This is a genomic window from Brochothrix thermosphacta DSM 20171 = FSL F6-1036 (assembly GCF_036884295.1).
Lineage (GTDB): Bacteria > Bacillota > Bacilli > Lactobacillales > Listeriaceae > Brochothrix > Brochothrix thermosphacta.
Map to the genome: position 1 here is coordinate 1,903,161 of NZ_CP145608.1, position 115,343 is coordinate 2,018,503.

Sequence of the window (115,343 nt, forward strand, 5' to 3'; positions counted from 1 at the left end):
ATTATTAAATATGGCACGAAATTATCCCGCATTACGCTTACTAAATCAGCGAATCTGCCTACCTATTTATTTTTGAAGAAACAACGCTTCTATTGTGAAGGTTGCCATACTACTTTCACCGCATCATCTTCACTAGTAAAAAGAAACTGCTTTATTTCAAAACGTGTGATACAAGCAATTTCGTCTGAAGGTCAATTTATTTCTTCTGAGAAGGATATTGCTTATAGACACAGTGTTTCTCCGACAACTGTCAATCGTGCAATACATCAATGGTCACACCAATTCAAACCCAGTTATGGGAGCCTCCCGGCTCACCTTTCAATGGATGAATTCAAATCAGTAAAAAGTGCAGACAGCCAAATGAGCTTTATTTTCACGGATGCGAGAAAACATGAAATTATGGATATCTTTCCTACTCGAAGATTGCATCATTTGAGGGATTATTTTCTTAATTATTCCTACGAAGCGAGAGATTCTGTAAAAACTGTCGTGGTAGATATGAATGCGCCTTATACCTCGCTAATTAGAGACGTTTTTCCAAAGGCAATCGTGATTATTGATCGTTTTCATTTGGTTCAATTGGTGATGCGCTCGCTTAATCAAACACGTATCAAGCTCATGAATCGCTATAACACTTCACGTCCAGAAGATAAAAAGGTTTATCGTAAGCTCAAATCTTATTGGAAATTATTACTTAAAAACAAAACAGAATTGAGTGATTCAGACTACCGCTACCAACGGTTATTTAAGGGACCTAAAAGTTCGATGGGGATTATCGATTATATTATGACACTTGATGTTGAATTTAAAGCAACCTATCAAGTAGCGCAAAACCTACTCGTTGCAGTGCAGCACAAAAATATTTCAGCGTATCAAACACTTGTTTTGAGTGAAAATAAATTGATTTCTCCACAAATGAAACGCAGTTTAAGAACATTGAAAAAATATTTACCTGAAATAGCGAATAGCTTTAAATACAATGATTCTAATGGTCATTTGGAAGGTATCAACAATAAAATTAAAATGATTAAACGTATTTCTTTTGGTTACCGTAATTTCACAAATTTTCGCAACCGAATTTTACTTGGCTTCAATAATAAACGTGTAGCGTCATGACGTTTGTGAGGGGGACTCTAGCGGGAACAGTGGCGTCTGAATACCCCACAGCGAAGCGAGGAGGATGAAGAGTCACCCGCAGAAAGCTTCCCTCACGTTAGGAATGACTAAAAATAAACAGCTACCAAAAAAAAGGTAGCTGCCTAAGTGACATATTTTGCTTAATTTTGAATAACAACACTATTTGACATAGAGCCACAATTCTTTTCTCTTAATCACTTTTCACAATGAGTATTAGGTAAAATCAAATCTTCTAACTTATATTTGATAGCTATTATGTTTATTCAAATAAATATGTTGAAACCACAAATGAAATATTTCTTTTTTTCGATTCTAGTACATTAATTTTTCTATTAAACACTTCGAATATAACTCTATCAGAATCAACGTTACATTCAGATTCCCTATAAAAACCAATTCTTTTACGAACATTGTAATTACTTGATGTTATTGATAAATTCAAATCAAATGTACCTTTAACCAAATCAAGTAATTCAAAATCAATCTCAGCACTGTATGAAATGCTATTGTCAAACTCATCTACTTCATAGCTTGTCGAAACAGTTGATAATTCACCACTACTTCTTTGAATAATTTGAATTTCACATTCAAAATTATTATTACTTAGTTCTTTTTCAAACAAAATACTACCTTCTATTATTATTGCAGTATCTGAATTTTTTCCGAACTTTCTTAACGATACTTTATCAATTACATTATAGAAAAAGTTTGTATTCGCCAATGTTCCTTTTTCTTGATAATTATTACTATTTAAGAGAAAGCTTTCTTCAATCGGGTTTTCCTCATACATTTCTTTTTTTGACACAGTTAAACTAGTTAATTCTACTCTATTCGGGTTCGATTGCTCCGTTCCAAAAATAGTATCATTTACATAGATATCTGTTGATTTACCCACTTTGCCTCTTAAATCAACCACTATATTTCTAGAACTGTTAACTTTAATTTCTTGATTTGAAACTAGTTTTTCTTGTACTCCAAAGTAATTTTTCAATTCTTCTACCAACATTACCTCATGCATAGTTCCTGAATGATATACTTGTACAGTTTCAGTATCTTTCATCCCCGAGTCATGTAGAATAATCATTGCCTTCAATAAGTTATTCAAGTCTGCTTTTTCATTTAAGATAATTACTTTGTCGCAAGAAGCATACTCCTTAGCAACATAGTCGTTGGATAAATAGTAAATATTTGAATTCAGATTATACTCTGCCTTTACTTTTAAATACTGAATATACTCAGTATAGACTACCATTGGCGATCTGCTAATAATCTCCTCATTGTGAAGAATATCATTATCCTTATTAAATACATTAATAAATGAAACCGGGAAAAAGTCACTAATCCAATTCCAAGTCTCTATAGAATCCGTAAAAAAGATATCTTTAGAAATTTCATTGGCAATTTCTAACATCGCTTTAATTGATGTTGGTTTATCAAAATACTCAATTTCTTGAGATTCATCTACAAAAAACTTTCCACTAATCAAATCGTTAGTGTCATTATTTATCTTTTCAAATCTCCAGATATTTTTATCTTTTGTAAAGAAAAAAACATGTTTTTCTTTACCGATTGATGTACTGAATCGGACAATTTTATTATCTGCATAGACTATTTTATCTATCGAATTCTGCTTTCTATTATAAAGAGCTACAGAATATTCTTCGCTAGATAATTCTTCAGTGTATATTTGAAAGTCTTCAGTCAATACATACTCTAATCTAGAGTCGGAAATATTTGCAATGTTTTTTTCAACTTGTTGAATATAACTATAGATGCTCATTTTATCTGTACCGACCAATCGGTTGCGAGTGATCGTCGATAGTGATTGATATTTATTCAAAGTTGCCCCATTCAATATGAGAACTTCTGGTTTAATTCCTAAAATTGATTCCAAATACTCTAATTTTTTTTCTGTAACATCTTCTACGTCTCTATAAATAAGAAACATTTCAACACTCCTATCTAAACCTCTTTATATACCGTTTCACTTAGTATGCGTGATGAGGATTTTCCGTCCGTATAATCAAAGTTCTTTGATTTGAATTCCAAAACTTTTTCATAATCATATGTTTCTTTTTCTAGTGCCTCTATAAGGTCATCAATTGCATCCACAATTTTACCGGGAACAAAAGAATCGTATTCTTCATAAAAACCACGACCATTAATATATAGATTTTTATCAAATGCATAAAAAATCATTGGAATTTCAAGAATAGAAGCCTCGTAAATAGTAGATGAATAATCGGTTATCAATATTGACGAGACACAAAGCAAATCATTTATTTCCCTGTAATCTGTCATATTAATGATGACATCCTGATATTCGTTCGGTACTGTAAAACTATTTTTAACTAAAAAATGAGATTTAATTAAAAATATTGCGTCGTTACTTCTGCAATATTTTGCGATTTTTCGTAAATCTAATTTATGGAACGGGAAATAAGCACTTCTTGGACCACCACCTCTAAAAGTGGGGCCATATAAAATAACTTTTTTAGCATTTTTTATTTGCGGATAAAGGTTATATACTTTTTCCTTTGTCTCCGTTATATACTTATCCGAGAAAAAAGAATCTGTTTTAGGAATGCCTGTAGCTAAAACACTTTCATTCGGAATCGCAAACGCCTCTGCATAGAAGCCAGCAACATGTTGCGAACTTACAAAAGATAAATCATATATTTTATGATTCTCACCAGCTAGTAAAGGAGCCGATGGTTTTCCTAATCTACTGTAGCCAAAAGTTTTAAATGCCCCATTTGCATGCCATAACTGTACCAATTTAATATCTTTCTTTTCATTTATAGGTAATTCATTAATCATTGGCTGGTAATCTTCTATAAAAATATAATCTGACGTCGCAGCATGGAAAGGAATCGCAATTTTATCTTTAAGAGAGCTTCTTTCCCATATGTTTTTTTTGAATGCCATTCTAATCGATCCTTTAAATCCATCAGCAACTAATTGATTATATACATACTCTAAATTCCCACCTATTTGCTCTCTAGAAGCAGATGTAAAGAACACCTTTTTCTTACGCTTAAAACGTTTTAACACATAAAAAAATTGGAACAGTGCCAGATACATTTTTTTATTTCTTGATTTATTCAAACCTTTTTTTATCTTAGATTTAACTGCTAATGCAACAGTATTTTTATTTGCTGTTAGTTCGGCTGTGAAATGATTTTTTTTAGCATCTTTTATTTTAATATTTTTATCTTTTGAATCAATCTCTAATGGTGCAATTATTTTCACTATTCTTGAGCTTGTTTTTGCAAATAGTTCCCAGTTACCTTCGGGTATCACCTCACCATTATAAAGTGTGTAAAGATTAAAACTAGCTCTTATGCTTCCCTCTTTCTCAGTTAGTGAGGTGGTAGGAAGTTCGATTGCAATGTCTTTACATTTCAAAAAAACTTGTTCAATAGTATCAACATATTTTGTTTGCATAATTTCTACTGCAAAAATCATTCTCGTTACATAAATATTTTTTATATACATTTTTTCATCCATTAAATACATCCTTCTCATTTAAAGTCATAGAATTCCATTATATTTAAAACTAACTCGTATTATTGTTGTTGTTTTATATCTCCCCCTGCCTTGAGTAACTTAAAATTAACTTTATTTTTCTAATTCTACGTTATTCATTTGAAAAAAAGCATTAATAATTAATGCTTTAACAAATAGTCACTATTTTTTTCAGTTAAAAGAGTTTAGAAAAATTTCATTATCCTTTTCAACAACATATCTTATATACTATCAATATGTAACAAGCATTGTCAACAATAAAAAACATTCATGTTATAACAGATATAACATGAATGTTTTTTATAAATATTTTCATAGTAATCATGTTTTTCTAAAATTTTTTTCATTTACTATTTCTAATTTAGGTTAATATTCATATAAGAGACGATTGTTCTAAATACACAATCGTCTACTTCATTTCTTTTAATCTAGTTCACGTAAGGCCTGTTCTAAACTTTTATCCCAATAAGACCATGTATGATTCTCGCCTATGCCAAGTGAAAAACGATAATCCAGTGATCGACTTTGCGCAAATGCCTCTAATTTACGATTGTAAGCGTAGAGAAAATCGAGATCCCCACAGTATTGTCTTACGACTAATTGGGGATTTACTTTTTCAGTTTGACAATAAGCGTGTTCAAGATCATTTATACTTAGGGGGATGTTTTCAGGTTTGCCAAAAAGACGTGTGAATTCAGTATTACGCCCATTATCATTTTTCCACAATTCATCTAAATACATTGCCCCCGAAAAACTAACCACTGTTGCAAATTTCTCAGCTTGATTTAATCCCCATTTCAACGCACCAAAACCACCCATAGATAAGCCCATGACATGTGTACGTTCAGCAGGAATCTTTCTGTTTAAGAAATAGGCTACTTGTGCTGGTAGTTCTTCAGAAAGATAGCTATAGTAGTTAGCACCCTCACCGATATCATGATAAAAACTACGCCCCACTTCTGGCATCACCACAACAATCGGTTTCCCCATGATATAGCGTGCGACAGATGAATTGTTTAACCACGCATTACTGTCATCAGACAAACCATGTAGTAAATACACTAACTGCAGGTCATCATCTGTTGCTTGTTCTGGAAATAACACGTTAACATTGGTTGCCATACCAAGTTTATGAGAATAAAAATTTAATTTTAAAAGCGCCATCTACTAACTCTCCTTTTCCAGCGATTCGCCTGTAATAAGGCTTGTATATACTTTTTTATGTGCGGCATCTTCATTTTGAATGATTGCTACAATCTGTTTAGCCGCTTCAATACCCCAATGGTATTTCGAGTAACCAATCGTCGTCAGTCGTGGTGTTAAAAACGAAGCAATTTCAATGTTATCAAAACCGACCATTTTAATATCTCGACCAATTAACAAATCAGTTTTAGCAAATACCTTATACATGCCGACTGCCATTTCATCATTAAAAGAAAAAACAGTAATAGGATAACGACTATTTTCACTTAAAATTTGTCGCGCTGCTCGTTGACCAGATTTGCGTGAAAAGTCGCCATCAATCCAATTAACCTCACATTTATTTTCACTTGCCCAACGCTTCGCTGTCTTATAACGCGATTGGCTATCATAAGAAGCTTCTGGTCCAGTCACAATATAAAGAGGTAACTCATCATATTGACCTAACTGCGTTAAAGCGGCATTAGTGCCGCCCTCATTATCCAATAAAACTGTGCCGATGCGAGGGTGAACAATATCACGATCCATGGTAACGATATTATTATCAAGATCCGCCAGCCTTAAAATTTCATCATCATCAAAAGCAGCATCTAATATAATCGCCCCATCAATTAATTTTTCAGGAATAAATCGGTGCGATTGTTCACCACTACAAACGATCATTTCGTAGTTTTCTTTTTGCAATTGCAACTTAATGCCATGCAAAAGCTCACCATAAAAAGCCCCGCTATAATCTGCTAAAAACACACCGATAATGTTGGATTGATTTCGTTTGAGCGTACGTGCAGCATTGTTAGGCACATAGTGTAACTCATCTGCTGCTTTGATGATGATTGCGCGTGTCGCTTCCGAAACTTTATGACTATTGTTCAAAGCATAAGAAACCGTCGATATTGAATAACCGGTTTTCTTTGCAATGTCTTTGATCCCTACCATACTTTGTTCACCTTACCTCTCACTGCGAAATCACAAGTGTGATGTGATTATCATCTTCTTTAAGTATACTATCTATCATACTTTTTTCTAGCGTTATCCCTGAATTTCGATAAATTCCGGTTGTTGCCTTTGTCACAATTTCAGAATCGTTCACTACTAGGCTCGTCTGATCGCCTGCTTCAATACTAATATGAACAGGTCGATTTGCAAGTGTTTGTGTCACTTTTAGTGGCAATTCCTTTAAATCAAGAACAGGATCAAACACATAGGATGTGGCAGTTTCACGCAAACCAACACATTGACTGATCAATTGATGCAGATAAATACCTGGTCCACTTGAGTAGACACGCCAGCCGCCAGCAACTGCAATATCACCTGTACGTAGTTTGTCGAAGTTTTCAGCTGCATCATAGCGGTTGATAAATTGCGCATCAGAGCTGCTAAAATACGCATTTCTTTGACGTGGCAATGCTGACGCTACTGTTTCATGAACCACAACTGGATTAATACGTAACAACTCAGTGACAGCTGTGGTTTCACCCATTGCAACCAATGCTTCAACATAACGAATATGGGCATGGAGATAAGCTAACCCTACTTCTCGTCCGAAATTAGCCGCTTGCTCTGCTCGCTTAAAGTATTGTGAAATACCATCTTGGTATTGTGCTGGGTGATTCATGAGACGTACACCGTCTTCAAAATGCAATTCTTTTTTAATAAGTGCCAATTGTTTTTCTGCTTGTTCCTTGCTCACAAGTCCTGCAATAATACTACGCGTGAGCGGTATCAAACGATAAGAAATATTTGTCTTCGTATCTGTCGGATGGATAAGTGGGGTCACATGGCCTGTTTCTTCAAATTCAAGAAAGCCAGGAATGACATCATCTGTCGCTAAACAGTATTTTTCAAAGTCAGCTTTGATTCCAGCAGCTAATGCGCTAACTTTTTTATTGTCTGGTAATACTTCAGCTAATGTTTTAAATACTTGGTATGTTAATGTGACTGTCCAAGATGAAACAAGTCGCTCTTTGATTGCAACACTTGCGGGTTGTAACGTATCATCCCAATCCCCATTACCGTAATTAGATAAGAAGGTTCCTGGCATAAAATGTGACTCAATGGTTGCAATGGCTTTATCCATATGCGCTCGTAATGTATCACCTGTTGTTTGTTTAAATGTATGATTATCCGTATAAGGTAAAACTTCATCTAAAAAGGCAATATCTCCTGTTTGTTGTAAATAATCACCAATAATTTTCAAAGGCCATACTATAATATCGCCATGGCTTTCTTCTTGTTGAATTTCGCGGTAATCATCAAACATAAACCATTGTGGCCAATCACCCGTTTGTTCATATTGATGTGAGTACAATTCGCGCAGAATACTCTTCATGGCTTCTTTATTATTGAACGTACGGAAAAATTCAAAAGGACCTTGGCAAACATCACGTGTTCCCCAAGCAGCGCCACTGTATTGTTCTAAACCATGCGGTGACGCATAGTGTACAAGCATATTGTGTGTGTACCAGAAAGTTGTAAGATTTAATGTTGTCGCTAACGCTGTTGGTGCTTCAAACGCTAAGTCATTCACTAAACCTTTATAATAAGCAGTTATCTTCGCTTGTTCTTCTACAAATGTACCTGCTTGAGGCAAGCCCTCGCGATCACCAGTCTGCAGAGTCAATACAAACTCTGTTTGTGGCGTTGTTTCGAGCACTGTTAAATCAGCTTCTGCTGCCATTCCTTCCACAAAATAGTCACTGTTCATTTTCGTTTTGATTTGAGAACCATCAAATAGTAACGCATATCGAGGCAAACCCTTCACATTAAATAGAATAGCATTAGTTTCTTCTACACTATCAACAGCGCAATTTTCTTCATGCTCATTCGCACCAAACGAATGATTGGTTGTTATCACAAATGAATAAGATAACTTATTTTCAGATGTAATGGTTAAACGAATTTCCTTACTTTCACTGGTTACTTCGTTTGTAACAACTAGTACGTCATTGTCTAATTGATAGAACCAGCGCGTATAGTTTGCACCCATTTCAAATAACGTTGGCATTGTTAATAATTGTAAACCCGTTGTTGTTTTCAAATAAATACGCTGACCACTATTACGTAAAATATTTAAAGGATTACGTGAATGTGTGAGCCACTTATTTAAATTGGTATTACCTTGAACCACCTGTGAGTTAAATACACCCGTCATCCAAGAAGTTGTCGCTAATGTGTGTTGCGGTTTTAAAACATCGACTTTATCTAGGAGGACGTGCCCGTGCTGACGAGCAACCAATAATTCTTTTTGGAGCGTTACAACATGGCTATGCTCAGCTGTAAAGAAAGATAAATAGGCTTCATCACTATTTCGTTCAGGTGTTACAATTGTTTCATATCGACTATCAATCTTTTCGTTACTCCATGATTTACCTGCTAAATGAGTGATTGGCATCTTAAATCCTGCTGTTTTTGTTTGAGCTACTTCACCCTTTATTAACTCTCTATAAGTTGTTTTTAAAAGATCAGCATCGATGGTTTCACTTGCGTGTTGACCTATATCTTTTTTATACCATACATAAAAAGTAGCATTCACAGCTTCATTTGGTTTAAACGTTTCTGTCTGCAACCATAATTGTGACATTTCATATTGGTAGATACGACTTGCTAATTTGGGTTGTTTTAACCCCGAAAGTTCGCCTGTTTGTTTATATGACAAACCATATACATCAAACCCATCCGTTGCATATGCAACGGTAGGTTGAAAACTGCCGACTTCAATTTGTGGGAAGGCACCATTTTGAGCCTGATTTTGTTTGGCTAATAAACGGTAACCACTTTCTGCTTCTACTGCACGGATATCGATGTATTGTGATGTATAAGCTTCATTACTACGCAATGCCCCTTCTTCAGCTAAACCTAAATCTTGCGAAAAGACTAAATCCGCTGTTTGTGAAAGACCTGCAATTGCTACATCATAAAAATAGCCATGTTCATGCAAACTCAATCGCACAGTATAAGGTTGATTATCTATTCTACCAGTATATGTAACTGCTTTTGACTCAATCGCGATTTCACAAGTGTGAGTCAACAAAGGGACATAGCTGATTGTTTCATCATTATACTGACGTAAATAAATTTGTTGTAATGGTTCATCAAAAGGATGTAATACAACTTGATTAAGCAAAATATTATCTGCTTGAATGGCCTGAATGCCACCATTGTCGTACAGATAGACATTCATGTTCGCCGCTTTTAAGTGATTCGCTGCTTTTTTGTATGTCAATACGCTTAGCTCCCTTCCTTAACTGTCAGTGTTTTGCGTTCAGATACATGTGCTGAATCGAACCCAACAGTAAAATGCAATTCGCCTGCATCTATGCGATAATTCGTTTGTGAATCATAATAACCTAATTCTTTATAAGGAAGTGTTAACGTAATTGTTGCTGTTGTTTGTGGTGCCATTGTTAACTTATGGAAACGTTTCAATTCCTTAATAGGACGACTGACCGCTGCAATTGGATCGTTCATATATAATTGTACAACATCAGATGTTGTCGTTGTACCTGTATTTGCAACAGTTACTTCAATGCTAACTGCTTCATCTTTTTGCAATTGTGTGTTGGCAATTGACCAGTCTGTAATTGTTAATTCACCATAACTTAAGCCATAACCGAACGGATATAATGGCGTGTTAGCAACGTCTAAATAGCTTGAAGCAAAGGCTGCATCAGCATCTGCTGCATCAACTGGACGCCCTGTTGGAAGTTGGTTGTAATAAATCGGTACTTGACCAACTGCTCGAGGAAACGACATCGTTAACTTAGCAGACGGCGCTACTTTACCGCTTAACACACGAGTTAATGCATTCGCACCTTCAGAACCTGGGAACCAAGCGATTAATATTGCTTTTGCATAGGCTTCAATACCTGTTAATTCTAACGGTCGACCATTGAAAATAACCAATGTAATATTTTCGTTCACTTCTGCGACCGCTTTGATTAATTTTTGTTGTGCTGCTGCTAATTGAATATTTGAACGGCTGCTTGCTTCACCTGACTCATCACTTGTTTCACCAACTGCTAAGACAACTGAATCGCTTAGTTTTGCTGCTGCTACTGCTTCTGCAATTTCCGCATCGGTAATTGTTTGATGATCTGCAGTTGGAACAACTGTGGCATTGGTGAATGTTTCTTTGAATTTCGTCGCTAAAACTGGTGTTTCATCACGTTTACCAAAAATAACCCAACCGCCTAATAAATCATCACTTTCAGCAAATGGCCCAACTAAAGCTACTTTCGCTTCAGTATTCAAAGGCAATGTTTGCTCATCATTTTTCAGTAGTACAAAACTTTCTTCTGCCGCACGACGTGCGATATCCAAATGTTCTTCTGATAACTCTTTATTTTCTAAATCAAGACCACGGTAAGGATTTTCGAATAATCCTAAGTCATTTTTTAATGTTAAAATACGCAAGACCGCTTCATCAAGGATAGCTGTTTCAATTTCACCACGTTCCACTAAAACTTCTAAATACTCGATATAACATGAAGACATCATTTCAATATCAATACCAGCTTTAAGTGCTAATTCTGCTGCACCCTCTTTACCACCTGTCACACCATGATAAACCAACTCTTTAACTGCACCCCAGTCAGAAATTGTTACCCCTTCGAATGCTAATCGTTCACGTAAAATATCACGGAAGATATATGTATTCGCACTAACTGGTACGCCTTCAAATAAGTTGAATGCACTCATTACTAATTTTGCACCTTCATCTAATGCCGCTTCATATGCTGGCAAATGATTTTGGAAGAGTTCTTTACGTGATAAATCAACCGTGTTATACTCACGTCCGCCTTCAACCATACCGTAGCCGGCAAAATGTTTGACACAGGCAGCGATTTTTTCTTGATTGCCATGAAGTTCGTTTGCTGGTCCTTGGTAACCTCGAACAAATGCGCGTGCCATTTCTTGATTGACATAAACATCTTCACCTGAAGCTTCCATTACACGACCCCAACGCGCATCACGAACAAGATCAACCATTGGTGAAAATGTAACATGATGCCCTTGTGTACTTGTTTCATATGCGGACATACTTGCTGTTTCTTCTACTATTGCTGGATTAAATGTTCCTGCCATTGCTAATGGAATAGGATAAATTGTTTTATAACCGTGAATCGCATCTATCATAAATAGAAGCGGAATTTTATTAGGATCAGTTGTTAAATGTTGGTTTTGAATTTTACGTGCGTTTTCGGCATCTGGTACACCTAAAATAGAGCCTACCAAACCAATTTCTTCTTCTGTGACATGTAAATCAGTCATTGGTCCTGTAATTTGTTCTTCATTACGATCCGCTTCAAAGTAAAAGGGATTTAATTGTAATAGCTGTGCAACCTTTTGTTTTACCGTCATTTTACTTAATAACACTTGTAATTTTTCATTTTCCATCATTCATTCCTCCTAGATTAACTTTTGTATTATCGTACGCTTATCGAAACGTTTCACTTAGACATATTAAGCATAAACTATATCAAAAGCATAATCAAGTGCAAAAAAACAAAACTTGCAACCGCTTACTTTTTAAGGTAAGATGATTTTAGCGAAACGTTTCACTAAGACAATTACATTTCAGGAGGAGAGTTTTATGAAGAAATTTGGGGTATTCTTTTTTGTTGTTTTGGCAAGTGCAGTTCTTGTATTAAGTGGTTGCGGTAAAGGGGCTTCATCCAGCGATAGTGATAAAGATGTACTAAGTGTTTGGGCAATGGGTGATGAAGCCACTCAATTTAAAACAATTGCAGATGACTTTAAAAAAGAAACTGGTATTACATTAAAGGTACAAGCAATTCCATGGGGAAATGCGCATGATAAATTACTAACTGCTGTTGCATCTAAAAGTGGTCCCGATGTTATTCAAATGGGCTCAAGTTGGATGTCTGAATTTTCAAAAGCAAAAGCACTTCTACCAATAGATGAGTATATCGATAAATATCCTAACCTTGATCCTAAACGCTTCTATAAAGGCGCTGTTGAGTCAACTCAGTTTGACGGCAAAACATATGGTGTGCCTTGGTACAGTGAAACACGCGTTTTATACTACCGTACAGATACATTGAAAAAAGCTGGTTTTAACGAGCCTCCAAAAACATGGGATGAATTAGCAAAAGTTTCTAAAAAACTTGGTGACCGTGGTGATGACTTATACGGTTTAAACTTGGATCCCAAAGAACCAACAATGCCATTCATGCTTGCACGTCAAAATGGCTCTGAACTTGTAAAAGATGATAAATTACTTTTCAATCAAGCACCTTTCGTTGAAGCTGTAGAATACATGGATAGCTTTTACAAAAATGGTTCTTCTCCTACATCTAACTTAGGTCTTAACCTAGTTCAATCATTTGGTGGCGATGAACCCATCATTCCAATGTTTGTTAGTGGTCCATGGATGATTGATACAATTAACACAACGATTCCTGATGTAAAAGGCAAATGGAATGTTGCTGTACTACCTAAAAAAGAAAATAACATTTCTATTCTCGGTGGCGCTAACTGGTCTGTCTTTAACTACACAGATAAAAAAGAAAATGCTGTTAAATTCTTAGATTACATGTCAGATACAAAACATCAACTTGAATGGATGAAACAAACAAAATCATTACCAGCAGTTACTGAAGCAGCTGATGATAAATCATTAAAAGATGATAAAATTTACCAAGTGTTTAACGAGCAATTAAAAACAGCTCAACCAGCAATGTTAACACCTAGTTTTGATCAATTCTCACAAAACTTTATCAATACATTTGAAGAAATCTACAAATCAGATACTGATATTCAAAAAGCAATGGATAAATTCAACGAACAATCACAAGCAATATATGATAGCAAAAAATAAATAACGTAAAACCGAGAGTATTATGCCAAGTTTCCACATTGTAGCCAAAGTAATATCAAACTGGTTTTGTATTTAAAACAAAACTTATTAATTTTCCTACAGGATCGTAAGGCTGGATAAAATATCAAGGAGTAACGACCTAGATTGATATTTAAATTCAGTCTTACAACTTTAAATGAGCTCTTTCGGTTTAAATTATAGGAGGTGCCATTTTGCGTTCTTTTTTTAATCAACGCGCTGGTTACGGCTTCATTATGCCAGCACTTATACTGTTAGTAATCTTCTCAATTTTGCCGATTCTAGTTGCTTTTGTTATCAGTTTTACCGATATGAACTTAATTAGTTTAGGTGATTTCTCTACCCTTAATTTTGTTGGGCTTGATAATTATATCGCTGTTCTAAAGGATCCACTTTTTCTAAAATCAGTTAGCAACACCGTTGTTTACGTTGTTATAGGTGTACCATTGGTTATCGCTTGTTCATTAGGTACGGCTTTGCTCATCAACTTTAGCCAAGCTAAAATCTTTGTGGCTTTCCGTTTAATCTTTTACACACCATCTATCACTAACGTTATTGCAGTCGCTGTTATTTGGTCTTATTTGTATAACCCACAATTCGGGTTTTTCAATTATTTATTATCCTTCTTGCATATTCCACCAATCCAGTGGCTACAAGATCCAGCCATCGCTAAATATTCATTAATTATTTTAGCGGTTTGGAAAGCAATCGGTATTAATATGATCATCTTTTTAGCCGCTCTTCAAGGGATTCCACGTGAATACTATGAAGCATCTGAATTGGATGGGGCCTCTCGCTGGCAACAACTATACAAAATCACAATTCCACTTCTTAAATTTGCATTGTTCTTTGTTACTGTTACAACGCTTATTGGTTGGTTACAATTCTTCGAAGAACCTTTCATCATGACAGAAGGTGGACCATTAAATAGTACGATGTCTATCTCATTATATATTTATAACAATGGTTTCAAATTCAGTAACTTTGGATTTGCATCGGCTGCTTCCTTTATCTTGTTCATCGCTATTGTCGTCATCACATTGATCCAATTCCGTGGCCAAGCCAAAAAGGATAACTAAAATTGAGAAAGGGGCCTTCATCTTATGTATGCAGCATCTAAAAAAAGTAAAATTATCGTTGGATGTATTTTAGCGATTGGTGGATTGTTCATGATCCTTCCATTTGTTTGGATGATACTTTCATCATTTAAAACAGAAGCCGAAATTGCGCAAATACCACCGACTATTTTACCGCAACATTGGACATTCAATAACTTTATTGAGCTATTTACTCGTCTTAACTTTTTCCAATATCTCATTAATACGCTAATTATCGTCTTCTTCTCGTTTATTGGTTTATTCCTAAACGCAATGGCAGGCTATGGTTTTGCGAAATATAAAATGAAACATAAAAACAAACTCTTTTACCTTGTTTTAATGACAATGATGATTCCTGGACAAGTAACAATGATCCCAGTTTACCTCATCATTCAAATGGCTGGGTTAACAAACACACTGACAGGGATTGTTTTACCAGGACTGGTTGGTGCCTTCGGGATTTTCCTTTTCCGACAGTTCATGTCAACGATTCCCGATGAGCTTTTAGAAGCGGCACGGCTCGATGGTGCAAGTGAGTTTTACATTTTCTGGAAAATTATCATTCCAATTTCACGACCTGTTCTTGCGGTACAAGGTATCCTGACATTTATTGGTGGCTGGAACGCATTCCTATGGCCGTTAATTGTAGCTAACGATGAACGTTACTATACATTATCTGTTGGATTATCATTACTTAAAGGACAACATGCCAGTAACTTTGCTCTTCAAATGGCAGGTTCAAGTTTCATGGTTATTCCAATCATTATCATCTTCTTATTCTTCCAAAAACATATACTTAAAGGATTTAACATCTCAGGTCTGAAATAAACAGTTTGAAAGGAGTAACGACATGTCACAAATAAGCTTACGCAACATAGAAAAAATATACGAGGGTTCAACTGAACCTTCAGTAAAAGATTTTAACCTTGAAATTGAAGACAAAGAATTTATCGTTTTTGTTGGACCTTCTGGTTGTGGTAAATCAACAACGCTACGTATGATTGCTGGACTTGAAACTATTTCTGGTGGAGAACTATATATTAAAGATAAATTAGTTAATAAAACACCGCCGAAAGATCGTGATATTGCGATGGTTTTCCAAAACTATGCGCTTTACCCTCATCTTTCAGTTTATGAGAACATGGCATTTGGTTTAAAATTGCGTAAAGTTCCTAAAAATGAAATCAAAGAACGTATTGCTGATGCCGCTGAAACGCTTGGTTTAACAGACTTTTTAAAACGTAAACCTTCAGCTCTTTCAGGTGGGCAACGCCAACGTGTGGCTTTAGGACGTGCGATTGTACGAGAAGCGCCTATCTTTCTAATGGATGAGCCCTTGTCTAACTTAGATGCGAAGCTTCGTGTGCAAATGCGTGCTGAAATTACACGATTGCATAAACACCTTAACAACACAATTATCTATGTCACACATGATCAAACAGAAGCAATGACAATGGCCACTCGTATCGTTGTCATGAAAGATGGTGTTATTCAACAAATTGGTGCACCCATTGATGTTTATAACACACCTAACAACGTTTTTGTTGCTAGTTTTATTGGGACACCTGCTATGAACTTCTTCCATGGTAAAATCGAAGGTTCGTCGTTTGTCTCTGATGACTTTACCATTGGTGTTCCTGAAGGTCATTTAAAAACATTAACTCGTGATGGTTATCAAGGTAAATCAATCATCCTCGGTATTCGCCCAGAAGATATTAAAGATGATCCGATTGCATTTGATGCTTACCCTGACTACACAATCCAATCAACAACAATTGTAGCTGAATTAACTGGAGCAGAGTTCCTCCTACACAGTAAAATCGGTAAAACTAATTTTACTGCACGTGTTAATTCACGCACGATCCATAAAGCTAATGAGCAAACGTCACTTGTTTTAGAAATGAGTAAAGCACATTTCTTTGATGCTGAGACTGAACAACGTTTGTCATTATAATAAAAAGCGTTCACATCAATTTTTCGATGTGAACGCTTTTTTTATTTTTGCAATCTTCTAAGTATGAAATAACTACCCAGTATTATTAAGGTAAAACCTGCAATTGGATAAAGTAATAAATGATTACTCTCCTCACCGGTATGCGGTAATGAATTTGAATCAGGCGTTGTTCCTGTATCAGGCGTTGTGCTTGAATCAGACGTTTTGCTTGAATCAGACGTTGTGCTTGAATCAGACGTTGTGCTTGAATCAGACGTTGTGCTTGAATCAGACGTTGTGCTTGAATCAGACGTTGTACTTGAATCAGACGTTGTGCTTGAATCAGACGTTGTGCTTGAGTCAGGCGTTGTGCTTGAATCAGACGTTGTGCTTGAGTCAGGCGTTGTATCAGACTCGGTTGTTGTGTCAGGCGGGTTAGAACCGTCTCCACCACCATCTCCACCATTTATTGGCGTATAACCATCAAATATAACTTCAGATATTTCACTACCCGTTGCTTTTACCGTATTTGTATAGCGACTAGATTCACCGTTATCAGTCGCACGTGTATCATAAGCGATAATAGCAGTGTTTTTAAAACTACCTAAATCAACGCTGAATGTTGTATCTGATTGAACAGCAAATTGTTCAGGTAATATGAATTTTTCAATATTAAAGTCAACATCACTTGTGTAATCCGCATATATTCCTCGGAAAGAATCTGGTATAAGTTTTTGATTTGGACCTACAATATCATTTAAAATAATATCTTTTAAGTCATAACGAGCATAATTCACACGTATAATCCAATGAATAAGTGTGGGGTCTGCTTTATCAATTTCACCTGTCTTCACTAAGGTTTCATTTGGATCCTGAACACCATCTGGTGTAATACCCACCGTTGTCTGTCCATATTGTCCTCAATCTAAAATAACACTTTCTTTTCCACCAATTAAATTACGATCCCATAGTACCCAAAATTTAGCAAAACCATGTAATGTATCATATTTAGTTGCTTGGTTATTAAATGTAATTGTAATAAATCCAGATGATTGAGCAACAAAAGCTGAACCAATTATTACACTCTCATCCGTACTACTTTTAATATCAAAAGTAATATCTTTAGCGACCACGAGCTCTTTTGGTAATTGTAACTTAAGCGTGTCACCTGCTACCAATTCTCCCTTTTTAAAGCTGAAATCATATTTTACCTGCATCGATTCATATTGTCCAAAATCAGATTTTGGATTGTTATTCCCATCTAACAATTCAATGTTAGTAATGTGTTCCTGTCCCTTTTCAGCTGCAAAAACCTGTGTTGTCAAATTACTCAGACTTACTAAAAAAAGGCTTAGTACGGCTACCACTTTAACTATTTTCCCCAACATATACACTTTTACCCCCTTTTTTTATAACCACTTATTACTTTTAAAAATTCCACTTATCCCTTAATAAATAGAATTTATTGTAATAATTATAGCATGTTTTTTCATTTTTTGGATAATTCAGAACTTTTATACCGCTCTACTAAATTTATCCAACTAGAAAAAAAGATAATAACTAACTAGTAGTTATTATCTTTCTGAAAACATTTATATAGGAACTATTTTATTTCATCTAGCTTTTTAAAACGCTCAATGGCTGCTAAACGCGCTTTTGCATGATCTACTATCGGTATTATATAAGAGATATTATATTTATGCGGTTCATGTATATGTTTTGACGCTACATCAACTAATTCGGGAATCCATTCACGTATAAAATCACCTTGTGCATCAAATCGTTCACTTTGCACAGTTGGGTTAAAAATACGGAAGTAAGGCACTGCATCTACACCCGTAGATGCGGCCCATTGCCAACCGCCAATATTGGATGCAGCATCATAATCGATGAGACGTTCAGAAAAATAACGTTCACCTTCACGCCAATCAATTCCTAAATCCTTCACTAAGAAAGATGCAACAATCATGCGTAAGCGATTATGCATCCAACCAGTGCAGTTGAGTTGTTTCATTGCAGCATCAACAATCGGAAAACCGGTTTCTCCAACAGACCATGCTTTAAATCCAGTCGGGTTTTTTTCCCATTCAATCGCGCGATATTTAGGCATGATTTCGTTGTTTTTTTCATCGGGATGATAACAAGCAATCATTTGATAAAAATCACGCCATGCCAACTCTTTAATATAAGTTGCTTGGCCACGCGCTTCTGTCGACTGAGCAGCGTGAAATACCTCAACAATAGATAAAACGCCTACTTTTAAATAAGGCGATAGACGACTTGTTCCTTCAATAGAAGGGATATCTCGTGCTGTATCATAATTTTCTAATCCGTTTTTCAAAAACGTCATCATTTGTTGACGAGCTGCTTCTAATCCGATTGTATCATCCCAGTAGCTTGGCTTTAAGTCAGTTACTAGCTCATTAAAGACCTTTTCTCCCTTTTTAAAACAAGTTAATTGAGCTTTTTCAGCTGTTATAAACTGGACCTTTAACCGATGATAGCCCGGTTTTTCTAGCGTAACCCACTGACGAAAATAAGGTGTAAAAACCTTATATGGTGAACCATCAGGTTTCATTACATCATAAACAGAATGTAGATGCCCATCAAGAAATTGTTGATAAGGTATCGTATTTTTTTCAAGAAGAGCTATCAACTGTTCATCACGTTTCAAACCAAAGCCTGACATTTGCCGATTAAAATAAAAACTGATATCGTTACCTATCTCAGTGATTAGCTCTTGAAATGCTTCTTCAACGGTCCCTACTATAAAATGCAAAGGGGCTATTTTGCGACACTCCTGTTTAAACCATTCCACAGTTTTAAAAAAATAATCATGACGAGCAGTACCTGCAGCAAATTGCTCTGGGTTTAGATGAAACAAAAATAGCAACTCATCCTGAGGTTGTTTTGCAGCTATAGCAGCCGCTAATGCTGGTTGTTGATCAAACCTTAAATCATTTCGAAACAAAACAATATGTTTCATAACTTTAACCTAACAGATGTTGTTTCACGAAGCGTCCAACGCCACCTTCGTTACTATCAACTTCAGAGATAAAAGTAGCGGCTTCTTTCACGACATCTTTAGCGTTACACATCGCTAAGCTTTGCGGAGTTGATTGTAGCATTGAAATGTCATTTTCATTGTCTCCACAAGTTAAAGTTGTTTCTAATTCGAGATAACCGTGTTCAGCCAACCATTCTACTGCCGCGCCTTTAGTACTGTTTCCAACCATAACATCCAATAAGTTTGGTCCTGAAATAACTGTTTCAACATCTAATTTAAGGAATTCAGCACGCACTTTATTTAATAGCTCATTATCTTCAATGATAACAAGCATTTTTAGCATTGCTTCATCCTCGTGTAATGCCCCAAGGATATCAGGAGTAATTGTATAAGGTGTTTTTTCATCCTCTGTTTTTGCTTGTTCATTCATTTTTACATAACGTGTCATTGTTCCGTATAATTCAGGGCTTAATAAACGTTCTGTCGTATAAATGTGATAAGGTACGTCATGTGCTTTGGCAATTGAAACCGTTTGTTCCATGATTGACATTGGTACGGCATTTTTATACAATACTTTCCCTGTTTCCCAGTCACGAATAAGTGCACCATTACATGAAATCACTGGTAATTTGATATTCAGCTGTGACGCATATAAACGTGCACCTAAATCTAACCGTCCAGTTGCCATAATTAAATTGCCGCCCTGTGCTTGCCATTCAGCAAACGCTTCTAGTGTAATAGGATGTAATTCTTTCGTTGATGTTAATGCTGTGCCATCCATATCAGTTACAATTGTTTTAATATGTTTTAAAGTCATGTTTGTAGCCTCCTGATAAATATTTCAGTCCTTAAGACTGTGCCCTTCTATTTTACCATAAAAGTAGCAACGTTCTACCCTTCCAAAAATAAAGAACTCGCTTTTAAAGCTTCCCTATAAAATGCAGGTTATCATTGTGTTTCAAAAAAAAACCACCCACTAATTAAAGTGGATGGTTAAATGTTATTATTTAGCTAATTCAACTTTAGCTGCATCACATAATTGTGTGAATGCTGCAAAGTCATTAACTGCTAATTCAGCTAACATTTTACGGTTCATATCAATACCTGCTAATTTTAAGCCATGTACTAATTTAGAATAAGATAATTCGTTCATACGTGCTGCAGCGTTGATACGTGCAATCCATAAACGACGGAAGTTACGTTTTGTTTGACGACGATCACGGTAAGCATACATGTTTGCTTTCATTACAGCTTGGTTAGCTACGCTGAAAATAATATGTTTTGCTCCATAATAACCTTTTGCTAATTTGATGACCTTTTTGCGACGTGCGCGTGTTACAGTACCGCCTTTAACTCGTGGCATAAGAATTCCCTCCTGATTTTAAAAACAATGATTTTTTGTCGTTTCTTAGACGACTTCGATTATTTGATGTTATCTAATTGTTGACGGATACGTTTCATATCGCCAGCTGATACTAATGCTGATTTACGTAAATGACGTTTAGCTTTAGTTGACTTGTTTGCAAACAAGTGACTTGTTTTAGCGCGTCCACGTTTTAATTTACCTGAAGCAGTTTTTTTGAAACGTTTAGCTGTACCTCGGTGTGTTTTCATTTTTGGCATGATTTTTTCCTCCTTGTATTAACACAGCATGTTTTTTGCTGCTCCGATTAGCTTTCTTTCGGTGCTAAAACTAAGAACATACTGCGTCCGTCCATTTTAGCTTTTGATTCGACTGTTGCAATTTCTGCACATTCGGATGCAAAACGGTTTAGAACTTCTAATCCAATTTCTTTATGTGTAATCGCACGTCCTTTGAAACGGATAGAAGCTTTCACTTTATCGCCTTTTTCTAAGAATTTAATAGCGTTACGCAATTTTGTATTGAAATCATGTTCATCAATTGTTGGACTTAGTCGTACTTCTTTTTGCGTAATAGTCTTTTGATTTTTACGCGCTTCTTTATCTTTCTTTTGTTGTTCGAATCGGAACTTACCGTAATCCATAATACGGGCTACTGGTGGTTTTGCATTCGGAGCAACTAGAACAAGATCAAGATTTGCACGTTCAGCAAGTTCGAGCGCTGCAATTTTTGTTTGCACACCTAACTGCTCACCAGTTTGAGTAATTACACGAAGTTCACGAGCACGAATGTTTTCATTGATCAAAGTAGTGTCTTTGCTAATGATAATCCACCTCCAAATTAAATTGAACCTAGCATGATGTTCAAAAACATGAAAAAACGGATATTTCATCTCAGAAATACCCGCAAACAGACTTAATTAAATAGTTTGTTAGCCTGAAAACACTAATGTCAACAAGGCGAGAAGCGGAAACTTCTTCTTTCATGTATTATTTAAACTCACAAGATTTATCTTACCATACGATTTAAATTACGTCAACACCTTTTACAATCCATTTTCAATTAAATGCTGATAACTTTCTTGTGATAATCCTGGTACAACTCGAACGCGTTTCAACTTGAAATAACCGTCAGCCTTTGATGCCAGTCCAGGTTCTGTTGTAACTGCCATTTTATAACCAACTTCTTTTGTAGCTGCTAACGTATCTTCATTGTAACGTCCCACAGGATAACTTACTAAAATTGAATCATGCTTAAGTCGTTGTTTAATAAATAATTTCGAATCGCTTAATTCTTTCAATTGCAACTCTTTTTTGAGGCTATTTAATTCTTGATGAGTCACTGTATGGCTTTCAATTGTAATGTTATCTTTTATCATATCTTGCATTTGTGCTAGCGTTAAATGATTTTTCTTTCCAGTTGTATCAGTAATCATGAAGATTGTCCCTTGTTGCTTGTTAGCAGCTAGAATTGGCAACGCTTCGGTATAATTATCGGTATAACCATCATCAAACGTTAGTAACACTACTTTTTTAGACGGCAATGAATTTGTCTCAAATGCCTTGTACATCTCTGCTGGCGTCAAAGTATAATAACCCGATTCTTTTAAAAAAGCCATTTGTTGTTTAAATTCAGCAGGTGGCACTCGTAACGAATTTCCAGTTGAAATACTATGGTACATTAAAATCGGTATTTTTACCGGTTCTGTTTGTTTTATCCATTTTACTGTTTCTGCCTTTTTAACTTCTTTTTTAGGTTTTGTCGCCACTTTTTTTATTACTGTGTTTGCTTCTGGTGATGTTGTTTTTTCTTTTATAAAATTGTTATAACATAACGTTCCAATTATAAAAAGTACAACAATACTAATGATCACGATTATTAGTCTCTTTATTGAAATGTTACTCTCCCCCTAATAATAAAATTCATCTTAACCTGAGATAACTTTTTCTTTTGGATAACGGAAACCATACTCATTATCTGTTCATGCCGCTGTGAATAAAAGAATATACATCATCGAAACACGCCCAACAAACATCAACATGATAATGACTAATTTCCCTATCACTGATAGATCACCTGTCGCCCCTAATGATAAACCAGAGGTCCCAAACGCAGATGCAGTTTCAAAGAGTAACGATAGCAACGGAATATTTGTTTCAGTGAAGGATAAAATTAATACTGAACCAAAACACAATAGGCCGGAGAACATCGTGACGGATAATGCTTTTCTTAAATCTTCTTCTAAAAATTCACGTCCAAAGATATGAACGTGCTTGTGCCCACGAGCCGTTGCAACTATGAAAAGTAAAGTCATAGCGAACGTTGTTGTCCTAATACCTCCACCGGTTGAACTTGGTGAGGAACCAATAAACATGAACACGATTAAAATTAAAATTGTAGTCGTTGAAAACTGATTCAAGTCTAACAAAGTGAAGCCCCCACTTCGTGCTGTGGCGGATGTAAACAAGCTATAAAAAAGGCCTTGATGCCAGGATATACCGGCAAATAATTTACGATATTCTAATAAAATAATAAAAAGTGCACCTGAAAAATAAAGACCAAAATAAGTAAATGTTGTTAATTTTGTGAAAAGAGAAAAACGAAACGGACGTTTCCCTTTCTTACGACCTATTAAGAAACGTTTGATTTCTAATAATACAGGGAAACCAATCCCCCCCATAATCATTAATAACATAACGATAACTTGAATAAAATAATCCCCTGCAAAAGGTTCCATTGAAAGGCCATCCATATCCATTCCTGCACTGGTTGCTGCCGCAACACTCAAGAAAAAGCCATGGAAGAATGCTGATCCAACATCCTTATAATGCGGAATTGTATATAAGCCAATGAGGATTCCACCAATGATTTCAGCAGTCGTAATCATAATGAACACATCACGAATCAAATTCACCATACCGCTCATTGAATACGAGTTCACATCTGTTTGAATTAAACGGCGTTGCTTTAGACCAATACGACGTCTTAACATCAAATAGAATAAAGTACTCATCATCATAATACCCAGCCCACCTATTTGGAAGAAAATCATCATACATATCAATCCAAATGTGCTGTATGTTTCACCTGGGCTTACTGGTGATAGCCCTGTTACACTAACTGAACTAGCTGCAACAAATAATGTATCGATAAAAGAGACATCTTGTCCTGGTTTTTTAGCAATAGGCATCAGCAACACTAAAGTGGCAACTGTCATTGCTACAAAATAAAACGATACGATAGCTTGCACTGGTGTTAAATTTCGTAACCGCAAGCGTAATTGATACAACATGTTTCCTTTCACCCTTTCTTAGGTGTTTGTTTAACCTTTATTAAAGCGCCGATAATTATCACAATCATAACACCCCAGAATGTCACTTGCCAACCCACACTTTCAGGAAAGTTTAAGGGTAACAAAGCGATGTCTTTATGAGCCAGAGTTAATACGGCTAATTTAATACCTACCCAACCCACTAATATAAAAGCTGCTTTTTCTAGTACCGGATAAATCCCAAGCCAACGGACAATCCTAGTCGCTGCAAATCTAATACACAATAGACCCACAAAGCCACCTAAGAACATCACAATGAACTTCCACCCATCCATACCACCTATATTAAAGGTATGCGTATTTGGAAGCGTGATAACCAAAGCTGCCGCTGCAAGAATTGAATCAATTGCAAAAGCAATATCAGATAATTCTACTTTAATAACGGTCCCCCAAAACGAAGGTTCTTTTTCATTGGTGTGAGATACTTTTTTTTGTTTTCTGCTAGGAATAAAATGTTTAATTGCAAGGTATATTAGGTAAACAGCACCTAATGCTTGGACATACCACATATCTACTAGCAATGAAATAACAAATAGCGCACTGAATCGTAGAATCATTGCTCCTAAAAGACCATAAAACAGTGCCTTTTTTTGTTTTTCTGGTTTAAGTCCTTTCACCATAACTGCCATAACAACCGCATTATCCGCTGACAAAACAACTTCTAATCCAATTAACACAACTAAAACCCAACCATATTGCAGCAATAAACTTGTATCCATAACAATACCCTCTTCCTTTTTATTTCATCGCTAGAAACGAATAAAACCCAATCAGAACAGGAATTAGCTGTTTCTGATTGAGCAAAATAACAAATACATTTTTACTATTGAGTTTAATGACTGTCTGTCGGTACCTTTGATTTACGTGAACTTAGCACACTTGCAAGGATGATAACAACCATCACACCATAGAAGATGCTTTGCCATAATGTACCATGTGGAAAGTCATGCGCTAAAATCGCAACTTTTTCATGTGCTAATGTCATAACAACTAATTTAACTCCGACCCAACCGACAAGTACAAAGGCACCTGTTTCAAGCGCTGGATATTTTTTCAAGAGATTAACAACTGCTGTTGCAACAAAACGAATAATAACTAATCCAATAACGCCCCCAAGGAACATTACAATGAATTGTGCTGTGTCTATTTCAGCAATTTCACCCCAACCTGATTTAGGTAGAGTAATTGCTAAAGCAACTGCTGCTAACATTGAATCCACTGCAAAAGCGATATCAGCTAGTTCAACCTTGATAACAGTTGCCCAAAAACCGCCTTCTTTTTTCTTTTTAGTTTTTTGTTTGCCGATTTTATGGGAATATTTTTTATAAATATTTGAAATTGCTATGTAGAGTAAGTAAGCTGCACCTGCTGCTTGTAGTTCCCAATATTTTGCAAGTGTTGCAATTAAGAACAATGCTATGAAACGGAAAACTAATGCCCCTACTAATCCATAAAAAAGTGCTTTCTTTTGTTGCTCTGGTTCTAAATGTTTTACCATTACAGCCATTACAACTGCATTATCCGCTGCTAAAATTCCTTCTAACCCAATTAAAACAATCAATACCCAACCATACTGTAATAACATTGCTGCATCCATACGATCGCCTCCTCATAATTTGCTTAAATTCACATTGACTACTAAGAGAACAAAAAACATCGCTTTTACTTTTAACAAAAAAAAACGAGTCCTTTGCCCACCTTAAATAAATAAGTGGACAAAGGTCTCGCTAGACATAAAAAATATGTTGATAAAACCGATGAATTAAATTCATGTATTGACGACTTTATCTCGTTATCTCTAAAAGATAACGACGCTACTCCCCTTTGACACATAATGTCAAACTGTTATTTAATTGAGTTCATCATACCATAGATTATTTTATCTCGTCAATTATATTTTCGTTTATAGTTGCACATTTTTTGTTAAACAGTGTAGAATAGGTGTACATACAATTGAGCTGTGTCGAATTAAAATATGAATAGAGGTATTTATCAATGGACTATTATTTATTACCAATTATAGCAATTGTTTTAGGTTTCTTATTTTTAATATTAGCCTTCTACTTAGCATTATCCAATGCACGTCGTATAACAAAACTCGGGTTTATTAACTTGATTTTAATTGCTGTTGTTGCAATAGCTTGTGGATTGTTATTAATGTTTGTCTTTACTGGAGACCTTGCTAATTTTGTGTAACTCGCAGATATTGCGGGTTTTTTTTGTTCTCAAATTAACTATTTTATTTTTTCAGTTTGGTGCTCTATTAATTCAGCAGTATTAAATTCAATATAACGCTTTGTTTCCCCCATAATACGTCCGTTATCATATTCTTTAAAAGTCCCCATAATCCTTACTACCTTTTCACTTTCGAAAATTTCAGAAGACGTATAAGCTGAAATTGTGTAGGTATTCTCCCCTTTGACTTCATTAGTTTTTTGATAATTAACCAACGGTCGCTCTTTCACGGATTTCAACATTACTTCCGCCTCTGCCTCACTTTTAGCATTCCCTTTAAAATAAATAAACCAATTATTTTTTCTTAGATATTCATCTGTTTCCTTAAAATGATTACTCACCTTAGCTTTGAAAAATAAATTTGTATAGGTTTGTATTTGTTCCGGTTGATAAACAATACCATCAGACATTAATTGTAATGTGTTAACCTGCACCTGCTGATTAAAAAAAGTATGACTAATATCTTGTTTCTTATTCATGTAGTCAGTTTCTTTCACAATCTGTCCGGCAACAGTCCTTGTTTCTGAATCAATTTTTCCAGCTTGAACAGGTACCACTAACAAACTAAAAAACATCACCATCATAAATAGACATAACTGTCTTTTCACCAATTACTCCCCCAATCGCATTATAAAATCGTCATGCACTCTCTTATTTATTATAGCTTATTTACTGACATAGAAACGAATTTATTTGATTAGAAGAATCCTATAGTGCCACCTGTTATTTACAATTAAACCAATTCCGTTAAAATCACTATCCATTTAATTGATCCATTGTTCTATTCACATCGTTTAATGTTAATTTTCGCAATAAAAAAACACTATCCTGACAAAAAACGTCAAAATAGTGTTTTATCCAATTTATTTGGAGCTAAACGTTTGTTGTTGCTTTCATTCTCTAGCAACAGACAAACAACTCCTACAAAATTTCAAAAACACTATCCTGACAAAGAACGTCAAAATAGTGTTTTATCCAATTTATTTGGAGCTAAACGTTTGTTGTTGCTTTCAATTATTCCAATATCTTCCGTTTTGAACCGAGTGTGAAGATACTTTTATTAAATTAATTCAAATAATTCTACATCAGGGTTTTTATCTGTGAACCAGCGTAACGCAAATTCATTTTCAAACAAGAAGACTGGATTATCATAACGATCACGTACAAGCATGTTACGATTAGATGCCAATTTCTCGTCTGCATCTTCTGGTTTAATCCAACGTGCCATTTTCTTGCCCATTGGTTCCATGATGATTTCAGAATTATACTCATTGTTCATACGGTGCTCAAATACTTCAAATTGTAATTGACCAACTGCACCGAGCATATAATCGCCTGCATGCCAAGATTTATACAATTGAATTGCACCTTCTTGGACTAATTGTTCAACGCCTTTATGGAAATGTTTTTGTTTCATAACGTTTTTCGCTGATACGCGCATAAATAATTCTGGCGTAAATTGTGGCATACTTTCAAAATGTAAGTTTTTATCTCCCATTGTAATCGTATCCCCAATTTGGTAATTACCCGTATCATATAACCCAATGATATCACCTGAAACAGCGTGACTAACTATTTCTTGGCTATCAGCCATAAATTGTGTCGAGTTATTCAATTTGATTGATTTACCGGTTCTTGTTAAATAAACGTTCATTCCTTTTTCAAAAGATCCTGAACAAATACGAACAAATGCAATACGATCACGATGTGCTTTATTCATGTTAGCCTGGATTTTAAAGATAAAGCCTGAAAATTTCTCATCAGTTGGATTTACTAAATTACCTTCTTCAGTTTTACGCGGTTGTGGAGATGGTGCAAAATCAACAAACGTTGATAAGAAGTTTTCAACACCAAAGTTAGCTAAAGCACTACCAAAGAATACAGGCGTTAATTCACCTTTAGCAATGGCTTCTTGATCGAATTCATTACCTGCTTCATCAAGCAAGTTAATTTCTTCCATTGCTTGATCAAAATAGGTTGATTCTTTCACAGCATGATCACCGAGTAATTCATTTTTATCAGTTAAGGGAATAAAACGATCCGCTTCATCCTCATAACGATACTGTTCAATACGATGATTATAACGATCAACGTTACCAACAAGCTCTTTCCCCATACCAATTGGCCAGTTCATCGGATAAGCACCAATTTCAAGTACTTCCTCCAACTCTGAAATTAAATCCATTGGATCGCGTCCTGGGCGGTCCAATTTATTAATAAATGTGAAAATAGGAATACCACGCATACGACAAACTTTAAATAGTTTCATCGTTTGAGGCTCAATCCCTTTAGCCGAGTCAATAACCATTACTGCGCTATCTACCGCCATCAATGTACGATAAGTATCCTCACTAAAATCCTGGTGACCAGGTGTATCTAAAATATTAATACGGTAATGATCAAAATCAAATTGCATCACTGAACTTGTAACAGAAATACCACGTTGTTTCTCTATTTCCATCCAATCCGATGTTGCGAACTTACCTGATTTTTTACCTTTTACAGTTCCTGCTGAACGAATTGCACCACCAAATAAAAGCAGTTGCTCCGTAATTGTTGTTTTCCCCGCATCGGGGTGTGAAATAATCGCAAACGTTTTGCGCGATTCAATTTCTTTTTGAATTGAGTCTACCATTGTTACCCTCCGTTTTTTACTAGAATCTGATGTGATAGTTTAACGCTACATCGGAATTCCTCCGTATCCTATAAATTGACATAAAAATAGTATAGCATATTTCAACACATATCTTTAGTCTTCTTTTATAAAAAGCGAACGTTTTCAGCTCACTTTTTCTCAGTTTTTGGCTAAAGGAGAGAATAAGTATGCACAAACTAGTTCCTCAGTTGCAACAACTGCCTCTTTATGAGTACGTTCATATGCGTGTGACGCTTCAATTCCGGCTCCAATAAGCGCATGCTTTACATCAGCGCCTGCTTTCATGGCAGCACTAGCATCTGAACCATAAAATGGATATATATCAACACAATAAGCAATCTCACTCGCTTGCGCTAACCCTACAAGATGTTGACGTAAGCCATAATGATAAGGGCCACTACTATCTTTAGCACAAATAGACACGTGGTACTCATCGCTTGTTTGTCCATCACCTATTGCTCCCATATCGACAGCAATATACTCGACAACTTCTTCAGGGATACTTGAATTTCCCCCATAACCAATCTCTTCATTATTAGAGATTAAAAAATGTGTCGTATAAGGCAATGTTATTTTCTCTTTAGCTAACAGCATCAAAGCTTCTAACAACACAGCGACACTGACCTTATCGTCAAGATGACGCGATTTGATAAAATCACCCGCTCGCACACTACGTGGATCAAAGCTAATAAAATCACCGACTTCAATACCTAATGAGCGAGTCTCATCTGCTGATACAACTTTTTCATCTAACCGAACTTCCATATTTACAGCATTACGTTCAGCTGATCCTGAATCTTGATAAACATGTACAGTTGTTTGGTGCATCAGAATTGTGCCTGTATATTTACGTCCATCTGCTGTTTCAATCGTGCAATATTCCCCTTCAATCGCATTAAATCTAAAACCGCCAACTAGAGTTAAAGCTAAACGACCATTACTTTTAACTTCTTTAACCATCGCACCTAATGTATCAACATGTGCTGTTAATAAACGGTGTTGTGTATTATCCTCACCTGCGATAGTTACAATACGATTACCTTTATTAGTGTTACGAACCTCTAATCCAACCGCTTCCAATCGATGCGTAATATGTTCCATAATCTTCTCTGTATGACCCGTAGGGCTCGCAATATTTGTTAATTCTAAAATTGTGTTCATTGTAGATTCTGTTGTAATTTTCATTATATGTCACCTGTCCTTTACTCTATTTTAATTAAGAACGATTAACACTTCAACTATATCTGTTCACATTTAGTCACCTTTTTTACCTATCTGAGACATATGTCCTATACTATTTCTTGGAAAAAGGGAATAATATAAATCAGGTAACATTTATATGAAAAATATAAAAAGTATTCTCTCTTATTTATGTTACTATAAGTAGTGGCGCTTTTATACATTAGCACTCACTTTATTTTTTTATGAAAAGGAGAATGATTTTGAAAACAACACACGTTAAATGGGTAACCGTTGCGATATTTGTTTCTACCTTCATGACTGCCATTGAAGGAACGATTGTTTCGACAGCCGTCCCTCGTATCGTCAGCGAATTGAATGGTATTTCAATTATGAACTGGGTATTCTCAATCTACTTACTAACTTCCGCTGTCTGTGTTCCTATTTTCGGGAAACTGGCAGATATCTTTGGCAGAAAACCAATTTTTATTATTGGTACAATCGTCTTTATGATTGGTTCTGCTCTTTGTGGCTTGGCCCAAGATATGACACAATTGATTATCTTCCGTGCAATCCAAGGGATTGGTGCTGGATCAATTATGCCGCTTAGCTTTATTATTATTGCTGATATTTACTCTGTTGAAAAACGCGCAAAAGTTATGGGACTTAATGGAGCAGCCTGGGGTATTGCAGGTATTTTCGGACCTTTATTAGGAGGATTTCTTGTTGATTTCCTTACTTGGCACTGGATTTTCTTTATCAATGTTCCAATCGGTATTATTTTAATAATATTAATGCAAATTTTCTTCCACGAAAAAGTTGAAAAATCAGAACAAACAATTGATTATATTGGAACGTTCTTACTTACTATTGGTTTAGTTGCACTTTTACTTGGATTCCAATTCGCAGGCGATACATTAAGTTGGGTTTCGCCAAATGTATTATTAGCATTTGGTATCGCAGTTCTCTTTTTAGGACTCTTTATTTGGCAAGAAAATCGAACAAAATACCCAATTTTACCATTGCCAATGTTCAAAAACCTTTCATTTACGTTCGCTAATGTAGTTGCCATTTTAGCAAGTGCATTCTTAATTGGTGTCAATGTTTATATGCCAATGTGGGTGCAAGGTATCCTTGGCTTAAGTGCAACAATTGCCGGCTTCACACTAGCACCAATGTCTATCACTTGGATTATTGGTTCATTTATTGGTGGAAAAATGATTGAAAGTTCTAGTATCCGTCGTGTTATTGGTTTAGGAACATTCTTTATTGGCCTTGCAGGTCTTTGGTTAATGGTTCTTACAAAAGATGCAACCATTTGGATGTTCCTCGGTGCCTCTGCTGTAATGGGACTAGGTTTTGGTATCACGATTACTATGACAACAATCACAGCTCAAAATGTGGTAGCCCCACGAGATATGGGAGCAGCTACTTCTGTTAATACATTGTTCCGTACATTAGGACAAGTTATGGGTATGGCTATCTTTGGTACAATTTTCAACTCGACGACAACACGTCTTCTTGCTGAAAATAAAAGCCCAGGTGTTACACATGATAATTTAACACAACTATTAAACCCTAATCACGCACCAATCGCTGCTGAAGCAGTTGCTCAATTAAAAGATGTACTTTACAGTGGGTTACACACGGTATTTATTTCGATGCTTGTCATTACAATTATTACTTTCTTATTCCATCTTCCAATCAAAACAATGAAGTATAAATAAGACTTAATAGCTGGAGGAACATATACAATGAATGTAAAAACGAATCAACAGGATCACTTACAAAGCCATTTTCTAAATGAGACGATGCCGTTCATTATACATTATCCCCCGAATTATGAACCAACGCGTAAATACCGTTATTTAATTGCACAAGATGCGCAAGATTTTATGCAGTTTGGAAGACTATTTAAAACAATAGATCGAAACATAAATGACAATAAACTCCAAGAGTTTATTATCATTCTTCTTCCCTACGAATCAGTGAAAATCAGAGCACAACGTTGTCATCCTAATGGTTCAGAATTTTTACTATATCAACGTTTTATTGCTGAAGAATTGGTACCTTATCTTGATTTAAAACTCCCCTCCTTCCAGGATGCGAAAAGTCGCTTTTTAGCCGGTGTATCCTTAGGTGCAACATTAAGTATTGCACTATGCTTGCGTTACCCATCTACTTTTGGTAAAGTATGTTTATTCTCGCCGTTTTTAGACGAAGATATGCTGGAAAAATGTCGTACCCAGACACCTGTAACCTTAGTAGTATCGCACGTTTATGGTACACAGGAGCATCATGTTGATACTACCTTTGGTAATCCGGATTGTGATTTTACCACGCCTAATCAACACTTAGAACAAATTTGGTGTGAGAACCTATATTATTCAAGTTGGACGTTTGAGGGCGGACATACTTGGAAGAACTGGCAGCAGGAACTCTCTGCTAGTTTACAAGTTTTTAATGAAAAGGAGTTTTAAAGACCATGACAGTTATTAAAATCAACCATACGAATGCTGAGGAATTAGCTATCGTAAAAAACATCCGCGCGAAAGTATTTGTTGAGGAACAAAATTTCTCACCTGATGAAGATAATGATGGGAAAGAATCAGAATGTGAACATTTTTTAGCTTATGATGATGAAACAGGTCATCCAGTAGCAACTGGACGTTTATACATTCACGATAACCTTGGCAAAGTGCAACGCATTTGTGTATTAAAAGAAGGCCGTGGTAAAGGCTTTGGCCGTGAAATTATTCTTGCGATTGAAAAATCAGCTAAAGAAGATCAACTAGACGGTTTATACCTATCAGCTCAAGAACACGCTGTACTATTTTATGAAAAACTAGGATTTGTAGCTACATCCGGTGAACGCTATTTGGACATGGGCGGTATCTGGCACGTTGATATGGAATATAAAATCCCAGTCTATTCATAAAAGCACCTTCACACTTGATCAAAACTGAAGAAATTGGAATAATTGAAAGCAACAACAAACGTTTAGCTCCAAATAAATTGGATAAAACACTATTTTGACGTTCTTTGTCAGGATAGTGTTTTATCCATTTTGTAGGAGTTGTTTGTCTTTCAGTGAAGGGTAGATGAACATAATTCGATGCTTTTTTTGAAGTAGCGAAAAAATATCCATTACACTCACTCTACAAAACACAGTAAGCATCTGCACTATTATATTTCCAACTGATACTCGTCTTCACCAAGTTGTCTTACTTGACTGTCACTTGGTGGTAAGTGTTAAACTAGTCATATCAATCTAAGGGAGGCTTTTTTTATGAAATTCAAAGATACTGCTACATTTACAAATGGTGTTGAAATCCCCCGTTTGGGCTTTGGTGTATGGCAAGCGAAAGATGGTCAAGAAGCTTATGAAGCTGTCACACATGCACTTAAATCGGGTTATACTAGTATTGATACAGCTGCTGCTTATAAGAATGAAGAAAGTGTCGGACGTGCTATTAAAGATTCAAATCTCCCTCGTGAAGAGCTATTTATAACAACAAAAGTATGGAATGCTGATCAAGGTTACGAATCAACACTTAAAGCCTTTGATGAAAGTTTAAAAAAATTACAATTGGAGTATATTGACCTTTATTTGATTCATTGGCCAGTAGCTGATAAATATAGTGACACATGGCGTGCGCTTGAAAATTTATATGAAACAGGTAAAGTACGCGCTATTGGTGTTTGTAATTTCCATGAACATCACTTAACAGAATTGTTCAAAACTGCAAAAATAAAACCAATGATTAATCAAATTGAATTACATCCAAAACTTTCGCAAGAACCGCTTCGAGCATTTTGTGAAAAACATCAAATTATTGTTGAAGCATGGTCTCCACTTGGTAATGGTAAAATTCTTACAGATTCAACGATTGCTGAAATTGCTAAAGCGCATGAAAAATCACCCGCACAAATCATTTTACGCTGGGATTTACAACATGGCATTGTGACCATACCGAAATCAGTCAATGTTGGTCGTATTGCTGAAAACACACAACTATTTGATTTTGAATTGTCCGCTGCTGAAATGGCTAAGATTGATGCTCTCAATGAAGATCATCGTACCGGTCCTGATCCTGACAACTTTAATTTTTAAAAAGCATTTCTATTCAAACTTCTCATATCGTAGTCAAAGGCACTTAAATCATATTCAAAAAAAGAAGTATTTCAAGACTTTGTCTACCATCTGGAGCAGATTATTCTGCTCTTTTTTTATACAAAAAAACCTTTTGTGATAAGTCACCACAAAAGGTTATTCTCTATTCTAAAGAGACACTTAAATTTCAGTAACCATCGCTGATCCAGTAGCATCGGCAATAATAGTTACTTCTGTTATATCATTAAATAAACCATGTTCTACTACACCCGTCATCATTTTAAGTTCTGTTGCCAAAGATATCGGGTCAGTGATTGGTTCAAATTGTAAATCCAATAGATAGTTACCACTATCTGTTGTATAAGGGGTGTCATCTTCATTCAAGCGTTGCTTCGGTGCATATCCTTTAGCTGTTAATTGCTGGAAAACTTGCATATAACCAAATTGAACAACTTCCACAGGTAAACCGAACGCTCCTAAATGCGATACCACCTTCGCATCATCAGCAATCCAAATACGCATTTTTGCGGTTTCAGCCACTAGTTTTTCAAATAGTAACGCACCGCCTCCACCTTTGATTCCGTATATATGTCCTGATTCAGTATAGATTTCATCAGCACCATCCACACACACATCAATCACTTTAACATCGTTTAAATCCATTAAAGGGATGTTTAATTCTTCTGCTAATTTAGCCGTTTGAATTGATGTAACGACGCCTGTGACTTGTAAACCTTCTGCTACTTTTTTTGACAATGCTTGTAAAAAATAAAAAACAGTCGAACCTGTTCCTAGTCCTACAACCATACCATCTTCAATATAGTCTAATGCACGTTCTCCTGCAGCTTGTTTGCCATTCATTTAGCTTCTTCCTCTCTAGTTATATTATCGCTGTTGAATTGCTTCTACAATTTCTTCGATTGTTAAATTATCTGTTACTATTGTTGTGGGTGCTTGGGAATATAATTGCTGTCTCGCTTCGAATAATGTATGAATTTCATCTTCACTATTTTTTTGAAGTAATGGACGCGTTGGACGCAAATCATCAGCTCTTTTTTTCCACTCTTCCCAGCTAATTTTCAGGAAAATAGCATCCCCTTTTTCAATACAGACTTCACGGATACGATCATTGATAAAAGCACCGCCTCCAAGTGCTAAAACTTGTGGTTGATCCTCAGACAAACAGCTTAATATCATGGCTTCTTCTAAACCTCTGAAATATATTTCGCCATGAACATCAAATATTTCTTTGACTGTTAAACCAACTTTTTCTTCTACCAATTTATCACTATCATTGAATGTTAAATCTAACGCTTTAGCAACTTTTTTTCCGATAGTTGTTTTACCAACACCCATAAAACCAACCAGTACAATTGTCTTATTTTGAGTTTTCATTGCGTAAATTCCCTTCGATTAGTTTCATACTTCATTATACGTGATAGCTGAAGTGAATGTAAAACAACATCTAAAAAAACAAAGCAAAGATGCTTGATAGCTACATACTTTGCTTTGCTGTTTACTATTTAGTAGCCAATAATATGGTAGCCACTATCGACATGAATATTTTCACCTGTAATGCCACTAGCCATATCACTTAAGAGGAATACAGCCGTCGTTCCAACTTCTTCAACTGTAGTAACTCGACGTAATGGTGCGCGTTCTTCAACCATTTTTTGTGACTCACTAAAGTTTCCAACGCCACGTGCTGATAATGTACGAATAGGTCCTGCGGAAATCGCATTCACACGAACGCCTGTTGGTCCGTATTCACTTGCTAAGTATCGAACAGATGATTCTAATGCAGCTTTTGCTACACCCATTAAGTTGTAATTTTGGATAACGCGTTCTCCACCTAGATATGTTAACGTTAGTAAGCTTGCATTTTCAGCAAGTAAGTCTGCTAACTTCGCAGCGCGAATGATTGCTGTAAACGAGTAAGCACTGATATCCAACGCTTGAGCAAAGCTCGCACGATCAACTGCAGAATAATCATCACCTAAAAAGTCTTTATTAGCAAACGCGACTGAATGAACGATACCGTTTAAAGTACCCACTTTTTCTTTTAACTCAGTCACTGCTGTTGTGATATCTTCGTCGCTTGTAACATCACATTTCACCATCGGTGCTTCTTTATTTAAATCCGATAAGTCTGCGGCTAATTTTACCAATCCTTTTGCTGAACGTTCTTTTGAATATGAAAAAATTAATTTAGCTCCTGCTTTATCAAGTTCTTGGGCAATCCCCCATGCGATGCTGCGTTTATTAGCAACACCCATAATTAAATATGTTTTATTTTCAAAGTTTAAATGCATAATAGCCTCCTAATGAAATAAGTTCTCTTATTATTTTACATGATAGTTCTCTAAATATCATGCGTTTCTTTATTTTTTTATAATCTATCGAGCATCGCTTGCATATCAGCTGGCACTTCACAATGAAAAGACATTTCTTCATCAGTAAACGGATGGATTAAAGTTAATTTTTCACTATGCAGTGCTTGGCGTTGAATTTCACTCATATCACCAAGATACATATCATCACCCATTAAGGTATGCCCAATATGTTGAAAATGCACACGTATTTGATGTGTACGCCCCGTTTTTAATTCTACAGCTACATCCGTCCACTCTTTGTTTCGTTCTAACACTTCAAAGTGTGTCTCGGCATACTTCCCATCTGAACGCACTTCACGCACCATGATGCTACCATCTTGGCGTCCAATTGGTTCTATAATCGGGCTTTTCGTCTCAATTCTTCCTTTTGCAAAAGCACGGTAACTACGTTTAACCAATCCTTGCTGATGTAATTCACTAAGTCTTGCATGACTGTATCGATCCTTAGCAATAAGCATAATACCTGATGTATCTTTATCTAAACGAGAGACGATATGAATAGCTTGATTTTCACCTTTAGAGTAGTAATGGCCTTTTATAAAATTCGCCATTGTTTTGGTTGGATGATACTGCGCAGTAATTGATGCAACGCCTGCTGGTTTATCAACTATCAATAAAAAATCATCTTCATAAATCACTTTTAAAGGCCCAATTTCAGGTATTAATGACTCGTTTTCTTGCTCTATTGGTGTTTGAACAGTGACAATATCACCTGTTACGATTTTATATCTTACATTTTCCACATGGTTATTCACACGAATTTCACCACCGCTAAATTTAATAGCTGCAAGTAATCGTTTAGATACATGATGATGACTCAAAAAAGTTCTGAGAAGTAATCCATTTTCTTCGGCAAGAGCCGTCCATCTTAATTTCATTTTCTTCGTTCCTTCTATCTATTAGTTAATAAATGAGTTGTGCACACGATTCCAGAAAGTTGATGCCTTTAAGCGCGCAAATTGCACTTTTTTTCCTGATAATTCATAATCTAAACGCGTGACATCTTCATGTAATTCAGTATGGTGATCAATTGTTAAAATACATTTTTTTGCACCCGTAGGTATCAACTTAATTGTTTGATCCTTCGGTAAAATTAAAGGTGAACCAATTGTTCTAAAAACGCGATTGTTAATTGATGCCATCTCTGTTAGTTGCATCACTTCTATTGTTGGATGAATAATTGCACCACCAAGTGAACGGTTATAAGCCGTAGAACCTGTTGGCGTAGAAACACATAAACCATCGCCTCTAAAACATTCAAATAATTCATTTTGTAAGTACACATCCACAGCTAATGTTCCTGATGCTAAGCGAAACGTCGCCTCATTAAGCACTAAATATTTTTGAGGTTCAGCATTTAGTTTACTCATTCTAACTTCAATTAACGGATAGGTCTCAATGCTATATTTCCCATGTGCAATGCCTTCAGCTAAAGCATTAATTTCATGAGGTAACCAGTCTGCATAAAAGCCCAGATGACCTGTATGAATGCCTACAAAAGCTGTCATATCTAAGCGATCAACATAATGATGAAAAGCATCTAACAAGGTACCATCGCCTCCGATTGTTACAACGATATCCGGTTCAGTGTTATCTTCACTCAGCCCCAGTGTATCAAAACGTTCTTTTAAATGATTGCGAATTTCTTGGGACATAAGATCATGTCGTGTTCGAATGGCATATTTCACCTGTATCACCTCTTTTTAGTATGGATAGTTGTTTTATGCTGACTTTGTTGTTTTTGTATATAAGTTTGTGCTTCATGGATTTCATCACGAATATGAGACATCTCTTCATCTAATTGAAAAGCCGCTTCTGATGCTCGTTGCAAACGCGCTTTAATATCTTCTGGAAACTCATCGCGATATTTATAACTGAGTGAATGTTCAATTGTTGCCCAAAAATTCATAGCCAACGTTCTGATTTGAATTTCGGCAATCACTTTCTTTTCACCATTGATTGTTTGCACAGGGTACTCTATCACTAAATGATATGAGCGATAACCACTTGGTTTTTTATTTGAAATGTAGTCACGCTCTTCTAATATTCTAAAGTCATTACGTTTTCGTAAATGCTCAACAACAATAACGATATCCTCTACAAATTGACACATAACACGACAACCAGCAATATCCGTGACCTCTTCGGCAAATCGTGTGATTGAAATGTGTTTTTTCAAGGCTTTATCTACGATGCTTTCAATTGGTTTGACACGTCCTGTAACAAATTCAATTGGAGAATGTTTCCCCTCTAATTTAAATTGCGTACGAATACCTTTTAATTTCATTTTCAATTCTGCCACAGTTTGTTGATATGGCGCTAAAAATCCATCCCAATCTTCCATTGTACTCACCTCTATTTAATGTTACGCTACCTTTATAGTTTACCATAGGGTGATTAAATAAGCACAAATAAACACCGAAAAAACAGTGTTATATAGGTGTTTCTATTGCTTAGAAATTTCAATGCGTTTCAATAGATTAAAACCATATGGGTATCAAAAATATATGACAGGCGTTTTGAAGGCAGCTCGCTTTTTTATGCTAAAATTATCAATAACACACATTTTGAGTGACTAATTATCCTCTCAAAATTTTAACATTCATATTACTTGTCACATTTAAATCATCATCGATAATTAAATAGTTTCTATATCCTTTATTTAATTTTAATAATAATTTATCATGTTACGTCTTGTTTTAAGATTTATAATTATTTTAATGACTTTGATTTTCAACAAATAATTATCCCTAGGAGGATGAAATTTTGAAAAACACGTTATATTTACTGATTTTCACTTCGATACTTCCAATTCTACACATTTTCATTGGCATTGAAAATATTATCCCAGGTTGGCTCGGTCGTTTAAGTTTAGCGATTATGCAAATCAGTTTCATGTTATTATTACTCGGTTATATCGCTGAGAGAAACTCGAAAAAATAATATTACTTCACAAAATAAGAATATCTATAAGTATCAACTGACTAAAAATAACATTTTTGACTGTTTCACATCTAAATGTCAACAATATAGATTTATTCATTCTGAGTGCTTTACAATTAACTTCTTTATTACCGTAAATAACATTTGTCAGTTCTGGGATTAGTAAAAATTTTATCTAAATCAATTTCAACTAGTTTCGGTTTTTTCATTCCTTCTAATTCTAATCTGATAAAAGTGCATAACTTATTAACTAAGATAATTATATATCTAAGTATCCACAGTTCCCCTAATCTACTAATTAGAACCCCTTTAAACATGGGTGTCGTTGTCACGATCATGAAATTGATTGCACATTTTCAATTTGACTAAAAAAATGATTTAAACAACTCACTTACTAACGTTGTTGTTTCTAAATAGATATTATAGCCTTTACATAAAGAACTCTAAATTTAAATTCATCACTTACAGAGTAGGCATATAATACCTGTTTCCAAAAAAAATATATGCAAAGCTACTATTGACATGTATATATATATAGTATCATTCACATATTGAAAAGGCAGAATATTTTGTAATTTCCGAAAAATCGGTGGAAGAATGTAATATGTTTATTAAAACTGCATCGGTTTTTTTAGTTTATTAATTGTTTTATCGCTAGTTTCAGTTACTACTACTGTTTTGGCAGATAGTATGGATCCAAATGAATTAAATATTGAAAAAAAACGAATCGGACTCGAGCGTAAGTTATGAGGAAAATATCATCGAAGAAAATATTCCTTACCTCTACGAACCTCTTATTTTAAATAACGGAGAGTTTGCTAAAGTACCAGAATTTAGCGCCCGAGTTAATTTACCTGTAGGGGTTCCTATGAACTGGAAATATGTTTCAACTTACACTGGTAATAATGTCACTCCTGAATATATAAAATCTAAGGCTAGCGTTTTCGTGGCAGGTATTATGGCCGTACTATCTTCAAAAGCCAAAAGCAAGTTTTTCGCTGGAGCTGCAACGGCTGAGGCATTAAGAAAATCTAATTATGCGATGAAAAAAAAATACTGGACCACAAGAAAGTATGTTTCTAAAGATGCTCGTAATGTTTATGTTAAATTTGAAGTGAAAATATATAATGACTCCGCAAGAAAAAAATTAGTACAGTCTTATACAGAAAATCATGTTAGGTAATTATAGAAGCAATAAAAAAAGCGCTCATTATAATTGAGTGCTTTTCTTTTATTAGTAGGAGGTATTCATGAAAAAACGTATATTGGCATTCGCCATTTTACCAATTCAGGTATTAGTAATTAATAGTGCAGTGAAAATTTTAGAACCAGAGTATCCTCACTCTATTGTTTTACATCTCCCTTCTTTTTTCACTGTAACTCTATTGTTTTTTGTTAGTATCAATTTACATAAGACTGTTTTAAAGCATGACTGGCAATTTTTCAAAAGAAAAAAAATGAAGCTATTTCTTTTTTCTTTTCTAGGTGCCTTTCTATTTCAACATATCATGAATGCCGCTAATGACTTCATGATTTACTTAAATATGTTTAACTATCCAGTTAGTCTGGAAGCGAATGTTACTTTACAAAATTTACATCCTATACAAGTGGTGTTCCTCCCTATTATTAAGGTTTATTATCTCCTAACAACTATCAACGAAGAGTTATATTTTAGATATAATTTTCTGTATAGTAATCACAAAAGAAAATTAACTTCTCTATTTTTATTAATATTGTCATCAATTTTATTTGGAATGGCACATTATTTTTTCACAAATAGTCTCATTGGAACGTTTCCTTATATAATTGGCGGTTTATTCTTGGGGTTAATTTATCTTAAAACCAAAAATATATATTATGTAATTGGTATTCATTTTTTAAATAATTTAATATATGGCCTATTACAGTGAAGTCAAAACCGCTATTTACTTGTTTTTGTTTGTTCCTTTTTTTATATTTTTATTTGTCAAATTAAGCTAGACAAAATATCATTATTAACATAACTCAAAAATACTTCCAATGGTGTTTTATAGTTCAATGACTTTCTAGGAATGTTATTTCTTTTAGAAGCAACAGACTGAATGAACGCTTCATCAACTTCATTGAAATTCATTCTCTTAGGTAGTCCGTCCTTGCGTAATAATCCGTTGGAGTTCTCATTTAACCCTCTTTGTGAGGGAGTACCTGGATCAGCAAAGTAGATATTAATATCATTGGAGTTACTGACAGATTTCCAATTAGAAAATTCTTTACCACAATCAAACGTAATAGACTTAAATAAATGAGTGGGAATTGTTTTAAACCAGTTGTTTAAACTGTTTTCAATATCTATTGCTTGTCTGCCGGTAGGTTTCAACGTAATAATTACTTTTGATAGTCTTTCAACTAAGGTAATAACAGCACTTTTATGATTTCTGCCAACGATAGTGTCACCTTCAAGGTGACCAAACTCACTTTTGAAGTGACGATTTTCCTTATCACGCTGATGAATCGTTCTTTTAAAAGCTTGTTTACCTCTCTTTTCTTTGTGACCATTCGGCTTTCTTTTCCCTTTCATTGGTAAGGCGGCTAAGTTAAAATAGCCACGCTTAAATAGTCTATAAAGAGTACGAACAGAACAAGAAATAGGAAACTCGTTACGACCAATAATCACGTCTGGTGTCCACCCTTGAGCCACTTTCTTTTGAATATAGTCAGTTTCATTATCAGGTAAAAGGATAGGAAGTCTCCCACAATTTTTTTTATTATTTTTGTATCGTTGGTAGTAATCTAGCATAGATAAACCATCATCTAAAGCGTTGTAAACATTATAAATAGTTTGTCTCGAACGTTTTAAAGTCTCTGCAACAAATTTAACTTTCTTAGTTTGATGATAATATGATTCTATTAAAACGAGTTCATCTGTAGTAAGATGTGTATAGGTCATTTGTGATCACTCTCCTTGTTTTCTTTCGTCGGAAATACAATTTGAGTGTATCACAAATGATTTTTTTAATTGTCTAGCTTAATTTTACAATCGGCGTATATAAAATAATGATTAATGAAAGACAAAGAGGAATATAGTTTATAAACTTAAATTTATAAGCCGGAGCGACTATACAAGCCCATGAAATAAATCCCATCAAAAACAGAAAATAAGATGAGTTGAGTATTCTATTTATCTTATTAATTGACACCACCACCTTGTCTCTTTTTATTTATTATTATATCTAATCACCAATTATATTAATAGTTACTAGGCTACGTCAGAAATTTCAAGAATTGAAGAAAGTCGTCAATTCTAAAATCAAGAATAAGCACCACGTATAACTCACAATTTCAAGGTAAAATATAACATTTTTAAATTATAATAACTATTTAAACGGACAAAGCGGTTATAATTAGTTTACAACAGTTAATATTATTTCATAAATCAATTTTAGGAGGAGTGTCATGGGCTTTATAAAAAAAGTGACATTAAGTGATGTTGAATCATTACAACGTATTAGCATTAAAACTTTCTCTGATACATTTGAAAAGGACAACTCGCCTGAAGATATGCAGAACTACTTATCAACAGCATATTCGCTAAGTAAACTCTCGAACGAATTAGAGAACCCTAATTCGCAATTTTATTTTATCTATTGTGAAGAAACTATTGCTGGATATTTAAAATTAAATATCGCAGATGCTCAAACTGAAAATATTGATACAGAAGGTTTAGAAATTGAACGGATATATATTGATACACTATATAAGAGAAAAGGACTAGGCAATAAATTATTAGAAAAATCGATAAGTATTGCCTCATCCTTAAATAAAAAATCAATATGGTTGGGTGTTTTGGAGCTCAATGCGCCTGCCATTACTTTTTATAATACAATGGGGTTCAGAAAAGTGGGGGAACATTCCTTCTTCATGGGTGAAGATGAACAATTTGACTTTATTATGAAGAAAGAATTAAACCAATAAATTGCTGACTCGTTTTCTCTAAGATTATTTTATTAACTATAAAGGTGGTTTTAATTATGAAAGAACAAGAAATTGAATTCAAAAATCTATTATCAAAAGACGAGTACGCTAAACTTCTACAACACTTTAAATCCGTCCCTAAAAAACAAATAACACAAACAAACATCTATCTTGATACACCTGATTTTAAACTAAAGGAAAAAAAATGTGGGCTACGCATTAGAACATTTGCTTCTGGAAATCACGAACTAACTTTAAAAACGCCCTTACCCGTTGGTTTATTGGAAACAACAGATAGTTTAGCACCATCTGAAACCAAGGACATATTGGCTGGTGCTTCTCTGCCAAATAAAGAAGTAACAGCAACTTTAAAAAGCTTAAATATTCAACCTCAGGAGATTGTTGCTTTTGGTGAACTACATACTAATCGTGTAGAATTCCCCTATGCCTCTGGCTTACTTGTTCTTGATCATAGTCATTATTTAAATAAGGAAGATTATGAAATTGAGTTTGAAGTAACCGATGCTATTCAGGGTGAACTCGAATTTCAACAACTTTTAACGCAATTAGACATTCAAAAACGTCCAACACTGAATAAAGTTGTACGATTTTACAATACTGTGAAAAATCAGTCCTAGCAATAGAAAATACGCTTACATTGCCATTTGTTTCACAGAGAATTTTAATTTTCAAAGCTAAATAATTGTCCTGTGGACGTTTCGTTGCTAAAATGAAGGTACATTAAATATTAGGGCAAGGTGATTAAGTTATGTTGAACAACCTCCAACACAATATATTTCCGGCAAAGCGAAATGAAAAACCTCTAGAATTATATTTGTTTTTTAATCCTTTAAATGAAAAAAGTTGGGACCTCGAGCAACTCGTACGGAAGTTAAAATTAACATATGGCAATTATTTCAAATTGCGCTATGTGTTAAATGTTGGTTCTTGTATCAGTTGTGAACAAAAAGAAAATGATAACACCATCTTTTATGCTATTAAAGCTGCTGAATTACAAGGCCACCGATTAGGTACTGAATTCATTCAAAGATTATTTGATTCTTATTATATTGGTCAAAAAAATATTTATGACAAAAATATCCTAAGTGACATTGCAAATGAGTCAGGATTAGACGTTTCAGAATTCCAATTGGATTTAACTTCTAGTATTACTGAAAAAGCCTTTTTGTGTGATCAATCAATTGCGACAGAAATGGATGTTCGACAATCTCCTTGTCTGGTATTCTTTAACCGTTATCATGATGAAGAAGGTTTGAAAATTGATGGATTACATGCACTAGATATTTATCAACATATCTTTTGCGAGTTACTCAAGAGCGAACCAAAATTAAAAGAAGATCTAACAATTGAAGAATGTATGGAATTTTTAAGATTCTCTACATGCACAGATATAGCAAACATTCTAAATTTGACGGAGAAAAAAGTAACCTGTGAATTAAAAAAACTGTCTCTTCAAAGCAAAGTGAAACAGACCTTAACACAACAAGGTGTTCTCTGGAAAAAAAATTAAAAGAAGATTCTATGCGATTTAACTGCATAAAATCTTCTTTTTTTATTGTTCAGTTAAGATACTTAATAAAACACCTTCTTTAAGGCCCTTCTCGCTAAATATTAGCTTTGGGCTATCAATTAGTTGTATAATTTCTTTTATCGGGGCTAGTCCAGCAACAATATTTTCTGCACGCTTTTCCCCCAAAGCAATAATTTTTTTTCTTTCTTCAATTGTTTGTGCCGTAATAGTATCGATGAGTGAAATAACTTCTCTTTTAGTCATTTCACAGCCTTGTACGCTATTTTCATTACCTTGTGAAACTCTCATAAGACTTCTGTTTGAACCGCCGACAGCGACGCAAGGAATGCCTTTTAAACCATTAAGAAATGTAACTTTAGCAATTTCATCGTGTACATATAAGGCAAGTTGTTCTTTCATATTTGTTGTCCAATGATAATCAGTTGCTTTAAACTTATCTGATAAAGTGACTGCACCAATTTGAAGACTTGTACTATCATGTAATTTGCCATCTTTTATATAAACGATTTCACAGCTGCCACCACCCGTATCAACCATGACCGCATCTTTTAAATTCGGCAATCCTGAAATCACACCTAAATAATCATAATAAGCTTCGTCCAGTCCAGAAATAACCGTAATGTCGATACCTGTACTTTCAGCAACATTTTTAATAAAGTATGCTTGATTACTTGCAGCTCTAACAGCCGCGGTTGCGATTGCTTTATACCGTGTCACATTATGTTCTTTCATAATTTGTTTGAATTCAGCTAGAATAGCGAGAGCCTCAGCCATTTTATCAGGGGCCAAACGACCTGTTTTGTTCATACCTGAACTCAAACGTGTAAAATGTGTTGCCTTATGTATAATTGTGAGTTTTTGCGGGTCGTGACCATCGTAAATTGTTAAACGAATTGAATTCGAACCAATATCTATAATAGCAACTAATAACATACAAATCACCCTCTCTTATAAAAAAAACAGAAAAATTTAAAAAGCGATGCCGATTAATATCCTCTAATAAAGTATATTAGTCCATACAACTGAACCTATTAATTCATTGCAGTTTGCTAATTATTTTTATACGCTTTTTAATAGCTTATCACTAATCGCTGCTAACAAAAACTTTTTTTAGAATCTATCAACTATCTATTGCTAAAAAAACGATTTTGTAATACAATCGTAATGAAACTGTAACATAACGTTTGCGCAATTGCATAGTAGAAATGAGGACCTTATCGTGAACAAACTGAAACAAACCTATTTACCTGGCCTTGATGGCATTAGAGCTTTTGCTATATTTAGTGTTTTTGCTTATCATTTAAATTATCAATGGGCCAAAGGTGGCTTTATTGGTGTTGATGTATTTTTTGTTTTGTCAGGCTATTTAATTACCAGTTCGTTGTTAGCTCAATGGCAGAAAAAACAAACAATCGATTACAAACGCTTTTTATATGGACGATTTAAACGTTTAATTCCTGCTGCTTATTTTATGATTATCGTTGTCGTTGCTTTTTCTTTTATTTTTAAGCAAGAGCTACTTCCAACTCTTCGTGGGGATGCCATCGCATCACTTTTTTATTCAAGTAATTGGTGGTTTATTTTTCATAATGTGAGTTATTTTGATAGTTTTGGTGCGGGTTCACCCTTAAAAAATCTTTGGTCATTAGCTATTGAGGAACAATTTTATTTACTTTGGCCACTCGTTTTTATTGTACTTTTAAAATTATGCAAATCAAAAAAACAGTTAGTTTATATGATTCTATCACTTGCTATGGTTTCTGTTATTTTAATGGCAGTCCTTTATGTTCCTGGGAGCGATCCAAGTCGCGTTTATTATGGTACTGATACGCGTTATTTTGCACTTTTATTCGGTGCTGTATTAGCAATTGTATGGCCGATGGCAAAAATGCGTCCTGACGTTCCGCAACATGAAACACGTACTTTAAATATAATTGGAGCAGTTGCCTTCTCACTCTTGGTTGTTTGGAGTATGGTACTGTCTGAATTCAGCGCCTTTTTATACTACGGTGGTTTTTTATTAATTACGCTCATATCTTTGATTCTGATTGCCGTTACTGCACATCCTTCAAGTATATGGAGTAAAATTTTAGGAATTAAACCACTGCGCTATATCGGATCACGGTCATATGGTATCTACCTCTGGCATTACCCAATTATCATTTTAACGACACCTATTACAGCGATAGGTACAACTTCCTTGCTACGCACTGTTTTACAAGTTGGTGCAACTCTAATTATTGCCGAATTTTCTTATCGTTTAATTGAAAATCCAATACGTAAAAATGGTTTTAAAGAAGTTTTCCAATGGTTATCATTCAAAAATTTCAAACAAAAATCACCCATTAAAAAAACAAAAAAAATTATATTTGTTGCTGTAATTATGGTTTTTTCACTGGCATTAGGTAATGTAAATGCACTTTTTGAGCAAAAACAACCTGAGCACATTGAACAAGTTAAAATCAAACCTAAAAAAGCTGTGACTCCTGCACATAAAAATTTTGTTGGTGAAGAAAAGAAACCTAATGCTAATAAAATTCATTATAAACGTTATTTAGCAATTGGTGATTCATTAATGATTGACGTGAGTAAAAAAATGGAAGAAAACTTTCAACCTTCAGCTATTGATGGTGCGATTGGTCGACAAATGAAAGATGTTCCAATTGTTGCTAATAGTTATCTTGAATACAATACACCAGACTCAGCAGTCATTCTTGCTTTGGGAACAAACGGTAATTTTAAAGAGGAAGATTTACAGGCTTTTCTGACTCTCTTTTCTAAAGCTCATATCTATCTTGTAAATACACGTGTACCAAGAGCATGGGAACAAGTAGTAAACGATACATTAAAAAAAGCTGCAACTGAAAATAAAAATATTACATTAGTAGATTGGCATGCCACTGCAGTGAATCATCCTGAATACTTCTCAGAAGATGGCGTTCATCTTAACACTGCTGGAGTAAATGCTTATATTAAGCTATTAAGCGGATACTTAACACCCTCAGAAACAACCTAGACATATCGTTTTTCAAGTCTAGATTCAGTCTTTTAGACAACTTATTACATTAACAAACTTTTTATTTTATCTAATATAAAAAACATGCCAACAATGTTGGCATGTTTTTTCTTTACTTCAAATTATCATAATAAAAACCAAGTATTGGTTTAGTCACATCAACAATTTTTTTACCTTTTAAATTCACATTTGATTTTTCAACCATTGTGATTGATATGTATGAGGCATCTGTTGTATCCATTGCTAATACAAAACTATTCTCATCACCTTTGGTATCCTGTTTCTCTTTAATTTCGGCTGTACCTGTCTTGGCAGCAATATGCTTCCCAGCAGTCTGTAATCCGTGTGCAGTTCCTTCCGGACGGTTAACCGTTTCATAAAGGGCATTTTTCACTTTTTCAGCCGTTTCTTTAGTGAATATTTCTGTTTCTTTAGGCGCATTTTTAGTTACTTCTAAGTGGGGGTAAACTAGCTTACCGTCACGAGCAAATGTTGAATACATCACTAACTGTTGAATCGGTGTAATAAGTAACTCTCCTTGCCCGTAAGAGGTGTCTGCTAACAATATATCACTATTGATACCTTTATTTGATAATTGGGCATCAGCCATATCTAATGGGAGTTTAAAATCAGTTCCAAATGGGAGTTTTTTCAAACCATTTTCCATTGTATCTTGTCCCATTGCTAATGCTTCTTGAGCAAAATAAATATTATCTGAATAAACCAATGCATCTGTCATGTCCACTTGGGGCACATCGGAAACACGGGTAACAAAATAGTCACCCCACGATTTATCTTTTTGCCATTTCAAACCCGTAATGGCTCTTTTCTTAAGTGGATCTATTTTTTTTGCATCTAAACCAATCCCTGCAGTAATCGTTTTAAATGTAGAGCCTGGTGCATAACGTGCGGTATATCTTGCTAAGAATGGTAAATTTTTATCTGATTCGTATTTTGCGTAATCTTTGTCAGTAATACCCGCAGTCATCTTATTAGGGTCATAAGCAGGTACACTCACTAAGGCTGTTAAACCCCCTGTTTTAGGATCCATCGCTGTGTATGAACCAACAGTATCTTTTAATTCTTCATAAGCTTTGGCTTGAATGTCTGCATTAATTGTTAAATGAATATTTTCACCATTAACAGCCTTCTTCATCTGAACATTATCAGCTTTATCAGTAACATCATTCACAACAGTAATACTTCCACCATTTTCACCTTTTAAGCGCTTGTTAAACGTATACTCTAAGCCTGATTTACCAATTAAATCACCTGGTTTAAATGTGGGTTCTTTTTTGATATCCTCTGCAGATACTTCACCAACATAACCAATTAAATGCGATGCAGCTTCTGAATAAGGATAATAACGCGCACGTACTTCTTTCATCGTAACACCGTTTATAGCATCAGGAACTTTAAAACTCAGTGGTACTATTTTAATCGGAACAAAACTATCACCTTGTACCCATTCTTGTTTTAATTGAGCTGTAAGTATTTTTTCATCAACATCAAATAAAGCAGCAATACTTTTAAGATTTTCTTTTTGACCTTTTCCTAATTTCAATTGATCTGGATATAAACCTGCTTGTTTTTGTTGCTTATTAAAAGCTAATTTTTCACCATTCACATCAACAATTTCACCACGTTTTGCTGCAGTATTATCAACAGCTATTTTATCACCTGGAGACATAAACGGTATAATGAGGATTGGTTGCCAAGCAATTTTAACCTCCTCATTATCTTCTACAAAAGAACCTTTATATTTAAATTCCTCAGTCCAGCCTAAAAACGTTTTGTATTTTGCCTTATAACTAAAGTGATATTTTTTATCATCTTCATCCTTTTTCACATCTACATTAGTTATTTTTGTTTCAGTAACTTCCAAACTATCAAATACATTTTTGTATCTCTTAACAATATCTTCTGAATTTTTTTCATCGTTAGCTTTATCAGATACAACTAAGGGCGCTATCGCGTCATATTTTTGTTTTTGTAAAGCTTCAGTAAAATTATTAACAACTTTTTTTTCAGCACTACCATTATTTTTCGCTAATACAGTAAAAACGATAACTGCTATTATAACTACAATTACTAATATCGCTCCACTGATGGCCAATCGTTTATTTTTCAAATTATTGCCACACCCTTTCACACTCTATTATAGCCGATTGTAACAGTAAAAAGACAGCCAGAATAGTTCTGGCTGTCTTTTACTAAAGAAAAACAATGACCTATCGATCATTTAGGATACGTACCCTATATACGCACACCCTCATTCACTCAGTTTCTTATTCTATAACCTGAGCTAGAATAGTTCTGTCTCAGACTGAATTATTTTTTTATAAAACTTTATTGAGGAAATCAATTGTACGTGGATGCTCAGGCTTAGTGAAGACTACTTCAGGATCGCCTTCCTCAACAATATAACCACCATCCATAAAGATAACACGATCACCTACTTCACGAGCAAAACCCATCTCATGAGTAACAACAACCATTGTCATACCTTCTTTGGCTAAATCTTTCATTACTTGTAGAACTTCACCAACCATTTCAGGATCTAACGCTGAAGTTGGTTCATCAAATAACATGATATCAGGATTCATAGCTAAAGCACGGGCAATTGCAACACGTTGCTTTTGTCCCCCTGATAATGTTTGTGGGTAAACATTGGCTTTATCTGATAAGCCAACACGCTCAAGTAATTTCAACCCGTTTTCTTTTGCTTCACTTTTTGTCATTTTCTTTAACTCTATCGGAGCCAATGTAATATTATCCAAAACTGTTAAGTTAGGGAACAGATTAAAATGTTGAAAAACCATTCCAATACTTTCACGAACTTTATTAAGATTGACTTTCGTATCAGTTAAATCTTTTCCGTCGATGATAACATTACCGGCTGTAATCTCTTCAAGTTTATTTAAACAGCGTAAAAAGGTACTTTTTCCAGAACCAGAAGGACCGATAACACAAACCACTTCGCCTTCTTGAATTTCTACATCAACACCTTTTAATACCTCAAGTTGTCCATACGATTTTTTTAGTTGTTTAACGTTTAACTTTGCCATTTGTCATTCTCCTTTCAAGGAAGTCGGACACTTTAGTTAAGCACATGATTACAATAAAGTACATGATACCGACAATCAACCAAATTTTCAATGATTCCAAATCACGAGCAATAATAATTTTACCGCTTTGAGTCAGTTCGTAAATACCGATAATCGATAGAATTGATGTATCTTTTAAGGTCATTACAAATTGATTCACAAACGATGGTATCATTACACGAATTGCTTGTGGAATAACAACGCGTCGCATTGCTGTTTTATATGGTAATCCTAAACTACGTGCTGCTTCCATTTGACCAGAATCAACTGATTGGATACCACCTCTAACAATTTCAGCCATATAGGCACCTGCATTAAGACTCAGGGTGATAATACCTGCTGCAAAGGCAGAAAGGCGGAAATCAAAGGCAGTTGGTACACCAAAGTAGATAAAGAATGCTTGCACAATTAGTGGTGTCCCACGGAAAATATCGATATATATAATACTAATCCAGCGTACAATCGGATTGGTTGATACTCGCATAAATCCAAACATCACACCAACAACTGAGGCAATTGCCAACGAAATCGCTGTTAATAAAATTGTCATTCCTAATCCTTTTAATAGATCAGGATAATTTGCTTTGATTAAACCAAAAAAAGTTTTATCTTTAGCAGCAGTTTGTGGTGTATCAGTTTTCAAATAAAGATCTTGAATTTTCTGATACTCGCCACTTGCTTTAATGTTCTTAAGTCCTGTATTAAACGCATTGAGCAATTCGCCATTACGCTCTTTACCTACAGCAAAACCATATGAATTACCTTTTTCTTTATCAGTCACTAACTTCAAACCATTACCGTTTTTAACGCCATAAGCTAACACTGGGTAGTCATCAAAGACAGCGACTGAATTCCCCGCTTTTACATCGTTGTACATGCTATCCGAGTCATCAAAAGCAACGGTTGTAAAACCATATTTTTCTTTAACAGAATTCGCGAAAGTTGCTCCTTCTGTTCCCGTCTTAACTGCAACTTTTTTGTCTTTTAAATCGTCATAACTTTTTACTTTATCATCGTCTTTAGCGACAGCCATCACGACACCTGAATCAAAATAAGGATCCGAGAAATCAAATTTCGCTTGGCGTTCAGGCGTGATGCTCATACCTGCAATAACAGCATCCACTTGATTCGACTCTAACGCTTGTACAGCTGAATTAAACCCAACTGATTTTATTTCATACTTAAAGTTTTGATCTTTTGCAATGGCCTTAACAATATCCATATCAATACCTACAAAATCACCATTTTTATCAACAAACTCAAACGGTGCAAATGTTGTATCTGTTGCAATTGCATATTTTTTATCACGATCTAATTTTACTTGTTTTGATTTTTCATTGGATTCACCAAGATATTTACTAATGATTTTATCGTACTCACCAGACTCTTTTAAGTTTGCTAAACCTTTGTTAAAACGTTTTAACAGTTCTTCATTGCCTGACTGATTAACAGCAAAACCATATGAATTACCTTTTTCTTTAGGTGTAACAATCTTTAACCCATTACCTTCTTTGACACCATAGGCAAGTACTGGATAATCATCAAATGCAGCAACAGAATTTCCTGTCTTCACATCATCATACATATTTGCTGAATCATCAAAAGTAACTGTTTTAAAACCGTACTTAGACTTAATCGATTCTGCAAAGCTTGCGCCTTCAGTACCTGTTTTTATAGCGACACGTTTGCCTTTTAAATCAGAATAATCTTTAACTGAATCATCCTTATCAGCGACCGCCATTACTACGCCTGAATCAAAATATGGTTTTGAGAAACTAAACTTAGCTTCTCTCTCAGGTGTAATGCTCATTCCAGCAATAACGCCATCTACTTGTTTAGATTCTAAAGCTTGAACAGCTGCATTAAAACCGAGCGGCTTAATTTCCACTTTAAAATCTTGATCTTTTGCAATTGCTCTTAAAAGATCCATATCAATTCCAACATATTCACCTTTATCTTTATATTCGAATGGAGCGAATGTTACGTCTGTTGCAATTGTATATGTCTCTTGTTTCGTATTTTTATCATTTGAACAACCCATTACAAGAGCTGTAATTAATAATAGCAGCAATGATAGCATTGTTATTTTTGTTAACTTTTTCATTTTATCCTCCCTTTCAAATCAAATAACCCATACTTGATATTAACATAAGATTTATCGATTGAATATATTCTTTAAAATGATAAATGCTGTTGTAACATGCTCTCAGCTTCTTTTTTTCTGCTTTTCCCTTGTTTTATAAGGTCTTTCCTATTATGGATTTATTAGTCGTCTCTGATAAAATGTTAGATATTCTAACATCAAATACAAAAAAACACCTTCAAAAAATGAAGGTGTTACGTTTTAAATCGCACTTTTATTTTTCTATAATAATTGCTTCGAATTCAGCTAGACGTGCTTCGAAAACTTTCAAAGCATCCTCAATTGGTTTTGCAGTAGTCATGTCAACGCCAGCAGCTTTCAACACATCGATTGGATAATCCGAGTTACCTGCTTTTAAGAACGTCATGTAACGTTCTACTGCTGGAGCTCCTTCGTCCAAAATATGTTGTGCCAAAGCTGAAGCTGCAGAAAAACCAGTTGCATATTGATACACGTAATAATTGTAGTAGAAATGAGGAATACGCGCCCATTCGTTACCAATTTCTTCATCGTGTACCAGTGCATCACCATAATATTTCTTATTAATACCATAGTAGAGATCAGTTAGATATTCAGCTGTTAAAGCGTTACCTTCTTGATCAGCAACATGAATAAGGTGCTCAAATTCTGCAAATTGTGTTTGACGGAAAACAGTACCTTTAAAACCATCAAGGAAATGGTTAATAATATAGGCTTGGATTTTTTTATCATCATATTTTTTCAGAAGATAATCTGTCAATAAATTTTCATTGGTAGTTGAAGCAATCTCTGCTAAAAAGATTGTATAATCGCCATAAACTGCCGGTTGATTTTTTCGAGTGAGATAACTATGCACACTGTGCCCAAACTCATGAACTAATGTATACAAATTATCTAATGTATCATGCCAGTTTAATAGAATAAATGGATTGGTACCGTATGAACCGCCAGAGTATGCGCCACTACGTTTCCCTTTATTTTCAACCACATCTACCCAACGCTTATCAAAACCTTCTTTAAGGATAGAAACATATTCTTCACCCAAAGGTGCTAAGGCATTAATTGTTACTTGTTTAGCTTCTTCATACGTAAATGAAAGCTCATCTACATCCGCTACAAGCGGTGTGTAAAGATCGTAAACATGCAATTCGTCAAGACCTAATACCTGCTTGCGTAAACTCACATAACGATGTAATAAATCAACATTATTCCCTACCGTTTCAAGCAATGTTTTATGAACTGACTCAGGAATATTATTGCTGAAAACAGCCGACTCTCTGGCAGTACTAAACTTACGAACAGATGCATTGAAGTTATCTTGCTTAATTTGACCAGTCAACGTTGAGGCAAATGTATTAAGCAATGACTTATACGTTTTATACACATTTTGGAAAGCGTCACGACGCACACGACGATCGCTATTTTCCAATAATGGACCGTATAGACCGTGTGTAATCTCTACATCTTCACCATTTTCATCTTTGATTGTTGGAAAACGTAAATCTGCATTATTTAGAATACCAAAAGTATTTTGTGATGAGCCTAATACTTCGCTCGCTTTAGCTAATAACGCTTCCTCAGGAGCAGACAATGTATGAGGACGTTTCTTATTGATTTGTTCTAACTCATGCGCGTATACACCTAATTCGTCAGATTCAGAAATAAAGGCGGCAAGTACCGCTTCGTCAATATCTAATAATTCCGGTTCAAAGAAAGATAGTGCAGCTGAGGCTTTGGCAGCCAATGATTCTGCACGACTATTTAACGCTTGATACTCTGTATTGCTAGTATCTTGATCATGTTTCATACTTGCATAAACATAAACTTGTGATAAACGAACAACAAGCTCATCACTATATTTTAAAGCTGCAAGAAGCTGGTCTGCACTATCACCTAATGTTTTTTGGAATTTAGTTGCTTCTTCTGCTAATACTTGGACAGCTTTAAATTCTGTTTCCCATGCTTTATCTGTTTCAAAAATACTTGTTAAGTCCCAAGTGTCTTTTACAGGCACTTCAGAGCGTGTAATTGCTTTTCCAGCCATTGTTAATCAGTCCTTTTTTTTAGTATGATTCTATTATCCAACAAGCCGCACCTTTGTGCAACCGTAAGCACTTACATTAATTTAGTTGGATTTGAAGCTGATTCATCGCCTGTTTCAAACGTGGCCATTCGCGTTTCTTTTCGATAGCATTAAAAACAATACCTTCTATTATATATCCATTGTTTTCGATTAACGCATAACCGAGTTTTACAAGCAGCTTAAGATAACTATGCCACAAATGATGCGAATATTGCTGATGGATATAAACAAAATATTTCTTCGCAATTATTGTATCCCACCACTTGGAAATTTCTTCTATCGTTTTAAATCCCGTTGTTTGGATATATTTTATTAAGCGGTATTGCCAAATAAAGGCATCGGTATCAAGCAACCACTGTTGCGGTAAAACGACACCCACGTAATAAGGAAAATATAATAAATGTTCAGATGCACTATACAATTCGCGTTGAAACATACGCTGTTCTTTTGATTTAAACTTAAAAATAGCTGTTTGCCTTTTATGTTCTGTCATTTCATTGGTGCTGTTCACTATCAAATCTCTATGCGTAATTATCCATCTTGAAAGCTCTGAATAGGTTAAATCGGCTAATCCAATTTTAGCTACTTTAGCAAAAAAGCGTTTAGTGGATACCCCTCTTAAATCATAATATAAGTGTACTCTTTTTGTGATAGAGCAATAACTTAACAAATAAAAACCACATTTAGGGTGATAATTTATAAAAAAAATTTGCAGCTGACTCAAGTAAAGCGTTCCACCTTTGTATTTTGGCACACTCGTTAACCAAGTCACTGTTTTGCCTAATGACCGATAGCCTACCATCCGCTCTTTTAAAACCTTAGTTTGTAGATGCGACTCTTGATACTCAATAATGTGATTCATTTTTGGTACATATATATCTGCTCGTTGCTTTAATTCAGGGAAATAAAATTCACTGCTTGCGCGATCTGTTTTACTAATCCAATCATAAAGCTCTTTTTTTACTAGGCGATGTGTTGCTCCTTCGCCTGACTGGCAGCTGGTATTTTGTTTATGTGCAAAATGATGACGTTTTTTATCACCCTGTTTAATGATACATATAGCACCGCATGATGGACAATAATAAGGATGTTGCACGTTAGCTTCATTGATTTGTATGAGTTCGTCTTTTTGATTAATTGCTCGTTGCATACAATCCCTCCTTAGTATTTAACCATTCGTCTTAATTGTCTAAACTACCTTTTAAATTTATATAAAAAAAAGAGCTTCATCCTGACCGAAAAAGGTCGAATGAAACTCTTAATATATGATTTAACGTTCAAAATTTAATTTGATTGTTTCTAAAGCATTTTCTAATGCAATAACTTTCCCATATTCACGCATAACATGTGGTGATTTTTCTGATTCGTCTCCGTATTCAAGAAGAACACTTAACATGTCATCAATCGCATCAATGGCATTTTCTCGAGAATCAAATTCAACCTCCAAGTAATAACGTTCTTTATAGTAATAGATATTAGAGTGTAATCCTGAAATTTTATCTTGGTGAGAAAGAGCAATGACATCTTCTAGCTCTTTAATCTCTAATACAAAATTGAGATTATCTGTATCTGCTTTTTTAGTATTCATTGCATCCACTTGTTCCTCTAATATTGCTTCGATTTGTTTTTCAACATCATCTTCAATTTCTTTAGGTGATTTATTATCGCTGTCATTTTCTGCTGTAAACTCAAGATTGATTCCATCTTTAGCGAGATTTGCTTTAGTGACAACAACCTCTAATCCTTTTTTCATTGCTTGTACTTGTATCCATAATGGACCATCTGGATTAAACTGATCTTCATAGTTTAACTCTTCCATCATATTCCAGAAAAGTTCTTCACTTTTATCACGGTTATACCAAATATCCTCATGATTGAAGCCTCTTTCTTCTAAATCACCATATGAAATATAAAACTTAATTGTATTTTCATTTATTCTTTCTATTTCCATTTTCCACACTCTCCCTTCTCTTATGAGAAGCACTCTATCAGATGTAAGTATATGTACTCAATATCTTCTAATAGTTCTAATCTCTTATTATATATCCCATTCTAACCTATTCTCTCAAATAAAGAAAAGTATTTGTTTCATAATTAAGTTTTAATTGCACTAACCCTTTACATGTTGTTCATTTTTACAATTTTTCTTCAAAAGAAACAAAAAAACTGATGCAATTTCATGCAATCAGCCTTGTTGTTATCAGTTAATCTATGCTTGTAGTGCATTAGCCAAACGTTGTGCTTCGCGTAATTTAAATGTACGCACACCACGAGGTAAGAAACGACGAATTTCGTCTTCATTATAACCCACTTGGATACGTTTTTCGTCAATGATAATCGGGCGACGTAACAAACCTGGGTGTTGTTGAATTAACAAACAAAGTTCTTTAAGCGATAAGCTTTCCAAATCAAGATCTAACTTATGGAATGTTTTTGATCTTGTTGAGATAATCTCATCTGTGCCATTTTCTGTTAAACTTAAAATTCGTTTAATTTCATCCAATGACATATTATCGTTAAAATAATTACGTTCTTTATATTCAATGTTATGATCTTCTAACCAGTGTTTTGCTTTTCGACATGAAGTACAGCTTGGGGATGTGTATAATGTAACCATTTTCCATCCACTCCTTTTTTAAAATCATTATTAACTTCTATAACCATAGTATATCGCTTCTAAAAAAAGAACAGATGAAAAAAAAGCCCTCTTAACTAAGAATTTAATGAGAATTAGAAAAAAAGTTTCACTTTTATTATCATTTTACGTCATTTCAAAATGGTTGACAGAATAATTGTATCGTTATATCATTAATATATATTAAATGAACCGATGTTATGACGAAGATTAGTAAACATAAAAATTACTTACAAGAGAGCCTGTGGTTGCTGGAAAATAGGCAAATAATTATGTTGAATGGACTTCCGAGCACTTTATATGAACCTTAAGTAGTATAAAGCGTCTAATCCACGTTAAACGATGCCTTTTTAGGAAGGCACGAGTGGCCAATTTATTGGCACTTAGGGTGGTACCGCGGATTCAACACATTTTCGTCCCTTTTTAAGGAGATAGATGTGTTTTTTATTTTGTCTTTTTTTATTAAAAATTGGAGGTCATTATAATGACAGTTATTTTTTCAGGTGTACAACCCAGTGGCGATTCGCCAACGCTTGGTAACTACTTAGGCGCTTTTAAACAGTTTACAAAATTTCAAGAAGACAACGACTGTATTTTTTGTGTCGTTGATCAACATGCCATCACGGTGAAACAAGATCCAAAACAACTTAAAGAACGTGTACGTCGCTTAGCTGCACTTTATCTTGCTGTAGGTATTGATCCAGACAAATCAACGCTGTTCATTCAATCAGAGGTTCCTGCGCATGCACAAGCTGCTTGGATGCTACAATGTGTTGTGAGTGTTGGTGAACTCGAACGTATGACTCAATTTAAAGATAAATCAGATGGCAAAGCGCGTGTTAACGCGGCCCTACTCACTTACCCACCTTTAATGGTTGCAGATATTTTACTCTATCATACAAATATCGTACCCGTTGGTGATGATCAGAAACAACACATTGAATTAACGCGTGATTTAGCTGAGCGCTTTAATAAACAATACAAAAAAGTTTTTACTATCCCTGATATTTCTATTCCAAAACAAGGGGCGCGCATCATGTCATTACAAGAACCTACTCGTAAAATGAGTAAATCAGACGACAATAAAAAAGCGACTATCTTCTTAACCGATACGCCTGCTCAAATCACTAAGAAAATTAAAAGCGCGATGACCGATTCTTCGGGTATCATATCTTATGATAAAGAAGAAAAACCAGGTGTTTCAAACTTACTGACCATTTATTCAGCTATTACGGGACAAGAAATTGCCGAGATCGTAGCCATGTATGATGGCAAAGGATACGGTGATTTCAAAACTGATTTAGCTAAAATTGTCGTTGATGAATTAGCTCCTGTTCAAGAACGACTTGAAGAATTACTTGTTTCAACAGAACTTGATGATATTTTAGATCAAGGTGCTGAGAAAGCAAATGCAATAGCTTCAAAAACACTTCTAGCGATGGAAAAAGCAATGGGCTTGGGGCGTCGTTAATCTTCACACTAATAAAAAACACCCTGATTTTTAAAAATCAGGGTGTTTTTCTATAGAGTTAATTAATCTAATAATGTCACGATATCTTTTTCGAATGATTCAGGTTCTACCTTACCTTCAAAACGATTCGTAATGACACCCTCACGATTAATTAAAAATTTAGTGAAGTTCCATGGAATTTTTTTCCCATCTGTTTCAGCTACTAAGTATTGATATAAAGGGTCCGCATTGCGACCATTAACTTTAATTTTTTCATGCATTTTAAATGTCACACCATAGTTGATTTGACAGAATTCATTTATCGCTTCGTTACTTTTAGGGTCTTGTGCCAAAAATTGATTACAAGGAAAGCCCAATACAACAAACCCTTGATCCTCATACTTTTTGTAAAGCTCCTCTAAACCAGTTAACTGTTTAGTAAAGCCACATTTACTTGCTGTATTAACAATTAAAATAACTTGATCTTTATACTTACTCAAAGATACTTTTTCCCCACTCATTTCAGTAACTTCAAAATCATAAATTGACATATTATCCCACCCTTTCTTGCTGTTATTATAACAGAGCATCATCAAATCACCGCCTATTTTGACTGACTATTTTATACATTGAATTTTTGTTAAATGTATATATTTTTAATGAAGTTTGATGGTAATCAAAACATTATCATCTTGGTAACACTGATGTACTATGATATCATTAAGATATATGTTTTTTTATGCGTATATCAGGAGGGATGTCCTTTGTTCATTATTTTCAGCTTAGCCGGTCGTATAATTGGTATAACAATTTCTTTAGTTTTAATCACATTAATCATTATATATATTAGAAAAGTATGTATTAACATCGATAAGCAACACAAAAACCCAACTTTTTTATTCTTTCTGAAGATAGCAATTGCTGTTACTATCATCGTGATTCTTTTACTCTTAATGTTCTTATTGTCTTCATTCGGTGTTAATAGCTAGCTAGCTAACTATCGATAAAAAAGACCTCCTAATTTTAGGAGGTCTTTTATTTTTCTTATTTTAATTAAATTTCATTTCACAACAGTGGTTTTTTCTTGTTCTCACCATCTTTAATATAGGTTGTAAGGATATAACGAAAAATCACAAAACTAACGCTGGTAATAAAAATAAGAGTCAGTAGCATTACGATGTTCAATTCACCTGAGCCAATTAAAAAAATAATAATTCCAAGCACACTACCAATACAAACAAACAGCAAAGATATAAGTAATTGATTCATTGTTTTATCCATAAAACTTCCTCCTATTCAATGGGTATGATTATATTATAATATACCCACATTATAGAAAAAAACTACATCATCTCTTTAATGCTCTCACCAATTACAGTTGGTTTATCCTCAATGATTTTCCCATCCTTCAAGCGAACAACCCTGGTGCAGCAAGAAGCAATAAAAGCTTCATCATGAGTCACAATGAAAATACACTTTTCTTTAAACAAAGGTGTTCGAAGGTAATCAGCCATTTGCTCCATATGATACCCATCTAATCCACTCGTTGGTTCATCTAATATCAAACAATCTCGCTCACGAATCAAACCAACAGATATAGATAGACGCTGTTTTTCTCCACCTGATAATTGCATCGGATGCGCCATTTTTAAATGTGTCAGTCCCATTTTATCTAAAAGCAACGCTGCTTTTTCAGTAATATTGGGTTGTTTTTCATTTCCCAAAATCAACTCTTTGGCTACGCTCTCAGAAAAAAGTTGATAATCAGCATCTTGAGCAACAAACCAACTGTGTTGCATCCGTTTACGCTGATTCATTTTAATGCCATTCATTTTAACAACACCTAATTTTGGTTTTATAAAGCCCGCTAATGCCCGAGCTAAGGTTGTTTTTCCAGCACCATTTCCTCCAACAATTGCAATAACTTCACCCGGGAAACCATTGAGTTCAGCTATGTTCAATTTAAAGGTACTATCTTTAGGTTGATAGACCAGCTTCTCAACTGAAACAAGTGGTGCTAACTTTGTGGTATCTATTGCTTCGTAAGCTGCTACTTTTGGTGCTAATTGACGTAAACCTTGATTCTTTCCTTCATTTTCAAGATACTCTTCTACTTCAATTTGCGGAATATCTGCTACAATTTCTCCTTGCTTTAATACAACTAAACGATCCATTACACCCATTAAATAATGCAGTCGGTGCTCACTGATAATCAGCGTTGCCCCTTGTTTTTTTAATTTTTCAATAAAACTTGTTAAAAAAACAGCCATTTCAGCATCAAGATTCGATGAGGGTTCATCAAACAAGTAAACATTTGGGCTCATCATCTGTACGGATGAAAGTGCCACGCGCTGTTTTTCTCCACTTGAAAGTTGATACAATGAATGGTTCAATAAGTGGTTAATTTTTAAAGCTTCACTCACTTCTGACAACCTCGTTTGGATATCCGCTTGAGGCACTGCATGATTTTCCGCACCAAATACAACCTCATCCTTCACATGTAAACCGAAGAATTGGCTGCGAGGGTCTTGTAAGACAGAACCTACAGTAAAAGGAAGTTTCCATAACGGTTGAGTTGCTGTGTCAATACCATTCACAGTCACTTTTCCTTGGAGCTGCCCCTCATAATAATGAGGTACGAGACTATTCATTAATCGTGTCAACGTTGTTTTACCTGAACCACTTTTACCAGTGATCACAACGACCTGACCTTGTGGTATTTTCAAGTTAAGCCCTTTAATACTTGGTTCTTCACGGCCCTGATATTTATATGTGACATCTTTTAGCTCTATCATTTATAACCCTACTTCCAAAGCGATTCCAAGAATAACTGCCAGTATGCTTACCGTTTTATCAAACCACTTAAAATGTAACTGCTCAGCATTTGTACGCGTATTGTTCAACTCAATCCCACGTAATGTTGCCGATACAGATAATTCCTCACTAATTTTAATGCTACGAAATAAAAACGGAATCATCAAATATTCCCATTTTTCCCAGAACGGTCTTCCCATTAAACGTTGTTTGACGTATTGGCGAATTGTTTTATATTCATTTAACAGCGTAGGCGTATAACGCATACAAACGACCACCGGCAAACTAATTCGACGTGAAAAATGCATTTTCTCAAAAAACTGGAGCATTTCAGAAGGCGAGATTTTTCTCAATAAAGGAACAGCTGCCATGTAGATTGGCATTAAGCGTAGACCGAAATACGGAAAGATTAAAAACATTGAAATACTTTGGGGTAAGTCCATGCTTTCGCCAACCGCATAAAGGGCATAAAAAATAACAAATGTGAGAATCATGTAAAATGTAGTCTTATAAAAACCTTGTACAACTAAATACAAGGCTAAAAAGGCGCTGAACCACATTATTGGGATTAAACTATTCGCAACAAAAGCCATAATCATTGCCATTATTAAAACAATAATGGTGCTTAATGGGTGAAATCTAACTGACATGTTCTTGGCTCCTTAGTGTCGACTAACAGATGTGAAGTGTTTGTTGACCATTTTTATACTAATATATGCAGCAACTAATGAAAATACGACTGTGATGGCACCCACAAATAGTTGACCTTGAACGCTTAAATACAAATCAATCATTTCGTTAGCATATGGCTTACTTGAGCGTAATGCTGAAATATATTTTTCTCTAAAGAATGTGAATGGAATAATCATTGAAATATTGACAACGACATAATGTAGAATATGTGAAAAGACAATCAGTTTATTACTCTTATAACCGTTATTTACTTTAAGCAACCACTCACTAATTAAAGCAGCTACTAAGATAAATGGCACTGTATACCACATTCCCATAAACATTAATAAAATACCTAAAACTACGTTAAAAATCAAAATTACACCTGGTTTAGCAATTCGGCGGCACATTACCAAATAAGGTAACATTGTTAAAAGCGACATTGTTGCAGTTTCTATATAAACACGAATAGGTGTCACAATTGTAAGTCCAAAACCTACAACACCCATTAAAATATAAATTATACCTGTGAAAATACCAATTGTTACCAAATCGCGAATGGTTAATTTTTCCATGAAGTTCATTCCTCTTTTCTTTCTGATGACATACTCATTCTATTTTAATTGATAGTCATTCTCAATGTCAATGTTTTAGCTATATAAAAAGTACATTCACTAGGAATGTACTTTCTTTAGTAGTAACTTATTCAAACGAAGTACTTAGTCGTTAAACTGTTTGAAAATCAAACACGCGTTATGTCCACCGAACCCAAATGAGTTAGATAAAACAGTATTTACTTCTACTTCACGCTTCACGTTAGGTACATAATCTAAATCACATACTTCATCCGCTTCATTTAAGTGAATTGTAGGAGCAATTGCATTGTCACGAATTGTTTGAACAGCGAATACCGCTTCAATTCCACCAGATGCACCGAGCGTATGCCCTGTCATCGATTTAGTTGAAGAAATAGGCGTTGAGTAAGCAGCTTCACCAAAAACTGATTTGATTGCTGCTGTTTCGTACTCATCGTTGTAAGGTGTGCTTGTTCCATGAGCATTGATATAATCAATTGCCTCTGGTTCAAGCGTAGCATCTGCTAAAGCTTTTTTCATCGCACGAGCAGCACCTTCGCCATTTGGAGCAGGTGCAGTCATATGATAAGCATCTCCAGTAGAACCATAACCAACAAGCTCTGCATAAATTTTAGCACCACGCGCTTGCGCATGTTCCAACTCTTCAATAACTAAAATACCAGCGCCTTCTCCGATAACGAAACCATCACGGTTTTTATCAAATGGACGTGAAGCTGTGTCAACATCAGGATTAAGCGATAACGCTTTGCTTGATGTGAAACCTGCCATCGACATTTTAGTAATCGGTGCTTCAGCTCCACCAGTAATCATCGCTACTGCATCGCCACGTTGAACTACTCTAAAAGCATCACCAATAGAATTTGTTCCTGTTGCACATGCTGTAACAGTTGCAGAGTTAACTCCCTTAGCTCCTAATTGAATTGAAACTTGACCTGTTGCCATATCAGGAATCATCATTGGAACGAAGAAAGGACTCACACGACTAGGACCACGTTTAATTAACTTCTCAAATTCTTTTTCGTATGTTTCCATACCACCGATACCAGATCCAATCCAAACACCAATATCTTCAGCATTTGTTTCATCAATTGTTAACTGAGCATCTTCAACTGCCATAAAAGCAGATGCAACTGCGAATTGTGTAAAACGGTCCATATGACGGCCGGCTTTACGATCAATGTACGTTGCAATATCAAAATCTTTTACTTCCGCACCAACTTTAACTGCGTATTCAGTAGTGTCTAATCGAGTAAGCTCTCCAACCCCATTTTTACCTGCTAAAGCATTTTCCCATGACTCTTCAGCTGTGTTTCCTAATGGTGTTATTGAACCAACACCCGTGATAACTACACGTTTGGTCATCGTATCTTTCGCTCCTTTTAAAGTAATATAAACTACCTTTGTAAATTTAGTCTTTTAGAAAAAGTATAATAATGTCGTTAAATAAAAAGACCATCCTCTTCTATTATATATTAATTTCAGTATTTGTGAATTCATTTGTATCTTTTATCTTTTATTTACCCCAACGAAGTAACACTGCACCCCATGTTAAACCGCCACCAAAGCCTACAAGTACAATATTGTCACCGTCTTTAACTTTACCTGAACGAACGGCATCACAAAGAGCTACAGGTATTGAAGCTGATGATGTATTACCATATTTGTGAACAGTTTTAATCATTTTTTCTTCTGGTAAATTAAGTCGTTCACGAGCAGCATTCATAATACGAATATTAGCTTGATGAGGAATTAATAAATCGAGCTCTTCTTTTTCAATGCCTGCTTTTTCAAGAACCGACAAGGCTGAATAACCCATTTGACGTACTGCGAATTTAAAGACTTCGCTTCCGTTCATATTAATATTATGATTTTCATCTTCATAAAGGAATTCAGCGCCAGCTCCATCCGAACCTAACTCAAAGCTCAAAATACCATTGTCATCGCTTACTGCTCCTAAAACGGCTGCTCCTGCTCCATCGCCAAAAAGAACAGCAGTTGAGCGGTCTTCCCAGTTTGTCGCTTTAGAAAGCTTATCAGCACCAATAACAAGCACATTTTTATACGTACCCGCTTCAATAAAATGTTTAGCAGTTACAACACCAAACATAAAACCTGAACAAGCTGCTTCAAGATCCATGCCAGGGATTTTTTTAGAACCAATCGCATGTTGCACATAATTTGAAATAGAAGGATGGCGTTGTGTCTGCGTTACAGTAGCAGTGATAATAAAATCAATATCTTCGGGCTGTAACCCTGCATCTTTGATAGCATCTTTTGCAGCTCCAATTGCCATATCAACAGTATCAATATCATCTGGTGCAATACGTCGTTCTTCAATTCCTGTTCGTGTGCGAATCCACTCATCATTTGTATCGATAATTTTTTCTAAATCTTTATTTGTAACGATATTATCTGGAATATAACTTCCGACCCCTAAAATTCCTGCGTTCATTTTCAAAAACACTCCTTCGATTCTTATTATGACCTGGTACTAATTTTAAAACATTTATTTGTTTTTTGCAACTTTGTTTGTTCATTTATCACGCACTCTTTATTTATAATGACACATTTACCGATTATTTTATAGATTAACGTTCATAACTTCTGTAAATATGCTAAAATGAAAGCAGCAATGGTTATAATTTGGAGGTGTCAACGATGCGTTATTTTATCTCTGCGCTTTGGGTTTTCATTTTAAGTGCAATGTCTAACTATGTTGTAAGTTCGATGTCTGATGTGCCTTTCCACATAGGTCAAACAGTCATCCTAGGGACTCTCGTTACCTTAGCGATCTGGTTCTTACCAGCTATCCTTAAAAGTCACGATGAGCTTTCTGAATAATACGTATGAAACTCTATGCCCAACGCATAGGGTTTTTATTTACAAAAAAAGGTGCTGAATATTTTTATTCAGCACCTTTCTTTTTAGCTTAGTCTAATTACCACTTTATTTTAAATAATGTTTACTCACGACTGTTAAATCATCTGCTAATTCGTATACAAGTGGTGTTCCTGTTGGAATTTCCACTTCCATAATATCAGCATCAGAAATATTATCGAGATATTTTATTAACGCTCTTAAACTGTTACCATGTGCTGCAACAACAACGTTCTCACCACGTAAAAGTGCTGGTGAAATCGCATCAGACCAATAAGGTAGCACACGTTCTAATGTTACTTTAAGGTTTTCACCACCAGGTAACACACGTTGATCAACGTTTGCGTAGCGGCGATCATGCGTTGGGTGATGTTCATCACTCACTTCCATCAAAGGTGGCAAAACATCATAACTACGACGCCATTGGTGCACTTTTTCATCACCATACTTCGCAGCAGTTTCAGCTTTGTTTAATCCTTGTAAAGCTCCGTAATGACGTTCATTTAGACGCCAATGTTTTGTTACAGGCAACCAATCTTGATCGCTTTCCTGCAATACAAAATTCAACGTATGAACTGCCCGTTTTAAAACCGATGTAAAGGCGTGATCAAATGAAATGTTTTCGTTTTTGATTAGCTGACCTGCATGCTTCGCTTCCTCAATACCTTGTTCCGAAAGTTCAACATCTTCCCAGCCAGTAAAAAGATTCTTTTTGTTCCATTCACTTTGTCCATGACGAATTAACACTAATTTCATATGATCTCCTCCTTCTGATTACGCTTCTTTCGTAATCAGTAATTGCCCTTCTTGAACAGTCACAACTGCTGTATCACCTTCACCTATATCCCCGGCAATAATTTCACGCGCAAGCGGTGTTTCAATATGACGAATCATATAGCGATTGAGCGGACGAGCGCCATATGCTGGATCATAAGCTTCCTCACCAATGAATTTAGCTGCTTCATCAGTGATTTTCAAAGTGATTTGTTGTTCGTTAAGACGTTCTTCGAGGCTCTTAGCTAATTTTAATACAATCCCTGAAATATTATCAAGCGATAACGGTTTAAATAACACTATGTCATCCACACGATTTAAAAATTCAGGTTTGAAATGTCCTCTTAACGTTGCCATAACTTGCTCCTCAGCTTCTGGGCTAATTTGTTGATTTTTTGTTCCTTCAAGTAAATATTGTGAACCGATATTCGATGTCATAATAATGACTGTGTTTTTAAAATCAACGAGTCGACCTTGTGAGTCAGTGATTCGTCCATCATCTAACACTTGTAATAAAATGTTAAATACATCTGGATGGGCTTTCTCAATCTCATCAAGCAATATAATTGAGTAAGGGTTTCGACGCACTGCCTCAGTGAGTTGTCCACCTTCTTCATAACCTACATAGCCTGGTGGTGCTCCAACTAAACGAGACACTGAGTATTTTTCCATGTATTCGCTCATATCGATGCGAACCATATGATCTTCACTGTCAAACAATTGGTTAGCCAAAGCTTTGGCTAACTCTGTTTTACCAACACCTGTAGGACCTAAGAAGATGAACGAACCAATAGGACGTCGTGGATTTTTTATACCTGCACGTGCTCTAATAACGGCATCACTCACTAATTCAACAGCTTCATTTTGACCAATAACACGTTCATGCAATGCATCGTCAAGATGTAGTAATTTGTTACGTTCTCCTTCGACAAGCCGTTTAACTGGTACGCCTGTCCAACGAGATACTACATCAGCTATTTCTTCTTGTGTCACAGATTCTTGCACTAAACGATTATCATCTGATGCATTTTCAGCCGTTGCTTCTAGTTCAGCCAAACGTTGTTCCTCTTCAGGAATTTTACCATGACGCAACTCTGCTGCTTTGCTTAGGTCATAGTTGTTTTCAGCATCTTCCAACTGATGACGTAATTCATCAATATAGCTACGCACTTCACGTACATTAGCAATTTCATCTTTTTCTGCTTTCCATTTTGCTTCCATTTGTTGTTTCTCTTCTTTAAGTTCACTTAACTCTTCTCGTAATACATCTAAACGAGTTGCACTCACATCATCTTTTTCTTGTTCAAGTGCTGCTTCCTCAATCTCTAGTTGCATCACACGACGCGTTATTTCATCTAACTCATTTGGCATTGAGTCAATTTCAACACGAATGGTTGCACAAGCTTCATCAACAAGGTCAATGGCTTTATCTGGTAAGAATCGATCGGTAATGTAACGATCAGCCAATGTTGCTGCTGATACTAGCGCATTATCGTGGATATTAACACCATGATGGATTTCAAAACGTTCTTTCAATCCACGTAAAATTGATACTGTATCCTCAACTGATGGTTCAGGTACTAATACTTTTTGGAAACGACGCTCTAGCGCTGCGTCTTTTTCAATATATTGACGGTACTCATCTAATGTTGTAGCACCAATACAATGCAATTCACCACGTGCTAACATCGGTTTCAACATATTCCCCGCATCCATTGCTCCGTCAGTTTTACCTGCACCAACAATCGTGTGAATCTCATCAATAAAGAGTATGATATTCCCTTCACTATTTTGAACTTCTTCCAACACTGCTTTGAGTCGTTCTTCAAATTCACCACGGTATTTAGCACCGGCGATTAAAGAACCAATATCTAAAGAGAATATTGTTTTATCTTTAAGGTTTTCCGGTACATCTTTTCGAACAATACGTGCTGCTAAGCCTTCAACAATAGCTGTTTTACCAACACCTGGTTCTCCAATCAATACAGGATTATTTTTTGTTTTACGACTAAGTATTCGGATTACATTTCTAATTTCAGTATCACGTCCGATAACTGGCTCAATTTTACCAGCACGAACAGCCTCTACTAAATCAATACCATATTTACTTAGTGCTTCATATGTTTGTTCTGCGTTTTGATTCATAACATGTTTCCCCCCTCTGACTTTATCAACTACTGCCTGTAGTTCTTTTGTTTTTAGATTCAATTTCTTTTTCAATTCATTTTTAGTCATGCTTTGTAAACCTAATAGAAAATGTTCTGTCGATAAAAAAGCATCTTCTAAGGTTTCTCTGTGTTTGTTGGCTTCAGCTAGCACTTCATACAAATCGCCTGAAAGTTGCTGTCCGTAAGTTACACTATTACCAGTCACAATTGGTTGTTTATCTAATTGTTCATTAAGATATTTCTCAATTTGTTTTAAATCAATATTTAATTCTGTGTAGATACGTTTTGCAAGTTCATTAGATGTGATAAAGACTAACCATAAATGCCAAATATCAATCGTTTGATGTTGTCGCGTTACTGCTATTTGTTGGGCTTCTGCGATATCAGATTGAACTTGACTTGTCATTTTATTCGGTTCCAAGATCATCACCTCTTCTTTAATTTATAAATCAATTATAAGTCAAAATAGGTCAGCAATCAATAAAAAACACTTATTTTTCCAACAAATTATTTTTAAATTTTGGTGGTGGCGTTGAAAAATACAGCTTTTAAAAATCTTTATGATACTTTTTAAATTACCGCTATGAGTTATTTCAAGTCAAAAAAATTCGGCGTTACCTTTGCTTTATTTCCTGGGAAAAACACTTGATCATTGTTTGCAACCACCATTAACAGTTGCGCAACTAATGAGTGCGTTACTCCTTTAATTGCTTATATTATACTTTTAACAAAGAACGGAATTATATTATAAGGAGACTGTATTTTAAATGGATAACAAAATAAAAGTTAGTGTTCTAATTATGTTAATGGTGCTTTCTTATCTCTATTTTTTCAAATTTCATGAGTATGAAGCAATGAAAGAAATAAATCGTACTATAGTCAAACAAGGATTACATAGAAATGATATTCTACGGCAAACAAAACTTAAAAAAGATAGAAATAGGGATGTTTACTATTCTGAGATAATTTTTAAAGACGATGTTAACACAGTCTATACCTATTTTTATTCACATTCACGTAAAGCTGTGCCTTTTCAAATTTCAATCACATCCTTTAACTCTAAAAATAAGTCGCCAAAACATTCAAGTATTTATGACATAAAAAAAATCATTATTAAATAATGATATACTATATTAAAAGGAGTGAAACAGCATGCTTTTATCAACTTTAAAAAACACTTTTATTTTTGCATTTAAATTTGCATTACTTTTATTTGTTATTTTATCTTCAGTGGTTTTATTTCAATTAATCATTGCATTCTTTGTTTTACATTAATCTTTGTTATAACTTAGCATATTTATTCAACACTAATTTTCACGAAATGGAGCGATATGATTTGAAAAAAATACTTTTTCGTATGGTTATCCTTGGAATTGTTAGCGTGCTTTATTTAATGCTATTTACAGATTTTCCGCTTGTTACTACTGTCCTTTTAACTGTTACTGCCTGTATACTATTTTTCATCCACGATTACTTTAAAATAAATCAACATTTAACGTTTTTTAAAATAGTATTAAATACGCTATGCCTGGGCCTATTAATCGCCGTTTTTTCTATATTCTATTTTGGAGTCGACATCAGCAATACTGCTTTGATAATTGTGATATATTGTCCTATTTATTTTATAGTGCTCGCAATTTCACGTGATATTCGATCTCAGGTCTAACGAGAAGTAATTAGTTTAATCTTACCGTTTAAACAACTAAGACATTTTTGTTGTTGTTTTTTTGTTTGATCAATTAAAAGGCTTTAATGACAAGTTTAAGCTACGAAAAAACGCCTATTTCATTGCATCCTTTATTTATCTTAATTTGTTGTATTAGTCCCCAGTTATTGTATGCAATTGTTATCTCAACTATACTTAATTGATAAACGTTTATCTCATAGGAGGGATTTAATGAAAAAAATATTAGCTTTATTCTTATACTTAAGCATCATTTCATTAGTTATTGGTTGTGGTAATTCAACAACTGGAGCAAAGAACGATAATTCATCGACTGATAAAAATATCGACGTTACAATTATTTTGAAAGAAAAACACAAGGAGTTTGAACGCAAAGAAATTAAAGTAAAAAACAAGACAGATTTGCAAACAGCAATGAATGACAATTTTAAGCTTGAATTGGATAATGGCCTAATCATTAGTATTGCTGGTAAAGAGCAAGATAATGCTAAAGAAAATACTAAAGATTGTTACTGGATTTATGATGTCAACGGAACACCTGCAATGGTCGGTGCTAACGAAACTAAACTTAAAGATGGCGATAAAATCGTTTGGGATTTAAGTGCATCGTAACATTTCTTATACTGAATAAACATATTTATGATATTCTGAGTCTTACAATAAATTATTGTAAGACTTTTTTACTGTCTTCTATAACAAATGATTACAATAATACCTTATAGAATACCTATACCCTGATTCATAAAAAAAAATTACTACAGAGACTTTCTCCATAGTAATTTCAGATGTTATTAATATCGCTTATTTACAAGCTTTTATTTTTCTATTGCTTTACTTAAATCAATTCGTTTATTCAAGAAGTACATCACTAACATACCAATTGACATGACAGCCATTTCACCGAGTGCCATATAGAACCAAGCTAATCCAAATGCCATATTAGCATCGCCTAGCACACCTATAATTTTTAACATAAAGGCAACAAAAGACATTGTTATTCCAAATATCACAGTGTTTATTGCCATTAACAGCACTTTATTCTTGATGAATTTTGCTATGAAAATAATCAATCCTAAAGAAACGACAGATTGTGCTACACCAAATACAAGATCAATTAAACCATTTGATGAAAAGAAATTAGCAACAATAACACCAATAATAATAGCCGGAAAATATTTTTTATTATAAACTACTAAATGGTTCATCATTTCAGAAACCCTAAATTGTGCCCAGCCATAAGCAAATGGTCCACTCAAAAGAGTTAAAACGACGTATATAGCCGCTAAAACGCCGCTTATCGCCAATGTTTTTGTTTTCATTATTCATATTCCTCCTAGTTTTTGTATCGCAGGATGGTATCAATAAACTGCGTGCAGAGCATTCTGCATAATAACTAAATCAATAGCCTTTCCCATTGTAACGGTTTCGTTCGCTAAACTCAAGTACTCATTTTATTCTTATAAAATACGGAAAAGACTTAACAAACCTTTATTTTATTCCATAAAAAAAGACCCTCACTCCTCTTATCGCAATAAGCAATATCGGAGTAACAGTCTTGCGTACTTATTTATATTTGTTTTCTAATTGAGATGCATAGTCTTTCAAATCTTGTACTTCTTTTTGTGCTTTTTCTAATTTTATTTTCGTCTCATCATTATCAGCTTTTAAACTTTCTAAAGATGTTTGCAAGTTACGTTTATCAGTTGTATACTGAGCAATTGTTTGCGTAGCTGCAACTAATTTTTCGTTTGCTGTATTTAATTCTGCTTGTTTTGCATCAAACTCTTTTTGTTTTGCTGCTACTTTTTGGTTACCTTCTTCAATCTTTTGTTGAATTTCAGCTATTTTTTGTTGAATTTCACCATTTTTTTGTTGAATTTCGCCATTTTTTTGTTGTACCTCGGCATCTTTACGTGACACAGTAGCAGTTAATTCTGAAACTTGTGATTTTAATGAGTCATTTGTTTGTTTCAGTTGATCTAATTCTGTTTTACTTGTTTTAGATGCTGCTTCAGCTGCTACTAAAGCATCCTTAGCTGTTTTTAATTCTGTTTGTTTGATACCTAATTTACCATCTAACGTACTCAATGCTGCATAAATTGAAGTGATTTCCCCTTCTTTTCCCCAATTTATTGTTTTGTCTGCCCCACTAATAGCTGCTCCCCCTACGAACAAACCAATACTGATGACAACCGCAATCCCTGTTTTAATAACTTTCCCCTTCATAACCATACCCCTAACTTGACGCTATTTATTTTTACTAAATATAAAAATACCACATAAGTTAACCATAAAGATACACTTTACATGTAAAATGAGGATATATACTCAAGGAAAAAACTAACAAAAAGTAAGTTATGATGTTTAATAACTATTTTGGTATATTATCAATTTGAGATTAAGGGGAGTAATTCCCTATTTCGATCCCCTCCTTTTTAACAGTTCAATAACCTAAAAAAACAGCTGTTTTTTCTCCGAAACTTAATTTCATAAGAACACACCGTCAAATGGTTATTTTGTGAAACAAAATTACAACATTTCTTTCATTTATAAAGCTCGTTTCTTTTTTAAAGACATCTTAATTCGCAAAAAAATAAATAAAAAAGCTAGCAAAACACTAGCTTTTAAATCACACTTCATATAATTTTGATTATATCTAACGTTTCTTTTTAAACAAGCTAAATGAGCTCATCATATGGGTATAACTTATTTTTTCATAAAAAAGCGGTTCATTTTTACGTAATTTACTCATTAGTAAATGAATTGCAAACACTAGCGTAAAGAAGAATGAAATTATTATTAAATAATTTAATAAATTTAAATGATTCGAAGTTCCTGTTAAGTCTAGCATCGTTACTGTTAAATTAATATTTGTGAAAATTAAACCATACAAAATCCCGTACCTTACCATGTAAAGATTGGGTGAAGGGGGTTGATCTAAATCATTAACAATTTTAAGATGAACGATTGCTTTACCAAGTGTACGCCCATTAGTCAAGTAAGGTATGATAACGAAAAAAACGATGATTGTCATAAGATATCGCAATATGTTAAGAATACTAAATTCATATATTACATTAGACACAAAGATAGCTTCTCCACCAATAGTTACAAAAACCGCGATGATGGCCATAATTGTCCAATCAATCATAAATGCAATGAAGCGTCGCAAATAACTCACACGATGACTACGTGAATAGGCGGTATTAATTAAACGTTCTTCATCGGGTATAAAAAAGGTTATCGCCGGAGCAATGGCAAAACCTAATAAAGCACCTGCAGTATTCAACATCAAATCATCCACATCAAATAAACGATATGAACGTGAATAGATACCATATAAACCTGAGAGCTGTGTTAATTCAAAAAAGAGCGCTGTAAAAAAGCCGGCTAATATCACAAATTTAAATGAACGCTTGAAGTAAAAACGAAGATAAACACCTAAAGGTAATAATAGTAATAAATTGAACAGCGGTTGTATCAACACGCCTTGTTTAAGAGCCTCTGCATAGGTTCTTGGATGTGAAAAAGAAAAAACGGTCTCCCGTACAAAATCAATTACAAACTGAAAGGGGATAAATTGTACCCTTCGGGTTGTTAATTCGTTTACTTCTGCCTGTGAAGGCAAAGGTAATATCACTAAAAAATAAGCACACATCAAATAGAAAATAAAGCTAAAAATAATAAAAGCTCGCCAAAAAGTAAAGCCTCCATATTTATGATATTGATGTATTAAAAATGGCAATGATAGCAAAAACGCGATGAATGGAAAGGTTAACAATGCAATCTTTATTGGTGTAATATAGGCTTCCATGAAGTATTCCTCCAAATTTTTTTGTTACTGTTATCATACCATAATATACGGGTATAAAAAAAAGCCTTATCAACGTTTTACCGTTGATAAGGCTGAGTCATTCATTATTTTTCTGCCAATAAAGCTTCAATTGTTTCAACTAACTCTTCTGGTGAAACTTGAGAATCAAATACTTTATCGCCTATAAAAATAGTAGGCACCGTTTTAACATTATTACCGTTTGCTTCAGCAATTATTAAATTGGTTGCCTCTTGATGATTTTCTAGCTCTTTCAAACCAAAGTTTTCTTCAAAATAAGTAGTAAGTTCTTCTTTCGAAAGGTTCCCCCACTCATCTTGCGAACTAAATAACAAGTTAACAATTTTTTCAGATTCAGGATCATTGTAATCAATAAAATGATGCGCATGGTTTCCAATTTCTAATGTTTCTTTCGGTTTATCATAAAATTTTATTATTTCTTCTACTTGTCCAGCTTTAACATATTTATCTAATACATTATTAGCTTTAAAATGCCAACTTGCACAGAATGGGCATCGAAAGTTTACAAAACTGGTAACCTTAACTGGTGCATCGGCTTGACCGACATGTAAACCTACATCTGAAAATTTTGTAATTGTCATTAAATCATTCCCCCATTAAAATTCTATTTAACTTCATTATAAGGGGTTACGTCTTTTAGTTCTATCAAACTGCCTATCAAATACTATATAAAACTTCTTCACCTGAAATTTTACTTTTCACGACATCAACTATTTTCTGATTTAAACTACCCCGATAGGCTAAATTAGGTTTGAATAACTCTTGAATAAATTGCCCATCAACTAGGATATCGCAATAACTTAAAAGTTCTTGTTTATCCTCACTCTCGTTGCACAGTTCATCGTAAGTATAACCACTCCATATCCAAATATCACGTGTTAAACCATACCGTTCTCTTAATTTTTTCACTAAACTTAAACACACTTGTGTATTCATAAATGGCTCACCACCTAATAGAGATAACCCTTGCACACCTTCGTGCCCAATATCAGTCAAAATCTTCTCTTCTAGTGCTTCAGTATAGAGCTCACCATACTTAAATGATTGAGCCACCTTATTATAACAACCTTTGCAATTAAACAAACAACCAGAAACATAGACACTACAACGAATACCTTCTCCATCAACTGCATTAAAGGGTTGATAACTTGCAATACGTTGACAGCTAAAATCTTCCGCTAAAAATTGTTTGTTTTTACTCAATAAAATCCCCTCCTGAGTGTTTGACTCGATGAATTATTTCATCATGACGTCCATGAACCATCGGTCTTTTGGCAGGATTTCCGAGATAACCACAGGTTCTTTTTACAACATCGCAAGTCAATGGATTTGTATTATGACATTCTGGGCATTCAAAGCCTTCTTTTGTAGGCTTAAACTCTCCTTCGAATCCACATTCAAAACATTTATCGATTGGTGTATTTGTTCCTAAGTAGGCAACTCTATCGTAGGCATAATCCCAAACAGTTTCTAATGCTTTTAAGTTATGGACTAAAACCGGATACTCACAATAATGTATAAACCCACCTGATGTTAATGGTGCAAAGTCTTTCTCATAATCAATTTTATCAAATGCTGATACACTTTCCCTCACATCATAATGAAACGAATTTTGATAATAATCTTTATCTGTTATAAAAGGCACAACACCATATTTTTCTCTATCCATACGGTTAAAACGATCGGTTAAACTTTCAGATGGTGTTGAGTAGATACTAAACCAATAACCTGATTCAGCTTTCCAATCATCTGCATATTCATTCAGTTTTTCGAGAATAGTAAGAATAAAATGTTTTGCTTTTTTATTTTTTTCAGGGTTTGCACCATAAAAATGAGCGGCAACCTCATAAAGTCCAATATAACCAATTGAAACAGTTGCACGTCCATCTTTAAAGAGCTCATCAACATTTTCTGATTTCTTTAGACGTTCGCCAAAGGCACCATGTTGATACAATATCGGAGCATTTTCAGGTCGCGCTTCCTTTGTACGTTCAATGCGATAAAACAATGCTGTTTTCATAGTAATCATCTGCTCTTCAAAATACTTCCAAAACAATTTTTTATCTCCATCAGAACGAATCGCCAAACGCGGTAAATTTAGCGTGACAACACCTAAATTCATACGGCCCGCATTAACCAGTTGTCCTTCTTTATTTTTCCAAGCTGGTAAAAATGAGCGGCAGCCCATAGGCACTTTAAAGTCACCAGCAATTTCCACTAACTTATCATAGTTTAATACGTCCGGATACATGCGTTTCGCTGAACATTCTAATGCCAATTGTTTGATATCATAATTTTCATCCGTTTCATTGAGATTAACACCACGCTTAAGGCTAAACACTAATTTTGGAAAAATAGCAGTTTGTTTTTGTTTACCTAAACCACCCATACGCACATTCAAAATAGCACGCTGAATTTCTCTTTCTATCCAAGAAGTTCCTAAACCAAATCCCAATGTAACGAATGGTGTTTGACCGTTGCTTGAATACAATGTATTAATCTCATATTCTAGACTTTGCATCGCATCATATATATCTTTTTTTGTAAAACTAAGTGCATATTCATCACGACGACTTGGGTCAACCCATTCACTCGCCTTAACCAAATGTTTTTCATAATTACATTCAGCATAATGTGCCAAAATTTCATCGATACGATCCACAGAGCATCCACCGTATTGAGAACTGGATACATTTGCAATAATTTGTGCTATTTGTGCTGCTGCTGTTTGAATGGAATGTGGCGGTTCAACACTCGCATTACCGATTTGAAAGCCATGTTCTAACATCCCTGCAATATCAATCAAACAACAATTTGTTAAGGGTTGATAGGGTTGATAATCTAAATCATGGAAATGAATATCACCTGCCTCATGTGCCGATGCGACTTCTTTTGGCAGTTGGTATCGCATTGCGTAATATTTGGCAACTATCCCTGCTGTTAAATCTCGTTGTGTATTAAAAACTGTACTGTCCTTGTTAGCATTTTCATTTACAATTGCTTTTTCTTGGCGCCACAATTTTTTTATATCTTGTTCTAAAGGCCTAAATCGCTTTCTGTTTCCCATACTATCCCTCCGTCACTTTAACTGGTTCATTCTTTAATCTAGTTTTAGACTATCATATTGTTGTTATCTTCATTTCGATTTAAATGGTTAGTCATAAAACTGTCGGTATTTTATTACTATTTGGTTAACAAAAAGAGGGGAAACTTGCAGTATGTTTTTTACTTTGAACAATATTATGTCAAACAAGTGAACCAAATCAGCTCTTTATTTGGGAGATACAACTTTTCCAAATAAAAGAGGCCTACAGAATTAGTCTGTAAACCGGCTTGTTTTACTATTTTGATGCTCTATTAGATTCATATTAAATGACAATTTTTAAAAAACAACATCCTCTTTGTCTGTATGTAAATTTATACAAACTCTATAATAATAACGGTTGTTCATCCTACCATGAAAATTATTCATGTTTTCTTCTGTTACACCAATAACTCCAAAAAACCATTCATTCACAATTGTGAAGACTCAAAAAAAACCACACAAAAGTGTGGCCAGCTCAATAACTATTTAAAACAATCGATTAGTTCATAGTGTTATTAGCGAATACCTAATGCAATTTTTGCATAACGCGACATTCTATCTTTTGTCCAAGGTGGATCCCAAATGACGTTAACCACTGTATCATTAACTTCAGGTAAATCCTCCAGAGCGCTTTCAATCTGTTCAACAATAATACCTGCTAATGGGCAACCCATTGATGTTAAGGTCATTGTAACCGTACATATATCTTCATCATCGATATCTACACCATAAATTAATCCCAGGTTAACGATATCAATCCCTAATTCAGGGTCGATTACTTGTTCTAAACAAGCCAGTATACTATCTTGTAATTCCTCTGTCATTTCTGCCATCATAAATCACCTCTTTATCTGAAACTATTATAACAAATTCACCGAATGAACGCATGTTTTATCTTTGATTACTTGCTGATTCAGCATTAATATGGCAATATAATAGATAGCAACTTGTTAATCTTATAACAATCGCTAATAAATTCTGATGCACAATCTGAAGGGATACGATTATGACAAAAAAATTAATTGCTATCGATTTAGATGGCACAACATTACGAAATGATGCAACAATTTCATTAGAAACTAAACAAACACTGGCAATTGCTCGTGAGCAAGGTCATACAGTAATGATTGCGACGGGGCGACCTTATCGAATGAGCAAACATTTTTACGATGAATTACAACTTGATACGCCAATCGTTAACTTTAATGGTGCTTATTTACATAATCCTAAACAACCAAACTATAAAGGCTATCGCCAAAATATTGATCTTAAAACAGCTCATGAGCTATTCGATTTTTCACAAAGTTTGGAGCTGAATAATGTCATTGCTGAAGTTAATGATTCTGCGTTTATTTTGCGTGATGATGAATCAGTACCTCAAAACATGCGCGATTCGGATCCTCGCTTTATTCACTTCGGTCAGCTTACACAATTAATTACTAATGATCCAACAGCAATCATGTTTTCAGCTGGAAATGAACAACTTAAACTTATCAAAAAACAACTAGATGATGCTTTTTCTGGTATTATTGAACAACGTAGTTGGGGGAAACCCTATGAATATCTTGAATTAACTAAGTCTGGTTTAAATAAAGCAGTTGCATTACGTCACGCAGCAAAAGATTTAGGCTTCACGATGAACGATGTCATTGCTTTTGGTGATGCCGACAACGATTGGGAAATGCTTGATGAAGCCGGTCTTGGTGTTGCGATGGGTAATGCTGATGCTGAAACAAAACGCATTGCAAATACTGTAACACTTTCTAATGAAGAACACGGTATTGCACAATTCTTAACGGAGTACTTAAATCTCAAAAAGAAAGCTTTTTTTGGATAAAATACGTGTCTCATCAACAAATAGTTAGTTTCTATAAATAATAGCGCTTGAATGAATCATATGATTACTCATTCAAACGCTTTTTTTATTGTTGTTTTGCTTGCATCATTTTTCGCCAATAAAGAGCACTCATTTCTTTTAAGCGAACACGACCTTTAAAACGTTCCCAGTCCTGTTCAAATTCAACATACGGTTGCAATAAAGTTAAGGGGTATTTCGCCATTGTAATATAGTCGATTGCTGTTAATGGCTCAGTTTCATCCATCTCTAAAAAATCTTCAAGTATATTTTCATACCATAACAACGCTTCATTAAATGCGTACTGAATTGCTGAAGAACGATCAAAAAAATGATTTAAAAATGAGCCTCCATAGACATCTGTCAATAACACATAGTAGCCTTCTTCATCAGTATGTGCTTGATAGATCATAATTGACGTATTCTCTAAGTCAAAAATTGCACGCATACTCACCACCCCCTTTTTATCTCAATCGATTACTTAACGATTCAATAGTTTTTTCTCTCGTTTAAAGTCTTTTATCACTTTCAAAGCACGTTTGCGTGTTTTAATATTTGGACTTTTCAATTCACGATACGCAGTAGCCAAATCTTTTTTCATTGTCATCTTCCTCTCTTTTTAAATCGTAATGATTACGTTTTAAATACTAACATGCGTATTATTCGCTGTCAACATAACCTATATAACGGCATATTTTAATATAAAAAAAGGAAAACACACTTCGTGTTTTCCTTTTTCTTATAATTCTGCAATATGGCCACCATCAAAGAAATATAAATATTTCGCTACGACTGGTCGTGCGCTTGCTGCTTCAATCGCTTCTGCATATAGGTTAATCTGCACTTCATACTTCTTACGGTACGATTCTGAGACTTTTTCCCATTCACCAATAATGCGATCTGTTTTGTAGTCAATGATGATTAAACCATCTTCAGTTTCGACTAAACAATCCACAATCCCTTGGACAATTGTTTGTTCAGCTGTTTCCGTTTCATAAATTTCTTTTGCATTTATTAGATACATAAACGGTACTTCACGTCGTGTTTTATTCGTCAGTGTAAGTTCACCTAAAAACGTTTCAAAGAAGTGTACAACACGTGGAACATTAATGACATCGGCCTCTTCTTGCTTCATGGTTTTTTTCAAAACCAAATCAGTCAATAACGCTTGAACGCTTAACGAAGTTGGTTTTTCAGTTAAGGGTACTTGCTGCATCACACTGTGCATCGCTGTCCCTATTTCATTCGCCTTCATTTTCTTGGTTTGTAAGAACCGAGGACGCTCTAATGAAATCGGTGCTATTTGCTCACTATACGTAGTAATACCTGCCATTTCACGCTCAGCCATTAATCGCTTAACTTCGGTCACACTTGTTTTTGATGGTATTCTGGTCGCTGCCTGAGCTTCGTATTGATACGTTAACAACTCAGATACCGCTGGGCTAATTGTGACATCTTTTAACGGTGACATTGAATGCGTGGCTTCTAACCATTCATTCCCAGCTGATTCTTTGATTTCCCGCTCTTTCATTAAGGTCGTATAAGTTGTCCATTTAATAGTAGGAGCATGTTCGAAGCTACATTGATGTCCTCCTGAATAATCTGGAAACTGTTCAGTAAAACTAGTATCGCGGCTGAAAGCAAACCCTATCCAGTCTAAATAGCTGGTTGCTGAAGCACGCATAAATTCTGGCAAAACAACTTCAGAATATTGTCGAGCCGTTGCCCATTTTTCTATCGTTTTAGCTAATTTCTTAGCCGAACCAATTAATATTAATTTTTCTTTTGCTCGGGTTAATGCAACATATAAAATACGCATTTCTTCTGCTTGCAAAGCACGCATTTGTTTACTGCGAAAAGCATATTGTGCAATTGTAGGCTGTTTCGTTCGTGTATCTAAACGCACCAGATTTGAAGCGAAACCAAACTCTTTATCCACCAATTCAGAACTATTGATGTCTTGACGATTAAAGCCTTTTCCTAAACCAACAACAAATACAATTGGAAATTCAAGTCCTTTACTTTTATGAATTGTCATAATTCGAACGACATTATCATGTTCCCCAACAGCTTTAGCCGTTCCTAAATCTTTTCCTTTGATTTGTAATCTATCTATAAAGCGAATAAAGCGGAAGAGTCCTCTGAAAGATGTTTGTTCATATTGGTGCGCACGATCATACAAGGCTCGTAAATTAGCCTGTCTTTGTCGGCCACCAATCAAACCGCCAACATAATCATAATAATGTGATTCTTCATAAATTTGCCAAATTAAATCTGCTGTCGTTATTTGGTGTGCTTGTTGACGCCAATTTTCTAAACGTTCAATAAATAATTTCACTTTAGCTTGATACACACTTTCTTCACTAGCATCTACTAACAACGCATCATAATAATTCCCTTTTGTATCCGCTAATCGAATTTTAGCTAGCTCTTCTTCTGTCAAACCAACAATCGGTGAGCGTAAGACTGCTGCCAATGGAATATCTTGATAAGGATTGTCTATTACTTTCAAAACAGCCATCATCGTCATTACTTCGATTGATTCAAAATAGCCACTATTGGTAGTTGCATAAATTGGCAGTTCATATTTTTGGAATGTACGTTCATATATATCCGCTTGAGTCATTGATCGTGCTAGGATGACAATATCATCATACCTAATTGAACGGTACGTCTGCTTTTTCAAATCAAATATCTCATGTTCATTAGCAATCATCTCTTTAATCCTTTGAGCAACGATATCCGCTTCTTTTTCATGATTGGTACCCAAATACATTGATTCTTCTAATTCTGTTGCTTCATAATCACCTTCAATCAAAACAATTTCAGTTGCGATATCGTCATCAGCACGCGGTTTATAATTTGCACCACGTTTTAATTCAGCTGCTTCGTCATAAGCAATTTCACCAAATGTTTCATCCATTATTTGTGAGAATAAAGCATTCGTGGAATCTATTATGTTTTCGCGGCTACGGAAATTTTGTGATAAATCAATACGATAACCACTTGTGTCCGGATCTACGGGATAACGATTATATTTTTCTATAAATAGCTCAGGCTCTGCTAAACGAAAGCGATAAATCGATTGTTTAACATCCCCCACGATAAAGCGATTACCACCTTCACTTGTGCCCTCTGGCTTTGCAACCAAATAAAGTAACGTTTCTTGTACCTTGTTTGTATCTTGATATTCATCTGTATAAATCTCAGCATATTTTTGACGGTAGTTTTCAGCGATTTCTGTTGGTTCAAATTCACCTTGATCATTCACTGAACCCAAAAGTTCTAGTGCATAGTGTTCCAAATCACTAAAATCCAACACTGATCGAGCCTTTTTCTCAGTCTGGTAAGCTGACATAAATGTCTGCACAACTTCAGCTAATTTTTCAACTTGCGGGTGTAAAATTTCAAAATCAGCAATAAAACTAGCTGCTGAACGTTGACACCATTTTTCAAGCAATCCTTTGTGTTGTTTTTTAGTTGCATCACGCAAACTAATAATTTTTTTAATCGCATCATGGTCCACTTCATCTGTTTTTTTCGTCGCTGGCGCTCTACCAAATTTAACATCTGATAAAAGTGTTTGAAGTTCCGCAAAATTCTTCGTTTGGACATGTTCAATTAAGCTGTTTAAAACTAGCTGCTCAGTCTCTAAAAAAGCATACCATTTCTCTCCTACAACATGAGCCGCTGCAATTGTGAGTGCTTGTTGTAAATAAGCACGTGCTGCTTCCAAACTCGTAATAATATCACGTTTAATATAATTATAGTAAGGCAGACTATCAATTGTAGGGTAGCGTTCAGCATTATAGGTATCAGTCAGTTGATTAAGCCATCGTTGTGGTTCTGGCTGAGCCAAAGCAATATTACTTAACTTTAGAATTAAATGGTACAGCTTTGTATCACTACGATCGCTCGTATAACTATCAATTAATTGATAAAAAGCCGCGTTCTCTTCACGTGCATATTCTTCTTCTAGCAACTGTTCAATTATTTCTTCCTTTAAAAGTGCACCTTCAATCTCATCGAGCAGCCTGAATGTTGGATCCAAATCTAAAAGGTAGTAATAATCACGAATTAAACGACTACAAAAACTGTGCATTGTAGATATAGAAGCGTGTTGTAATAGTTTTATTTGACGCTTTAAATCTTTACGTTCTGGTGATGCTTCAATCTCTTCTTCTAATGCTGCACCAATTCGTTGTTTCATCTCAGCTGCTGCTGCTTCAGTAAAAGTTACAATAAGCATCTCATCTATATCAATAGGTGTTGTTGGATGTTTAACGCGTTCAATTACACGATTAACTAAAACCGCTGTTTTTCCAGACCCTGCAGCAGCGGCAACTAGTGTTGATTGCCCTGTCGTGTGGATTGCACGCCATTGTGCTTCAGTCCATTGGGCTTCTGGAGGTTTGGGTGGTATATTATTTGTCATTTTGTTCAAGCTCCTCTCCCATTTTCTTAAGCACATCTGCTTGTTTGTCACTCTCAATTACACGGTAACTATTTTTATCATTCGCGACATCAAATTGACAAATAGAACGATAATCACAAAACTGACAAGGTGTTTTTGAATCCAATTGGTAAGGATTTATTGCCACATCACCTTGCAAAATAAGATTACCACCTTGTTGATATTGTTTTCGTACAAATCCTCGTAAAACATTAAATTCTTGCTCTGATAAAACCTTAGAACGGCTGCCAAAATCACCTGATTTCACATAATTGACTGGAATTGTAGTCGAAGTTTTACCCGGTTCAAGCGTTGTATCCATCATTTCTACAATGGCTTTATTATCAAGTACCCAGCCATCCATTTTAAACTCTTTTAGCATATCTTTTTCAATGTCTTCTTGTTTCAATTCTTGCTTATATTCAATAAAAGGATTATGCATATGGAAATACATCATCCCTGCAGCTTCAGCAGGTGCATTCACTAGTTTTGCAGCATTAGTTACAGCAATATCTAAATAAGTGAGCATTTGTAAAGCTATCCCATGATATACCTCAGTAAAATCAACTGCACGGTCACTTGATTTATAATCAATAATCCGCAAATAATTTTGCCCCTGATAATCAGCAACATCAATACGATCAATACGCCCTTGTAAAGAAATAGTTCCCTCTTTTAGCGGTAGTGTTAATGCAGGTATTACTTCTTCTTTTCCAAAACCGACTTCAAAATTAGAGGGACTAAATTTACTATTACGTGCTTGTTCATTTAAGGCTTGTGCTGCTTTTTCAATAATTGCTTGTAATTTATGTGAAATGTAGCCCATTTTGTTTGAGCTCAATAAAATTTCGTAATGATAGACTGGGCGTAAAACTGCAATTGCATCTTTTGCTAATTGACTAATATCATCGGCAGTCAAACTTCCCCATTCAATGCCATTCTCCTTTAGTCTTTGACTAATATCTTCCATTGCGCTATGGAAAATCTGTCCGATATCTACACTTTCCAAACGATATACTTCTCTTTCTCGTAACTTCAACCCGTGCGAGGCAAAGTGAGAAAAATGACAACCAAAAAATTTCTCCATGCGGCTAACACTTGCTGTAATATCATTATTAAATAAATCTTTCGCTGTTTTTGCTGCCAACGGTTGTGCGACATTTTCATAACTTAAACTAGTTAAAGCTTGTTTAGCAATGCTATAATATTCATTTTCTTTTATAGTAAACCAATTATAGACCTCTTGCCAAATAGGCGCGATGTGTCCACCTATTTTCAATTGTTGCATCTGTGCAATTAAATAATTCAGCGTTGCCTTTGGATGCCCAATGTAAGGAAATTGCTCAAATTCAGGCAACTCTGTCATATCAGAAAGATATGTTTGTTGATGTATTGGTGTTGTAAACATCTGCTGTAATCTTCTCAAGTAAGGAGATGCTAACAGACTGCGCCCCTCTTCATCAGCAATCGGGAAACTAATATAAAGCTGCTCTGTTGCAGAGGTTAATGCTCTATAGGCGTAAAAATCTTCTTGAGCTAATTGTTGACGCGCACTTAATTGAATCGGAAGTCCTGAATCTACTAATTTTTGACGATCGTCTTCTTTAAAGACACCTTTATCGCTTCCTCTTGTTGGGTAAACGCCATCATTAAAACCCAATACAAATGCAGCTTTAACATTAAGTACGCGAGACGTTTGAATATTAGCGACTGTAATTTGATCGATTGTCGGTGGTAAACCAGTAAATTCCATTTCTTCAAAACCAGAATCCAATACATCACGCAATTGAGTAATGCTCAGTTTTTCATCACCCATAACTTCTACAATCTCATCTAACAATTGTATGCTCGCCTTATACGCTTGTTCATGCATTTGCATTTGTTCAACAGTCCCTTTTGTTTGGGCTTCTGTTCGCCAACGATTTAGATGCTCGCTGACTTGTAATTCTTCCATATAATAAAACAACGCCGCAGCTTGTTCGCGGACATTTGTTGCTTGTTTCAATTGTTTATTTAAAGTTTGTAATGGCACCGTTAGCCATTTTCGAGTGGTATTTATTTGTTCTTGTTTTTCAAGTTCTAAGGTTGTTTGAATTGCTTCTTCCCCAGAAAATTGTGAGCGTCGATAAATCCATTCGTCTTGATCAAACCACTTTTTCCCATAATAGTTGCGTGCAAGGACATAATTCTCTAATTCATCTATCCGTTGACGCCCAACTTTTGGCATTACTTTTGGTGGCACAAATAGCTCCGTTCTAGCAATTTGGAACATCGTATCATAATTAAAGTTTTTTGTGATGGCTTCTAAGCTACCTCTCAATAATTCAATCAAGGGATGATTTGCCATCTTTTTAGCTTCATCGATAAAAAAAGGCAGTTCATGCATTTTAAATACCGCAGGTAAAAAGGTTGTGTAAGATGCCTCATTTCTAATAAAAACAGCAATATCCTTGTAACGGTAGTTATGATGCACAATTAATCGCCTAATCTCACGTGCAATTCCTTCAACCTCAGCACGACGATTATTGGCTGTTGTAACGTGTAATTGCTCATCATCAACGTGATGCTTTTCCGACTGTATTTCAAAATTTGCTTCGATAACTTTCAATTGTTCTTTTTGAAAGTTGTTTTCAAGATAAATATCAGCGTCTCTTTCAATCGAATGAACACGTGCTATTTCATTCATTTTTCGATATGTTTCTTTAGGTAATTGGAACAAATCTAAATCACTGACACTGTTTGTTGTATCATCTGGATTCATTGTAAAACTCATTGTCATTTTTTTACCAGCAATTAATAGTTGTTCTAATACACTGTATTCTTGGGGAGAAAACTCAAAAAAACCATCAATAAAGAAGCTGGCATTATCGAATTCTTTAAATTGTGGGATTGCCTCTACAAGCAACGATAAATAATCTTCTGTTTCAAGGTATTTATCTGCAGTTGCAGCTAGATAGTGTTGATATATCTTATCGATATCTGTAATTTTATCTTTTAAATCAATACTTAGTGGTAATTGATTTTCTTTGACAGCTTGAATGACTTCTGGGGTCACTTCATATTGCTTAAACTCTCTAAAAGTATCATGTAATTGCGAAATAAAACCTTTTTTTAAGGCTGATTTACTAAAGACAGATAAATCTGAAGCACGCGTCATTAAAAGTTTTCTTATCAGCATATTTAAACCATTACTCGATAGGTATGTTTGTGCTAATCCTCCTGTTTCACGACAGACACGCCATGCTAAACGGTTCATACTATAAACCTGCACATTTAGTAAGCCTTTTACTTTAGGATGCACTAACAACGCATGTTCTATTTGGTAAGTCATTTGATCTGGCGCAATAATAAAGATATTTTCATCTGGATGAGCATTCGTTCTCGCGATAATTTGTTCAATCATCCACGTTGTTTTACCACTACCGCTTCTTCCAATTATGCATTCTAAACTCACACTGAGTCACCTCTTTTTATCTAATAGGTTAATTTTATCATATCCTATCACTATCACGAACATAAAATGGTTATCTACTTTTAAAGACACAAAAATAGTGTAAGTTCTGCTTAAAAACATCAGAACTTACACTATCTTTTTTGTTCGTTCACCTTTTAATTCCCCCTTTAACTAATTGTTAATTCTGCAGCTTCAAGGCTTGCAAGCTCTTTGGATAACGCTTGAAATAAAGTGCTTTCGTGCTGATCAAGAGCAGCATCAATTTTTTCTTTAAGATTTGAGATACGATAATCTAAGAGGCACGACTCGAACAGTGCTTCTACTGAACGATTGAATGGAAAGTTACCATTCATCGTATTCTCTCGTTGTTGTGCTAAGAAAGACGCGTTGAATTTGTTTTCCATGTTAATCACTCCTAACATTTTATTTTATTATAAGCGACTTCTTTTCAAATTACAAGTATATTGTCAGAAAATTGAATAAACTCTCTTTTTAAACAGTTATACCTGTTACTCTATTGCTTATTTAACCTATGATACTCTTATAGAGTTACATTTTGTGTAAAAATAAGAAAGTAGGGATAATATGACGCTCATTTTGAATGATTATGAAATAAATGCCAGTACGATGTTAATCAAACCATTAATAATATCAAAGTATGATTGTCATTCCATTGTACTCGACTCTGAAGGATCACAAGAAATCGCACTAAATCCCGTGAAACTTATTTCTGATGGTTGTAAATTTTTCGGATCAAGTTTGGAAGGTCGGAAAACCGCAACAAAACACCTTATCGGTTTTACACACAAAGCACCTATTATGATAGACAGCCTCTCTTATATCTTTACTTTTCCCACAACTAGTCCAAAAAGAAAAAACGATTGTATTTGGGTGTTTACTCAACATTTATCACGCTATCATAAGGCACCTCATTCACGTACTCATCTTATATTTCATAATGGCTTTGAAATTACCCTAGATATTTCCTTTGATAGTTTTTCAAACCAATTAGCAAGAACCTCGTTACTCCATATGAAATTATTGGGTAACTTCGATAAAGCTAAACGAAAAAATCTTTATTTAACTGGCAATACACCGCCAAGTTTACGAGCCGCTGAATCCACACCGCATTATAACTATGATCAAAATAATAATATCCCGATGAATCATTCATTATTAAATAGAACAAGAGATGATACTTTCACAGACGACACTCCTAAACTCTAGCTGAAAAAAATATTACTTTAAAAATACCCTCCTACTTTATAGATACCCTACTTTTAGAAAAATAAAAAAATTAGCTATATCAAACATTTTAAAAATGCTATAGTAGAGCTAGTTACAACTTAAGGGGGTTTTTCACATGACAAAAATTGATTTAGAACAACTGATTAAAACACGCCGTACAATCTCTGATTTTGATGCAACACCTATCGCTGCTGAGACTGTACAAGCCTTATTAGAAACAGCTATTTGGGTACCTAATCATCGCTTGACTCAACCTTGGCGATTTGAATATTATACCGGCCCAGCAATTGCAAAAGTTGCTACCGCTGCTTTTCCTGAACAATCTGGGAAAAAGTATGACAAACTAAACGCTTTACCTGGTACTTTACTTGTTATCAATAGCATTCATGAAGATGCTGGTGTTGATGGTGAAAACACGGAAGCAACAGCGGCATTGATTCAAACATTTTCATTGTTAGCTTGGGCTCAAAACATTGGTACTGCATGGAAAACACCAGGATATATTAACAAACCTGAGTTCAAAGCTGCACTCAATGTAGCAGAAAATGAGCGCGTGATTGCAATGGTTCATCTTGGCACACCATCAGGTGAAATTAAAGCTGGTCGTGAACGAGAAGCTGCTGCCAATCGTTTCACTGTTATCTCAGAATAAGCTATTTTTTAAACTGATGAGTTTTCTCATCAGTTTTTTCATATAAAAAAAGCCCTACAAAGGGCTTTTTAATATCATCTTACTATTTTTTTTAATAGATTAATTCTAGGAATTCTTCCAATGTTATTTGACCAAAATAATGTTTAATTGGTAAACTTTCAATTGCAGATTTAATAGCTTCACGTTCGTACTTCACATTAATTAAACGTTCTTCAATATCCTTCACATCACCCACACCAAAAAAATCACCGAAGATTTTAGCGTCAACAATATGCCCTTTCATGACATTCAATCGAATATCAATTGAACCAATTGGGAAACGTTTTGTCAGTTCGATATCGAATTTAGGCGATTTGCCATAATTCCAATCCCAGTTAGCATAACGTCGTTTTGAAATAGCTTTGATTTCTGCCCAATCTTCTTCTGTCAAAACATACTCGTTAACATCTTCAATTTTTTCAACATCAAAAATAGATAATAATAATTTTTGTTTAAACTCTTCAGTAGTCATTTTCTCACTCATAAATTCTGAGATGTTTGCTACACGACTACGAATTGATTTGATACCTTTTGATTCAATTTTTTCTTTACGCACTTTTAAAGAATTTACAACTTCATCAATATCACTATCAAACATTAAAGTACCATGTGAATACATTTTACCATGAGTAGCAAATTGTGCATTACCACTTACTTTTCGCTCGCCGACTACCATGTCATTACGACCTTTAAGCTCCGCGTTAACACCCATTTTTTTCAATGCCACAATGACAGGATCAAGGAATTTTTGATAGTTTGAAAAACTGTTACCATCATCTTTTGTTAGAAAACTAAAATTCAAGTTTCCAAAATCATGATAAACTGCACCACCACCTGATAAACGACGGACAATTTGAATACCATTCGCTTCTACATAATCAGTATTAATTTCTTCAATCGTATTTTGGTTACGCCCAATAATAATTGAAGGACGATTGATATAAAATAGTAAAAATGGTTCATCTACCTGTAAATTATTCAACACAAATTCTTCAATAGCAATATTAATTGATGGATCTGTGATACCTTTATTATCAATAAATAACATTTTTAATTGCTCCCTTCAAACTCCTAGTCAATTAACAGTATGACAAAGAACATCCTATTATTCAAGCATTAAACTAGAAAATATTTTCTTTTTTAATTGCGTATTTATGATAATTTTATGCTAAGATATAAACAAGCAAATGACCTCATGCTCTTTTAATGAAGTCACAGTTAGAGGAGGAAAAACAATGACATCTTACTATGTTACTCATGGAACAGCCGATTTTTTATCTAAATATTATATTCAACACCGCAGAGATGGACTATTTTACTTACATGGTCAGCACGAAACAATGTTGCTAGACAATACTGGTAGCAAGAAATCACCTTTTGTAGGCGGTACAACCTACGATATTATTTCAACATATGGGCAACTAAATATTCATGATTCTGTTGATTCATATATTTTTTCATTATCGTCAGAAGATGAACTATTTTTACAAGAGCTTGTACGTCGTATCGTTTCAAACACACCAGAAGGACTGACTTATCTTGCTTTTGGAAAACGACACCATCAAACACCATTCTCACTCATTCTTGGTTGGGAAAATTCTCAAGCACGTGTGGCCTTTAAAAAAGCAGACTACTATCACAAACTAGAAAAATTACTTTATGATACACCTGCTGGTCAACTTGATTATGGAATAATCACAAATTATAATGTTTCAAATCCAGAAATTCCTCACGAAAAAATATAATAAAAAGGCTCATTCCAACTTTTAGGAATGAGCCTTTTTTATTTAAATTAATTATCTCTAACTAAACTATTAATAGTTAAAATTCAAATCAAATTTGCTTTAAAAGCCTAAAACTAATTTCTTAATTTTACTCGGCACATAAACAAAGGTGAAAAATAAATAGAAAGCTACCAAAATAGCTATCATCCACGCTGCTGTATTTAGCGGGAAAACAATTGTTATAATCACTGCAAAAATGATGGCTTGAACTGCCATAATACCTCGCAACAAAGTAACAAAAGAAGAACGATATAACTTCATTGGTACTGGGTAAAGTTCTCTCATTGGATGATTTTCGTAAAGACGAATCATCGGTAACATTTGAAATCCTGTTAAATAACTAAATAACAAGACTAATAGAATTGCCATTGTTGCATTACTCATGAAATAAATAATAACCAAACCTATGAGAGTCAATCTTACAAACAAACCGCTGAACTCATCCGTACGAATAAAAGCACGTCGCCATAAGTAGCTATACGTATTTTTTTGAACAAGTGCGATACCTGAATAGCACCAGTTGAGCCATGCTCTTTTCTTAGTTGTATTTTTTAAATGTGGCACATCTGTAAACATATTTGCAAACCGGTAAAAGCGATTTAAACGTGCTTCTTCCTTAACAATTAATGTTTCCCATTTGATGTAATAGGGTTTACTCATTTTCATGGTCATCCACAAGATTAATAGTGTTAAAACGACACCAATCAGTAACGACCACCACTGCGGTATAACAAAAACAATACTTACAGCTACAATATTTCCCAACCATTGCATAAGAATACCTATTGTACGAATTGGTTGTTTATATACGTGCCACCACATTAAAACATTCCAGGCTTTTAATAAAATGAAATAAACTAATAGCATTAAAATATAACTTCCCGCAAATGGTTTCACCTGTTGATACATTGGCAATAAAACGATAAAAGCTACAATTACTAATGGTAATTGGAAAAAGAATGAAAATATAATTGATTTTTTAAAGTAGCTCGCCATTCTTGTTTCCATCACAGTTAAATAAACCGCATCTGCTGATTTAAGCAGCGTATTTACTTGAGTGAGCGATAGCACGAGTACTAAAACAACAATCATCACCCAATTAACAGGGAACGATGCATCCAATGTTTTAAGCCACTGGGAGTAATAAAAACCTAATGCGCCCACAACAAATACCATTACTAAAACTAAGTGATCGTTAAAAATATAACGAAGATATTTTGCTAAATCTTTAAAATAGTCCGCTAGGCGTGATTTCCATAGATTATTTGCCATAGTTCGCTTCTTCTTTCGTCAATTGAATATAAATATCATCTAATGAAGCTTCTGGCATATTAAAAACTTGTTGTAATTCGGCAAGTGTACCCGTAGCTCTTATTTCACCTTCATGGATAATAATAAATTTATCACAATATTTTTCAGCCGTTGCTAAGATGTGTGTCGACATTAAAATGCCGCAACCTTCATCTCTTTTATCTTGTAAAATTTGCAAGAGGTTTGTAATTGCTAACGGATCTAGACCTACAAATGGCTCATCTACAATATAAAGCTTAGGTTCTACTAAGAAAGCACATACTAACATTACTTTTTGTTTCATGCCTTTAGAAAAATGATTAGGAAACCAATTTAAGCGTTTCGTTAAACGGAACATTTCCAATAATGGTGTCATGCGCTCTTTAATTTCTGTTTCTGTTAAGTTGTATGCCATCCCAGTTAATTCAATATGTTCTTTTAATGTAAGTTCATCATAAAGAACAGGTGTTTCTGGAATAACTGCAAATTGTTGACGATATTCGTCTGCGCCGTCAATTAAGCGACGATTATTAATTTTAATTTCACCTTGCTGTTGTTGCATTAAGCCAATTATATGTTTGAGAGTTGTGCTTTTACCAGCACCATTCAATCCAATCAAACCAACGAGTTCACCAGCTTTCAATTCGAATGAAATATTTTTCAACACAGGGTATTTTGTATATCCACCCACTAAATTTTCAACTTCTAATAATGACATTTTCAACCCTTCCTTCATCTTTATTCTCTCTTATGATAACAAAAAAAATTATATAAAGACACAAACAACCTTTCGGTATAAAAACTGTTAGCTCCGCCTGTTTTGTGGTAATCTATAAATAAGATAACATTTAGAAAGGCGTGAGCAATTTGACACAAGAAGATACTATTTTCTCAAAAATCATCCGTAAAGAAATTCCATCCTATAAAGTATATGAAGATGAGCTTGTTTATGCTTTTCTTGATATCTCACAAGTAACTAAAGGGCATACACTCGTTGTTCCAAAGCAAGCGACAACAAATATTCTAACTGCCGATAGCGAAACTGCTAGTGCTGTATTTGCTAGAGTGCCAAAAATTGCTCGTGCAATTCAAGAGGCTTTTCCTGACGTCAAAGGAATGAACGTTCTAAGTAACGCAGAAGAAATCGCTTCTCAATCAGTGTTTCACTGGCATGTTCACCTCATTCCGCGTTATCATAAGAACAATGATGGTTTTGGTTTGAAATGGGAAGAACATGGTTCCGACTATTCTGCTAGTCAATTAGCAGACATTGCTCAAACTATTAACCAAACAATCAAATAAAATTTCATCAAAGGAGTGCTTTCATTATGAAAACAAAATCACTAATTTTAGGTTTAATTGTTGGGGCTGGTGCCTCAGCTGTTGCAACACTTTTACTTGCCCCAAAGTCAGGTAGAGAACTACGAGAAGATATTGCAGATAAATCAGTCAATGTCGGTGGTATGCTTAAAGAAGTTGCTTATAATGCAAATACACTTACCGAACAACTTAAAACATTTTCTACTGATAGCCTTGCTGCAGTTAAAGATGTTGTTGAAGATATCGAAGAAGTTGTTGGCAATTGGAATCAATCAATTGAACCCGACAAACAACGTTTAAAAGATGAACTAAAAGACCTTCAAAAAACTGTTAGTGAGTTAGAAAAAACAATCAAGCGTTAATAAAATTAATCACTCACTCATTCACTCAATACTATAATGGTAACTACAACTTTGACCTCGCATATAATTGTTGCGGGGTCTTTTATCCTCTTGCATTCGCCTCATTTTAAAGATAGAATATGTCAAGGAGATAGAAAGGGGATTTATCATGCACTGCGTTCATTCCATTCAACATGAACAGGAAGAAAATTTTTACCGTTTGTTTATTCTTTCATTTATTGTCTTTATTGCTACATTAAGCGTCGCTATCATCTGGCATCACTTAAGTCTCGGTAACAATTATACTTATCAATACCCATTAGTAGGCTTTTCGTATCTACTCCTACTTTATCCATTTCATAAAATGTGTCATTTCATAGTGTTACCTCATAAGAAAGATAGTTTCATTAGAATCAAACGTTATTTTGTTATCGTACCCTTTTTTGAAGTCAAATGTGATACACCTGTCAAAAAAAATTATTATCTACTATCTCTAATAACACCATTTATAGTTATTACACTCATCTGGTTGTTCGTTTATTTTCAATATGACTTGAAATCTGTCTATTGGTATTTATTATTAGCTATACATATGGCTATATGCACAACCGATATCTATTACTTTTTTAGTTACCTTAAATTCCCTAAAAATAGTTTTATAGAGGATTCAGAACGAGGTATAAAAGTATTGGTAGAGGATAATTTTGAAAAGATCCATTCATAAAAATTTCATACTTCTTTAATAGTATTTTAGTTTGTTTTTTATTACCTATATGATATGATATTTCATGTAGACTAAATTCATATTACCTAAGGAGAGTGCGGAACTCAATGAAAAAAAAAATCAATTTAATGATCGGAAGTATTATTGTACTTGTCATCGCAGTAGTAATTCTATCAGTTATGTTATTTACTAACAACGGTGGTACTGTTGTTAAAACGAAAAGCGGTAACGTATCACAAACAGAACTTTACGATTATCTGAAAGATACTGGTGGTGCAGCTGCAGTTGAATCACTTACTTTCAAAAAAATCCTCGAAGATAAATTCGGCGATAAAGTAAAACAAGCTGATCTTGATGCAAAAGTTAAAGAGTTAGAGAAACAATATGGTGGTAAAGATGCATTGTTATCAGCATTAACACAAAATGGTATCACTTCAATTGACGCTTACAAAGACACTTTACGTACGCAAGCACTTGTTAACGAAGCTGCACGTGAATATGTAAAACCTTCAACAAAAGAACTTAAAGAGTTTTATGATAAAACGTGGAACCCAGACTTTACAATTTCTAAAATTGCTGTAGCTGATAAAGCATCTGCTGAAAAAATCGCTAAAAAATTAAAAGATGGTGGCGATTTTGCTAAACTTGCTAAATCTGATTCACAAGATACAGCAACTGCACCTAACGGTGGTAAAGCTGAACCATTAAGCGTAACAGCTGCTGAAGCTGCATACGGCGACATGTTTAAAGATGTTTATAAATTAAAAGAAGGTGCTGTATCTGCACCAATCAAAACAAGTTCAGGTACGTATGAAATCATTAAGATGGATAAAAAACCAGCCAAAACTACTTTCGATAAAGACAAAAAAGCTGTAACAGAAGCATATTACGCAGCTAAAGTAACTTCTGATACTCAAGCAGCAGCATTGAAAAAATTATACAAATCATCTGATGTAACTGTAAAAGATAGTGCATTCAAAGATGTGTTTGCAGCTTACAAAGAAGACACTAAAAAAAGTAAATAACAACTAAAAAGCAGTAGCTTCGGCTACTGCTTTTTTTTACAAAAAAACCAATTTCCATCAATATTTTTTGATGAAAATTGGTTTTTACTATTTTTCAATTTGATTGAATTTAGGTTTATAGAATGAGCGGTTATCTAACCCGAAAATTCTTTCGCTATAAGAACCAGCATCTGTATGCTCTAATGCCTTCGATAACATGTTTAACGAAGCATCCATTTGATCAATCATATGGATTAATTCAGCTTCCATCACTAATGGTGGCTTAGGGCTTCCCCACTCGCCTTTTCCATGATGTGAGAGAATAATATGTTGTAATACCATTGTTTCTTCACTGTCAATTTGGAGCTCATCTACTGCCTTAGCAATTTCGTTAGATACAATTGAAATGTGTCCTAATAAATTACCTGTCACCGTATATGATGTTGATATAGGCCCACTTAATTCAATTACTTTACCTAAATCATGTAAAATAATACCTGAATATAATAAATCTGCATCTAAATCAGGATATTGTCCCTGGAGATGATCTGCAATATGAAGCATAGACAATACATGGTAAGACAATCCCGATACAAATTCATGGTGATGACGCATTGCCGCAGGATAGCTAAAATATTCTTTTTCATATTTTTTGACTAAAAAACGTGTCACACGTTGTAAATTCGGGTTCGTAATTGCAAAGATATATTGCATTATTTCCTGCTGAATATCGTCGCGTTTAATCGGCGCTGTTTTTAAAAATTCATCAGCAGACACATTGTCTAACGCTGTAGTTAATCTAAGACCTTTGATTTTCAATTGTTTTTGACCACGATAGTTTTGAATTTCACCAATCACACTCACAATACTTTCAGGTAGATACTTTTTCAAATCTTCATCTGAAACGTCCCAAAGTTTTCCCTCAATGGCACCTGATTTATCTTGAAATACAATTGATAAAAAAGGTTTTCCGTTTGTTGCAATCCCTTTTTGTGCACTTTTTATGAATGCATATGTTTCAACTGCTTCACTAATATCATATTCTAGCAATTTTTTTTGCATTTGTATCTCCTCTTTCATCACGATAATCTATACGTTCTATTATACCATAATGCTTTCTACTATTTAAAATCGAACAAAACGTTCTGAAGGGTGACTCAGTATTTTACAGGCACACTTTAAGTAATACTTTAACTTTTAAATTGTGTTAAATCTAAACAATTTTCAGGTGGTAGATACTCTTTCATATAAGCATGGCAAGTAAAATAAATGATTTGTTGTTTTAATTTTATCTTATCAAGTAAAGACATAATTAAATCTGTTCGGTTTTTATCAAAATTAACAAAACTATCATCAATAATAATTGGTAGTTTTACTGCAGCTCCTAAAACCTCAATAAAAGCGAAGCGAATCGACAAATAAAGTTGTTCTTTTGTGCCTTGGCTAAGTTCTTCACCTGTAAATTGAAATTTATCCTTACGGTGAACGAGTAATTCCTCATCATAAAAATCAATTTTCACATACCGTCCTTCCGTTAAGTAGCTGAGGTATTCACTAGCCTGTTGCAATACTCTTGGTAATCGTTCTGCTTGAAGTCGCTCAACCATCTCATTAACAAGTTGTTGTGCCGTTTTATAACGCATCCATTCTTCACTCAACTCTTCTACTTCCGACTTCATTAAGAAATAAGCATGCGCAGTATCAGCATAAACCTCCCCCTGTGTTAAAAGTTGAATTTGATGGTTGATTTCTAATTGCTCTTTTTGTAGATCACTGCGTCTCTCTGATAATTCTTTACGCTGTTGTTTTATCTGTTCAAGTTGAGCTAGGAGCATAACTTTATCATTAAATTGACTTAAAGTATGACGTTCTTTCTCACTTATTTGCATCTGTAACACTTGTAAACGTTCTTCAATTGCCATTGCTTGTTGTTTCATTTCTGCTTTTGAGTAAAAACTTTTATCATCTTCAACATCTGCTTCTTGTAATAAGCTGCTAAGCTGCTGCTCTATTCGTTCAATTGTAGCGAACAAACGCTCTTTGTGATTGCTTAAATCTTCCTTTTCTTTTCGTATCGTCACGACCTCTTCTGTTTGTAGATGATAACGACGTTGCTCTGCCAACAGACTATTAATACTCTCATCCAAGTTTAACCAATCTAACTGCTCGTCATTTATCTCAGCTGTTAACGCTTGAATACCTGTTAACCAATCATTTTGCTTAATTATCAATTGTTTGACTTGTTCTTGCTCTGCTATGTTTGACTTCTCCATTGTTACTTGTTCTACCAATTGTTCATACTTATTTAAAAACATTGTATGGCTGCTTATTGATAGCTCTAATTTTTCCGCTATCTTCTTCAACCATGATTCTGATACAACCATATCCTCTGTGATTTCAGAGTGTCGCTTTTGAATTTTAGTTTTTTCGAACTGTAATTCATCTAATTCTGCACATTGTTGTTGCCATAATTTTTCCCATTCTGCGACAATAGAACTGTTTGTACGTTGTGGCGCTTGTTGTTTTTTGTTAACTTTTTTGTATGACAAAATTGCTAATAGACCCAACAAAATGCCGCCTATATAGAATATTGGCATCACAAGCCAACCCAATAACAGAACGGCTAATGCAGCTAAACTTAATATAATCGCTAGATGTGTTGTTTTTGCTGTTGTTTGTATAAAATCCGGTGATTGTTCAGCTTGTTGTATTCTTTTTTCTGTTTCGTCACATTGCTCTTTTTGGCGTTCTATTTTAATTGCTAGAACACTCTCTTCGCTCAGCCGTTGTTCCCGCTCCCAATCAAGTCGCTCAATTTTCCGAATAACTTCCTGTGCCTGCTTAAATTCCTCATGTTTTACCTGCTCTAAAATATGCGCTGGAATTAGAGCCGTATTGTTAGCAGATCCTCTTAGCATCTGTAACTGCCGCTCTCGTTCTTGGTACAATGACCAATCCGACAAATATTTTCCAAGTTGATCCCAATCTAATTTTTCGAATGGATTCGTATCAACCATTTTACGCAAAATTTGATTGAGTTTCATTTCAACTTGATAGGCTTCATTTTCATTATTCGATAACTCATCTTTTAATGCTTTAAAACGGTTAAAGCCATTTTGTGGAAAAGAACTTACTTGTAAGTTTTTTAATGTTTCTTGACCTTTAATCAACTCTTCATAGATGGACCATTTTGAAAGATAATCTGTAAACAATTCTTGTTCAATCAACAGGTTTTTTTCTTTATTTTGCCATTCTAGGAGTTGTGTTTCAGAACGCAATTGTTTTTCTTTAAGCTGAGTAAAAGCCGTATTATTTAGCTGTGCTGTTTTATATTTTGATTCCAATTCTTTCAATTGATTCAATTTTTTATTCAATATCGGTATACGACCATTTGGTTTAAATAGTTCATCACGCTTGCGTTGCAATTGGTTATCTACACGTATTAAAACATCAGAACCAACTGTTCCTGCTGCTAATAAGTAACGATTAAAGTCTGTTTCTTTGAGATTTTGGACATTTTGAAGACCGTGAATATCAAAACTGTAAATAGCGCGGTACATTTGTTTTGTCATTCCTTTGAGCAGTCTAACTAAGGATTCTTCATCGCCTCGTGTACCATCGGCAAAATATAAGACCACATCGCCTGTGGCTTTTCCTTTCTTGCGTTCAATAATTACAATTTCCAAATCATCAGTTTCAACCGTTATCCTACCACCAAAACCATCATAATCTTTCGGTTCTAAACGCCGTTCATTGCTTTTATTCGTTGGAAATCCAAATAAAATCGCTTCAATAAAAGCCATCAAAGTTGATTTTCCCGCTTCGTTAGGCCCATATATTATTTGTGTTTTTTGAAATTCCGGAAAATCTATTTGCCGCCACTTACCATAACCATACACATGCAATTGCTTGATAATCATTTTTCTTCACCTTCCTCAGCAATCAACTGCCCAATCAATAAAACAGCATCTTCGATAATTTGCTCTCGTAACGCCGTATCTGGCACATCAACATAACGTCTTGCCAAGCGTTGCATCGTCATTTCCTGAATCACATCATTAAATTGTTGTTCTTGTGATAACTGCTGAATAGCACCTTCCCAATGTGATTGATAAGCTGTTTCTTCTTGCCACCAATCAACTGTAATATTTTTATTTAAGTATGTTTTCAATTGGTATACCCAAACAAAATCGTCACGTTCTTGTTCTAAATCCTGTAACCGCTCAATCACTTCTCCATTTATAATTTTTTGACTCACGGTTTTATTTAGTTTCTCATCTATCAATAAAGTTACAGCTAAGAAAACCTTCGCACCACTCTCTTCACGAGCTTTATCCATTTCAGCTGTTAATTTTTGGAGGAGATGATCAATGCTAATATCAGGTTTAATTGTGAGACTACGTTCTTCCCAAACAATCGCAGCAGCTGGATAAAAAGTTGCTTTTGTTTCCTTTTCAGAGAGTGAGATTATCATTCCTCCCTTAGGACCTGTTTCTTTGCGATGGCGCCCTTGAATATTCCCTGGATATAAAATCAGTGGTTCTTCGTTAAGACAGACTTGCTTATGGATGTGTCCTAACGCCCAATAATCAAAATTTTTCTGTAACATCTCTGAGCGAGAAAATGGCGCATAGTTTCCTCCAGTTGTGGTTTCCTCGCCATGATAAAGTGCAATGTTAAAATCAACATTGCTCGCCTTTTCAAATGTTTCAACTCGTCTTTCAATCAGATGTTTTTTATCATAACTAAAACCATGTATAGCAGCAGTTGTACCATTAGTATGTTTGTAATACACTGTCTCTGTTTCTGCTGAAAAAAGGTGTACATTTTGAGGCAAATCAAGCGATATCAACGTGCCATCATTATAATCATGATTTCCTAATATTGCATAAACTGGAATATTTTCTGTCTGTAAACGCTCCATTTCATCTATAAAACGTGCTTGAGCACGGATACTTTGTGTTTTTTCATCATAAATATCACCTGCAATTAAAAGGAAATCAATTTTCTCTGTAATTGCTACTGTAACCAACTTTGTAAGTGATTTGAATGTGCTATCTTTCATTTGCTGAAAAATAAAGGGTGGTAAGTGTTTTAAGCCCACAAAAGGGCTGTCAAGATGTAAGTCCGCAATATGCATAAAACGTAGCTCTTTCATGTGTACCTCCTTGATACGAATATATGTTCTATTATACCATGAAACCCTCTAAAACAGCTTATGAAAACACACTCGTGCACAAAAAAACGTCCCTAAAAGGGACGTTTGCAAATTACTATTCTGAATTATGCTTTTGGTGCTTCATCTTGATATAAATCACGTAAAGGACCTGTAATAATTTCATTAAGGTCATTGATTACAACTGACATACGTTGTTCAGACTCAATCAATGCGGAAATGTGCTCATTACCTTGAACTTCTTGTGCTAATTTTTGCGCTGCTTCAACTTCTGTTTCTGTAATTTCTTGACCTTGCATTTGTTTTTGTTGCAATTCAAGTTGAATCATGCGGAATTTATCAAATAATTCTTGAGATGCAGGTGTATCTTTAACTACCTGATAAGCATTTTTCAATTCGTTGTATTGTTCCGATTGTCGTAAGTTACTCTCTAAATTGTTTGCAATATCATATAAGTTTTCAGCCATTTTATCATTCCTCCTAATTAATTTCATACTTACTATAACATGTTTTCTAGTTACACAAAACCAAAAGCATTTATCAATTGCCAAACAAGCTGTTTACCCAATCCTTGGTTTTCTTAGCGCCTTCTTTCACACCTGAAGAAATTGATCCCGCAGTTTCTTTCACGCTATCTATAATACTTCCTGTATCCTTAGATTCTTGCTCTTCTTTTTCTTGTTGTTCACGCTTTTCTTCCTCATCAACTGTTGCCGCACTCTTAATATCAAATGATTCTTTTTTCAAGTTAGGCAATGATTTTGATAAGATGTTCCCAGCTGTAGTAGAAACATTTCTATAACTATCTGCCTGCATATAATGTTCCTCGTCCGTATTGTCAAATCCCATCCACATTGATAATACGACGTTAGGTGTATAACCTACAAACCATTGATCTTTTGTTCCTTCTGTTGTCCAATCAACTTGAGTGGATCCTGTTTTCGCTGCAATATCATAACCAGGTACCGCCGCATTTTTACCAGTTCCTTTTGCGACTACATCTAATAACATTGATGTCATATCTTTTGAAACATCTTCTGAAACAATTTGTTTTGTTGAATTTTTTTCATTATCGACAAGCACTCGTCCACTTGCATCAACAATTTTTCGAATTAAATGGCCTTTTTCTGGTTGCGCTCCTTGATTGGCAAACGTAGCGTATGCTCTCGCCATTGTTACCGGTGAGTAACCTGTTTTTGTTCCTCCAAGCGCAAGTGATAAGTTTTCATCTGCCTCTGTTAAAGGTAAACCAAAACGTTCCACTGATTTCACACCTGTATTAAGACCAATTTTTTTCAATAACCATACCGCAGGTACATTGATTGAATTTTGAACAGCTTCATACATTGGTATGTTTTTCTGATATATACCCCCAATATTAGTTGGCTTATAACCATTAAAGTCAGTGTACTCATCTTTCAATAAATCAGTTGGTTTATAACCTTCCTCTAAAGCAGGCACATAAACAGCTAGTGGTTTCATCGTTGACCCTACCTGTGCACGTAATTGCGTTGCACGGTTGAACCCTCTAAAGACATGCTCGCCGCGTCCTCCAACAAGCGCATAAATACCACCTGTTTTAGGATCCATCATTACACCACCACTTTGAACCATTTCACCATTCATATCTACTGGGAAGTTTAAATCATTATCATAAACACTTTCCATAGCTATTTGAAGATTTTGATCCATCGTTGTATATAACTTATAACCTTTCGTTAATAAATCATCCTGTGATAGCCCATAATTATTGATTGCTTCATTTAAAACAGCATCGGTATAATATGGAAAACTACTTTTTGTTACGGTTTCCTCTTGTGTATTCAATACAATATCTTGCTTAACTGCACTATTATATTGCTCTTTAGAAATTTTATTATTATCTAATTCGGCTTGTAACACTTGATTACGACGCTTCGTCGCTTTATCAATGTATTTTGTTGGATCATATGAAGATGGTAATTGTACTAAACCTGCAAGCAACGCCCCTTCTTCGATTGTGACATCTGATGCGGGTTTATTGAAATATTTTTGAGAGGCATTTTCAATTCCCCATTCCCCATTCCCAAAATAAACAGTGTTGAGGTACATTTCTAAAATTTCATCTTTACTGTATTTATTTTCAATCTCTGCTGCTAAGAACAATTCTTCTAACTTACGTTTAACTGTCTTTTTACTTGTTAACAATGCGTTTTTTGCTAACTGTTGGGTAAGTGTTGATCCTCCACCTGTAATATGGCCTGTGGTGACTAAACCAACAACTCCTCGTGCCATACCGCGAATATCAAAACCATTATGTTCATAAAAACGGCGATCCTCAATCGATACTAACGCATTTTTAATATTGGGCGATATTTTATCGATTTTTACAAATTTGGCATTTCTCGAAGATACTTCAGTAGCCTTATCGCCATCTTTATCATAAATAACAGTCGTTGTTTCCAATGCTGCTTTTAATCCATTGACGTTTGCTTGTTTAGCTAAAAAAGTAAAGTACAAAATAGCAAGAAACATTACTAATAATAATGCAATGAGTAATACCTTGGTAATGTAGTATTTCTGCCATATCAATACTACACGATGATTTATTGGCTTGAGGTAATTATTATAAATCTGAGCAATATTATTTTTCATAATCATACATCCATTCCTATTTATTCAAAGTAACAAGTTTTGTAATTCGTTTATTCATCTTATCATAAATTATGTTTATTTTCGAAAACAAAGGGTATTAATACTGTTATTGTACGACTTTTTCACGCTGCTACATAATAATTGTATAGGGGAATTTAAATTATGACACAAGACATTTATTTTATTTCATCCGATGCTGAAACGACTGAAATCGCAAAAAATTGGGCACTTAAACTAAATTTAGAAGGCTATCGTTTTTTTACTCTTTCATATGAAACGGATCATCTACCTTCTGAACCATTACCACGTTTAGAAAATGCCAAACACATCATTTTTTTAAACACTGAAAAACACATTCGTTTGCCTCATGAAATCTATAACTTTCCAAACTTCCAAGTATGGGACTTAATGACAATTGATTATCTATCTACTGATACGTCAAACATAATCTCTCAGAAACTGTCAGATATTATTGCTTTAAAAATATCATATTTTGCAGAATCATTAGAATTAATTACTTACTAAGTATAAAACTTATAGATATGAATTTTCACAGCAATAGTCTAAATAAAAATAGTCATTTACTATATTTGCTAAGGCATAGTAATTACTATATAATTATCTTATAGTTTTACACTAAATTTCAAAATTGTGAAGGGGGGGATTATTCCGATGGGACAGAAAAACTAATTCAAGTACTTAAACTGAAAAACATATGCACGTCGTTTCCAACTGATGTTTTTGATTGTGTGGCTCTGAACTGCTCGGAAGTATCTTCCGTCTTTTAAGTAAGCATTAATTCGAAAACATCTCTTTATGACCTTAAAAGGTTGATATACAAAACTACTAGGAGGTGTTTGGGTCCTATTCAAAGGTGAATAGCGATCCTCTTATTTGATATTTAATTTACTAGCTATTGTGATTTTGATTTTTGCTTCTGCTTTTTTCGTGGCAACTGAGTTTGCTGTTGTAAAAATGCGCGGAAGTCGTTTGGAACAACTTGTCGAAGAGGGCAAGCCGAATGCTAAAATGGCAAAACATATACACGTTAACCTTGATGCTTACCTTTCTGCTTGTCAGTTAGGGATTACACTTTCGTCTTTAGGATTAGGTTGGTTAGGTGAACCCGCAGTGGCGCGTTTAATCACACCTATTTTCAACTACTTTGAGTTGCCATCAACTGCAGCACATCTTATCTCGTTTATTTTAGCATTCTCAATCATTACTTATTTACACGTTGTGATTGGTGAACTTGTTCCTAAAACATTAGCAATCCAAAAAACAGAGCAAGTGACACTCGCGGTTGCACAACCGTTAAATGTTTTTTATCGTATTATGTATCCTTTCATTTGGTTCTTAAACCATTCTGCTCGTGGGATCAGTCGTTTGTTTGGCTTAGACATGAGTGGTGAACATGATGTCGCTCATACAGAAGAAGAATTACGATTTATCGCTAACGAAAGTTTTAAGAGTGGCGAAATCAATCAATCTGAATATGGTTACCTCAATAAAATTTTCGAATTTGATGATAGACTTGCAAAAGAAGTAATGGTGCCACGTACTGAAATTGTTACTGTTTCAATTGATTCTACAATTGATGAGGCCTCTAACATGACTTTATCTGAGCGTTATACACGCTATCCAGTAATTGATGGTGATAAAGATAATGTTGTTGGTGTTTTAAATTTGAAAGACTTGTTAAGTATTTATGTAACTGGAAACCTAAAACCAAGTGACACAATTGAATCTTTGGTTAAACCGATTATTCGTGTCATCGAAACAATTCCAATCAATGATTTACTTTTAAAAATGCAAAAAGAACGTAATCATATGGCAATTTTGTTAGATGAATATGGTGGCACAGAAGGCCTTGTGACAGCTGAAGACATCTTGGAAGAAATTGTTGGCGATATTCGCGATGAATTTGATGTTGATGAAATATCAGAAATCACTAAAATTGCTGACGACCATTATGTAGTCGAAGGTAAGGTTTTGATTGATGAAATCAATAACTTATTACACACCTCTTTAGATGAGGATGATGTCGATACAATCGGTGGTTGGTTCTTAACACAAAAATATGATTCTAAGCAAGGCGATCAAATAATCTTTGACGGCTATATCTTTACTATCAAAGAAATTGAAGATCACCATGTCTCTTTCATTGAAATCACAAAGTCTACGCAACCAGTAGCTGAAATTGATGAAGAGGCTTAATTAGAACACTTAGTTAAATGACTTAAAAAAAGCCTCCGCTTTGGAGGCTTTATTCTTTGGAGGTATTTTATGTTTGCGTCACTAACGATTACAGTTCCTACAACTTTATCGGGACTTACTATCAATGAACTATTACAAAATAAATGGTTGCTAAGCTCAAGTGTGATTGAACAATTACAACGAGAAAAACGTATTGTTGTAGATGGACATAAGCACTTTGATTGGAAAACATATACTGTAACAGATAATAGTCAAATTGAGATTAGCTTACCTATTCCATTTGATTTTCCAGTTGTACCAACCGAATTCCCCTTAACTATTTTATATGAAGATGAGCATGTTATTATTGTGAATAAAACTGAAGGTCGTCTAGCTTTGGCAGTCGATGAGACTTCAAAAAACACATTACAAAATGGTGTTGAGGCCTATCTACGTTCACAAGAGCATCCGCTATTTCACGCCTATGCAATCCATGACCTAGAACAAGATATTAGTGGCGCCGTTATTTTCGCCAAACATCCCTTAATACTCAACTTACTTCTTCATCAACTTCAGCAAAAACAACTTTATGGTGTTTATTGGACAAAAGTTGATAGTGTTATGGAAGGAACCTATGGTAAGATTCAAGCGAGTATTTCTGAAGAACATGACGAGATTAACGCTAAAGGTACAAAAGCAATCACTCACTATGAAATCATCAAACGTGACCGTGCCGCGAACACTTCTATTTTAGAAATAACAATTGATACTGCGATTAAGCACCAAATAAGATTGCACTTAGATTCAATTGGCTATCCTATTAAAGAAATAACAATTGCAGGAATGAAACGTCCTTTATTACATCTTAAAGAATTGCATTTCCATCATCCCTTTATGGATCAATTTGTTAAAGCAAGTACTCCTATTCCGTTTGAATTTGAATAGTAAAACTCTTCTACAATAACAGTTAAACTTAATTTTTTAAAAAAACTATCCCCCTGACATTTTTGGTCAGGGGGATTTGTTTATAAAACTCTGTTGATTAACGACCTCGATCAATTTGCGAGAAATGTTGAGATAGTAGGCTCGGCAAACGAATGACGGTGCGCGTACCTATGGGTACGTAATCCCGAATGACTGAGGAGTAACGACCTCGATCAATTTGCGAGAAATGTTGAGATAGTAGGCTCGACAAACGAATGACGGTGCGCGTACCTATGGGTACGTAATCCCGAGTGACTGAGGAGTAACGACCTCGATCAATTTGCGAGAAACGTTGAGATAGTAGGCTCGACAAACGAATGACGGTGCACGTACCTATGGGTACGTAATCCCGAATGACTGAGGAGTAACGACCTCGATCAATTTGCGAGAAATGTTGAGATAGTAGGCTCGACAAACGAATGACGGTGCACATACCTATGGGTACGTAATCCCGAGTGACTGAGGAGTAACGACCTCGATCAATTTGCGAGAAATGTTGAGATAGTAGGCTCGACAAACGAATGACGGTGCGCGTACCTATGGGTACGTAATCCCGAGTGACTGAGGAGTAACGACCTCGATCAATTTGCGAGAAACGTTGAGATAGTAGGCTCGACAAACGAATGACGGTGCACGTACCTATGGGTACGTAATCCCGAATGACAGAGGAGTAACGACCTCGATCAATTTGCGAGAAATGTTGAGATAGTAGGCTCGACAAACGAATGACGGTGCGCGTACCTATGGGTACGTAATCCCGAATGACTGAGGAGTAACGACATAGATTGACGTTTCTCTCTCTTTAAGGTTAATTTTCGAAGCGTTGCATGGGATCGTGGCTTACCCTCTCATTACGATTAAGTTGTTCTATCATCGCCATTTCATTTTCATCTAAACGAAAATCAGCGATGCTGATATTCTCTATAATACGGCTTGTTGTTTGTGATTTTGGAATAACCACAGAGCCTCTTTGTAGATGCCAGCGAATAACCACTTGTGCTGCTGTCTTTTCATAACGTTCTGCAATCGCGTGTAAGAGTGGATCGGTAAGTAAACCACTCTTATTTTGACCTAATGGCCCCCATGATTGATGTTGTATGTTGTTGTTTTTAAGATACTTAATTAAGTCTACTTGTGAAAAATAGGGGTGCGTCTCCACTTGGTCTATTGCTGGGATAATGTTGTGTTCCGCTAATAACCGTTCCAACAATGGCTGTTCATAATTGCAGACACCGATTGCACGTACACGTTTTTCCTCTAACAATCGCTCCATTGCACGCCAAGTTTCATTAAAGTGCTCTTTTATTGGCCAATGAATCATATACAAATCTAAATAATCGAGCTTCATTTCATTCAATGTCGTTTCATAAGCGCGTAATGTTTCATCATATGCTTGATCTGTATCCCAGACTTTGGAAGTAATAAATAACTCATTACGAGGAATTCCCGCACTAGCAATTGCATGACCTACCATCGCTTCGTTTTCATAACGCTTTGCTGTATCAATTGCTCGATACCCAGCCTCTAAGGCATCGACAATAGGTTGCTCTTCTTCCATTTTGAAAACACCAAAACCTATTTGTGGCATTTCAACTCCATTATTCAGAGTGATTTTATCGGAAAAAACATTATTCATCAGTATCTCCCCTTTACTTATTATTTCTAGATTTTCAAACATAAAAATTAAAAATTAATAAATTCTACACACTTTGTATTTTACAGCAGTTTCTCTTTGAAATCTAATATTTAGGTCGATACTAACTATGAACAAAAGCCGTTATATCAAGCGTCCACAATACCGAAAACGCTTTCAATTAATAAGTGCTAAAAAGCCTCTATTCACTAGTGATTAGACCTTAGTGTAAATAGACAAATTCAATTGTAAAGATTTTGTTAAGAAATCACTAAATTTTTGTTTTTTGTGTTAGAATGAGAATGTACTTTGCTTGTTTAAGAGTTACAAAAAAACTAATCAAAAGATTACTAAACTACTTATTCATATAATGGAGGAATTCAAGAATGGTTTTCAAAAATAAAAAAGATCGTTTTGCACATTTATTACATGAGATTTCATTAAACATCAACGAAGCTGGTAAGTATTTCAGTGAATTTAATGCAGAAACACAAGATGATTTGCGTAAATTAGCTGAAGTGATGAAAGAGTATGAACTTAAAGGTGACACTCTTGTACACAAAATCATTTTAGAACTCAACAACGCTTTTATCACACCCATTGAACGTGAAGATATGTTGGAATTAACAAACCGATTAGATGACATTTTAGATGGATTCGAACAAGCATCATTCATCTTAGAAATGTACAATATTTCTACAAAAGATGAATACATAACTAAATTCTTAGAAAACCTTTCAAAAGCAACTGCAGATATTTCAATTGCTACAGGTTATATCTTTGATAAAAAACTTAAAAACGTACGTGAACTTGCTATTCAAATTAAAGATTACGAATCAATTTGCGATGATATTTACCGTGATTCGATTCGCCACTTAAACGATAACATCACTGATCCTATTACGTTCTTCAAATATCGTGAAGCCTACGAAGATTTAGAAGATATTGCTGATGGTTGTCAATCAGTTGCTAACACTCTTGAAACTATCGTTATGAAGAACGCTTAATAAGGAGACCTTAAAATTCTATGGATAATATATTAATTATTACAATAGCTATTGTTGCTGCTGCCCTTGTGTTTGACTTTATCAATGGTTTCCATGATACTGCCAATGCAATTGCTACGAGTGTTTCAACAAAAGCGATTAAACCAAAACAAGCCATTATTATGGCTGCAATTATGAACTTTTTAGGTGCCATTTCATTTACAGGAGTTGCAAAATCATTAACAAAAGATATTGTTGACCCCTTTGCACTTCCAAATGGGGATGTCGTAATTTTATCTGCATTAATTGCTGCAATTATTTGGAACCTTGTTACATGGTACTTCGGTATCCCAAGTAGTTCATCACATGCGTTGATTGGTTCTATTGCCGGTGCTGCAATTACAGCAGCTTTCCTTGCAGGTAAATCATCACCGCTGAACTATGCTGGTTTCACTAAAATTATTCAAGCATTAATTTTAGCGCCGTTCCTGGCATTTGCCGCTGGTTTTATTATCTATACTATTTTCAAATATACCTTGAAAAATTTCAACTTGGATCAGACGAACCGTCGTTTCCGTTATTTACAAGTTGTTACAGCCGCCTTTCAATCTTATGCTCACGGTACCAACGATGCTCAAAAATCAATGGGTATCATTACACTTGCTTTGATTGCGAACGGTTACCAATCTGAGGCTGATGGCGTTCATTTTTGGGTGCAGTTTGCCTGTGCATTAGCAATGGCTCTTGGTACTTCAATTGGTGGTTGGAAAATCATCAAAACAGTTGGTAGTAAAATTATGAAAATCAAACCGGTTAATGGTGTTGCTGCTGACCTTGGTTCGATGTCTGTTATTTTCTCTGCAACTGCAATGGGGCTCCCTGTAAGTACAACTCACGTTATTAGCTCATCTATACTAGGTGTAGGTTCATCTCACCGTATACGAGGAGTGAAGTGGGATACAGCTCAGCGTATGATTATCACATGGGTAATCACATTACCTATTTCAGCAATTGTTGCTGGTGGTATCTACTGGATTTTTACCCTATTTATGTAAATTTTTCAAAACGCTGTTGACATGTTGTCAGCAGTGTTTTTTTATGCAAACTAAAAACCACACTGTTTGTCGTGTGGTTTTTAGCTACTTCTTATTTATCTTCAAATACAACTCGATCATAATCCGGTGCAGCAACATCCATATTTTGGAAGTCTTGTTGGCGCAATGCTTCGTATGTGAGGATTGCAGCAGTATTACTTAAATTTAATGAGCGAATGTTCTCAGACATTGGAATACGCAAACAAGTCTCACGATGATCGCGTAAAACCGAATCAGGAAGCCCCGTTGTTTCTTTTCCAAAGACAAAGAAGATATCTTCGTCAGTATTACTGTAATCAAAGTCACTATATGTATGTTCGCCAAATTTAGTGATAAAATAAAATTTACCTTTTGGATATTTTTCAAATAACTCATCGAGTGAATCATGCATTGATAAGTTAACGCTCTCCCAATAATCAAGTCCGGCGCGCTTTAAATATTTATCTTCTAATGAAAATCCTAGTGGGCGTACAAGATGTAATGCTGTGTTTGTTCCGGCACAAGTACGCGAAATGTTACCTGTGTTTGCTGGAATTTCAGGTTGGAATAATACAATATGATTCATGATTAATATGAGCCTTCTTTCTCTGATAATTGTAGTAGTGCTTTGCTAATTTCCTGATACGCTTCGGCATCAGTTTCTTCCTTTTCAGCCGCTATCAAAGCATCGTATGCGATGCCACCACCTATTTTTGAAAGTGAATAAGCTGCGGTTCCTCGAATAACTGGCCGGGGGTCTTCTAATAAACAGTTGACTAAATCTGGTACGGCTGTTTGATCTTTGTAACGTCCTAATATTAGGATAGCATTACGTTGTAAAGGTTTTTTACCACGCCACGAACCAGCCATTGGACCAAATGTTTCTTTAAATTCACGATTAGAAATCGTTAGTAAAGGCTTTAATAGTGGCTTTATTTTTGCTTCTTCTGGCTCCATTTCAGGATGTAAGTGGAAATCTTTGCCGCGGTTATAGGGACAAACAACTTGGCATGTATCGCAGCCATATAAACGATTATGTAACTTTTCACGAAATCGTTCTGGCATCATCCCCTTAGTTTGAGTTTGATAACTGAGACATTCCTTACCATCCATTCTTCCTTCACCAAGTAAAGCACCTGTTGGACACGCCTTGATACATTGCGTACATTCACCACAACCATCAGCCATTGGTTCATCTGCTTCGAACTCAAGGTTTGTTATCATCTCTCCAAGGTATACAAAGCTGCCAAACTCAGGCGTAATCAGCAATGTGTTCTTACCACGCCATCCGATACCCGCTCGCTCTGCAACAGCTACATCCGATAATTCACCCGTATCTACCATTGACTTAAAACGGGCAGTTGGTACCTTCTCCTTAATGAATGCTTCAATCAATGCTAGCTTTTCACGTAAAATTGTATGATAATCAACGCCCCATGAAGCTCGAGCGAAAACACCACGCCATTCACCACGTTTGCTGCGAAGATTATTATCCGTTTGATTAGGATAGGCTAGTGCGATTGCTATAATTGAACGGGGTTCCTCAAAAATAACAGATGGATCAACTCGTTCTTTTATCACCGGGTGTTCAAAACCTGTTAATAAGTCATGCTCTGCTGCAAACGTTAAACGTTTTTCTAAAGTTTGAAAGTAATCAGCATGAGTAAAACCAATTTTTTGTACACCGATAGATTGTGCATATGCTTTAATCTCTGCTTTTAATTGTGCATTGACCACGCGATTACTCCTCCTTTTTTTAGTTTAACTTATTACCGAAAAAAAAACACTGCACGGTTAGTAAAACCCGGCAGTGTTCGACATTTGTTAATTAAGCGGGTGATCGGGATCGAACCGACGACAACAGCTTGGAAGGCTGTAGTTTTACCACTAAACTACACCCGCTAAGTGATAGGTAACCTTTATTACTTCTTTATTATAGCAAATCCTTTGAAAAAATCAAGTATTTCTGTTTAAAAAAAGCAATAAACGATGGTTATTAAAATTTAACGGTATCTCTTAACAAGAAAAACAAACTCTATTCCCACCCTATCTAAAATTTAAATTGATTGAGCAAGCCACTTTAATCAATTAACCTTCAACTTGAAGCGTTAATTACTTTTTTCTCACTACAATACGCCCTATTTTAAATACTTCAAAAAAAAGAAGCAGGCTCAGATAACCTACTTCTTTTTTATTCAATAATTTCAACAACTACTACATTATTTTTTCTAATTACTTAGAGCAGATTAAAGGTGATTAGCCTTTTTGCTTGTCATCTTACTATTTTATTGAAAAGTGCTATATATGAGGTACACATTTAATATCGTTAATACGATTGCGATGAACCAAGCAACATATTTAACCCACTTAGGATTCGCAAATTCACCCATCATTTTTTTACTACTTGTAAAAATAGTTAGTGGAATAATTGCAAATGGCAATGCAACGCTGAGGAATACTTGCGTATAAATTAACAATTCCTCTACTTTCGCATCTTGTCCATTGTATACAACTACCATGATAATTACTGGGATAATCGCTAATAGTCTTGTTACTACACGACGTAACCACATTGGAATCTTCATTTTAATAAAACCTTCCATCACTATTTGACCAGAAAGTGTTCCTGTGATGGTAGAATTTTGACCTGAAGCCAATAGGGCGACTGCAAACAATGTACTGAGTATCGGACTTGCAACAGCACCGACAATTTTATTGTCACTTAATGCATTATATAATTCAACAAAACGACCTAAATCACTTTCAACACCATAAAACATAGCTGCCCCTAATATCAATAAGAGACAATTGACAACCATAGCAATGGTTAGTTGAATATTTGAATCAATCGTAGAAAATTTAATCGCTTCACGTTTACCTGCAGCTGTACATTTGTATTGTCGTGCCTGGATAATCGAACTATGTAAATAAAGATTATGAGGCATTACTGTTGCGCCCACAATACCTAATGCTAATAATAACATACCTGGTTGTAGTGCAATTTGTGGATCTGGAATAAAACCTTTTAACATTGGCCCCCATTCTGGGCTTGCTAAGATTACTTCATATAGAAAAACAATGAAAATAGTCGCTATCAAAGTTGCCACGATGGCTTCAATTTTTCTAAAACCGACTTTTGATAATAATAATAACAACATAACATCTAGTGCTGTAATTAAAACACCCACTATTAGTGGCATTCCAAATAATAAATGTAAGGCAATCGCACCACCAATGACCTCTGCAATATCTGTTGCCATAATCGCTAATTCAGTAATAATCCATAATATAAAGCCAACTGGCTTACTTGTTGCTTTACGTGTGGCTTGTGCTAAGTCCATTCCTGTAACAATTCCTAGCTTGGCTGACATACTTTGAAGTAACATAGCCACAATACTTGAAATTAATATGACAGACAACAATGCATACGCATACTGCGCACCACCTGCAATAGAAGTAATCCAATTACCAGGGTCCATATACCCCACAGCCACTAATACACCTGGTCCACTATACGCGGCTAACTTTCGCCAAAAACCACCTTTAGACGGCATAACTACCGTGTTATTTATCTCTTCTAAACTTGCTCCATTCGCATGTTGAACAACAGATTGATGTTCTTTTTTATTTTTCTCATGTGTCATTCACAACGCCTCCTTGATCACTTGAATATATAAATACGACTTCTACAAGTTTTATTTTGCACCATGGAAACATTTTTGTCAATGTCTAAGTTTTTCAGGTAATATAATGGAAACGCTTAACCTTGAGCGCTTCTAAGGCAGGTACTTTTTTATTTTTTTTCTGTGATATCCCAACCTTCAATTTTAAGTGAAAGCTCTTGCAATAACTGTAATTGTTCTCGCGTATGTCGGTAGGGTAACTCTAGATACCACGCCTCTAATTCAGGGTTATCAAGCAACGGAAATGTTGAGTTAACCGTTTCATCACGCAACCCATTTATATCATCCACAAAGTAGTTGACTGGTGTGCCTACTTCGTTAGCAATCTTAACCAGTACGTTTAACGGTGGACGGTTTCGATTCATTTCATATTTACTAATAACAGATGCATTGACACCAAT

At 34.9% G+C, this 115,343-nt stretch carries 103 protein-coding genes, 1 tRNA gene, 1 pseudogene, 1 riboswitch and 1 other annotated feature (2 of these 107 cut by a window edge); of the genes and pseudogenes, 35 read left to right on the top strand and 70 right to left on the bottom strand.

Annotated features, from left to right (window positions below):
• Nucleotides 1-1,116, top strand: the 3' portion of a protein-coding gene (locus tag V6S17_RS09555; RefSeq protein ID WP_338515672.1) for an ISL3 family transposase. The gene continues 186 nt to the left of window position 1, outside the view; the window shows 1,116 of its 1,302 coding nt (coding positions 187-1,302); its start codon lies beyond the left edge, outside the window; it ends in the stop codon at nucleotides 1,114-1,116.
• Between the two features lie 280 nt (nucleotides 1,117-1,396).
• Here V6S17_RS09555 and V6S17_RS09560 read toward each other — a convergent pair whose 3' ends face one another.
• From V6S17_RS09560 to V6S17_RS09585, 6 genes are all read right to left on the bottom strand, one after another.
• Nucleotides 1,397-3,085, bottom strand: coding sequence for a hypothetical protein (locus V6S17_RS09560; RefSeq protein ID WP_029091848.1), 1,689 nt, complete (start codon nucleotides 3,083-3,085; stop codon nucleotides 1,397-1,399).
• Nucleotides 3,086-3,099: 14 nt separating this feature from the next.
• Nucleotides 3,100-4,647, bottom strand: a complete 1,548-nt coding sequence (locus V6S17_RS09565) for a CDP-glycerol glycerophosphotransferase family protein (RefSeq protein ID WP_051535993.1) — start codon at nucleotides 4,645-4,647, stop codon at nucleotides 3,100-3,102.
• A gap of 441 nt (nucleotides 4,648-5,088) precedes the next feature.
• On the bottom strand, nucleotides 5,089-5,829 hold the full coding sequence (locus V6S17_RS09570) for an alpha/beta hydrolase (protein WP_029091846.1): 741 nt from the start codon (nucleotides 5,827-5,829) through the stop codon (nucleotides 5,089-5,091).
• Nucleotides 5,830-5,832: 3 nt separating this feature from the next.
• A complete protein-coding gene (locus tag V6S17_RS09575) occupies nucleotides 5,833-6,801 on the bottom strand; it encodes a LacI family DNA-binding transcriptional regulator (protein WP_029091845.1) in 969 nt (322 codons plus the stop codon).
• A 19-nt stretch (nucleotides 6,802-6,820) separates the two neighbouring features.
• A complete protein-coding gene (locus V6S17_RS09580) occupies nucleotides 6,821-10,087 on the bottom strand; it encodes a GH36-type glycosyl hydrolase domain-containing protein (protein ID WP_051535992.1) in 3,267 nt (1,088 codons plus the stop codon).
• Between the two features lie 5 nt (nucleotides 10,088-10,092).
• A complete protein-coding gene (locus V6S17_RS09585; RefSeq protein WP_119946088.1) occupies nucleotides 10,093-12,264 on the bottom strand; it encodes a glycoside hydrolase family 3 N-terminal domain-containing protein in 2,172 nt (723 codons plus the stop codon).
• A 193-nt stretch (nucleotides 12,265-12,457) separates the two neighbouring features.
• Between V6S17_RS09585 and V6S17_RS09590 the strand changes: the two genes are divergently transcribed.
• From V6S17_RS09590 to V6S17_RS09605, 4 genes are all read left to right on the top strand, one after another.
• The gene (locus V6S17_RS09590) at nucleotides 12,458-13,705 is read left to right on the top strand and encodes a sugar ABC transporter substrate-binding protein (RefSeq protein ID WP_029091844.1); all 1,248 of its coding nucleotides are present in this window, start codon (nucleotides 12,458-12,460) and stop codon (nucleotides 13,703-13,705) included.
• A gap of 254 nt (nucleotides 13,706-13,959) precedes the next feature.
• Nucleotides 13,960-14,802, top strand: coding sequence for a carbohydrate ABC transporter permease (locus V6S17_RS09595; RefSeq protein ID WP_051457408.1), 843 nt, complete (start codon nucleotides 13,960-13,962; stop codon nucleotides 14,800-14,802).
• Nucleotides 14,803-14,826: 24 nt separating this feature from the next.
• Nucleotides 14,827-15,648 carry a carbohydrate ABC transporter permease gene (locus V6S17_RS09600; RefSeq protein ID WP_029091842.1) on the top strand — a complete coding sequence of 274 codons (822 nt, stop codon included), beginning with the start codon at nucleotides 14,827-14,829 and terminating at the stop codon, nucleotides 15,646-15,648.
• Between the two features lie 22 nt (nucleotides 15,649-15,670).
• The gene (locus V6S17_RS09605; RefSeq protein ID WP_029091841.1) at nucleotides 15,671-16,774 is read left to right on the top strand and encodes an ABC transporter ATP-binding protein; all 1,104 of its coding nucleotides are present in this window, start codon (nucleotides 15,671-15,673) and stop codon (nucleotides 16,772-16,774) included.
• 41 nt (nucleotides 16,775-16,815) lie between these two features.
• Here the strand turns inward: V6S17_RS09605 and V6S17_RS09610 are convergent, their stop codons facing one another.
• The 11 genes from V6S17_RS09610 to V6S17_RS09660 form a co-directional block, all read right to left on the bottom strand.
• Entirely contained in the window at nucleotides 16,816-17,652 is an 837-nt protein-coding gene (locus tag V6S17_RS09610) for a collagen binding domain-containing protein (RefSeq protein ID WP_036043417.1), read from the bottom strand.
• Between the two features lie 21 nt (nucleotides 17,653-17,673).
• Nucleotides 17,674-18,141 (bottom strand): Ig-like domain-containing protein, encoded by a 468-nt coding sequence (locus tag V6S17_RS09615; protein ID WP_029091839.1) that lies wholly within the window; start codon nucleotides 18,139-18,141, stop codon nucleotides 17,674-17,676.
• 215 nt (nucleotides 18,142-18,356) lie between these two features.
• A complete protein-coding gene (locus tag V6S17_RS09620; protein WP_029091838.1) occupies nucleotides 18,357-19,739 on the bottom strand; it encodes a cryptochrome/photolyase family protein in 1,383 nt (460 codons plus the stop codon).
• Nucleotides 19,740-19,743: 4 nt separating this feature from the next.
• Nucleotides 19,744-20,577 (bottom strand): Cof-type HAD-IIB family hydrolase, encoded by an 834-nt coding sequence (locus V6S17_RS09625; RefSeq protein ID WP_029091837.1) that lies wholly within the window; start codon nucleotides 20,575-20,577, stop codon nucleotides 19,744-19,746.
• A 186-nt stretch (nucleotides 20,578-20,763) separates the two neighbouring features.
• Entirely contained in the window at nucleotides 20,764-21,123 is a 360-nt protein-coding gene (rplT, locus tag V6S17_RS09630) for a 50S ribosomal protein L20 (protein WP_029091836.1), read from the bottom strand.
• Between the two features lie 59 nt (nucleotides 21,124-21,182).
• A complete protein-coding gene (gene rpmI / locus V6S17_RS09635) occupies nucleotides 21,183-21,383 on the bottom strand; it encodes a 50S ribosomal protein L35 (protein WP_029091835.1) in 201 nt (66 codons plus the stop codon).
• A gap of 47 nt (nucleotides 21,384-21,430) precedes the next feature.
• Entirely contained in the window at nucleotides 21,431-22,015 is a 585-nt protein-coding gene (infC, locus tag V6S17_RS09640; RefSeq protein WP_080712929.1) for a translation initiation factor IF-3, read from the bottom strand.
• A gap of 153 nt (nucleotides 22,016-22,168) precedes the next feature.
• Nucleotides 22,169-22,996 (bottom strand): polysaccharide deacetylase family protein, encoded by an 828-nt coding sequence (locus V6S17_RS09645; RefSeq protein ID WP_096699334.1) that lies wholly within the window; start codon nucleotides 22,994-22,996, stop codon nucleotides 22,169-22,171.
• Between the two features lie 108 nt (nucleotides 22,997-23,104).
• Nucleotides 23,105-24,415 carry a TrkH family potassium uptake protein gene (locus V6S17_RS09650; protein WP_051535991.1) on the bottom strand — a complete coding sequence of 437 codons (1,311 nt, stop codon included), beginning with the start codon at nucleotides 24,413-24,415 and terminating at the stop codon, nucleotides 23,105-23,107.
• 8 nt (nucleotides 24,416-24,423) lie between these two features.
• Nucleotides 24,424-25,173, bottom strand: a complete 750-nt coding sequence (locus V6S17_RS09655; protein ID WP_029091832.1) for a TerC family protein — start codon at nucleotides 25,171-25,173, stop codon at nucleotides 24,424-24,426.
• A 113-nt stretch (nucleotides 25,174-25,286) separates the two neighbouring features.
• Nucleotides 25,287-26,051 (bottom strand): TerC family protein, encoded by a 765-nt coding sequence (locus V6S17_RS09660; protein ID WP_029091831.1) that lies wholly within the window; start codon nucleotides 26,049-26,051, stop codon nucleotides 25,287-25,289.
• Between the two features lie 133 nt (nucleotides 26,052-26,184).
• A riboswitch (yybP-ykoY riboswitch) is annotated at nucleotides 26,185-26,289 on the bottom strand.
• 160 nt (nucleotides 26,290-26,449) lie between these two features.
• On the opposite strand from V6S17_RS09660, the gene V6S17_RS09665 reads away from it, so the two are divergent.
• Entirely contained in the window at nucleotides 26,450-26,650 is a 201-nt protein-coding gene (locus V6S17_RS09665) for a hypothetical protein (protein ID WP_029091830.1), read from the top strand.
• Nucleotides 26,651-26,688: 38 nt separating this feature from the next.
• Here V6S17_RS09665 and V6S17_RS09670 read toward each other — a convergent pair whose 3' ends face one another.
• The 3 genes from V6S17_RS09670 to V6S17_RS09680 all read right to left on the bottom strand — a co-directional run bounded on the left by V6S17_RS09670 (nucleotide 26,689) and on the right by V6S17_RS09680 (nucleotide 30,530).
• Nucleotides 26,689-27,297 (bottom strand): hypothetical protein, encoded by a 609-nt coding sequence (locus V6S17_RS09670; RefSeq protein ID WP_029091829.1) that lies wholly within the window; start codon nucleotides 27,295-27,297, stop codon nucleotides 26,689-26,691.
• Between the two features lie 452 nt (nucleotides 27,298-27,749).
• Nucleotides 27,750-29,324 (bottom strand): peptide chain release factor 3, encoded by a 1,575-nt coding sequence (locus V6S17_RS09675; RefSeq protein WP_029091828.1) that lies wholly within the window; start codon nucleotides 29,322-29,324, stop codon nucleotides 27,750-27,752.
• Between the two features lie 159 nt (nucleotides 29,325-29,483).
• Nucleotides 29,484-30,530 carry a M42 family metallopeptidase gene (locus tag V6S17_RS09680; RefSeq protein ID WP_029091827.1) on the bottom strand — a complete coding sequence of 349 codons (1,047 nt, stop codon included), beginning with the start codon at nucleotides 30,528-30,530 and terminating at the stop codon, nucleotides 29,484-29,486.
• 257 nt (nucleotides 30,531-30,787) lie between these two features.
• Here V6S17_RS09680 and V6S17_RS09685 point away from each other — a divergent pair, with 257 nt between their 5' ends.
• The 4 genes from V6S17_RS09685 (at nucleotide 30,788) to V6S17_RS09700 (ending at nucleotide 34,638) form a co-directional block, all read left to right on the top strand.
• Nucleotides 30,788-32,251, top strand: coding sequence for an MDR family MFS transporter (locus V6S17_RS09685; RefSeq protein ID WP_029091826.1), 1,464 nt, complete (start codon nucleotides 30,788-30,790; stop codon nucleotides 32,249-32,251).
• Nucleotides 32,252-32,278: 27 nt separating this feature from the next.
• A complete protein-coding gene (locus V6S17_RS09690) occupies nucleotides 32,279-33,004 on the top strand; it encodes an alpha/beta hydrolase (protein WP_029091825.1) in 726 nt (241 codons plus the stop codon).
• 5 nt (nucleotides 33,005-33,009) lie between these two features.
• On the top strand, nucleotides 33,010-33,462 hold the full coding sequence (locus V6S17_RS09695) for a GNAT family N-acetyltransferase (RefSeq protein WP_029091824.1): 453 nt from the start codon (nucleotides 33,010-33,012) through the stop codon (nucleotides 33,460-33,462).
• A 351-nt stretch (nucleotides 33,463-33,813) separates the two neighbouring features.
• Nucleotides 33,814-34,638 carry an aldo/keto reductase gene (locus V6S17_RS09700; RefSeq protein ID WP_029091823.1) on the top strand — a complete coding sequence of 275 codons (825 nt, stop codon included), beginning with the start codon at nucleotides 33,814-33,816 and terminating at the stop codon, nucleotides 34,636-34,638.
• 180 nt (nucleotides 34,639-34,818) lie between these two features.
• On the opposite strand, the gene rpiA is transcribed toward V6S17_RS09700, so the two are convergent.
• The 6 genes from rpiA to V6S17_RS09730 form a co-directional block, all read right to left on the bottom strand.
• Nucleotides 34,819-35,499 (bottom strand): ribose-5-phosphate isomerase RpiA, encoded by a 681-nt coding sequence (gene rpiA / locus V6S17_RS09705; RefSeq protein ID WP_036027440.1) that lies wholly within the window; start codon nucleotides 35,497-35,499, stop codon nucleotides 34,819-34,821.
• A 24-nt stretch (nucleotides 35,500-35,523) separates the two neighbouring features.
• Nucleotides 35,524-36,033: a shikimate kinase gene (locus tag V6S17_RS09710; protein WP_029091822.1), complete on the bottom strand. Its 510-nt coding sequence runs from the start codon at nucleotides 36,031-36,033 to the stop codon at nucleotides 35,524-35,526.
• Nucleotides 36,034-36,161: 128 nt separating this feature from the next.
• On the bottom strand, nucleotides 36,162-36,950 hold the full coding sequence (gene fabI / locus V6S17_RS09715) for an enoyl-ACP reductase FabI (protein WP_029091821.1): 789 nt from the start codon (nucleotides 36,948-36,950) through the stop codon (nucleotides 36,162-36,164).
• 77 nt (nucleotides 36,951-37,027) lie between these two features.
• Nucleotides 37,028-37,909: an RluA family pseudouridine synthase gene (locus V6S17_RS09720; protein ID WP_029091820.1), complete on the bottom strand. Its 882-nt coding sequence runs from the start codon at nucleotides 37,907-37,909 to the stop codon at nucleotides 37,028-37,030.
• Between the two features lie 21 nt (nucleotides 37,910-37,930).
• Complete coding sequence (locus V6S17_RS09725; RefSeq protein ID WP_029091819.1) at nucleotides 37,931-38,719, bottom strand: NAD kinase; 789 nt, start codon at nucleotides 38,717-38,719, stop codon at nucleotides 37,931-37,933.
• A 5-nt stretch (nucleotides 38,720-38,724) separates the two neighbouring features.
• Nucleotides 38,725-39,375, bottom strand: coding sequence for a GTP pyrophosphokinase (locus V6S17_RS09730; protein ID WP_029091818.1), 651 nt, complete (start codon nucleotides 39,373-39,375; stop codon nucleotides 38,725-38,727).
• A 422-nt stretch (nucleotides 39,376-39,797) separates the two neighbouring features.
• On the opposite strand from V6S17_RS09730, the gene V6S17_RS09735 reads away from it, so the two are divergent.
• The 3 genes from V6S17_RS09735 to V6S17_RS09745 all read left to right on the top strand — a co-directional run bounded on the left by V6S17_RS09735 (nucleotide 39,798) and on the right by V6S17_RS09745 (nucleotide 41,884).
• A complete protein-coding gene (locus tag V6S17_RS09735; RefSeq protein WP_154657740.1) occupies nucleotides 39,798-39,974 on the top strand; it encodes a hypothetical protein in 177 nt (58 codons plus the stop codon).
• 712 nt (nucleotides 39,975-40,686) lie between these two features.
• Nucleotides 40,687-41,157 (top strand): hypothetical protein, encoded by a 471-nt coding sequence (locus V6S17_RS09740; protein WP_029091817.1) that lies wholly within the window; start codon nucleotides 40,687-40,689, stop codon nucleotides 41,155-41,157.
• 67 nt (nucleotides 41,158-41,224) lie between these two features.
• Nucleotides 41,225-41,884 (top strand): CPBP family intramembrane glutamic endopeptidase, encoded by a 660-nt coding sequence (locus V6S17_RS09745; protein ID WP_029091816.1) that lies wholly within the window; start codon nucleotides 41,225-41,227, stop codon nucleotides 41,882-41,884.
• Nucleotides 41,885-41,940: 56 nt separating this feature from the next.
• Here V6S17_RS09745 and V6S17_RS09750 read toward each other — a convergent pair whose 3' ends face one another.
• Nucleotides 41,941-42,900 carry an IS30 family transposase gene (locus V6S17_RS09750; protein ID WP_069124469.1) on the bottom strand — a complete coding sequence of 320 codons (960 nt, stop codon included), beginning with the start codon at nucleotides 42,898-42,900 and terminating at the stop codon, nucleotides 41,941-41,943.
• Between the two features lie 506 nt (nucleotides 42,901-43,406).
• Here V6S17_RS09750 and V6S17_RS09755 point away from each other — a divergent pair.
• From V6S17_RS09755 to V6S17_RS09765, 3 genes are all read left to right on the top strand, one after another.
• The gene (locus tag V6S17_RS09755) at nucleotides 43,407-43,925 is read left to right on the top strand and encodes a GNAT family N-acetyltransferase (RefSeq protein WP_029091622.1); all 519 of its coding nucleotides are present in this window, start codon (nucleotides 43,407-43,409) and stop codon (nucleotides 43,923-43,925) included.
• Between the two features lie 56 nt (nucleotides 43,926-43,981).
• Nucleotides 43,982-44,563, top strand: a complete 582-nt coding sequence (locus tag V6S17_RS09760; protein WP_051535977.1) for a CYTH domain-containing protein — start codon at nucleotides 43,982-43,984, stop codon at nucleotides 44,561-44,563.
• 131 nt (nucleotides 44,564-44,694) lie between these two features.
• Nucleotides 44,695-45,456 carry a DsbA family protein gene (locus V6S17_RS09765; protein WP_029091620.1) on the top strand — a complete coding sequence of 254 codons (762 nt, stop codon included), beginning with the start codon at nucleotides 44,695-44,697 and terminating at the stop codon, nucleotides 45,454-45,456.
• 42 nt (nucleotides 45,457-45,498) lie between these two features.
• Here V6S17_RS09765 and V6S17_RS09770 read toward each other — a convergent pair whose 3' ends face one another.
• Nucleotides 45,499-46,410, bottom strand: coding sequence for a hypothetical protein (locus V6S17_RS09770; protein WP_029091619.1), 912 nt, complete (start codon nucleotides 46,408-46,410; stop codon nucleotides 45,499-45,501).
• Nucleotides 46,411-46,696: 286 nt separating this feature from the next.
• Here V6S17_RS09770 and V6S17_RS09775 point away from each other — a divergent pair, with 286 nt between their 5' ends.
• Nucleotides 46,697-48,493 (top strand): acyltransferase family protein, encoded by a 1,797-nt coding sequence (locus V6S17_RS09775; RefSeq protein ID WP_244877107.1) that lies wholly within the window; start codon nucleotides 46,697-46,699, stop codon nucleotides 48,491-48,493.
• Between the two features lie 112 nt (nucleotides 48,494-48,605).
• Here V6S17_RS09775 and V6S17_RS09780 read toward each other — a convergent pair whose 3' ends face one another.
• The 7 genes from V6S17_RS09780 to spxA all read right to left on the bottom strand — a co-directional run bounded on the left by V6S17_RS09780 (nucleotide 48,606) and on the right by spxA (nucleotide 58,422).
• Nucleotides 48,606-50,624: a penicillin-binding transpeptidase domain-containing protein gene (locus V6S17_RS09780; RefSeq protein ID WP_029091617.1), complete on the bottom strand. Its 2,019-nt coding sequence runs from the start codon at nucleotides 50,622-50,624 to the stop codon at nucleotides 48,606-48,608.
• Between the two features lie 208 nt (nucleotides 50,625-50,832).
• Nucleotides 50,833-51,561, bottom strand: coding sequence for an amino acid ABC transporter ATP-binding protein (locus tag V6S17_RS09785; protein ID WP_029091616.1), 729 nt, complete (start codon nucleotides 51,559-51,561; stop codon nucleotides 50,833-50,835).
• A complete protein-coding gene (locus V6S17_RS12700; RefSeq protein WP_029091615.1) occupies nucleotides 51,542-53,704 on the bottom strand; it encodes an amino acid ABC transporter substrate-binding protein/permease in 2,163 nt (720 codons plus the stop codon). Before V6S17_RS12700 ends, V6S17_RS09785 begins: the two co-directional genes overlap by 20 nt.
• Before the next feature lie 253 nt (nucleotides 53,705-53,957).
• Nucleotides 53,958-55,766, bottom strand: coding sequence for an oligoendopeptidase F (gene pepF / locus V6S17_RS09800; protein ID WP_029091614.1), 1,809 nt, complete (start codon nucleotides 55,764-55,766; stop codon nucleotides 53,958-53,960).
• 76 nt (nucleotides 55,767-55,842) lie between these two features.
• On the bottom strand, nucleotides 55,843-56,955 hold the full coding sequence (locus V6S17_RS09805) for a competence protein CoiA (protein WP_029091613.1): 1,113 nt from the start codon (nucleotides 56,953-56,955) through the stop codon (nucleotides 55,843-55,845).
• Nucleotides 56,956-57,075: 120 nt separating this feature from the next.
• Nucleotides 57,076-57,756, bottom strand: a complete 681-nt coding sequence (mecA, locus tag V6S17_RS09810; RefSeq protein WP_029091612.1) for an adaptor protein MecA — start codon at nucleotides 57,754-57,756, stop codon at nucleotides 57,076-57,078.
• Between the two features lie 258 nt (nucleotides 57,757-58,014).
• Nucleotides 58,015-58,422, bottom strand: a complete 408-nt coding sequence (spxA, locus tag V6S17_RS09815) for a transcriptional regulator SpxA (protein WP_029091611.1) — start codon at nucleotides 58,420-58,422, stop codon at nucleotides 58,015-58,017.
• Nucleotides 58,423-58,631: 209 nt separating this feature from the next.
• Nucleotides 58,632-58,864: a binding site (T-box leader), on the top strand.
• Between the two features lie 57 nt (nucleotides 58,865-58,921).
• On the opposite strand from spxA, the gene trpS reads away from it, so the two are divergent.
• Nucleotides 58,922-59,911, top strand: coding sequence for a tryptophan--tRNA ligase (gene trpS, locus V6S17_RS09820; protein WP_232011805.1), 990 nt, complete (start codon nucleotides 58,922-58,924; stop codon nucleotides 59,909-59,911).
• Between the two features lie 62 nt (nucleotides 59,912-59,973).
• Here trpS and V6S17_RS09825 read toward each other — a convergent pair whose 3' ends face one another.
• Nucleotides 59,974-60,441, bottom strand: coding sequence for a glutathione peroxidase (locus V6S17_RS09825; RefSeq protein ID WP_029091609.1), 468 nt, complete (start codon nucleotides 60,439-60,441; stop codon nucleotides 59,974-59,976).
• 213 nt (nucleotides 60,442-60,654) lie between these two features.
• On the opposite strand from V6S17_RS09825, the gene V6S17_RS09830 reads away from it, so the two are divergent.
• Nucleotides 60,655-60,879, top strand: a complete 225-nt coding sequence (locus tag V6S17_RS09830) for a hypothetical protein (protein WP_029091608.1) — start codon at nucleotides 60,655-60,657, stop codon at nucleotides 60,877-60,879.
• 76 nt (nucleotides 60,880-60,955) lie between these two features.
• Here the strand turns inward: V6S17_RS09830 and V6S17_RS09835 are convergent, their stop codons facing one another.
• The 6 genes from V6S17_RS09835 to V6S17_RS09860 all read right to left on the bottom strand — a co-directional run bounded on the left by V6S17_RS09835 (nucleotide 60,956) and on the right by V6S17_RS09860 (nucleotide 66,424).
• Nucleotides 60,956-61,171 carry a hypothetical protein gene (locus V6S17_RS09835; RefSeq protein ID WP_029091607.1) on the bottom strand — a complete coding sequence of 72 codons (216 nt, stop codon included), beginning with the start codon at nucleotides 61,169-61,171 and terminating at the stop codon, nucleotides 60,956-60,958.
• Nucleotides 61,172-61,233: 62 nt separating this feature from the next.
• Nucleotides 61,234-62,685 (bottom strand): ABC transporter ATP-binding protein, encoded by a 1,452-nt coding sequence (locus tag V6S17_RS09840; protein WP_029091606.1) that lies wholly within the window; start codon nucleotides 62,683-62,685, stop codon nucleotides 61,234-61,236.
• On the bottom strand, nucleotides 62,686-63,354 hold the full coding sequence (locus V6S17_RS09845) for an energy-coupling factor transporter transmembrane component T family protein (RefSeq protein ID WP_029091605.1): 669 nt from the start codon (nucleotides 63,352-63,354) through the stop codon (nucleotides 62,686-62,688). It lies immediately after the preceding gene.
• A 12-nt stretch (nucleotides 63,355-63,366) separates the two neighbouring features.
• On the bottom strand, nucleotides 63,367-63,951 hold the full coding sequence (locus V6S17_RS09850; RefSeq protein ID WP_029091604.1) for an MptD family putative ECF transporter S component: 585 nt from the start codon (nucleotides 63,949-63,951) through the stop codon (nucleotides 63,367-63,369).
• Nucleotides 63,952-64,095: 144 nt separating this feature from the next.
• Nucleotides 64,096-65,334, bottom strand: coding sequence for a beta-ketoacyl-ACP synthase II (gene fabF, locus V6S17_RS09855; protein WP_029091603.1), 1,239 nt, complete (start codon nucleotides 65,332-65,334; stop codon nucleotides 64,096-64,098).
• A gap of 151 nt (nucleotides 65,335-65,485) precedes the next feature.
• Nucleotides 65,486-66,424 (bottom strand): beta-ketoacyl-ACP synthase III, encoded by a 939-nt coding sequence (locus V6S17_RS09860; protein ID WP_029091602.1) that lies wholly within the window; start codon nucleotides 66,422-66,424, stop codon nucleotides 65,486-65,488.
• Between the two features lie 206 nt (nucleotides 66,425-66,630).
• Here V6S17_RS09860 and V6S17_RS09865 point away from each other — a divergent pair, with 206 nt between their 5' ends.
• A complete protein-coding gene (locus V6S17_RS09865; RefSeq protein WP_029091601.1) occupies nucleotides 66,631-66,813 on the top strand; it encodes a DUF2929 family protein in 183 nt (60 codons plus the stop codon).
• Between the two features lie 105 nt (nucleotides 66,814-66,918).
• On the opposite strand, the gene gpmA is transcribed toward V6S17_RS09865, so the two are convergent.
• Together gpmA and clpB are read right to left on the bottom strand one after the other, a co-directional pair.
• The gene (gene gpmA, locus V6S17_RS09870) at nucleotides 66,919-67,605 is read right to left on the bottom strand and encodes a 2,3-diphosphoglycerate-dependent phosphoglycerate mutase (protein ID WP_029091600.1); all 687 of its coding nucleotides are present in this window, start codon (nucleotides 67,603-67,605) and stop codon (nucleotides 66,919-66,921) included.
• Nucleotides 67,606-67,623: 18 nt separating this feature from the next.
• On the bottom strand, nucleotides 67,624-70,212 hold the full coding sequence (gene clpB / locus V6S17_RS09875) for an ATP-dependent chaperone ClpB (protein ID WP_029091599.1): 2,589 nt from the start codon (nucleotides 70,210-70,212) through the stop codon (nucleotides 67,624-67,626).
• A gap of 346 nt (nucleotides 70,213-70,558) precedes the next feature.
• Here clpB and V6S17_RS09880 point away from each other — a divergent pair, with 346 nt between their 5' ends.
• On the top strand, nucleotides 70,559-70,912 hold the full coding sequence (locus V6S17_RS09880) for a DUF3139 domain-containing protein (protein WP_029091598.1): 354 nt from the start codon (nucleotides 70,559-70,561) through the stop codon (nucleotides 70,910-70,912).
• Nucleotides 70,913-71,688: 776 nt separating this feature from the next.
• A complete protein-coding gene (locus V6S17_RS09885) occupies nucleotides 71,689-72,087 on the top strand; it encodes a DUF4430 domain-containing protein (RefSeq protein WP_029091597.1) in 399 nt (132 codons plus the stop codon).
• A 203-nt stretch (nucleotides 72,088-72,290) separates the two neighbouring features.
• Here V6S17_RS09885 and V6S17_RS09890 read toward each other — a convergent pair whose 3' ends face one another.
• The 7 genes and pseudogenes from V6S17_RS09890 to V6S17_RS09920 all read right to left on the bottom strand — a co-directional run bounded on the left by V6S17_RS09890 (nucleotide 72,291) and on the right by V6S17_RS09920 (nucleotide 79,237).
• Complete coding sequence (locus V6S17_RS09890; protein ID WP_029091596.1) at nucleotides 72,291-72,794, bottom strand: QueT transporter family protein; 504 nt, start codon at nucleotides 72,792-72,794, stop codon at nucleotides 72,291-72,293.
• Between the two features lie 244 nt (nucleotides 72,795-73,038).
• Nucleotides 73,039-73,701, bottom strand: a complete 663-nt coding sequence (locus V6S17_RS09895; RefSeq protein ID WP_051535976.1) for a hypothetical protein — start codon at nucleotides 73,699-73,701, stop codon at nucleotides 73,039-73,041.
• Nucleotides 73,702-74,131: 430 nt separating this feature from the next.
• Nucleotides 74,132-75,289 (bottom strand): VanZ family protein, encoded by a 1,158-nt coding sequence (locus V6S17_RS09900; RefSeq protein ID WP_029091595.1) that lies wholly within the window; start codon nucleotides 75,287-75,289, stop codon nucleotides 74,132-74,134.
• Between the two features lie 104 nt (nucleotides 75,290-75,393).
• Nucleotides 75,394-75,909 carry a thioredoxin domain-containing protein gene (locus V6S17_RS09905; protein ID WP_029091594.1) on the bottom strand — a complete coding sequence of 172 codons (516 nt, stop codon included), beginning with the start codon at nucleotides 75,907-75,909 and terminating at the stop codon, nucleotides 75,394-75,396.
• Between the two features lie 76 nt (nucleotides 75,910-75,985).
• Nucleotides 75,986-76,531 carry an anaerobic ribonucleoside-triphosphate reductase activating protein gene (gene nrdG, locus V6S17_RS09910; RefSeq protein WP_152792215.1) on the bottom strand — a complete coding sequence of 182 codons (546 nt, stop codon included), beginning with the start codon at nucleotides 76,529-76,531 and terminating at the stop codon, nucleotides 75,986-75,988.
• A pseudogene (nrdD, locus tag V6S17_RS09915) lies at nucleotides 76,524-78,386 on the bottom strand (anaerobic ribonucleoside-triphosphate reductase); the annotation flags it as partial. The pseudogene nrdD and the gene nrdG, both read right to left, overlap by 8 nt.
• Nucleotides 78,387-78,928: 542 nt before the next feature.
• Complete coding sequence (locus V6S17_RS09920; RefSeq protein ID WP_029091591.1) at nucleotides 78,929-79,237, bottom strand: metal-sulfur cluster assembly factor; 309 nt, start codon at nucleotides 79,235-79,237, stop codon at nucleotides 78,929-78,931.
• Between the two features lie 182 nt (nucleotides 79,238-79,419).
• On the opposite strand from V6S17_RS09920, the gene V6S17_RS09925 reads away from it, so the two are divergent.
• The gene (locus V6S17_RS09925; protein WP_029091590.1) at nucleotides 79,420-80,250 is read left to right on the top strand and encodes a Cof-type HAD-IIB family hydrolase; all 831 of its coding nucleotides are present in this window, start codon (nucleotides 79,420-79,422) and stop codon (nucleotides 80,248-80,250) included.
• An 85-nt stretch (nucleotides 80,251-80,335) separates the two neighbouring features.
• On the opposite strand, the gene V6S17_RS09930 is transcribed toward V6S17_RS09925, so the two are convergent.
• From V6S17_RS09930 to V6S17_RS09950, 5 genes are all read right to left on the bottom strand, one after another.
• Nucleotides 80,336-80,716 carry a hypothetical protein gene (locus tag V6S17_RS09930; protein ID WP_029091589.1) on the bottom strand — a complete coding sequence of 127 codons (381 nt, stop codon included), beginning with the start codon at nucleotides 80,714-80,716 and terminating at the stop codon, nucleotides 80,336-80,338.
• A 33-nt stretch (nucleotides 80,717-80,749) separates the two neighbouring features.
• Nucleotides 80,750-80,869: a putative metal homeostasis protein gene (locus V6S17_RS09935; RefSeq protein ID WP_197714266.1), complete on the bottom strand. Its 120-nt coding sequence runs from the start codon at nucleotides 80,867-80,869 to the stop codon at nucleotides 80,750-80,752.
• Between the two features lie 138 nt (nucleotides 80,870-81,007).
• Entirely contained in the window at nucleotides 81,008-84,703 is a 3,696-nt protein-coding gene (gene addA / locus V6S17_RS09940) for a helicase-exonuclease AddAB subunit AddA (RefSeq protein ID WP_029091588.1), read from the bottom strand.
• Nucleotides 84,693-88,175: a helicase-exonuclease AddAB subunit AddB gene (addB, locus tag V6S17_RS09945; protein ID WP_029091587.1), complete on the bottom strand. Its 3,483-nt coding sequence runs from the start codon at nucleotides 88,173-88,175 to the stop codon at nucleotides 84,693-84,695. Before addB ends, addA begins: the two co-directional genes overlap by 11 nt.
• Nucleotides 88,176-88,342: 167 nt before the next feature.
• Nucleotides 88,343-88,579, bottom strand: coding sequence for an IDEAL domain-containing protein (locus tag V6S17_RS09950; RefSeq protein ID WP_029091586.1), 237 nt, complete (start codon nucleotides 88,577-88,579; stop codon nucleotides 88,343-88,345).
• A 181-nt stretch (nucleotides 88,580-88,760) separates the two neighbouring features.
• On the opposite strand from V6S17_RS09950, the gene V6S17_RS09955 reads away from it, so the two are divergent.
• Nucleotides 88,761-89,402 carry a competence protein ComK gene (locus V6S17_RS09955; RefSeq protein ID WP_051457121.1) on the top strand — a complete coding sequence of 214 codons (642 nt, stop codon included), beginning with the start codon at nucleotides 88,761-88,763 and terminating at the stop codon, nucleotides 89,400-89,402.
• Between the two features lie 136 nt (nucleotides 89,403-89,538).
• Entirely contained in the window at nucleotides 89,539-90,075 is a 537-nt protein-coding gene (locus V6S17_RS09960; RefSeq protein WP_029091585.1) for a nitroreductase family protein, read from the top strand.
• Between the two features lie 91 nt (nucleotides 90,076-90,166).
• Here V6S17_RS09960 and V6S17_RS09965 read toward each other — a convergent pair whose 3' ends face one another.
• On the bottom strand, nucleotides 90,167-91,162 hold the full coding sequence (locus V6S17_RS09965; protein WP_029091584.1) for a lipoate--protein ligase: 996 nt from the start codon (nucleotides 91,160-91,162) through the stop codon (nucleotides 90,167-90,169).
• Between the two features lie 187 nt (nucleotides 91,163-91,349).
• Between V6S17_RS09965 and V6S17_RS09970 the strand changes: the two genes are divergently transcribed.
• Nucleotides 91,350-91,859, top strand: a complete 510-nt coding sequence (locus V6S17_RS09970) for a hypothetical protein (RefSeq protein ID WP_029091583.1) — start codon at nucleotides 91,350-91,352, stop codon at nucleotides 91,857-91,859.
• A 99-nt stretch (nucleotides 91,860-91,958) separates the two neighbouring features.
• Here the strand turns inward: V6S17_RS09970 and V6S17_RS09975 are convergent, their stop codons facing one another.
• A complete protein-coding gene (locus tag V6S17_RS09975; RefSeq protein ID WP_051457120.1) occupies nucleotides 91,959-93,170 on the bottom strand; it encodes an ABC transporter permease in 1,212 nt (403 codons plus the stop codon).
• Nucleotides 93,160-93,906, bottom strand: a complete 747-nt coding sequence (locus tag V6S17_RS09980) for an ABC transporter ATP-binding protein (protein WP_029091582.1) — start codon at nucleotides 93,904-93,906, stop codon at nucleotides 93,160-93,162. Before V6S17_RS09980 ends, V6S17_RS09975 begins: the two co-directional genes overlap by 11 nt.
• A gap of 149 nt (nucleotides 93,907-94,055) precedes the next feature.
• Here V6S17_RS09980 and V6S17_RS09985 point away from each other — a divergent pair, with 149 nt between their 5' ends.
• The 4 genes from V6S17_RS09985 (at nucleotide 94,056) to V6S17_RS09995 (ending at nucleotide 96,598) form a co-directional block, all read left to right on the top strand.
• Nucleotides 94,056-94,490, top strand: a complete 435-nt coding sequence (locus V6S17_RS09985) for an HIT family protein (RefSeq protein WP_036027328.1) — start codon at nucleotides 94,056-94,058, stop codon at nucleotides 94,488-94,490.
• Nucleotides 94,491-94,516: 26 nt separating this feature from the next.
• Entirely contained in the window at nucleotides 94,517-94,870 is a 354-nt protein-coding gene (locus V6S17_RS09990; RefSeq protein ID WP_029091580.1) for a YtxH domain-containing protein, read from the top strand.
• A gap of 148 nt (nucleotides 94,871-95,018) precedes the next feature.
• Nucleotides 95,019-95,573, top strand: coding sequence for a DUF3267 domain-containing protein (locus V6S17_RS12705; RefSeq protein ID WP_029091579.1), 555 nt, complete (start codon nucleotides 95,019-95,021; stop codon nucleotides 95,571-95,573).
• Between the two features lie 107 nt (nucleotides 95,574-95,680).
• The gene (locus tag V6S17_RS09995; RefSeq protein WP_029091578.1) at nucleotides 95,681-96,598 is read left to right on the top strand and encodes a peptidylprolyl isomerase; all 918 of its coding nucleotides are present in this window, start codon (nucleotides 95,681-95,683) and stop codon (nucleotides 96,596-96,598) included.
• An 87-nt stretch (nucleotides 96,599-96,685) separates the two neighbouring features.
• Here the strand turns inward: V6S17_RS09995 and yhaM are convergent, their stop codons facing one another.
• The 5 genes from yhaM to V6S17_RS10020 form a co-directional block, all read right to left on the bottom strand.
• Entirely contained in the window at nucleotides 96,686-97,639 is a 954-nt protein-coding gene (gene yhaM / locus V6S17_RS10000; protein ID WP_029091577.1) for a 3'-5' exoribonuclease YhaM, read from the bottom strand.
• 128 nt (nucleotides 97,640-97,767) lie between these two features.
• Nucleotides 97,768-100,497, bottom strand: coding sequence for an ATP-binding protein (locus tag V6S17_RS10005; RefSeq protein ID WP_029091576.1), 2,730 nt, complete (start codon nucleotides 100,495-100,497; stop codon nucleotides 97,768-97,770).
• On the bottom strand, nucleotides 100,494-101,735 hold the full coding sequence (locus V6S17_RS10010; protein WP_029091575.1) for a metallophosphoesterase family protein: 1,242 nt from the start codon (nucleotides 101,733-101,735) through the stop codon (nucleotides 100,494-100,496). The genes V6S17_RS10005 and V6S17_RS10010 overlap by 4 nt, the downstream gene beginning before the upstream one ends.
• A 125-nt stretch (nucleotides 101,736-101,860) precedes the next feature.
• Nucleotides 101,861-102,220, bottom strand: coding sequence for a YlbF family regulator (locus V6S17_RS10015; protein WP_029091574.1), 360 nt, complete (start codon nucleotides 102,218-102,220; stop codon nucleotides 101,861-101,863).
• 73 nt (nucleotides 102,221-102,293) lie between these two features.
• Nucleotides 102,294-104,387: a transglycosylase domain-containing protein gene (locus tag V6S17_RS10020; protein ID WP_051457119.1), complete on the bottom strand. Its 2,094-nt coding sequence runs from the start codon at nucleotides 104,385-104,387 to the stop codon at nucleotides 102,294-102,296.
• 162 nt (nucleotides 104,388-104,549) lie between these two features.
• Between V6S17_RS10020 and V6S17_RS10025 the strand changes: the two genes are divergently transcribed.
• From V6S17_RS10025 to V6S17_RS10035, 3 genes are all read left to right on the top strand, one after another.
• A complete protein-coding gene (locus tag V6S17_RS10025; RefSeq protein ID WP_029091573.1) occupies nucleotides 104,550-104,912 on the top strand; it encodes a hypothetical protein in 363 nt (120 codons plus the stop codon).
• A 369-nt stretch (nucleotides 104,913-105,281) separates the two neighbouring features.
• Nucleotides 105,282-106,604, top strand: coding sequence for a hemolysin family protein (locus V6S17_RS10030; RefSeq protein ID WP_036027325.1), 1,323 nt, complete (start codon nucleotides 105,282-105,284; stop codon nucleotides 106,602-106,604).
• Nucleotides 106,605-106,673: 69 nt separating this feature from the next.
• On the top strand, nucleotides 106,674-107,528 hold the full coding sequence (locus V6S17_RS10035) for a pseudouridine synthase (protein WP_029091571.1): 855 nt from the start codon (nucleotides 106,674-106,676) through the stop codon (nucleotides 107,526-107,528).
• Between the two features lie 847 nt (nucleotides 107,529-108,375).
• On the opposite strand, the gene V6S17_RS10040 is transcribed toward V6S17_RS10035, so the two are convergent.
• Nucleotides 108,376-109,203, bottom strand: a complete 828-nt coding sequence (locus V6S17_RS10040; RefSeq protein ID WP_029091430.1) for an aldo/keto reductase — start codon at nucleotides 109,201-109,203, stop codon at nucleotides 108,376-108,378.
• Between the two features lie 383 nt (nucleotides 109,204-109,586).
• Between V6S17_RS10040 and V6S17_RS10045 the strand changes: the two genes are divergently transcribed.
• Together V6S17_RS10045 and V6S17_RS10050 are read left to right on the top strand one after the other, a co-directional pair.
• Nucleotides 109,587-110,207: a DUF47 domain-containing protein gene (locus V6S17_RS10045; protein ID WP_029091429.1), complete on the top strand. Its 621-nt coding sequence runs from the start codon at nucleotides 109,587-109,589 to the stop codon at nucleotides 110,205-110,207.
• A gap of 20 nt (nucleotides 110,208-110,227) precedes the next feature.
• Complete coding sequence (locus tag V6S17_RS10050) at nucleotides 110,228-111,241, top strand: inorganic phosphate transporter (RefSeq protein WP_029091428.1); 1,014 nt, start codon at nucleotides 110,228-110,230, stop codon at nucleotides 111,239-111,241.
• Nucleotides 111,242-111,332: 91 nt separating this feature from the next.
• On the opposite strand, the gene trmL is transcribed toward V6S17_RS10050, so the two are convergent.
• The 5 genes from trmL to V6S17_RS10075 form a co-directional block, all read right to left on the bottom strand.
• Nucleotides 111,333-111,848, bottom strand: coding sequence for a tRNA (uridine(34)/cytosine(34)/5-carboxymethylaminomethyluridine(34)-2'-O)-methyltransferase TrmL (gene trmL, locus V6S17_RS10055; protein ID WP_029091427.1), 516 nt, complete (start codon nucleotides 111,846-111,848; stop codon nucleotides 111,333-111,335).
• Complete coding sequence (gene queG, locus V6S17_RS10060; protein ID WP_029091426.1) at nucleotides 111,848-112,996, bottom strand: tRNA epoxyqueuosine(34) reductase QueG; 1,149 nt, start codon at nucleotides 112,994-112,996, stop codon at nucleotides 111,848-111,850. The genes trmL and queG overlap by 1 nt, the downstream gene beginning before the upstream one ends.
• 94 nt (nucleotides 112,997-113,090) lie before the next feature.
• Nucleotides 113,091-113,161 (bottom strand) — tRNA-Gly (locus tag V6S17_RS10065).
• A 383-nt stretch (nucleotides 113,162-113,544) separates the two neighbouring features.
• The gene (locus V6S17_RS10070; protein WP_029091425.1) at nucleotides 113,545-114,903 is read right to left on the bottom strand and encodes an Nramp family divalent metal transporter; all 1,359 of its coding nucleotides are present in this window, start codon (nucleotides 114,901-114,903) and stop codon (nucleotides 113,545-113,547) included.
• A gap of 149 nt (nucleotides 114,904-115,052) precedes the next feature.
• A protein-coding gene (locus V6S17_RS10075) for a helix-turn-helix domain-containing protein (RefSeq protein ID WP_029091424.1) crosses the window boundary here: on the bottom strand, nucleotides 115,053-115,343 show its 3' portion. The gene runs 72 nt beyond the window's last position; only the last 291 of its 363 coding nucleotides appear in the window; its start codon lies beyond the right edge, outside the window; its stop codon occupies nucleotides 115,053-115,055.

Bases quoted from the DNA above. Each gene is read 5' to 3' on its own strand.
- V6S17_RS09980 (WP_029091582.1), bottom strand. From the start codon at position 93,906: ATGTCATTATTAGAAGTTGAAAATTTAGTGGGTGGATATACAAAATAC.
- V6S17_RS10045 (WP_029091429.1), top strand. From the start codon at position 109,587: ATGGTTTTCAAAAATAAAAAAGATCGTTTTGCACATTTATTACATGAG.
- yhaM (WP_029091577.1), bottom strand. From the start codon at position 97,639: ATGCAAAAAAAATTGCTAGAATATGATATTAGTGAAGCAGTTGAAACA.
- pepF (WP_029091614.1), bottom strand. From the start codon at position 55,766: ATGGCTGGAAAAGCAATTACACGCTCTGAAGTGCCTGTAAAAGACACT.
- V6S17_RS09785 (WP_029091616.1), bottom strand. From the start codon at position 51,561: ATGGCAAAGTTAAACGTTAAACAACTAAAAAAATCGTATGGACAACTT.
- rplT (WP_029091836.1), bottom strand. From the start codon at position 21,123: ATGCCACGAGTTAAAGGCGGTACTGTAACACGCGCACGTCGCAAAAAG.
- V6S17_RS09905 (WP_029091594.1), bottom strand. From the start codon at position 75,909: ATGACAATTACAAAATTTTCAGATGTAGGTTTACATGTCGGTCAAGCC.
- V6S17_RS09655 (WP_029091832.1), bottom strand. From the start codon at position 25,173: ATGGATACAAGTTTATTGCTGCAATATGGTTGGGTTTTAGTTGTGTTA.
- V6S17_RS09560 (WP_029091848.1), bottom strand. From the start codon at position 3,085: ATGTTTCTTATTTATAGAGACGTAGAAGATGTTACAGAAAAAAAATTA.
- V6S17_RS09720 (WP_029091820.1), bottom strand. From the start codon at position 37,909: ATGAAATTAAGATGGACGGCTCTTGCCGAAGAAAATGGATTACTTCTC.
- V6S17_RS09970 (WP_029091583.1), top strand. From the start codon at position 91,350: ATGACATCTTACTATGTTACTCATGGAACAGCCGATTTTTTATCTAAA.
- V6S17_RS09825 (WP_029091609.1), bottom strand. From the start codon at position 60,441: ATGTCAATTTATGATTTTGAAGTTACTGAAATGAGTGGGGAAAAAGTA.
- fabI (WP_029091821.1), bottom strand. From the start codon at position 36,950: ATGCATTTAAACTTTGAAAATAAAACATATTTAATTATGGGTGTTGCT.
- V6S17_RS09880 (WP_029091598.1), top strand. From the start codon at position 70,559: ATGGATAACAAAATAAAAGTTAGTGTTCTAATTATGTTAATGGTGCTT.
- V6S17_RS09935 (WP_197714266.1), bottom strand. From the start codon at position 80,869: ATGAAAAAAGATTTGGCTACTGCGTATCGTGAATTGAAAAGTCCAAAT.
- V6S17_RS09575 (WP_029091845.1), bottom strand. From the start codon at position 6,801: ATGGTAGGGATCAAAGACATTGCAAAGAAAACCGGTTATTCAATATCG.
- V6S17_RS09890 (WP_029091596.1), bottom strand. From the start codon at position 72,794: ATGAAAACAAAAACATTGGCGATAAGCGGCGTTTTAGCGGCTATATAC.
- V6S17_RS09675 (WP_029091828.1), bottom strand. From the start codon at position 29,324: ATGGTAGACTCAATTCAAAAAGAAATTGAATCGCGCAAAACGTTTGCG.
- V6S17_RS09760 (WP_051535977.1), top strand. From the start codon at position 43,982: ATGAAAGAACAAGAAATTGAATTCAAAAATCTATTATCAAAAGACGAG.
- V6S17_RS09765 (WP_029091620.1), top strand. From the start codon at position 44,695: ATGTTGAACAACCTCCAACACAATATATTTCCGGCAAAGCGAAATGAA.
- V6S17_RS09660 (WP_029091831.1), bottom strand. From the start codon at position 26,051: ATGGATGCAGCAATGTTATTACAGTATGGTTGGGTATTGATTGTTTTA.
- V6S17_RS09570 (WP_029091846.1), bottom strand. From the start codon at position 5,829: ATGGCGCTTTTAAAATTAAATTTTTATTCTCATAAACTTGGTATGGCA.
- V6S17_RS09755 (WP_029091622.1), top strand. From the start codon at position 43,407: ATGGGCTTTATAAAAAAAGTGACATTAAGTGATGTTGAATCATTACAA.
- V6S17_RS09600 (WP_029091842.1), top strand. From the start codon at position 14,827: ATGTATGCAGCATCTAAAAAAAGTAAAATTATCGTTGGATGTATTTTA.
- V6S17_RS10015 (WP_029091574.1), bottom strand. From the start codon at position 102,220: ATGGCTGAAAACTTATATGATATTGCAAACAATTTAGAGAGTAACTTA.
- V6S17_RS09650 (WP_051535991.1), bottom strand. From the start codon at position 24,415: ATGTTGTATCAATTACGCTTGCGGTTACGAAATTTAACACCAGTGCAA.
- V6S17_RS09920 (WP_029091591.1), bottom strand. From the start codon at position 79,237: ATGACAGAGGAATTACAAGATAGTATACTGGCTTGTTTAGAACAAGTA.
- V6S17_RS09835 (WP_029091607.1), bottom strand. From the start codon at position 61,171: ATGGATAAAACAATGAATCAATTACTTATATCTTTGCTGTTTGTTTGT.
- V6S17_RS09730 (WP_029091818.1), bottom strand. From the start codon at position 39,375: ATGGAAGATTGGGATGGATTTTTAGCGCCATATCAACAAACTGTGGCA.
- V6S17_RS09700 (WP_029091823.1), top strand. From the start codon at position 33,814: ATGAAATTCAAAGATACTGCTACATTTACAAATGGTGTTGAAATCCCC.
- V6S17_RS09595 (WP_051457408.1), top strand. From the start codon at position 13,960: ATGCCAGCACTTATACTGTTAGTAATCTTCTCAATTTTGCCGATTCTA.
- V6S17_RS10040 (WP_029091430.1), bottom strand. From the start codon at position 109,203: ATGAATAATGTTTTTTCCGATAAAATCACTCTGAATAATGGAGTTGAA.
- V6S17_RS09615 (WP_029091839.1), bottom strand. From the start codon at position 18,141: ATGTTGGGGAAAATAGTTAAAGTGGTAGCCGTACTAAGCCTTTTTTTA.
- V6S17_RS09585 (WP_119946088.1), bottom strand. From the start codon at position 12,264: ATGATGGAAAATGAAAAATTACAAGTGTTATTAAGTAAAATGACGGTA.
- V6S17_RS09745 (WP_029091816.1), top strand. From the start codon at position 41,225: ATGAAAAAACGTATATTGGCATTCGCCATTTTACCAATTCAGGTATTA.
- addA (WP_029091588.1), bottom strand. From the start codon at position 84,703: ATGACAAATAATATACCACCCAAACCTCCAGAAGCCCAATGGACTGAA.
- V6S17_RS09960 (WP_029091585.1), top strand. From the start codon at position 89,539: ATGACAAAAATTGATTTAGAACAACTGATTAAAACACGCCGTACAATC.
- V6S17_RS09990 (WP_029091580.1), top strand. From the start codon at position 94,517: ATGAAAACAAAATCACTAATTTTAGGTTTAATTGTTGGGGCTGGTGCC.
- V6S17_RS09900 (WP_029091595.1), bottom strand. From the start codon at position 75,289: ATGGAAGCCTATATTACACCAATAAAGATTGCATTGTTAACCTTTCCA.
- V6S17_RS09975 (WP_051457120.1), bottom strand. From the start codon at position 93,170: ATGGCAAATAATCTATGGAAATCACGCCTAGCGGACTATTTTAAAGAT.
- V6S17_RS09620 (WP_029091838.1), bottom strand. From the start codon at position 19,739: ATGAAACATATTGTTTTGTTTCGAAATGATTTAAGGTTTGATCAACAA.
- V6S17_RS10020 (WP_051457119.1), bottom strand. From the start codon at position 104,387: ATGAAAAATAATATTGCTCAGATTTATAATAATTACCTCAAGCCAATA.
- V6S17_RS10070 (WP_029091425.1), bottom strand. From the start codon at position 114,903: ATGACACATGAGAAAAATAAAAAAGAACATCAATCTGTTGTTCAACAT.
- V6S17_RS09925 (WP_029091590.1), top strand. From the start codon at position 79,420: ATGACAAAAAAATTAATTGCTATCGATTTAGATGGCACAACATTACGA.
- mecA (WP_029091612.1), bottom strand. From the start codon at position 57,756: ATGGAAATAGAAAGAATAAATGAAAATACAATTAAGTTTTATATTTCA.
- rpiA (WP_036027440.1), bottom strand. From the start codon at position 35,499: ATGAATGGCAAACAAGCTGCAGGAGAACGTGCATTAGACTATATTGAA.
- V6S17_RS09805 (WP_029091613.1), bottom strand. From the start codon at position 56,955: ATGCAACGAGCAATTAATCAAAAAGACGAACTCATACAAATCAATGAA.
- V6S17_RS09950 (WP_029091586.1), bottom strand. From the start codon at position 88,579: ATGGAAAACAAATTCAACGCGTCTTTCTTAGCACAACAACGAGAGAAT.
- V6S17_RS09710 (WP_029091822.1), bottom strand. From the start codon at position 36,033: ATGAAAACTCAAAATAAGACAATTGTACTGGTTGGTTTTATGGGTGTT.
- V6S17_RS09665 (WP_029091830.1), top strand. From the start codon at position 26,450: ATGGACTATTATTTATTACCAATTATAGCAATTGTTTTAGGTTTCTTA.
- V6S17_RS09850 (WP_029091604.1), bottom strand. From the start codon at position 63,951: ATGGAAAAATTAACCATTCGCGATTTGGTAACAATTGGTATTTTCACA.
- V6S17_RS12700 (WP_029091615.1), bottom strand. From the start codon at position 53,704: ATGAAAAAGTTAACAAAAATAACAATGCTATCATTGCTGCTATTATTA.
- V6S17_RS09955 (WP_051457121.1), top strand. From the start codon at position 88,761: ATGACGCTCATTTTGAATGATTATGAAATAAATGCCAGTACGATGTTA.
- V6S17_RS10035 (WP_029091571.1), top strand. From the start codon at position 106,674: ATGTTTGCGTCACTAACGATTACAGTTCCTACAACTTTATCGGGACTT.
- V6S17_RS09885 (WP_029091597.1), top strand. From the start codon at position 71,689: ATGAAAAAAATATTAGCTTTATTCTTATACTTAAGCATCATTTCATTA.
- V6S17_RS09845 (WP_029091605.1), bottom strand. From the start codon at position 63,354: ATGTCAGTTAGATTTCACCCATTAAGCACCATTATTGTTTTAATAATG.
- rpmI (WP_029091835.1), bottom strand. From the start codon at position 21,383: ATGCCAAAAATGAAAACACACCGAGGTACAGCTAAACGTTTCAAAAAA.
- fabF (WP_029091603.1), bottom strand. From the start codon at position 65,334: ATGACCAAACGTGTAGTTATCACGGGTGTTGGTTCAATAACACCATTA.
- V6S17_RS09695 (WP_029091824.1), top strand. From the start codon at position 33,010: ATGACAGTTATTAAAATCAACCATACGAATGCTGAGGAATTAGCTATC.
- V6S17_RS09750 (WP_069124469.1), bottom strand. From the start codon at position 42,900: ATGACCTATACACATCTTACTACAGATGAACTCGTTTTAATAGAATCA.
- V6S17_RS10005 (WP_029091576.1), bottom strand. From the start codon at position 100,497: ATGATTATCAAGCAATTGCATGTGTATGGTTATGGTAAGTGGCGGCAA.
- V6S17_RS09565 (WP_051535993.1), bottom strand. From the start codon at position 4,647: ATGGATGAAAAAATGTATATAAAAAATATTTATGTAACGAGAATGATT.
- V6S17_RS09625 (WP_029091837.1), bottom strand. From the start codon at position 20,577: ATGACTTTAAAACATATTAAAACAATTGTAACTGATATGGATGGCACA.
- V6S17_RS09995 (WP_029091578.1), top strand. From the start codon at position 95,681: ATGAAAAAAAAAATCAATTTAATGATCGGAAGTATTATTGTACTTGTC.
- V6S17_RS09930 (WP_029091589.1), bottom strand. From the start codon at position 80,716: ATGCGTGCAATTTTTGACTTAGAGAATACGTCAATTATGATCTATCAA.
- V6S17_RS09770 (WP_029091619.1), bottom strand. From the start codon at position 46,410: ATGTTATTAGTTGCTATTATAGATATTGGTTCGAATTCAATTCGTTTA.
- V6S17_RS10025 (WP_029091573.1), top strand. From the start codon at position 104,550: ATGACACAAGACATTTATTTTATTTCATCCGATGCTGAAACGACTGAA.
- V6S17_RS09895 (WP_051535976.1), bottom strand. From the start codon at position 73,701: ATGAAGGGGAAAGTTATTAAAACAGGGATTGCGGTTGTCATCAGTATT.
- V6S17_RS09690 (WP_029091825.1), top strand. From the start codon at position 32,279: ATGAATGTAAAAACGAATCAACAGGATCACTTACAAAGCCATTTTCTA.
- infC (WP_080712929.1), bottom strand. From the start codon at position 22,015: ATGAAATATCCGTTTTTTCATGTTTTTGAACATCATGCTAGGTTCAAT.
- V6S17_RS09965 (WP_029091584.1), bottom strand. From the start codon at position 91,162: ATGTTATTTATTGATAATAAAGGTATCACAGATCCATCAATTAATATT.
- spxA (WP_029091611.1), bottom strand. From the start codon at position 58,422: ATGGTTACATTATACACATCCCCAAGCTGTACTTCATGTCGAAAAGCA.
- V6S17_RS09680 (WP_029091827.1), bottom strand. From the start codon at position 30,530: ATGAAAATTACAACAGAATCTACAATGAACACAATTTTAGAATTAACA.
- V6S17_RS10050 (WP_029091428.1), top strand. From the start codon at position 110,228: ATGGATAATATATTAATTATTACAATAGCTATTGTTGCTGCTGCCCTT.
- gpmA (WP_029091600.1), bottom strand. From the start codon at position 67,605: ATGAAATTAGTGTTAATTCGTCATGGACAAAGTGAATGGAACAAAAAG.
- V6S17_RS12705 (WP_029091579.1), top strand. From the start codon at position 95,019: ATGCACTGCGTTCATTCCATTCAACATGAACAGGAAGAAAATTTTTAC.
- V6S17_RS10010 (WP_029091575.1), bottom strand. From the start codon at position 101,735: ATGAAAGAGCTACGTTTTATGCATATTGCGGACTTACATCTTGACAGC.
- V6S17_RS09860 (WP_029091602.1), bottom strand. From the start codon at position 66,424: ATGAACGCAGGAATTTTAGGGGTCGGAAGTTATATTCCAGATAATATC.
- V6S17_RS09605 (WP_029091841.1), top strand. From the start codon at position 15,671: ATGTCACAAATAAGCTTACGCAACATAGAAAAAATATACGAGGGTTCA.
- V6S17_RS09865 (WP_029091601.1), top strand. From the start codon at position 66,631: ATGCGTTATTTTATCTCTGCGCTTTGGGTTTTCATTTTAAGTGCAATG.
- V6S17_RS09840 (WP_029091606.1), bottom strand. From the start codon at position 62,685: ATGATAGAGCTAAAAGATGTCACATATAAATATCAGGGCCGTGAAGAA.
- V6S17_RS09590 (WP_029091844.1), top strand. From the start codon at position 12,458: ATGAAGAAATTTGGGGTATTCTTTTTTGTTGTTTTGGCAAGTGCAGTT.